This is a genomic window from Psychrobacter sp. 4Bb, assembly GCF_002836735.1.
Classification (GTDB): Bacteria; Pseudomonadota; Gammaproteobacteria; order Pseudomonadales; family Moraxellaceae; genus Psychrobacter.
On sequence record NZ_PJAS01000071.1, the window covers coordinates 57,672 to 173,014 of the forward strand.

General features: G+C 42.9%; 104 protein-coding genes and 1 tRNA gene (1 of these 105 only partly in view). 62 read left to right on the forward strand and 43 right to left on the reverse strand.

The annotated features are described in order from the left end of the window. Nucleotides 1-110: 110 nt before the first annotated feature. Nucleotides 111-638, forward strand: coding sequence for a cytochrome b (locus CXF60_RS10090; protein ID WP_102091834.1), 528 nt, complete (start codon nucleotides 111-113; stop codon nucleotides 636-638). Nucleotides 639-722: 84 nt separating this feature from the next. On the opposite strand, the gene minE is transcribed toward CXF60_RS10090, so the two are convergent. The 5 genes from minE to CXF60_RS10115 form a co-directional block, all read right to left on the reverse strand. Continuing rightward, nucleotides 723-1,013 carry a cell division topological specificity factor MinE gene (gene minE / locus CXF60_RS10095; RefSeq protein WP_057762631.1) on the reverse strand — a complete coding sequence of 97 codons (291 nt, stop codon included), beginning with the start codon at nucleotides 1,011-1,013 and terminating at the stop codon, nucleotides 723-725. A gap of 2 nt (nucleotides 1,014-1,015) precedes the next feature. Beyond that, nucleotides 1,016-1,828, reverse strand: a complete 813-nt coding sequence (gene minD / locus CXF60_RS10100; protein ID WP_057761560.1) for a septum site-determining protein MinD — start codon at nucleotides 1,826-1,828, stop codon at nucleotides 1,016-1,018. A gap of 289 nt (nucleotides 1,829-2,117) precedes the next feature. Then, the gene (minC, locus tag CXF60_RS10105; RefSeq protein WP_102091835.1) at nucleotides 2,118-2,942 is read right to left on the reverse strand and encodes a septum site-determining protein MinC; all 825 of its coding nucleotides are present in this window, start codon (nucleotides 2,940-2,942) and stop codon (nucleotides 2,118-2,120) included. A 71-nt stretch (nucleotides 2,943-3,013) separates the two neighbouring features. Then, a complete protein-coding gene (locus tag CXF60_RS10110) occupies nucleotides 3,014-4,111 on the reverse strand; it encodes a hypothetical protein (RefSeq protein WP_228707102.1) in 1,098 nt (365 codons plus the stop codon). Between the two features lie 381 nt (nucleotides 4,112-4,492). After that, nucleotides 4,493-5,455, reverse strand: a complete 963-nt coding sequence (locus CXF60_RS10115) for an acyltransferase (protein WP_102091837.1) — start codon at nucleotides 5,453-5,455, stop codon at nucleotides 4,493-4,495. 375 nt (nucleotides 5,456-5,830) lie between these two features. Between CXF60_RS10115 and CXF60_RS10120 the strand changes: the two genes are divergently transcribed. The 7 genes from CXF60_RS10120 to CXF60_RS10150 all read left to right on the forward strand — a co-directional run bounded on the left by CXF60_RS10120 (nucleotide 5,831) and on the right by CXF60_RS10150 (nucleotide 14,571). Beyond that, nucleotides 5,831-6,487 (forward strand): YiaD family glycine zipper/OmpA-like lipoprotein, encoded by a 657-nt coding sequence (locus tag CXF60_RS10120; RefSeq protein ID WP_057761553.1) that lies wholly within the window; start codon nucleotides 5,831-5,833, stop codon nucleotides 6,485-6,487. A 338-nt stretch (nucleotides 6,488-6,825) separates the two neighbouring features. Next, nucleotides 6,826-8,286, forward strand: a complete 1,461-nt coding sequence (locus CXF60_RS10125) for an imelysin family protein (protein WP_102091838.1) — start codon at nucleotides 6,826-6,828, stop codon at nucleotides 8,284-8,286. A 285-nt stretch (nucleotides 8,287-8,571) separates the two neighbouring features. Further along, a complete protein-coding gene (locus CXF60_RS10130; RefSeq protein WP_416376876.1) occupies nucleotides 8,572-10,224 on the forward strand; it encodes a di-heme oxidoreductase family protein in 1,653 nt (550 codons plus the stop codon). A gap of 69 nt (nucleotides 10,225-10,293) precedes the next feature. Next, on the forward strand, nucleotides 10,294-11,445 hold the full coding sequence (locus CXF60_RS10135) for an imelysin family protein (RefSeq protein ID WP_102091839.1): 1,152 nt from the start codon (nucleotides 10,294-10,296) through the stop codon (nucleotides 11,443-11,445). Between the two features lie 3 nt (nucleotides 11,446-11,448). Then, the gene (locus CXF60_RS10140) at nucleotides 11,449-13,005 is read left to right on the forward strand and encodes a DUF1513 domain-containing protein (protein WP_102091840.1); all 1,557 of its coding nucleotides are present in this window, start codon (nucleotides 11,449-11,451) and stop codon (nucleotides 13,003-13,005) included. Between the two features lie 216 nt (nucleotides 13,006-13,221). Further along, nucleotides 13,222-13,755 carry a M48 family metallopeptidase gene (locus CXF60_RS10145; protein WP_102091841.1) on the forward strand — a complete coding sequence of 178 codons (534 nt, stop codon included), beginning with the start codon at nucleotides 13,222-13,224 and terminating at the stop codon, nucleotides 13,753-13,755. A 213-nt stretch (nucleotides 13,756-13,968) separates the two neighbouring features. After that, on the forward strand, nucleotides 13,969-14,571 hold the full coding sequence (locus tag CXF60_RS10150; protein ID WP_102091842.1) for a methyltransferase domain-containing protein: 603 nt from the start codon (nucleotides 13,969-13,971) through the stop codon (nucleotides 14,569-14,571). On the opposite strand, the gene CXF60_RS10155 is transcribed toward CXF60_RS10150, so the two are convergent. Together CXF60_RS10155 and CXF60_RS10160 are read right to left on the reverse strand one after the other, a co-directional pair. Next, nucleotides 14,549-15,220, reverse strand: coding sequence for an HD domain-containing protein (locus CXF60_RS10155; RefSeq protein ID WP_102091843.1), 672 nt, complete (start codon nucleotides 15,218-15,220; stop codon nucleotides 14,549-14,551). The two genes, CXF60_RS10150 and CXF60_RS10155, sit on opposite strands and share 23 nt — an antisense overlap. 40 nt (nucleotides 15,221-15,260) lie before the next feature. Beyond that, entirely contained in the window at nucleotides 15,261-16,172 is a 912-nt protein-coding gene (locus CXF60_RS10160) for a hydrogen peroxide-inducible genes activator (RefSeq protein WP_102091844.1), read from the reverse strand. Between the two features lie 268 nt (nucleotides 16,173-16,440). Between CXF60_RS10160 and ahpC the strand changes: the two genes are divergently transcribed. After that, on the forward strand, nucleotides 16,441-17,007 hold the full coding sequence (gene ahpC, locus CXF60_RS10165) for an alkyl hydroperoxide reductase subunit C (RefSeq protein WP_057761534.1): 567 nt from the start codon (nucleotides 16,441-16,443) through the stop codon (nucleotides 17,005-17,007). Nucleotides 17,008-17,176: 169 nt separating this feature from the next. Here ahpC and CXF60_RS10170 read toward each other — a convergent pair whose 3' ends face one another. Next, nucleotides 17,177-17,425, reverse strand: a complete 249-nt coding sequence (locus CXF60_RS10170) for an HP1242/YdcH family protein (RefSeq protein ID WP_057761532.1) — start codon at nucleotides 17,423-17,425, stop codon at nucleotides 17,177-17,179. Nucleotides 17,426-17,864: 439 nt separating this feature from the next. On the opposite strand from CXF60_RS10170, the gene ahpF reads away from it, so the two are divergent. Both ahpF and CXF60_RS10180 read left to right on the forward strand, forming a co-directional pair. After that, complete coding sequence (gene ahpF, locus CXF60_RS10175; RefSeq protein ID WP_102091845.1) at nucleotides 17,865-19,442, forward strand: alkyl hydroperoxide reductase subunit F; 1,578 nt, start codon at nucleotides 17,865-17,867, stop codon at nucleotides 19,440-19,442. Nucleotides 19,443-19,700: 258 nt separating this feature from the next. Further along, nucleotides 19,701-21,149 carry an alanine/glycine:cation symporter family protein gene (locus CXF60_RS10180; protein WP_102091846.1) on the forward strand — a complete coding sequence of 483 codons (1,449 nt, stop codon included), beginning with the start codon at nucleotides 19,701-19,703 and terminating at the stop codon, nucleotides 21,147-21,149. Nucleotides 21,150-21,226: 77 nt separating this feature from the next. Here the strand turns inward: CXF60_RS10180 and CXF60_RS10185 are convergent, their stop codons facing one another. The 6 genes from CXF60_RS10185 to CXF60_RS10210 form a co-directional block, all read right to left on the reverse strand. Beyond that, nucleotides 21,227-21,967 (reverse strand): glutathione S-transferase family protein, encoded by a 741-nt coding sequence (locus CXF60_RS10185; RefSeq protein ID WP_228707103.1) that lies wholly within the window; start codon nucleotides 21,965-21,967, stop codon nucleotides 21,227-21,229. A gap of 178 nt (nucleotides 21,968-22,145) precedes the next feature. Beyond that, nucleotides 22,146-23,003 carry a bile acid:sodium symporter family protein gene (locus tag CXF60_RS10190; RefSeq protein ID WP_102091848.1) on the reverse strand — a complete coding sequence of 286 codons (858 nt, stop codon included), beginning with the start codon at nucleotides 23,001-23,003 and terminating at the stop codon, nucleotides 22,146-22,148. Nucleotides 23,004-23,378: 375 nt separating this feature from the next. Then, nucleotides 23,379-23,711 (reverse strand): protein tyrosine phosphatase family protein, encoded by a 333-nt coding sequence (locus CXF60_RS10195; protein WP_057761521.1) that lies wholly within the window; start codon nucleotides 23,709-23,711, stop codon nucleotides 23,379-23,381. A 67-nt stretch (nucleotides 23,712-23,778) separates the two neighbouring features. Next, on the reverse strand, nucleotides 23,779-24,105 hold the full coding sequence (locus CXF60_RS10200) for a protein tyrosine phosphatase family protein (RefSeq protein WP_057761519.1): 327 nt from the start codon (nucleotides 24,103-24,105) through the stop codon (nucleotides 23,779-23,781). Between the two features lie 246 nt (nucleotides 24,106-24,351). Then, entirely contained in the window at nucleotides 24,352-26,055 is a 1,704-nt protein-coding gene (locus CXF60_RS10205; protein WP_102091849.1) for a SulP family inorganic anion transporter, read from the reverse strand. A gap of 46 nt (nucleotides 26,056-26,101) precedes the next feature. Then, nucleotides 26,102-26,389, reverse strand: a complete 288-nt coding sequence (locus tag CXF60_RS10210) for an ArsR/SmtB family transcription factor (RefSeq protein ID WP_057761516.1) — start codon at nucleotides 26,387-26,389, stop codon at nucleotides 26,102-26,104. 363 nt (nucleotides 26,390-26,752) lie between these two features. Between CXF60_RS10210 and CXF60_RS10215 the strand changes: the two genes are divergently transcribed. The 3 genes from CXF60_RS10215 to trxC all read left to right on the forward strand — a co-directional run bounded on the left by CXF60_RS10215 (nucleotide 26,753) and on the right by trxC (nucleotide 29,002). After that, nucleotides 26,753-27,625: an MBL fold metallo-hydrolase gene (locus CXF60_RS10215; RefSeq protein ID WP_102091850.1), complete on the forward strand. Its 873-nt coding sequence runs from the start codon at nucleotides 26,753-26,755 to the stop codon at nucleotides 27,623-27,625. Between the two features lie 159 nt (nucleotides 27,626-27,784). Then, the gene (locus CXF60_RS10220; protein ID WP_102091851.1) at nucleotides 27,785-28,405 is read left to right on the forward strand and encodes a class I SAM-dependent methyltransferase; all 621 of its coding nucleotides are present in this window, start codon (nucleotides 27,785-27,787) and stop codon (nucleotides 28,403-28,405) included. 159 nt (nucleotides 28,406-28,564) lie between these two features. Then, on the forward strand, nucleotides 28,565-29,002 hold the full coding sequence (gene trxC, locus CXF60_RS10225) for a thioredoxin TrxC (protein ID WP_102091852.1): 438 nt from the start codon (nucleotides 28,565-28,567) through the stop codon (nucleotides 29,000-29,002). Nucleotides 29,003-29,205: 203 nt separating this feature from the next. Here trxC and CXF60_RS10230 read toward each other — a convergent pair whose 3' ends face one another. The 4 genes from CXF60_RS10230 to CXF60_RS10245 form a co-directional block, all read right to left on the reverse strand. Continuing rightward, the gene (locus CXF60_RS10230; RefSeq protein WP_102091853.1) at nucleotides 29,206-29,601 is read right to left on the reverse strand and encodes a hypothetical protein; all 396 of its coding nucleotides are present in this window, start codon (nucleotides 29,599-29,601) and stop codon (nucleotides 29,206-29,208) included. Nucleotides 29,602-29,766: 165 nt separating this feature from the next. Continuing rightward, nucleotides 29,767-30,126, reverse strand: a complete 360-nt coding sequence (locus tag CXF60_RS10235) for a SirB2 family protein (RefSeq protein WP_101205742.1) — start codon at nucleotides 30,124-30,126, stop codon at nucleotides 29,767-29,769. A gap of 74 nt (nucleotides 30,127-30,200) precedes the next feature. After that, nucleotides 30,201-30,530, reverse strand: a complete 330-nt coding sequence (locus CXF60_RS10240) for a BolA family protein (protein WP_102091854.1) — start codon at nucleotides 30,528-30,530, stop codon at nucleotides 30,201-30,203. A 301-nt stretch (nucleotides 30,531-30,831) separates the two neighbouring features. Then, nucleotides 30,832-31,644: a M48 family metallopeptidase gene (locus tag CXF60_RS10245; protein ID WP_102091855.1), complete on the reverse strand. Its 813-nt coding sequence runs from the start codon at nucleotides 31,642-31,644 to the stop codon at nucleotides 30,832-30,834. A 530-nt stretch (nucleotides 31,645-32,174) separates the two neighbouring features. Between CXF60_RS10245 and CXF60_RS10250 the strand changes: the two genes are divergently transcribed. Then, nucleotides 32,175-32,249, forward strand: a tRNA-Gly gene (locus CXF60_RS10250). A 209-nt stretch (nucleotides 32,250-32,458) separates the two neighbouring features. Next, nucleotides 32,459-33,865: a Na+/H+ antiporter NhaC family protein gene (locus CXF60_RS10255; protein ID WP_102091856.1), complete on the forward strand. Its 1,407-nt coding sequence runs from the start codon at nucleotides 32,459-32,461 to the stop codon at nucleotides 33,863-33,865. A 34-nt stretch (nucleotides 33,866-33,899) separates the two neighbouring features. Here CXF60_RS10255 and CXF60_RS10260 read toward each other — a convergent pair whose 3' ends face one another. Next, complete coding sequence (locus tag CXF60_RS10260; RefSeq protein WP_101205745.1) at nucleotides 33,900-34,805, reverse strand: LysR family transcriptional regulator; 906 nt, start codon at nucleotides 34,803-34,805, stop codon at nucleotides 33,900-33,902. A gap of 137 nt (nucleotides 34,806-34,942) precedes the next feature. On the opposite strand from CXF60_RS10260, the gene CXF60_RS10265 reads away from it, so the two are divergent. From CXF60_RS10265 to CXF60_RS10275, 3 genes are all read left to right on the forward strand, one after another. After that, entirely contained in the window at nucleotides 34,943-35,323 is a 381-nt protein-coding gene (locus tag CXF60_RS10265) for a DoxX family protein (protein ID WP_102091857.1), read from the forward strand. Nucleotides 35,324-35,669: 346 nt separating this feature from the next. Then, the gene (locus CXF60_RS10270) at nucleotides 35,670-36,383 is read left to right on the forward strand and encodes a pirin family protein (protein ID WP_102091858.1); all 714 of its coding nucleotides are present in this window, start codon (nucleotides 35,670-35,672) and stop codon (nucleotides 36,381-36,383) included. A gap of 105 nt (nucleotides 36,384-36,488) precedes the next feature. Further along, on the forward strand, nucleotides 36,489-37,100 hold the full coding sequence (locus CXF60_RS10275) for a nitroreductase family protein (protein ID WP_057761493.1): 612 nt from the start codon (nucleotides 36,489-36,491) through the stop codon (nucleotides 37,098-37,100). 213 nt (nucleotides 37,101-37,313) lie between these two features. Here the strand turns inward: CXF60_RS10275 and CXF60_RS10280 are convergent, their stop codons facing one another. The 3 genes from CXF60_RS10280 to nadR all read right to left on the reverse strand — a co-directional run bounded on the left by CXF60_RS10280 (nucleotide 37,314) and on the right by nadR (nucleotide 39,888). Continuing rightward, complete coding sequence (locus CXF60_RS10280; protein WP_102091859.1) at nucleotides 37,314-37,748, reverse strand: Mpo1 family 2-hydroxy fatty acid dioxygenase; 435 nt, start codon at nucleotides 37,746-37,748, stop codon at nucleotides 37,314-37,316. Nucleotides 37,749-37,970: 222 nt separating this feature from the next. Continuing rightward, nucleotides 37,971-38,702, reverse strand: a complete 732-nt coding sequence (pnuC, locus tag CXF60_RS10285; protein WP_102091860.1) for a nicotinamide riboside transporter PnuC — start codon at nucleotides 38,700-38,702, stop codon at nucleotides 37,971-37,973. A 127-nt stretch (nucleotides 38,703-38,829) separates the two neighbouring features. Continuing rightward, the gene (nadR, locus tag CXF60_RS10290; protein ID WP_102091861.1) at nucleotides 38,830-39,888 is read right to left on the reverse strand and encodes a multifunctional transcriptional regulator/nicotinamide-nucleotide adenylyltransferase/ribosylnicotinamide kinase NadR; all 1,059 of its coding nucleotides are present in this window, start codon (nucleotides 39,886-39,888) and stop codon (nucleotides 38,830-38,832) included. Between the two features lie 723 nt (nucleotides 39,889-40,611). On the opposite strand from nadR, the gene CXF60_RS10295 reads away from it, so the two are divergent. The 4 genes from CXF60_RS10295 (at nucleotide 40,612) to CXF60_RS10310 (ending at nucleotide 44,992) form a co-directional block, all read left to right on the forward strand. Beyond that, complete coding sequence (locus CXF60_RS10295; RefSeq protein WP_101205751.1) at nucleotides 40,612-40,824, forward strand: PspC domain-containing protein; 213 nt, start codon at nucleotides 40,612-40,614, stop codon at nucleotides 40,822-40,824. 475 nt (nucleotides 40,825-41,299) lie between these two features. After that, nucleotides 41,300-42,301, forward strand: a complete 1,002-nt coding sequence (gene glyQ, locus CXF60_RS10300) for a glycine--tRNA ligase subunit alpha (RefSeq protein ID WP_227679301.1) — start codon at nucleotides 41,300-41,302, stop codon at nucleotides 42,299-42,301. A gap of 9 nt (nucleotides 42,302-42,310) precedes the next feature. After that, the gene (gene glyS / locus CXF60_RS10305; protein WP_102091862.1) at nucleotides 42,311-44,404 is read left to right on the forward strand and encodes a glycine--tRNA ligase subunit beta; all 2,094 of its coding nucleotides are present in this window, start codon (nucleotides 42,311-42,313) and stop codon (nucleotides 44,402-44,404) included. A 297-nt stretch (nucleotides 44,405-44,701) separates the two neighbouring features. Further along, nucleotides 44,702-44,992 carry a hypothetical protein gene (locus CXF60_RS10310; RefSeq protein ID WP_227526580.1) on the forward strand — a complete coding sequence of 97 codons (291 nt, stop codon included), beginning with the start codon at nucleotides 44,702-44,704 and terminating at the stop codon, nucleotides 44,990-44,992. Between the two features lie 77 nt (nucleotides 44,993-45,069). Here CXF60_RS10310 and CXF60_RS10315 read toward each other — a convergent pair whose 3' ends face one another. After that, on the reverse strand, nucleotides 45,070-45,531 hold the full coding sequence (locus CXF60_RS10315) for a cell division protein ZapA (protein ID WP_102091863.1): 462 nt from the start codon (nucleotides 45,529-45,531) through the stop codon (nucleotides 45,070-45,072). Between the two features lie 107 nt (nucleotides 45,532-45,638). Beyond that, on the reverse strand, nucleotides 45,639-46,079 hold the full coding sequence (locus CXF60_RS10320; RefSeq protein ID WP_057761479.1) for a hypothetical protein: 441 nt from the start codon (nucleotides 46,077-46,079) through the stop codon (nucleotides 45,639-45,641). 212 nt (nucleotides 46,080-46,291) lie between these two features. On the opposite strand from CXF60_RS10320, the gene CXF60_RS10325 reads away from it, so the two are divergent. From CXF60_RS10325 to CXF60_RS10345, 5 genes are all read left to right on the forward strand, one after another. Further along, on the forward strand, nucleotides 46,292-46,945 hold the full coding sequence (locus CXF60_RS10325; protein WP_101205754.1) for a UPF0149 family protein: 654 nt from the start codon (nucleotides 46,292-46,294) through the stop codon (nucleotides 46,943-46,945). Nucleotides 46,946-47,002: 57 nt separating this feature from the next. Then, nucleotides 47,003-48,274, forward strand: coding sequence for an acetylornithine deacetylase (gene argE / locus CXF60_RS10330; protein WP_416376878.1), 1,272 nt, complete (start codon nucleotides 47,003-47,005; stop codon nucleotides 48,272-48,274). A gap of 176 nt (nucleotides 48,275-48,450) precedes the next feature. Then, complete coding sequence (locus CXF60_RS10335; protein WP_102091865.1) at nucleotides 48,451-49,176, forward strand: LysE family translocator; 726 nt, start codon at nucleotides 48,451-48,453, stop codon at nucleotides 49,174-49,176. Nucleotides 49,177-49,963: 787 nt separating this feature from the next. Then, the gene (locus CXF60_RS10340) at nucleotides 49,964-51,178 is read left to right on the forward strand and encodes an RtcB family protein (protein WP_102091866.1); all 1,215 of its coding nucleotides are present in this window, start codon (nucleotides 49,964-49,966) and stop codon (nucleotides 51,176-51,178) included. A 150-nt stretch (nucleotides 51,179-51,328) separates the two neighbouring features. After that, nucleotides 51,329-51,565 carry a hypothetical protein gene (locus tag CXF60_RS10345; RefSeq protein WP_102091867.1) on the forward strand — a complete coding sequence of 79 codons (237 nt, stop codon included), beginning with the start codon at nucleotides 51,329-51,331 and terminating at the stop codon, nucleotides 51,563-51,565. A gap of 100 nt (nucleotides 51,566-51,665) precedes the next feature. On the opposite strand, the gene miaB is transcribed toward CXF60_RS10345, so the two are convergent. Beyond that, a complete protein-coding gene (gene miaB / locus CXF60_RS10350; protein ID WP_102091868.1) occupies nucleotides 51,666-53,159 on the reverse strand; it encodes a tRNA (N6-isopentenyl adenosine(37)-C2)-methylthiotransferase MiaB in 1,494 nt (497 codons plus the stop codon). Nucleotides 53,160-53,506: 347 nt separating this feature from the next. Here miaB and CXF60_RS10355 point away from each other — a divergent pair, with 347 nt between their 5' ends. The 4 genes from CXF60_RS10355 to CXF60_RS10370 all read left to right on the forward strand — a co-directional run bounded on the left by CXF60_RS10355 (nucleotide 53,507) and on the right by CXF60_RS10370 (nucleotide 58,703). Then, nucleotides 53,507-55,639, forward strand: a complete 2,133-nt coding sequence (locus tag CXF60_RS10355; RefSeq protein ID WP_102091869.1) for a lytic transglycosylase domain-containing protein — start codon at nucleotides 53,507-53,509, stop codon at nucleotides 55,637-55,639. A 488-nt stretch (nucleotides 55,640-56,127) separates the two neighbouring features. Further along, the gene (locus tag CXF60_RS10360) at nucleotides 56,128-56,808 is read left to right on the forward strand and encodes a T2 family ribonuclease (protein WP_228707104.1); all 681 of its coding nucleotides are present in this window, start codon (nucleotides 56,128-56,130) and stop codon (nucleotides 56,806-56,808) included. A 376-nt stretch (nucleotides 56,809-57,184) separates the two neighbouring features. Further along, entirely contained in the window at nucleotides 57,185-58,168 is a 984-nt protein-coding gene (locus tag CXF60_RS10365; protein ID WP_102091929.1) for a malate dehydrogenase, read from the forward strand. A 295-nt stretch (nucleotides 58,169-58,463) separates the two neighbouring features. Then, complete coding sequence (locus CXF60_RS10370) at nucleotides 58,464-58,703, forward strand: DUF2789 domain-containing protein (RefSeq protein ID WP_102091870.1); 240 nt, start codon at nucleotides 58,464-58,466, stop codon at nucleotides 58,701-58,703. 80 nt (nucleotides 58,704-58,783) lie between these two features. Here the strand turns inward: CXF60_RS10370 and ribF are convergent, their stop codons facing one another. Next, entirely contained in the window at nucleotides 58,784-59,866 is a 1,083-nt protein-coding gene (ribF, locus tag CXF60_RS10375; RefSeq protein WP_102091871.1) for a riboflavin biosynthesis protein RibF, read from the reverse strand. Between the two features lie 216 nt (nucleotides 59,867-60,082). On the opposite strand from ribF, the gene CXF60_RS10380 reads away from it, so the two are divergent. Beyond that, entirely contained in the window at nucleotides 60,083-60,703 is a 621-nt protein-coding gene (locus CXF60_RS10380) for a GNAT family N-acetyltransferase (RefSeq protein WP_102091872.1), read from the forward strand. 11 nt (nucleotides 60,704-60,714) lie between these two features. Here CXF60_RS10380 and CXF60_RS10385 read toward each other — a convergent pair whose 3' ends face one another. The 3 genes from CXF60_RS10385 to ampD all read right to left on the reverse strand — a co-directional run bounded on the left by CXF60_RS10385 (nucleotide 60,715) and on the right by ampD (nucleotide 63,760). Then, a complete protein-coding gene (locus CXF60_RS10385) occupies nucleotides 60,715-61,338 on the reverse strand; it encodes a hypothetical protein (RefSeq protein ID WP_102091873.1) in 624 nt (207 codons plus the stop codon). 129 nt (nucleotides 61,339-61,467) lie between these two features. Next, the gene (gene murJ / locus CXF60_RS10390; RefSeq protein WP_102091874.1) at nucleotides 61,468-63,018 is read right to left on the reverse strand and encodes a murein biosynthesis integral membrane protein MurJ; all 1,551 of its coding nucleotides are present in this window, start codon (nucleotides 63,016-63,018) and stop codon (nucleotides 61,468-61,470) included. A gap of 112 nt (nucleotides 63,019-63,130) precedes the next feature. Beyond that, nucleotides 63,131-63,760 carry a 1,6-anhydro-N-acetylmuramyl-L-alanine amidase AmpD gene (gene ampD / locus CXF60_RS10395; protein WP_228707105.1) on the reverse strand — a complete coding sequence of 210 codons (630 nt, stop codon included), beginning with the start codon at nucleotides 63,758-63,760 and terminating at the stop codon, nucleotides 63,131-63,133. Between the two features lie 154 nt (nucleotides 63,761-63,914). Between ampD and CXF60_RS10400 the strand changes: the two genes are divergently transcribed. The 12 genes from CXF60_RS10400 (at nucleotide 63,915) to lpxC (ending at nucleotide 79,225) form a co-directional block, all read left to right on the forward strand. Next, nucleotides 63,915-66,077, forward strand: a complete 2,163-nt coding sequence (locus CXF60_RS10400; RefSeq protein WP_102091875.1) for an Lnb N-terminal periplasmic domain-containing protein — start codon at nucleotides 63,915-63,917, stop codon at nucleotides 66,075-66,077. 125 nt (nucleotides 66,078-66,202) lie between these two features. Continuing rightward, nucleotides 66,203-67,042 (forward strand): SDR family oxidoreductase, encoded by an 840-nt coding sequence (locus tag CXF60_RS10405; protein WP_102091876.1) that lies wholly within the window; start codon nucleotides 66,203-66,205, stop codon nucleotides 67,040-67,042. A gap of 87 nt (nucleotides 67,043-67,129) precedes the next feature. After that, nucleotides 67,130-68,164 carry a hypothetical protein gene (locus CXF60_RS10410; RefSeq protein WP_102091877.1) on the forward strand — a complete coding sequence of 345 codons (1,035 nt, stop codon included), beginning with the start codon at nucleotides 67,130-67,132 and terminating at the stop codon, nucleotides 68,162-68,164. A 62-nt stretch (nucleotides 68,165-68,226) separates the two neighbouring features. After that, complete coding sequence (gene pyrE / locus CXF60_RS10415) at nucleotides 68,227-68,940, forward strand: orotate phosphoribosyltransferase (RefSeq protein WP_102091878.1); 714 nt, start codon at nucleotides 68,227-68,229, stop codon at nucleotides 68,938-68,940. 65 nt (nucleotides 68,941-69,005) lie between these two features. Further along, nucleotides 69,006-69,977: a glutathione synthase gene (gene gshB / locus CXF60_RS10420; protein WP_102091879.1), complete on the forward strand. Its 972-nt coding sequence runs from the start codon at nucleotides 69,006-69,008 to the stop codon at nucleotides 69,975-69,977. Between the two features lie 296 nt (nucleotides 69,978-70,273). Continuing rightward, nucleotides 70,274-71,359 carry an undecaprenyldiphospho-muramoylpentapeptide beta-N-acetylglucosaminyltransferase gene (gene murG / locus CXF60_RS10425; RefSeq protein WP_102091880.1) on the forward strand — a complete coding sequence of 362 codons (1,086 nt, stop codon included), beginning with the start codon at nucleotides 70,274-70,276 and terminating at the stop codon, nucleotides 71,357-71,359. Between the two features lie 66 nt (nucleotides 71,360-71,425). Next, nucleotides 71,426-72,865: a UDP-N-acetylmuramate--L-alanine ligase gene (murC, locus tag CXF60_RS10430; RefSeq protein WP_101205772.1), complete on the forward strand. Its 1,440-nt coding sequence runs from the start codon at nucleotides 71,426-71,428 to the stop codon at nucleotides 72,863-72,865. 23 nt (nucleotides 72,866-72,888) lie between these two features. After that, the gene (locus tag CXF60_RS10435; RefSeq protein ID WP_228707106.1) at nucleotides 72,889-73,890 is read left to right on the forward strand and encodes a D-alanine--D-alanine ligase; all 1,002 of its coding nucleotides are present in this window, start codon (nucleotides 72,889-72,891) and stop codon (nucleotides 73,888-73,890) included. Between the two features lie 377 nt (nucleotides 73,891-74,267). Next, a complete protein-coding gene (locus CXF60_RS10440; protein WP_102091881.1) occupies nucleotides 74,268-75,056 on the forward strand; it encodes a cell division protein FtsQ/DivIB in 789 nt (262 codons plus the stop codon). A gap of 164 nt (nucleotides 75,057-75,220) precedes the next feature. Then, nucleotides 75,221-76,513 carry a cell division protein FtsA gene (gene ftsA, locus CXF60_RS10445; protein WP_102091882.1) on the forward strand — a complete coding sequence of 431 codons (1,293 nt, stop codon included), beginning with the start codon at nucleotides 75,221-75,223 and terminating at the stop codon, nucleotides 76,511-76,513. A 265-nt stretch (nucleotides 76,514-76,778) separates the two neighbouring features. Continuing rightward, nucleotides 76,779-77,984 (forward strand): cell division protein FtsZ, encoded by a 1,206-nt coding sequence (gene ftsZ, locus CXF60_RS10450; protein WP_057761433.1) that lies wholly within the window; start codon nucleotides 76,779-76,781, stop codon nucleotides 77,982-77,984. Nucleotides 77,985-78,307: 323 nt separating this feature from the next. Continuing rightward, entirely contained in the window at nucleotides 78,308-79,225 is a 918-nt protein-coding gene (gene lpxC / locus CXF60_RS10455) for a UDP-3-O-acyl-N-acetylglucosamine deacetylase (protein ID WP_180958134.1), read from the forward strand. 298 nt (nucleotides 79,226-79,523) lie between these two features. Here lpxC and CXF60_RS10460 read toward each other — a convergent pair whose 3' ends face one another. Beyond that, entirely contained in the window at nucleotides 79,524-80,039 is a 516-nt protein-coding gene (locus CXF60_RS10460; protein WP_102091884.1) for a hypothetical protein, read from the reverse strand. Between the two features lie 249 nt (nucleotides 80,040-80,288). On the opposite strand from CXF60_RS10460, the gene CXF60_RS10465 reads away from it, so the two are divergent. Continuing rightward, nucleotides 80,289-81,017, forward strand: a complete 729-nt coding sequence (locus tag CXF60_RS10465) for a CHAP domain-containing protein (protein ID WP_057761430.1) — start codon at nucleotides 80,289-80,291, stop codon at nucleotides 81,015-81,017. 138 nt (nucleotides 81,018-81,155) lie between these two features. On the opposite strand, the gene CXF60_RS10470 is transcribed toward CXF60_RS10465, so the two are convergent. Both CXF60_RS10470 and CXF60_RS10475 read right to left on the reverse strand, forming a co-directional pair. Beyond that, entirely contained in the window at nucleotides 81,156-81,929 is a 774-nt protein-coding gene (locus CXF60_RS10470) for a DOMON domain-containing protein (protein WP_102091885.1), read from the reverse strand. A gap of 219 nt (nucleotides 81,930-82,148) precedes the next feature. Further along, nucleotides 82,149-82,460, reverse strand: a complete 312-nt coding sequence (locus tag CXF60_RS10475; RefSeq protein WP_057761426.1) for a YhbY family RNA-binding protein — start codon at nucleotides 82,458-82,460, stop codon at nucleotides 82,149-82,151. Nucleotides 82,461-82,794: 334 nt separating this feature from the next. On the opposite strand from CXF60_RS10475, the gene CXF60_RS10480 reads away from it, so the two are divergent. The 7 genes from CXF60_RS10480 (at nucleotide 82,795) to CXF60_RS10510 (ending at nucleotide 90,421) form a co-directional block, all read left to right on the forward strand. After that, nucleotides 82,795-83,427, forward strand: a complete 633-nt coding sequence (locus CXF60_RS10480; protein ID WP_057761424.1) for an RlmE family RNA methyltransferase — start codon at nucleotides 82,795-82,797, stop codon at nucleotides 83,425-83,427. 401 nt (nucleotides 83,428-83,828) lie between these two features. After that, entirely contained in the window at nucleotides 83,829-85,724 is a 1,896-nt protein-coding gene (gene ftsH, locus CXF60_RS10485; RefSeq protein ID WP_057761422.1) for an ATP-dependent zinc metalloprotease FtsH, read from the forward strand. Between the two features lie 156 nt (nucleotides 85,725-85,880). Next, entirely contained in the window at nucleotides 85,881-86,774 is an 894-nt protein-coding gene (folP, locus tag CXF60_RS10490; protein WP_102091886.1) for a dihydropteroate synthase, read from the forward strand. Between the two features lie 126 nt (nucleotides 86,775-86,900). After that, nucleotides 86,901-87,182, forward strand: a complete 282-nt coding sequence (locus CXF60_RS10495; protein WP_057761419.1) for an FAD assembly factor SdhE — start codon at nucleotides 86,901-86,903, stop codon at nucleotides 87,180-87,182. A gap of 52 nt (nucleotides 87,183-87,234) precedes the next feature. Next, a complete protein-coding gene (locus tag CXF60_RS10500) occupies nucleotides 87,235-87,693 on the forward strand; it encodes a hypothetical protein (protein WP_102091887.1) in 459 nt (152 codons plus the stop codon). Nucleotides 87,694-87,934: 241 nt separating this feature from the next. Beyond that, nucleotides 87,935-88,648, forward strand: coding sequence for a YidB family protein (locus tag CXF60_RS10505; protein WP_102091888.1), 714 nt, complete (start codon nucleotides 87,935-87,937; stop codon nucleotides 88,646-88,648). 315 nt (nucleotides 88,649-88,963) lie between these two features. Next, entirely contained in the window at nucleotides 88,964-90,421 is a 1,458-nt protein-coding gene (locus CXF60_RS10510) for an anion permease (protein ID WP_102091889.1), read from the forward strand. Nucleotides 90,422-90,437: 16 nt separating this feature from the next. Here CXF60_RS10510 and CXF60_RS10515 read toward each other — a convergent pair whose 3' ends face one another. From CXF60_RS10515 to trmB, 3 genes are all read right to left on the reverse strand, one after another. Further along, on the reverse strand, nucleotides 90,438-91,529 hold the full coding sequence (locus CXF60_RS10515; RefSeq protein WP_102091890.1) for a regulatory protein RecX: 1,092 nt from the start codon (nucleotides 91,527-91,529) through the stop codon (nucleotides 90,438-90,440). A 40-nt stretch (nucleotides 91,530-91,569) separates the two neighbouring features. Further along, nucleotides 91,570-92,622 carry a recombinase RecA gene (gene recA / locus CXF60_RS10520; protein WP_101205782.1) on the reverse strand — a complete coding sequence of 351 codons (1,053 nt, stop codon included), beginning with the start codon at nucleotides 92,620-92,622 and terminating at the stop codon, nucleotides 91,570-91,572. A 1,057-nt stretch (nucleotides 92,623-93,679) separates the two neighbouring features. Beyond that, the gene (gene trmB, locus CXF60_RS10525) at nucleotides 93,680-94,519 is read right to left on the reverse strand and encodes a tRNA (guanosine(46)-N7)-methyltransferase TrmB (protein ID WP_102091891.1); all 840 of its coding nucleotides are present in this window, start codon (nucleotides 94,517-94,519) and stop codon (nucleotides 93,680-93,682) included. A 201-nt stretch (nucleotides 94,520-94,720) separates the two neighbouring features. Between trmB and CXF60_RS10530 the strand changes: the two genes are divergently transcribed. Continuing rightward, nucleotides 94,721-95,650 carry a DUF2628 domain-containing protein gene (locus CXF60_RS10530; protein WP_102091892.1) on the forward strand — a complete coding sequence of 310 codons (930 nt, stop codon included), beginning with the start codon at nucleotides 94,721-94,723 and terminating at the stop codon, nucleotides 95,648-95,650. A gap of 58 nt (nucleotides 95,651-95,708) precedes the next feature. Here the strand turns inward: CXF60_RS10530 and CXF60_RS10535 are convergent, their stop codons facing one another. From CXF60_RS10535 to gmk, 8 genes are all read right to left on the reverse strand, one after another. Continuing rightward, nucleotides 95,709-97,595 carry a monovalent cation:proton antiporter-2 (CPA2) family protein gene (locus tag CXF60_RS10535; RefSeq protein ID WP_102091893.1) on the reverse strand — a complete coding sequence of 629 codons (1,887 nt, stop codon included), beginning with the start codon at nucleotides 97,593-97,595 and terminating at the stop codon, nucleotides 95,709-95,711. 91 nt (nucleotides 97,596-97,686) lie between these two features. Next, complete coding sequence (locus CXF60_RS10540) at nucleotides 97,687-98,391, reverse strand: hypothetical protein (protein WP_102091894.1); 705 nt, start codon at nucleotides 98,389-98,391, stop codon at nucleotides 97,687-97,689. Between the two features lie 307 nt (nucleotides 98,392-98,698). Then, on the reverse strand, nucleotides 98,699-99,880 hold the full coding sequence (locus CXF60_RS10545; protein ID WP_102091895.1) for a cation diffusion facilitator family transporter: 1,182 nt from the start codon (nucleotides 99,878-99,880) through the stop codon (nucleotides 98,699-98,701). Between the two features lie 234 nt (nucleotides 99,881-100,114). Then, complete coding sequence (locus CXF60_RS10550) at nucleotides 100,115-102,403, reverse strand: primosomal protein N' (protein ID WP_102091896.1); 2,289 nt, start codon at nucleotides 102,401-102,403, stop codon at nucleotides 100,115-100,117. A 147-nt stretch (nucleotides 102,404-102,550) separates the two neighbouring features. Further along, nucleotides 102,551-102,931 (reverse strand): RidA family protein, encoded by a 381-nt coding sequence (locus CXF60_RS10555; protein ID WP_057761400.1) that lies wholly within the window; start codon nucleotides 102,929-102,931, stop codon nucleotides 102,551-102,553. Nucleotides 102,932-103,044: 113 nt separating this feature from the next. Then, nucleotides 103,045-105,243: a RelA/SpoT family protein gene (locus CXF60_RS10560; protein WP_057761397.1), complete on the reverse strand. Its 2,199-nt coding sequence runs from the start codon at nucleotides 105,241-105,243 to the stop codon at nucleotides 103,045-103,047. Between the two features lie 339 nt (nucleotides 105,244-105,582). Then, nucleotides 105,583-105,843 (reverse strand): DNA-directed RNA polymerase subunit omega, encoded by a 261-nt coding sequence (rpoZ, locus tag CXF60_RS10565; RefSeq protein ID WP_057761396.1) that lies wholly within the window; start codon nucleotides 105,841-105,843, stop codon nucleotides 105,583-105,585. Nucleotides 105,844-106,007: 164 nt separating this feature from the next. Continuing rightward, nucleotides 106,008-106,634 (reverse strand): guanylate kinase, encoded by a 627-nt coding sequence (gene gmk / locus CXF60_RS10570; protein WP_102091897.1) that lies wholly within the window; start codon nucleotides 106,632-106,634, stop codon nucleotides 106,008-106,010. A 373-nt stretch (nucleotides 106,635-107,007) separates the two neighbouring features. Here gmk and ispH point away from each other — a divergent pair, with 373 nt between their 5' ends. The 8 genes from ispH to rpe form a co-directional block, all read left to right on the forward strand. Continuing rightward, a complete protein-coding gene (gene ispH, locus CXF60_RS10575) occupies nucleotides 107,008-107,964 on the forward strand; it encodes a 4-hydroxy-3-methylbut-2-enyl diphosphate reductase (protein WP_102091898.1) in 957 nt (318 codons plus the stop codon). 59 nt (nucleotides 107,965-108,023) lie between these two features. Further along, the gene (locus CXF60_RS10580) at nucleotides 108,024-108,272 is read left to right on the forward strand and encodes a hypothetical protein (RefSeq protein ID WP_057761390.1); all 249 of its coding nucleotides are present in this window, start codon (nucleotides 108,024-108,026) and stop codon (nucleotides 108,270-108,272) included. Nucleotides 108,273-108,326: 54 nt separating this feature from the next. Beyond that, nucleotides 108,327-109,142, forward strand: a complete 816-nt coding sequence (locus CXF60_RS10585; protein WP_102091899.1) for a thioesterase family protein — start codon at nucleotides 108,327-108,329, stop codon at nucleotides 109,140-109,142. 459 nt (nucleotides 109,143-109,601) lie between these two features. After that, on the forward strand, nucleotides 109,602-111,563 hold the full coding sequence (gene htpG / locus CXF60_RS10590; RefSeq protein ID WP_102091900.1) for a molecular chaperone HtpG: 1,962 nt from the start codon (nucleotides 109,602-109,604) through the stop codon (nucleotides 111,561-111,563). 321 nt (nucleotides 111,564-111,884) lie between these two features. Then, nucleotides 111,885-113,366, forward strand: coding sequence for a C13 family peptidase (locus CXF60_RS10595; protein ID WP_102091901.1), 1,482 nt, complete (start codon nucleotides 111,885-111,887; stop codon nucleotides 113,364-113,366). A 172-nt stretch (nucleotides 113,367-113,538) separates the two neighbouring features. Beyond that, a complete protein-coding gene (gene fghA, locus CXF60_RS10600) occupies nucleotides 113,539-114,429 on the forward strand; it encodes an S-formylglutathione hydrolase (protein ID WP_102091902.1) in 891 nt (296 codons plus the stop codon). 229 nt (nucleotides 114,430-114,658) lie between these two features. After that, complete coding sequence (locus tag CXF60_RS14675) at nucleotides 114,659-114,940, forward strand: TIGR03643 family protein (protein WP_416376879.1); 282 nt, start codon at nucleotides 114,659-114,661, stop codon at nucleotides 114,938-114,940. Between the two features lie 114 nt (nucleotides 114,941-115,054). Beyond that, a protein-coding gene (gene rpe / locus CXF60_RS10610; protein WP_057761380.1) for a ribulose-phosphate 3-epimerase crosses the window boundary here: on the forward strand, nucleotides 115,055-115,343 show its start. Its footprint extends 401 nt past the window's final position; the window shows 289 of its 690 coding nt (coding positions 1-289); its start codon is at nucleotides 115,055-115,057; its stop codon lies beyond the right edge, outside the window.

Consider the following 115,343-nt stretch of genomic DNA (forward strand, 5'->3'; position numbering starts at 1 on the left):
TTCTATAAATAGTAATCCAGTAATGTTAATGACTTCATCTGTTGAAGACTTATTAACTGGCTTATAAAACTGATTAGAGATAATTCCTGATAAAGGTAGTAGAGTCACTCATGAATAATGCCAACTCGAATGTATCAAAGTGGTCGGTTAGTAGCCGTATTTTTCATTGGATTAGTGCAGCCTTACTGTTAACCACATGGATAATGATACTGCTATATGAGAATTTAGATAGCAATATGTTTATTGGATATCATAAAGCGTTCGGCGTGAGCTTGTTATTTTGGATGATTGCCCGAGTCATCAACCGCGTTTTTACTAAGGCACCACCACCGTTAGCCATGCCAAAATGGCAAATGCTCGTATCTCAGATGTCACATTTTGCTCTCTATGCCATACTGATTGCTATGCCAATGGTTGGCTTACTGATGGCAGTATATGGCGGTCGACCGGTTGATATTTTTGGTATTTTTCAAATCCCTGTATTTGTGACCCCAGATAGAAGCTTGGCTCGTTTTTACAATAACTTGCATACTGAGATTATCTGGCCACTGATTATTGGTTTTACGGTCTTGCATATAGCAGCCGCGTTATATCATCAGTTTGTCAAAAAAGACAATCTTATTGCCCGTATGAAGTAATCTATGGCCAATAAACATAAAAAAGCCCCAAGTATCAAACTTGGGGCTTTTTTATTCATTGTAGAAATACGTACTGTTAGAATGCTATTTCTTATGCTCAGGTAAATTGATATTCATTTCTAACACATCTAAGCTGTCTTCAGAACGATGGTTAATATTGACATCATCAATCTGCACACCGTTAACGTATTTGTTCACAACTTCTAAGATTTCACGTTTCATTTTTTCGATACGATCAACCGTTAAGCGATTGTTCAATCTGTTTTCGCTAGCAACGATAACTTTTAAACGCTCAGTTGCTAAATTTGCACTACCTGCGTTACTGTTGTCGTCAGTACCAAATAGGCTACTCCAAAATCCTTTTTTCTTAGTCATCATTATCCCCCAAACCAGCGCTGTAATAGACTCTTTTTCTTCACGTCAATATGACGTAGTGGACGCTCTTCACCCAAGAAACGGGCGACAATGTCTTCATAACATTGACCAGCAACAGAGTCAGTATAATGAATAACTGGTTCGCCATGGTTGGACGCTTCGAGCACTGAATGGCTCTCGGGAACAACCCCAAGTAGTGGAACTTTTAGGATATCATTTGAGATAGTATCAATATCCATCATCTCATTGGCAGCCGCACGTTCAGGATTATAACGAGTGATAATCAAATGCTCGCGAACAGTCCCTTGGTTCTCTTCTACTTTTTTCGTCTGACTTTGTAGAATACCGATGATTCTATCTGAGTCACGCACTGAAGAGATTTCAGGGTTGGTGACAATAATAGCTTCATCCGCATGATACATCGCTAGCTGTGCACCGCGCTCAATACCAGCAGGCGAGTCACAAATAATATAGTCAAACTGTTTAGAGAGCTCAGCCATTACCTCTGATACCCCTTCGTCGGTCAGTGCGTCTTTATCGCGTGTCTGACTGGCGGGCAGGATATATAAGTTTTCAAGCTGTTTGTCTTTGACAAGTGCTTGCGACAAACGCGCGTTTCCAGTGATGACATCAACGAAGTCATAAACAATTCTGTTTTCGCAACCCATGATTAAGTCTAGATTACGTAGACCTACATCAAAGTCGATAACAACCGTTTTATAGCCACGTAACGCCAAACCAGCGGCAAAAGAAGCACTTGTCGTGGTTTTACCCACACCGCCTTTACCTGAAGTGATTACAACTATCTTCGCCACAATGGCACACTCCTATGAATCAATGGGATATCTTTTGTATAAATAGCAAAACTACATGTTATTTACCTAACATATATACACTATCTTCGAAGCTAGCCTAGCATAAATAAACAAAAAATTATAGCAGCTCGATACTAAAGCAGAAAAACAACCTATGTATCGCTCAATTAGCCTCTCTGCGTGGTATCAGTAGGGTCATAGTCATGCTCTTTGGCTTGTCGAATAGAGCAGCTTAACTACCTTAGTTTTCTATAACGTCACTTCACCGTGTATTATTTTTAATGGCGTCTTAAGCTTCATCCATCACGGTAAATACTAAGCCTTCGCCTTCTACAAATTTTACTTGCACGGACTTGTCGATGACATGCTCAGGTAAGTTGTCTCGTAAGCAATAGGTTCCTGCTACTGACACCAATGACGGATTAAAGACTTGGCAGAATATACGGGCATCTTTATCACCTGTTGCGCCTGCCACCAAACGCCCTTGTGCACGGCCATATACATGCAAGCTATTGTCAGTAATCGCTTCAGCGCCGCTATTGATACTACTGGTCAAGATCAAGTCGCCACCAACGTGATTGAGACTTTGTCCTGAACGCAGCATTTGATCATAGATTAAGCTAGTAATATGCTGAGTACTTACCAATGTCTCGGTTGGCATATTAGATAGTGTCGTTTCAGTAGCAGGTTCGGTTGTGGAAGAAATATCATCGACGTTGTTAGCATTAACTACTTTGGCGTTGTTGTTCTCTGCCGATGGTTGGGTAGGGATGGACGCTTTTTTACTTGGCAATATACGCTCAATACGCTTACCATCTGCTGGGAATATCGCTAAGCGCTGCTCACGTGCTTGCGCATCAAGCATACCTGTCACCACGCCAATAGGCTGCAATCCCCATGCCCATAACAGCTCTACCAATGCTGACAAATCCTGCTCAACGTCACTATCAATAAGGATAGGGATATTGCTCGATTTATTACTGAGCGTTTCAGTTAGCTGAGCTTCTATAGCTGCTAGATCGCTTGTACTAAACTGTACGCGTGAAAACGTCAGCATTTTGCCATAGAAAGCTAGCGCTGGTGCAGTCTGGTTATCGTTAGCTGAAACTGTCATATACAAACCCTTAAAAATAATTCTGTCACGGTATTATGTCTCTTATTACGTCATGCTATTAGATAGCTAAACTATAGATTTAGCATATCTTGGTGCTTCCATTGCTGCACTTTTACTTGCGCTTCAAACGCAGTCAAACTGTCATCAATGATACTAGAAATTAAGGTATCTAGCGCTGTATTATTGGTATCTATTTGCGCAATACCGCTAGCAATTTCTATCATTAATATATCCAAGCGTTTAGGGTCTAAAAGTCGCTTGTTTAATGCATTGACGACGTTCTCACCGATATTGTGCCCGACGTGATGCAGCTGTGATTCAATCAGGCTGCCCGCGATAGGTATCATGCGTAGATAGCGGCGCAATTCAGGTGTGTTGGCCAATCCTTCCTCAATAGCATTACCCATTTCGCTCGCCAATATACTGCCCCCACCTGATGAGGCAGTCAGTTCCTGCAGCTTCGGTGCAAGCTCTGTACGCAGCATAGACAATACGGCCGCTTCAATCTCATTTCGATTTTTTGCAATCGTCGACTCGATGAATGATTTATGCGTGTCTGAACTGGTTAGTTCTTGTCGAAAGTTCTGTATCGCTGTCAAAATAACGCGATCAGAGAGCTCTTCTAACAGTAGGTCAATATAGAACTTGATTCGGTTGATCCACGTCTGCGGCAGTACTTGATAGCCAAGCTGATATAGACGTCGTCCAATAACGACCGCTCGCAGCAGTCGCAAAGCACGTAGCTGCGGAAAACAGCCTAATACTTCGTACCAATGAACGAATGGGAAAAAGAACCAGCGATAATAGACTTTTTGTTTAATAGCAATCGCCCAGCGCAACAGTAACTCAACGACCAAAAAGATAGTAAAAAAACCTCCAGCAGTGCGTAGAGGATCATGTAGAGTGCTCTGATACCAATTGAGCGCTTCACTGATGGTTAGCCATTCTGCAGCATTACTACTAAAATTGCTCATCAAAATAGCGTCGATACTGATCAATAGCAGATCAATACTGATTGCAATAATCATAACGATATCGTAAGTGAGCTTAAAGCGACTCGGCTTTGGATGGTTCGGTTTTGGCGGCTCATCACTTATTGGATAAGGAGGCTGACTCAAAACAGATTCGGTAGCTAACGGCGAGCTAGTAGTAGAGGTGGGCACAGTCATACCTTATAAGTAATAAATGGCACAAAGAATGGGTCAGAAATCGATATTTACTACCATTTACTATCAAAGTAGACATCGAAAATCTATGCGTTCATGATTAGTCACATTATCAATGAATAAGGTTAAAAAACAACCCATCTATGATTAAAATTTACTTATGATGCATGGCTGTTTTAACAGTAAACATCATAAGTAAGATATGACTATGGTGACACCTGTACCCGTAACTTTGTTCCTCAATAACTTTTTATCTCGTACTCGATACTTATTACATCAACGTTTGTTACATCGATATTTACTACTTAGTACGCTTGTATCGACTGTGCTTGGTATTTTATAAGATTTAACGGATAACTAGTTTAGTATTGCTGAGCATCTTTGTTAGGCATCTTGCGTTTTAGGATTGGTTTCAAAGTCTGCCAACATAGTGCTAATGCGTTCATCTTTTTGACGCCACACTTGTTCAACCCAGTCGAACATTTGAGCTTTTGTATCCTCGTCATTTTCGTAGCCACCTTGCTTGATACTTTTGAACAAAGCATCTGGTATATCAATGTAGCGCAAGTCAACGCCCAAGCGTTTGATATTGCCTTTCCAAAGATCCCCATAGCTTGGCACACCATCAGGGTATACGATGGTCATGTCTAGTATGCCATCGATATCTTCACCTAGTGCGCTGATAGCCAGTGATAATCCGCCTGCACGAGGTTTTAACAAGTGCGTATAAGGCGATTTTTGCTGAGCTTGTTTGGCTTTGGTAAAACGAGTACCTTCCAAATAATTTAATAAGGTAAACGGTTTGTCTTTTAGTAGGGCGCAGGCACGTTTGGCTTCTTCGATGTCTTTGCCTTTTAGCGCAGGGTTTTTGGCAATGGCTTCTTTTGAGTGTCGGCGCATCATTGGAAAATCTAAAAAGTAAAAAGCTTGGCCAACGATAGGGATGTAGATCAGCTCAAACTTGGTAAAAAATCGCGTAAGTGGCAAGCGCTTTTCGCCAATATACTGCACGATGCTGGTATCGACCCATGATTGGTGGTTGCTCACTAGCAGGTATTTACCATTGGTATGAATATCGTCGGGTAGACTGATACGCCAGTCTTTGCGAGGCAACATATTGTCGATCAAGGCACTGTTGCTACTGATCCAGTGAGTAGCAATTTTGATGACGGCTTTGTCTGCAATAGAGGCGCCAGTAATGACCTTACCGACGCCCATTAGCCATAAAGGAATACTACCACCGAAGCTATTGGCGGCGATGACACCAGTGGCTGTTGCAAGCGACACAGCTTTACCCAGTTTAGGTGAACGTTTATGCATTTTTCGAATGGTAGATGTCAATCGCATGCTCAATCCTTTTCAGTCTATCTGATTAATAATAAGCCGTATGTCGCTGAATCTGTCCTAGTCAAGTCAGGAATATTATGAACGTAAAGCTTTAAATCATGACTATTTAAAGCCGACAAATCTAGCGATATAATTTTAGCAGAAACATGTTGTAGTGTACGGTTGTAAACGTGACTAGTGGTAGCAAGGCGCGAAGATTTGACCTATAAAATCATTGAAATATAACCTGCACTTATCATACATAGGTATGACAAAATATTACACAGAGATAGGTTCTAGTTGCCATAATAATGGGGAATGTAGATAAGTACTTAAAAAAGATTAACGGACAATCTTTATAAAAAGCACGATTTTTTAAACTTAAGAGGAAATATTATGCGTAATACTTTAATGATTGCAGCAGTAGCATCAGGTCTAGCACTTAGTGGTTGTACAACAGATCCAAACACTGGACAACAGCGTCTAAATAAAGCTGCTCTAGGTGGTTTAGTTGGTGCAGCAGGTGGTGCAACTATTTCAAAAGCAACAGGCGGCGACAAGACTGGTCGTGATGCAGCTATCGGCGCAGCACTAGGTGCAGGTGTTGGTTACTACATGGAGCGTCAAGCTCGTCAGCTTGAGCAGCAAATGGCTGGCACAGGCGTAACTGTTGAGCAGAACCCAACCACTGGTAACATTGATTTGGTTATGCCAGGTAGCATCACGTTCTCATTTGATGATGCAACCCTTAGCTCATCATTCAAGCCAACGCTTGATAAGCTTGCTTCAACGATGAACCAGTACAACCAAAACACAATTACTATCGCTGGTCACACTGATAGCAAAGGTTCAGCATCTTATAACATGGGTCTGTCACGTGATCGTGCTTACTCAGTTGCTAACTACTTAACAGCTCGCGGTGTTGCTTCAAACCGTGTAAACGTTGTTGCTTACGGCGAGTCACGTCCGATCGCAGACAACAATACTGAATATGGCCGTGGTCAAAACCGCCGTGTTGAGCTGACAGTTAACGCACCACAGAGCGTAAACTAATCAATAGCTATATAGCTATTGAGTATGTGCTAGATATTTGAGCACATATATTTCAAAAAGAGTCAGCGATATGCTGGCTCTTTTTTTGTGTTTTCAGTTTGAATAAAATAGTGATGATTGATAGATATAGTTAATATTAAATTAAATATTGATAATGATTATCAATAACACTATAATTTGTCAGTGTTTGCTATTGATGCAATATTAAACGTCTTATCGTGCGCACTGAGAGTCAATGTGCATGGCTAAGATAGCCTGCTGTAACATGGCTTGATTATCAAAATAATTGAGGCTACTTAACCAAAACGAATTTTTTGCTATATTTCTTGAGGATATGTATGACGATTACCACAGTAACGAGCCGTAAGCTTTTACCAACTACTTTAGCTGTTGCACTTGCAGGATTGTTAATGGTGTCGGGCTGTACAAAGCAAGCCGATGAAGACACCAATGCTGCGACAGAAACGCAAACAGAAGTAGCAAACACAGAGACAGCTGATAATTCAGAGATGACTGCTGCCGAAAAAGCACATATTGATAGATTGATTATCAGTTATGCAAATATGGCACACGCCGCTTATAAAGATTCGTTGGACACGGCCAAAGCGCTACAAACTGCGGTAGAAACTTACGTGGCCACCCCAACACAAGAGAACCTTGATGCTGCAAAAGCTGCCTATAAAGCAGCGCGTCAACCATATTCACAAACTGAGATTTTCCGTTTTGATGAAGGCTTTGTGACTGCCAACGACAAACGTGCTATCAACAGTATCGATAGTTGGGAAGGGCAGATCAATGCTTGGCCACTTGATGAAGCATTGATTGATTATGTTGGTGACGACTACGAAGGCGAATATAATAGCCAAGAGAACATCGTCAATAGCGATAGCATTACTGTGGGTAGTATCAAGCAAGATACCAGTACGATTACACCTGAGCTACTCGCAGAAATGAATGAAATCGGTGGTAGTGAGGCCAATGTAACGACTGGTTATCATGCGATTGAATTTATGCTGTGGGGTCAAGACAACAACGGCGTAAAAGAAGGCGCAGGTAATCGCCCAGTCACTGACTATGCGACTGAAGCCGGACAGTGTACTAGTGGTGAGACCGTCAATGAAGATGCCAATATTTGTGAGCGCCGCGGGGAATTCTTAACTGCTGCAACTCAACTATTGGTTGATGATTTGACCGCGATGGAAGCTCAGTGGCAGCCCGACACTGAGAATACTTTGCGTAGTGATTTGATAGCGCGCAAATACGATAATGGTCTGCGCCAAATTATGTATCAAATGGGCAGCTTAGCATTAGGTGAGCTTGCGTCTGAGCGTATGCAGGTCGCTTTTGTTACGGGTTCTACCGAAGATGAGCACGAATGCTTTAGTGATTTGACTCATTTAAGCTATGCCAATAATGCGCGCGGTATCCAAAACGTCTTTAATGGTAGCTATACAACAGTCGCTGGCAAGACAGTGGGCGGCTACGGTATCAAAGACTATCTAACGGATAACGGCCACACAGAAGCTGCTGATAAATTGGCTGCTGAGTTCAACAAAGTAGAAGGCGCGTTCAACGTTATCGTTGAAAAAGGCGAAAAAGACGGCATCAAGATTGACCAGATGATTGCAACTGTCGGTCAAGCCAGCCAAGAAGGTATCTCTGCTGAAGAACAAAACGTCCGTCGTGGATGGGTTGAAGCGGGTATCACTAGTTTACAAGAGCTGACGGCCAGTATCGAAAACGCTGCAAAAGCAGTTGGTATCGATAATCTAGACGCAGATGCAGGGTCACAGTTTTAAGAAAAATTTAAGCTAGCGGCCCTTATTTAAAATCTTTTCATTGGCTTTGCGACGTTTTATTAGTCGTTATAGGTCAGTAACCGCTGTTTATTGGATACTTAGATTAGATATAATACGTGCGTTGTCAGCCACCGTTGGCAACGCATTTTTACGAGCATTAAATGAGCCAATTGGCTGGTGTATCATTTCATTATATGTCGATAAGCAATGATTGTGACGACATATAATGAGATGGTATGACAAAATTTTAATGGTTCTACTCTAGCGCTAAGGCAATTAATTTCTATGAACGCCAATTATGTTAACCTCTCTGATTCTCCTCTTGCTACTCAAATCCTACGACATATACCTTCTAAGCTTGCGCTAATTATCGCCAGTGCAATGGCTATCAGTGCGTGTCAACCATCTGATAGCGTTTCAGACGATACTTCAGAGCAGGCCTCAAGTAATGAAAGCGGCAGTGAAAACAGCCAATCGCTGTCGTCCGAACATGCCAAAAATATAGAAACCCTGGCAGGCATGCCGATGCAGCAACTGGTGAGCTTTGACCCTCAAGAGATTAAGCAGGGCGGTGACTCTGGTATTAGTATTAGCAGTGCTGAGAGCTACTCAAAGCCTTCATCGAATCTAGCAGCTTCTCGTAAAGGGTCGTTCTTTATTGGTAATGCGTTTTTCAAGCAGCCATGGGTCGTTGCACCTGCTAGTACTGATAGTCGTGATGGACTGGGCGCATTATTCAATGTGGCCGCTTGTCAGTCTTGTCATGTCAAAGACGGGCGAGGTCACGCGCCGATGACTGTCGATGACGATGCTGATAGTTTATTGATTCGTCTGTCTATGCCAGCGACGACCGATGAGCAACGTCAGCAGCTACAGGATTCGCTAATTGAAAAGGTGGTTCATCCTATGTATGGTGGCCAGCTACAAGATCGCGGTATTCAGGGCGTGCCTGCTGAAGCGAGAATTGCGGTGCAATGGACAGACAAACCAGTTACCTTTGCTGACGGATATGTCGAGACACTACGTGCGCCAACGTTTAATTTGACCAAACCTGGTTACGGTGCTTTTGACGATGACATGATGGTATCACCGCGTGTGGCGCTACCGATGATTGGGCTTGGGTTACTAGAGCAAATACCTGACGATGACATTAAAAAACAAGCCAACGACAGTAATGATAGCGATATCAGTGGTAAGTTTAACTGGGTCATGGATCCACAGACGGGCAAGCGTGCGCTTGGACGATTTGGGTGGAAAGCAGGTCAAACCAAACTTATCACCCAAAATCAAAGTGCCTTTAACGAAGATATGGGTTTGACATCAAACATCCGTCCTCACGAATCCTGTATGCCAACGCAGACCGCTTGCCTAAATGCAGCGACAGGTGCTGATGAGCAGGGCAATGGTAAATCACCCGTTGAAGTAAACGATGAGGTCGCGAAATTTGTAGAGTTTTATACTCGAAATCTAGCAGTGCCGCATCGCCGTAATGCAGATGATAAGCTTGTGCTAGCTGGCAAAAAGCGTTTTTATGACATGGGTTGTCAAAGCTGCCATACGCCAAGATATCAGTTGCCAAAAACCGACGATGATCATCTTGAGCAGCATGGACAAGTGATTTATCCTTACACAGATTTGCTATTGCATGATATGGGCAATGATCTCGCTGATCGTACGATTGCCGGTAAGCTACCACCAAAAGATGCCCAAGTTGAGTTTTTAGCCAACTCTTATGAATGGCGTACGCCAGCACTTTGGGGCGTAGGACTTGCGCAGACAGTTGATCCTCAAGCGACGTTTTTGCATGATGGCCGTGCACGTACGTTGATGGAAGCGGTTTTATGGCATGGCGGAGAAGCCGAAAAGCAAAAGCAACAAGTATTGAAGTTGGACAAACAAGGTCGCGCAGAGCTTAATGCGTTCCTAAAGTCGCTGTAATAAAGTCGCTATTATAAAATCAGTATAAAAACGCTATAAATTACTACCTATAACATTACCGAGAAACCTATGAAAATAAACCACGCTTTGGCAATGGCGCTATCTGCATTGAGTGCTGGACTGCTGATCAGTTGTGTCAAACCTGCCGATGACAACAAAGCTGCAGATGTAGACAGCCAAAAAGTTGTGCAAGACAGTGCAGCTACTGACAGCTCAATAGAAAACAGCAAAGAAAGTACTGAGCAAATCGTTGCAGTAGATATCAGCCCTGAGACTGCAAAAACGTATTTGACGCATGTGGCAGACGATATCGTGATTCCTGCGTATGCTGATGCAGCCAAGCAAAGCGATCTGTTGAACGAACTGGCGCAGAAGCACTGTACCCAAGCTCCAGTAAGTGGCGATGAGCTACAAGCATTACGTGCACAGTGGCTAGTATTGGCACAAGCTTGGTCAAGTGCTGAGATGGTCAACTTTGGTCCTGCGACTGCTAGTATGAGCAATCTATACATCAACTACTATCCTGACGAGCGCGGACTTGTACACAGTGGCGTGGCTGATTTGATTGCTGCCAATCCAAAACTAACGCCAGAACAACTTGCTGGCGAGAGCGCTATCGTACAAGGCGTACCAGGGTTGGAAGAGGCTTTGTTTGCCAATGACAGTTTAGACGCTGGTCAGTGTGCTTATGTGATTAGCGCTAGTAGTGCGTTGAGCACGCGTCTAAAAGACATCGAGAAAAACTGGCAGCAAAACGCGACTGATTTATTGGCGATAGACAAAACAGCAGAGAGCGATAGAGGCCTAAATCAGTGGATTAACTCTCTACTGTCATTGATTGAGACCATGAAATCTAATGCCATTGATCAGCCACTCGGTCTGACAGGTAAGGCAAAAGGGCATTTGCCTGCTGCTACTGCTGGTCAAAGCCGCGCTATCATCAATGCTAAGTTAGATACGATTAATAAAGCCATGACTGACCCAGTACTGACAGCTATTCTTGGTAGCAATGATGAAAACAAAGTTTCGGATAATCTATCAACTGCATTGGCTGATACAACCGCATTATTAGCACAAATGCCAGAAGATTTATCAGAGGCTAGTAAGGACGATCAACAAGCGTTATACGATCATCTGACTGATGTCACTCGTCTGATTAAACGCCAGTTAATCCCAGCACTTGGTATTCGCGTGGGCTTTAACAGCACTGATGGCGATTAGACAATGTCTACTATCGAAGCGAGTACAGCAATGTCAGCAGCCCAGACTCATGACCAGATGAATAGGTCTAATCGGTCTGGGAGAACTTCGTCAACTCATGAGCTTTTGACGACTTCAGTGCTGACAGCAGTTGGTACGGCGGCGCTGGTCGGTATTCACCATCGTTATCGTAAGCAGCAGCATCCAGATGCCAGTCTACAAGATTATGTAGATGGTATTCGTACGCAGTTGCAAGCATTAAGTGCGGCACCTGTTTCAACGCCGAAGCTTTCGCGCTTACGTTATGCTTGTGAGCAAGCAGCGGTAACCTGGAAGCAGGCTTATCATGCTGTAGGTGATGATAAAAGTAACACGCCTGACTTTGCTGTCATGCATACGACAACGATGCTAGCGCGCCCAGTCAGCTGGGTCAGTGGCGTTGCATCACTGCCAAAAGATCAGGCTACATCAGGCCAGAGTGAGCACGACTTTGGCGTGGTAGGTATTGATGCTGACAGACAAATCGTTTGGCAGACAACTATGCCTGAGCGTGTCCACGACATCGTTGTTCAGCCTGTATCTGTCAATGTATCTGAAGTTCAGTATAGCAATGTTGAAAAAAGACGTGATGTCGTCGTCATGGGTCGTCGTCCAAGCGAAAAATTCTGGGTACTTAATACGTCAAATGGGCAAGTACAGCATGCGATTACAGCTGATGTAAACCGTCACTTTTATGGTCATGCTTGCTATAGCTTAGATGGCAGCTTGCTCTACGTAACTGAGAACGACACAGTGAGTTTGGCAGGTAAAATTGGTATCTATGATGCCCATGATGCTTATCAAAAAGTAGCAGAGTTTGACTCATATGGTATCGGGCCGCATGAACTGATTATGCATCCTGATAGCGAAACGCTCGTCATTGCAAATGGGGGTATCAAAACCGAGCAGGCCTCACGCGAAGAGCTAAATCTAGATACCATGCGACCCTCACTGGTTTATCTGAATCGTCACGATGGCACATTGCTTGAGCAAGTGACTCCCAAACATAATCAGATGAGTGTGCGCCATTTAGCCATGCACGATGACGGCACAGTGATGATCGGTATTCAGTTCCAAGGTGAAAAACATATCAATGTACCGTTAGTGCTGACTCATAAACGTGGTGATGCTAGCTTTACCCCACTCACTATGCCAAATAATCAATGGCAACGTTTTCACCAATATATCGCTAGCGTGGCGGTGGATAGTGAGCGTAACTTACTGTGTGTGACCACGCCAATTGGCGGCTGTGCGGCAATTTATGATTTGCATACTCGCGAGCTGATTGATGATGTAAGTCTGCCAGATTGTGCAGGGGCTTCGGTGTTAGCTAATTCTGGTGCTTCCATGAGTAAAGTTGATAAACATGCCGAGCCGACAGGATTTATCGTTAGTGATGGTCAAGGGCAGTTAACAGCGCTAAAAGTAACTGTTTTACCAGAAGTAAAATCGAACGTAGACGATGTTGAACCTCATGAGCGGATTATCAAAGACAGTCAACTGCATATGATGTCGTTTGACAACCACTTACAAGCACTGTGATACGTGACATTCAACAAGAGCGACAGCTGAACAGGCATGGCTATTAATAATGACTATTACTAGAATGGCGGTAATAGTCAGCCAAGGAGATAGAGCATTAGCTTAGACACCAATTTAGATACTGTCAGACAGCAGCTTGGGCAAGCAGGCATCGAGCTACACATCAGTAAAAAGCGTGTTAAAAATATCAATTTTCGCTTAAAGCCCCATACGTTGATGGTCTCTGCACCGATGCATGTCAGCGCATCACAAATATTGCATGCTGTGGCTAAGCGGGTGCCTTGGGCGATTGCAAATCACCCGCAGGTATTAGAACAGTATAGACGTAGACAGAATACATCGTCTGACCCTTCAGCTGTGAATAACTCAGTTTTATTATGGGGTACGGAGCAATCATTTACGCTAAGCCCCGATAAAAAAATCGCCTATTATCGGCAACAACTCTCCGAAGTCGCACCTGCACTATTTGAAAAGTGGCAGTCAATCGTTGGCGCTTACGCCAATGAAATACGGTTAAAAAAAATGCACACACGTTGGGGCAGCTGCAACACGCGCGCAAAACGAATTTGGCTATCAGTCTATCTTCCTGCCTATCCTATTGAATGCACCGAATACGTAATCGTTCATGAGCTGTGCCACTTGCATCATGCCAACCATAGCCGAGCGTTTTGGCAAACGGTTGCAACAGCGATGCCAGATTATCAGCAATGGCATAATGTCCTAGCGGGTAAAACAGGACAGCTGGACTAAACGTATCATCTAACTATTTAACCATCTAATCAGCTAAATAGTTCTAGTAAGCACCTCAATATCATCTGCGTCACTTTCATTATGCTGAGCAACAAGTCCTATTTTTATCATCATTTTTTAAAATAGGGACACGCCTAAATAAGCCTGATATGATAAGGAATAACGGTACAAATCGTTTCGTTTAAACAATAGATTTATATACAGGGATGTCATATGGAACACGTTAACCAAGCGGAGTTTTGGCAGCAGCGTTATGAGAAGAACAGCATCGGTTGGGATATGGGGCAGGTATCACCACCGCTCAAAGCTTATATTGACCAGTTACCTGAGAGTGCAAAAAATCAGGCGATACTAGTGCCAGGTGCAGGTAATGCTTATGAAGTGGGCTACTTATATGAGCAAGGTTTTACCAATGTCACGCTGGTTGACTTTGCCCCTGCACCGATTGAGACGTTTGCAGAGCGCTATCCTGGTTTTCCTTCTGAACACCTGATCTGTGCGGATTTTTTTAGCTTGTCAGCTGAGCAACATCAATTTGATTGGATACTTGAGCAGACGTTTTTTTGCGCGATCAATCCATCGAGACGTGATGAATACGTGCAGCAGATGGCGAGGCTGTTAAAGCCACAAGGTAAGCTGGTTGGATTGTTATTTAACACGGATTTTGGACGAGAAGAACCACCATTCGGCGGCAGCAAGGAAGAGTATCAGCAGCGTTTCCAAAGCCATTTTGATATCGATATTATGGAGCCTAGCTATAATTCACATCCAGCACGGCAGGGCAGTGAGCTATTTATAAAGCTGCAAGGGAAGTAAGCTCATGCTTGATATTAGCTCGAGCTTGCGTTTCTAACTGATTATAGTAATGGTCAGTCAGATAGAGTTTGGGATGCGCTAGTAACCCTTGTAACACTGCAGTACGCCCATCACGGTAGCTGTCATCGGCGACATGCGTATATTCTTGGCGTATCGCCTTTGCATACTGTTCATATGCAGACCACGGCGCGCCCAAGATACTTAAATCCATATCTAAAAGATACGCAGCATCGTTATATTTGTCACTGTCTACCAACGTATCTATCTGATGATTAGCCGTCATCATAATGAGAGCGTAGATCTGCTGGCATTGCTTTGTGCTTAGATACGAGCTCAGGGTATCTGTTGCAAACTCTGCACTTTTTAGCTCATTGTCGGAGCATGTTGGGTCGTATATCACATCATGATAGTACAGTGCCAATGCAATGATATGCGGCTCAGACAGATGGTGCTTAATACTTTCAAACTGTACCAATAACTGCTCAATATGATCGAGCGTATGATAGGCACGTTGTGGTTCGCCATAGCGCGTCACGATATTTTGCCAAAGTCTATTTATTTGCTTTGGCGAGATATCGCTGGTCATAGCTGACAAATGCTGTGCAAAGCACTTGCCAAGCTCATCGTGCTTATTTGAGGCAGTTTTCATATGTCATTTTTTCACTATGACCGTGGCAAAGATGGTTTGATTATTCTTTGTTAGCTACCGCATCTTTAAATGCTTTATTAAATACATCTCCCAGCAGGCTGACATCGTCGACACGTGCATAATTTAAGCGGGTGACAAAGGCAATATGGCGATGCGGCCCTTCTTCAGCTAGTGGTATGGCGACGGCATTCTGGTTTTGCAGGTGTAGCTGATCGAGCGCCATTTCAGGCACTAGCGTTGTGCCCATATTGGCAAGTGCCATTTGAATCAAAGTGTTTAAACTGGCATCTGAGAAGCTTGATTTCATTTGTGCGCGTTCGAAATGACAAACAGACAGGGTCTGGTCAGTTAGGCAGTGTCCTTCACCAAGTAGCATGAGGTTGGCAGTTGCCAGTTCGTCAGCATTGATGGTCTCAAGCTTGGCATGTATGTCATCTTTTGGAAATACAGCAAAGAAGTCTTCACTCCAAAACTCAAAACTGTGTAGCCCATCTACCGCATAAGGTAGCGCAATAATAGCGGTGTCGATATGACCGTAGCGTACCTGTTCAAGCAAACGCTCTGTCTGTTGTTCGACGATGGTCATACGGAACTCTGGATATTGTGCACGCAGCGCAGGCAGTACTTTTGGCAGCAAATAAGGCGCAATCGTCGGAATGATACCGACAGTCATGGGATAGGCAAGCGGCGTCTGATGGCTATGAGCACGCGTGGTCAAATCGCTGACCTCAGAAAACACTCGCTGCGCCCGTGTGAGGATGTCTTGACCGATAGGGGTAATCAATACCTGTTTATTGTTGCGCTCAAAAATCTGAGTATCTAGCTGTTTTTCTAATTCTGCGATACCCAAACTTAGTGCAGATTGCGAGATATTGCAATCTTCAGCCGCACGTTTAAAATGACGATGTTTGGCGACGGCTAGGGCAAACTCAAGTTGTCGTAAAGTAATCATAAAACCTCTCTGTTAGTGGGTTTTTAATGCAATTTATTATGTTTGGTCAACCTTTATAAGGTAGCAAATTACCAATTAAGCACCAATGATAAAATGTAGAGATAATAGTTTAACAAGTTTAATAAAACAAAACATCACATTAAAAACTTTTAACTGGATTAACCGTAGAATTCGCGTATAGTTTGTCAGGTAGCCCAGAGAGCTAGAGGGCTAATTGAAAAAACCATATAAATAATTTCCAATTTACTTAACTATAGAGGAGCCAACCATGGCGTCTATCATCAATCAAGAAATCCCAGAATTTTCAGCAGATGCATACGTAAACGGTGAGTTCAAAACCATCACTTCAGAAGACGTAAAAGGCAACTGGGCGATTTTCCTATTTTACCCAGCTGATTTCACGTTTGTTTGCCCAACTGAGCTAGAAGACATGGCCGCTCATTATGACGAGCTAAAAGGCCTTGGTGTTGAAGTATACTCAGTATCTACTGACACGCATTTCACGCATAAAGCATGGCATGATTCTTCAGAAGCTATCGGTAAAGTACAATACCCAATGATCGGCGATCCTACTGGTAAAATCACTCGTGGCTTTAACGTCATGATTGAAGAAGCAGGTTTGGCTGAGCGCGGTACATTCTTAGTAGATCCTGATGGCTTGATCCAAGTCGCTGAAATCCATGCTGGCGGTATCGGCCGTAGTGCAAAAGACATGCTACGCAAAGTAAAAGCAGCACAGTATGTTCGTGAAAACGACGGCGAAGTTTGCCCAGCAGCTTGGGAACAAGGTGGCGACACATTAAAGCCAAGTCTTGACCTAGTTGGTAAAATCTAAGTAGATATTTCATACTTAGATAAAAGTAGCGCTGTATCTTAAACGTCTGATTTAAGTCAGTGCTACAAATAAAGACCCCATTAACATAAGTTGATGGGGTCTTTTTACGTCTTAAGCATAGATATTGTTAGTATTATTTTTCAGCATATCTCTAAGTATAGACGCAATATTAAGCGCGAGACTGTGCTTTATTTTTATCAATGGTTTTATAAATCTCGTCTTTAAGCTGTAGCTTTCGTCGTTTCATCTGTTCGATTTCTTCGTCGCGACTGGCATGCTTGACCACATCGTTTTCAAGCTTATTGATTTGCCTATCTAGAGTTGTATGCTCGTCAAAGATACTCGCAAAATGCGTGTCCTTTTGCTTGAGCTCATCGATAATATCACTGTGATCTTGCCATGTGTCTGTCATTGTCATGTTGTCATCCTTGTTATTTAGTGCAAGCTTAGGATAAGCGTAAGCACGTTATGGTTAAGACGCTTATGATGGTGAGATTTTTTTTGGAAGGGGTGAAAGTTTAATGGTAATAAAGATAGCTACTTCACGATATTGATAATGCATATTGCTATCAATACCATTCGATTGTAGCGAAAAAATAGACCATGTACCATCACTATCATTTGTTTGTGTATTTGTATTTAATTATTTAAGTTAATAAACGATTGGTTTTATAAAACATAAAGTTTGAGTTTCTCAGCTTGCCGAAACTCGCTAAACGCTTGATAATAGACACATCAAAGGGCAAGAGCCCATTATATATAACCTTTTATACAAAATTATTAACACCAATTATTCTATATTTAGACGTGTAGCATGATAGCTGCCGTTACATATTCAGTCATAATGAGGAACAAACATGATAGATCAGAATTTATTAGATGCCGTTAAGAGCTATAGCGAAAACATGACACGTCCAATTACCTTTGTATTGGGTAATGGTACACATGCAAAACGTGCAGAATTGGTAGATTTTTTGACCAAGATTGCTGGAACAACAGACAAAATCAACTTTGATGCAGAAGCAACTGACGATAGTTTGCCTAGTGCGATTAGTTTTAAAGTAGTCAGTCACATTGATGGCGCATCAAACGACACTGGTATCGTATTCAGCGGTATCCCAGGTGGTCATGAGTTTACGTCATTGATTTTGGCGATTCTGCAAGCGGGTGGTCATACGTTAAAGTTGGATGAAGGCATCCAAAAGTTAGTTAAGCGCTTTAATAAGCCATTACAGTTCCAGACCTACGTGTCATTGTCATGCCATAGCTGCCCAGAAGTTGTTCAAGCATTGAACCAGTTTGCGCTACTAAACGATGGTATCAGCAACGAGATGATCGATGGTGCATTGTTTCAAGAGCAAGTAGAAGCAAATAAAATCCAAGGCGTACCAGCTGTGTTTTTGAACGGTAAGCCATTTGCTAACGGCCTAATCGACACTGCTAAATTGATCGGAAAACTGCAAGAGCAGTTCCCTGACTTACTGTCAGAAGTAGAAGACGATGCTGAGCAATTAGAGCAGCAAGACGTTACTATCATCGGTGCTGGCCCTGCAGGTGTGGCTGCTGCTATTTATACAGCGCGTAAAGGCTTAAGAGTTACAATGGTTGCTGATCGTATCGGTGGACAAGTAAAAGACACGCAAGATATCGAAAACTTGATTTCAGTGCCGCTAACCAACGGTACAGATTTATCTACTAACTTTGTCAAGCACTTAGCCGAATATAACATCACGCTAAAAGAGCATGTGAGCGTTAAAGAAATCGGTGAGACTGAAGAAGAGAACTACAGTATTCACCTAAATACTGGTGAGACTTTTAATACTCGTAGTATTATCTTAGCAACAGGTGCTCAGTGGAGAAAGCTTGGTGTACCGGGTGAAGAAGAAAATATCGGTAAAGGCGTGGCTTTCTGTGCGCATTGTGATGGCCCATTCTTCAAGGGTAAAGACATCTCAGTGATCGGCGGTGGTAACTCAGGCGTTGAAGCAGCATTAGATTTGGCAGGTATCGTCAATCACGTTACTGTACTCGAGTTCGCTGATGAGCTAAAAGCTGACCAAGTATTGATTAATAAAGCCAAAGAAAAAACCAACATTGAGTTCATTACCAGTGCAGCGACGCAAGAGATCAAAGCGACTGATGGTAAAGTATCGTCTATCGTCTACCAAGATCGCAGCACAGGTGAGACTCATGAGCGTGATTTATCAGGGGTGTTTGTACAGATTGGTTTAGTACCAAACACTGGATTCATCAAAGGCTTCGTTGATCTAAACCGCTTTGGTGAGATCGAAATCGATGAGCGCTGCCGTACAGATCGTAAAGGTATCTTTGCTTGTGGTGACGTAACCACCGTACCATTTAAGCAGATTAACATTGCGATGGGTGAAGGTAGTAAAGCAGCATTGTCAGCCTTTGAATACCTAGTCATGCAGTAAGCTGTTCAGTTTAGTTTCAGTACAAAAGGCCACCTCGGTTGAGGTGGTTTTTTTGTGCTATCGCATAAATACGTCTATATAAAAAAATCCTGATAATTAGAAAATAGCCACTTGCGTGAGCCAATAACGTGATTTCATTCAGAAAATATCAGTATTTACGTTACAAATTCGACATTTGCATTACAAACTCGTGTTGTTGATGCAATAATGTATGCAATAAAACCTATCATAGCGTCATGAACTATAAGGAAAATAGGCATGGAATACATTGAAGCTTTTTTTGCCCTAGTCGGGGATCTAACGTGGGGCTGGGCGCTCGTGCCTATGCTAATTATCTTTGGTTTATTATTTACCATCGTAGGTAGGTTCGCTCAGTTTAAATATTTTAAACGTATGTTCCGTGTGTTCAAAACGGATGAAGTAGGAGACGACGGAATTTCTGCTCGTCAGGCGTTGCTCGTTTCTATCGGTGGACGTGTGGGCGGCGGTAACATTGCTGGCGTTGCGGTTGCCATCTCTTTAGGAGGACCGGGAGCGGTATTCTGGATGTGGGTTGTGGCCTTAATTGGCATGATGACCAGTATTGTCGAGTGTAGCTTAGCGCAGCTTTATAAGCGTAGAGACACTGATGGTAACTTTCGCGGTGGCCCTGCGACCTATATTTTACATGGGTTAGGTAAAGACTATCGCTGGCTTGCCGTCATTTATGCGATCTCGCTACTACTGTCTTTTTCTATCGGATTTGTGGCGTTCCAGGGCAACACGGTAGCAGGCTCAGCGCTTGAAAGCTTTGGGATTGACCGCTGGATAACGGGTGTAGTACTGGTGATTGCGGGCGGATTCATTGTCTTTGGCGGTATTCAGCGCATTGCAAAGGTCGCCGACGTTGTCATTCCTGTTATGGCATTAATCTATATTGGTATGGCACTTGTTGTTATATTGCTCAATGTCACAGAGCTGCCTACGTTGATGGTAATGATTGTTAAAAATGCATTTGGTATTGAGTCTGTCGTGGGCGGTGGTATTGGTGTGGCGATTGAGCAAGGTATGAAGCGTGGTTTATTCTCTAATGAAGCAGGTCTAGGTTCTGCGCCTAATATTGCTGCCACCGCTTATGCCACTCATCCTGTGAGTCAAGGTATCTCGCAGTCATTATCTGTATTTATTGATACGATAATCGTATGTAGTGCCACCGCATTTATGATTTTACTGAGCGGCGTATATCAACCAGGTGCTGAAGTCGATGGTATTGTACTGGCACAGCAAGCGTTAACGACTCAGCTTGGGAACTGGGCGCAGTATATTCTGACTATATCGCTATTGTTATTTACACTAAGTTCTATCATGTATAACTACTACATGGGTGAAAATGCCATTAATTTCTTGATCAAAAAGAACATTAAAAAAGCGACCTTGGTTTTACGAATTGTCGTGATGGCGATATTATTCTTGGGCGCAGTGGCTCCTGCCGCTACTACAGTATTCTTCTTCGCTGATCCATTGATGGGCGTGCTAGCGTTAGCAAACTTATTGGCCTTGATAATGTTATTTCCGCGAGCCAAGCGTTTACTTGACGACTTTGCAAGTCAGTTAAAATCAGGGGTTAAAGAGCCGTTATTCGATGCAAAAGAGTATGAAAAGTTAGATCTCGATCTGAGCGCATGGGGTAAAAAAGCGGTAAAAGAGGCATTAGAGCAAAAGCAGTAAAACGTTATGCTCGAAGTCTTATCAAACAAAAAACCACTTTAGCTAAGCTGAAGTGGTTTTTTTATGCAAGATACTATTTATTCGCCAACGACAGACAGTATCTCGCCTGCTTCATCTTCTTCAATAGTTCGAGTTTCTGTCAGTGCTGATTGTTGCCATGCCTGTATGTACGGATGATTTAGCATAGTTTGGCAATACTGCTTGGTCAGTGGCTGCAAAGTAATATTGGACGCATCAGCATAAGTCTGTAATCGTAGCACCACTGGAGCAAAAAACACATCAGCTGCTGTGAAATCTCCGAATAAGAAACTGTCTGCTGAGCGAGTTTTTAAACAATCGGCAAAAATGTCTTCGATACGAGCGATATCTGCTAAGCAAGCACTACTTGGTTGTATCTTAGCCGTTGCTCGTATATTCATCGGCATCTCGTTACGCATGCCTGTCAATCCCGAATGCATCTCAGCCACGATGCTTTGGCAATAGGCGCTATTTATCCTACTTTGATTACTATTACGTTTTTCAGCGTTAGATTTATCATTGCCTGTCCAAATATCAATATCCGTAAAGTACTCATTAACATGAATAGCAATAGCTAAGGTGTCCCAAACGGTTACTTTATTATCTTTTTCACCATAGACTAAAATAGGTACTTTACCTGTTGGTGAATGCGCTTCAAGCGTTGGACGTGCTGATGGATGAAACAACTCAATAAGCTGCTCATCAAAATCAACATTGAATGCTTTGAGCAATAGCCACGCTCGTAGCGACCAAGAGGAGTAGTTTTTATTACCAATAATTAATAGCGGTTTTTGCATCATAGAGTCCTATTAAGCGATAACAGTAGCATTTTATTATGTACTCAATATTGAGTATTGACCAGTCTATAACCCGAGCCATATTTCTATCATTTAAATCCTATTCCAAAAAAACGCCCATCCAATATTTAGACGGGCACTTATTTAGAAGGACGCTTTTTATTTATTACATTCGCTATCATCAGTTCTTGTTTTTAATTAGGAAAATAACAGGCAGCGCAACGACATACATCAGCACACCGTACAAAGCAGCAGGCAGCGCGATGACGGGTAGTGTGCTCACACCCATGATGATAGGGGCTAAGGTAATAGCCGTCGTGCTATTTTGGATACTGGTTTCTATCGAGATGGTTTTGGTATCAAACCAGCTGAGCTTTAGTACTCTAGAGATTAGGATGCTAATAGCAAATAAAATAGCAATGATAAAGACAAGCTCTAAACCAATTTGAGTGAACTGTGATTGTAGTAGTTGCCAGTTAGAGGCAATAGCAGCAAAGACAATTAGTACAAAAAACACGCTGGCCAAGCCGTTTAGAAGACTGCTACGACGTACCATAAAGTCAGTAAATTTGTGGCGAGCAAGCATACCAAGAGACACTGGCAATGTGGTTAATAAGAACATGACTAAGCCAATCTTTATCGCGCTAATAGAGTTCGCCTGATCTTTCATAAAGTGATCAAAAGCCAACGTAATTAAGATAGGCAATGTAATGACCGATAGTATGCTGACCACACCGGTCAACGCGATAGAGAGCGCGACATTTCCTTTGGCATAGTAGGTCAGCATGTTGCTAGTGACGCCGCCGGGGCAAAAGCTAATCAGCATAATCCCAAAAGCAATCGCTGGTGGCGGAGCCGTCACTAGCACGACTGCTAGCGCAACCAACGGTACCAATACAACTTGATTGATTAAGCCGACACAGAACGCTTTTGGATATTTGGCAATGACCTTAAAATCACTAAGTTTTAGCCCTGCTCCTAGAGTGAACATAATGTAGGCAAGGGCTAGTGGCAGTAATGCTAGCGCGGTATTATTCATCAAACATTCCTTGTAAAACTAAATGCCATATCAAGATGGCGTTTTGAAAGTAAATAGCAGCGGGGCAACCTTGGTCACTATACAGCTGCTCACATTCCATGTGTTTTGGTATTTAATCGTCTAGCTAATGAGGTGTCTTAACCACCAAGCTAGATCAAGCCTATCAAATGATAATAGCGGTATTACGCTCGTATAGTAACCCACTTGTCGTGACTATTGAGGTTGGTCGAGGTTGCTGTACAGCTATCGGGAGGTGATTAGGCTGTTTGTGATTAATGACACTTTGAGCGTATTGAGCATAATGATAAGCGCAATAAAAAGCCCACAAGATTCTGTGGGCTAAATACGCTAACTGTCTAGTCTGTTCATGCTGTACTAGTCGTCTAGTAAATCCATTTGCTTAGCTGCTTCATAGATACCGTTTGAGCGGTTACCTGTGCGGCAAAAAATCAGCATTGGCTGCTCAGCTTGATTAAAGAAATCTGCAAACGTTTCGACATGAGTTTGGTTCAGCTCATTACCTGCAAAAGAAATCTCTTTATAAGCAAGTCCAGCTTCTTTGGCTGCTGCTTCGATTTCGGCACTGGTTGGCTGATTTGGCTCTTCACCGTCAGGACGGTTATTGATAATGGTTTTGAAACCATTTTCGGCAATCATAGGCACTTGGTCAGGCGTGATTTGTCCGGTAAAGCTAACTTCATGGCTCATAAGAGCTCCTTGTTTTTATTGGTGTTGTTGGGTTTATAAAACGTGTTAGTTCGAGCGACGGTTATCGTTATAACAGACCTTGCATCAATGCACTTTGGTACAGTAGCTTGGCGCGTGCCCCAGTGCCACAAAACATCAATATAGGCTTGGGCATGGAGTGATAGAAATCGGCAAACTGCTCGACCGTTAGCATACTTAGGCGCTCATCATCAAACGGTAGATGCTGATACGCTAGGTTTGCCTGTTCGGTAGCCGTTGCTAAATCGCAGCTATTAGGCTGTGTCTCAATTTCGGCATCTGGGCGAATATTAAGCACTGAGCGATAACCAAGCTCAGCAATCTTAACGCATTGGCTTGGGTATATTTGCTTATAAATCGTTAAATCATCGGTCATAAAATAGGTTCAGTTATATTTGTTAAAGTATATTTATTATTGATGGTTGGGCTAAGAATATCAAAGGACTATAAATCAGCATTTTTTAGGCCGATTTCTAGGTTAATTGATTCCCTATTTAGTGCGTCTAGCATAACACAGGCGCTACCATAGCGATATTGTGTTGTAGGCGACAATAGTAGTTGAGGTTGAATGAAAACTAATGTTATGGCTGTCGCAGCAATTTTGTTGTGGTCAAAATATAGATTATTTTAATGCATCGACAGCATCTAAAGTACTCAGATAGACTTGCCCTGATAGCTCGCTAATCAGTGGGGTGTGACCGATGATGTCCATCACAGGACCTTTGATAAAGCTAAAGTGTAAGCGCTTGTTTTGTAACGCCAACTCGTGGTTTAAGGTACAAAGCATTTCTTGGGCGGTCAGATCTATATGGTTGACGGCAGCCATAATCAATATAATTTCATTGGCATCGGGATATTGCTGCATGGCATTGAGGATGCGTCGATGTACAGATTCACTATTACCAAAGAACAAACTCTCATCGATACGTAACATCAATAAATTGTTAAAAGTTACGACGTCATGGCGATTGATATTACGAAAATGTCCTGTACCGCCCAACTGTCCAACGACAGCCACGTGCGGCTTACTCGACTGCCAGATGAGACTGGCGAATGACACCATTAGACCAATGACCAGCCCCGTGTTTAGCCCAAATATCAGGACACTGACGAACGCTGCCAAAAAGCTAGCACCATCTAAGCGATCGCGCTGCCATGCAGATTTCAACGTCGCGATATCTATCAGGCCAATGATAGAGGCCATGATAGTTGCGCCCAGTAGTGCATAGGGTAGTGGAGCAAGCGCATTGCTGAAGGCTATGAGCGCGGCAATCATTACCAGTACGGTGACGAGACTGGCAAGTGGTGTCTTAGCACCTGAGTCGGCATTGATAGCCGTACGCGAAAAGCCACCCGCAACTGCAAAACTTTGGAACAGTCCACCAGACAGATTGGCCAGACCCAGTCCAGTCAGCTCGCGATTGGCATCAAAACTCTCACCACGCAAGCGAGCATAAGTACTGGCAACTGAACTGCTCGACACGAATACGATCAGTGCCATCAATCCTGCGGTCGGCAAGAGCTTCAGCGCCTCTTGTAGGTCTGAGATATGCGGTAACGTAAAGCTCGGCAGCCCTTGTGGAATACGACCGATGGTCGCCACACCATATGTGCTCCAATGCAGTGCCATACTGAGTACAATAGCGATACCGAGTAGTATAAGCGGGAATAAGCGCTCTGCCCATTTGGCATATGACGATGATAGCCACGTCTGCCATATCCATTCACTTGCATAGCGATTGGCAACCAATAGCGTAAATGCGGTCACACCAATCGCTAAGGTCAATGGATGCAGCTGGCTGGCATAGCGCTGCATAGTAGATAGATACCCAATCAAACTATTGCCAGTGACTGGAATGTCGGTCAGATATTTGAGCTGACTGACAAATATGAGGACCGCTGCACCGCTTACAAATCCTGCGGACACACCGCGACTGATAAACTGCATGATCCAGCCAAGTTTTAACCTGCCTGCTATCCATAGCAGTGCACCTACCATCAGTGCCAATAGGCTGGCCATCAGTGCGTACTGTTCAGTGCCTTGCTCAGCATAAGGCAGTAGACCACTGGCGGTCATGATGGCGGTGATGGCAACGGGACCTACGGCTTGTACGTTGCTAGAGCCGAGCCACGCATAAACGAGGACAGGTACGATCGCTGCATATAGGCCATAGACAGGCGGCAGTCCTGCAAGCACCGCATAACCTAGGCTCTGCGGTATGACCAACACGCCCACCACTATGCCTGCGACGAGATCAGTCGGTAACGCTGAGAGCTGGTATTGACGCAGCCAAGCTGGAATCAGACGAGCGACGATAGAGGACATATCAATCACCACAGTAGATAATACAAATAATTAGGCGAGGGCGGCGTTATTCTGCTTTGGCACAAAAACGTTGATACAGTAGATCGAGTACAGCTAGCGCATCCTCGCTTGCGATACTATAGTAAATTTGCTTACCTTCGCGGCGTGTGGCGACCAGCTCGTCTTTACGCAATATACCCAATTGCTGCGATAAGCTCGGCTGTCCAACCCCGACCAAATCCTCAAGCTCACCGACACAATATTCACCTTGGGTCAATTGACAGAGAAGAAGTAGGCGATCAGGATGCGATAGCGACTTTAGTAGTTGGCTGGCTTGTAGCGATGCTTGCTGCATTTGCTTGGCAAGATCGGCAGGTACTAAATCTGCAGTATCAGATGACCCATCGTCAGTGGTACTGCGAGTAGGTGTACCTTCGGCTGAAATAGAAGTAGTCAGAACAAATTCCTTACATTAGATGGTAACAAATGCCATGATGTTTTGAGCAATATATATTTGATTATCAATGATATCACGCCACATAGCAAGTTATCACTAATTACATTATATAAATTGATAAATTGTATAGCGGTTGTTATATTGGTGGCATTAGATAAGTCGTAGGAACGCATTATATACGACTGAATATCATACTTAAGGGTTAATTAAAGATAAAAATTCCTATAGCCAAAATATGTATAAATAATTGAAGAGGCCGCCATGCAAGTTCATTCTTTTTTAGATAGCGATACAGAAACCTATACCCACGTACTTGCTGATACTGAGCAAAAATTATGTGCTATTGTCGATCCTGTATTGAACTTCGATGCTAAGTCAGGCAGAACCAATACCAGCAGTGTCGATGAAGTGATTGAGTTTGTACGTGAGCAAGATTGGGCGCTCAAGTACATTATTGAAACCCATGCGCATGCAGATCATTTATCTGCCGCCATCCATGTAAAAGAAAGCCTTGGCGGACAGTTAGTCATCGGTCAGCATATCACCGAAGTCCAAAAAATCTTTAAGCAAATTTTTAATTTTGACACCAGTTTCCGCACTGATGCCAGCCAGTTTGATATTTTGACAGATGAAGGCGAGACCTTAGAGCTTGGCAACATTACTATCACTGCGATGTATGTACCCGGACATACGCGTGCCGATATGGCCTATCTAGCCGCTGATGATGAGAAAACAGTGGTATTCGTTGGGGATACGTTGTTTGCGCCTGATGTCGGTACAGCACGCTGTGATTTCCCGGGCGGTGATGCTAAAACACTCTATCAGTCTATTCAGAAGCTGCTAGCACTCCCTGAAGATACCGTCATGTATTTGTGTCATGATTATCCGAGCAAAGGTCGTCAGCATTGCCCAACGACGACAGTAGCCGCGCAAAAACTAGAAAATATTCATGTCAAAGACAGTATAAACGAAGCAGAGTTTGTGCAGATGCGTGAGCGCCGTGATGCGACTTTAGATATGCCCCGCCTTATCATCCCTGCTGTACAAATCAATATCGATGCCGGACATTTTCCCGAGCCAGAGGACAATGGTACGCGCTATCTAAAAGTACCGATCAATGTCCTTGGTGGATAAGTTAAACAGTGCAATAACTGAAAGTCATTACCTGATGCAGCTCTACGTAAGTATCGTATGATTGATATCTATAAGAATGCTAACCTGTAGACTGTCCGTTTTTAGATACTGTGTATGACCAACTGCAAGCGCTAAAGGCGGCAATAACTGGAGAGAACAATGAACCCTTACGAGCGCTATGTGTTGCCAAAGATGATAGATATTGCCTGTAGTACGGGCAATGTCATGAAAGCACGTTCCAAAATTGTTCCGCAAGCGCTCGGTAAGGTGTTGGAGATTGGCATTGGCAGCGGTTTGAATTTGCAGTTTTATGATGCTAATAAAGTCTCTTCTATTATCGGTGTGGATCCAGCAGCTCAGATGCAGTCGCTGGCTCGTGAGCGTGCAGCTGACATTGGCATTCCGGTTGAAGTGATAGCTGTCGATGTACAAGGTATTCATGCTGATACAGATCAATTTGATACGATTGTAATGACTTTTACCTTGTGCAGTATTGATGACCCAGTAGCCGCGCTCCGAGAAATGGCGCGCGTGCTAAGACCTAGCGGTCGCTTACTATTTTGTGAGCACGGACTGGCACCAGATTCTTCTGTTGAGCGTTGGCAGCATCGATTGACGCCTTTTTGGAAGCCTATAGCAGGTGGGTGTCATTTAAATCGCGATATTCCGGCGCTTATTAGAGAAGGTGGTTTTGCTATTGATGAGTTGAGCGAAGCGTATTTGCCCGGTCCACGGCCGATGAGCTATGTGTATAGCGGTGTGGCACAGAAACTCGCATAAAGGATAAGCCCAATTAACTATGCTAAAATTATTCATGTAATCAATCAACGCAACGACGACTACAGCTATAACTACAGCAAGCAACGTAAATAGCCTTTAGATAAGAGCGTTCATGAACAGTATTTGAAATAACAAAATAATTATAATAGGAATTAAATAATGAGTGAGCAAAGTTTTCATCTAGTATGCCCACATTGCCAAGCAACCAATCGTGTACCTGCTGCACGATTAAGCGCTGCGCCAAAATGCGGTAAATGTGGTCAGCCATTATTGACTGCCAGTCCACATGAGCTAAATGCGCAAACAGCTAATAAGGTTATCCAAAAGAACGATGTACTGACTATCGTGGATTTTTGGGCGAGCTGGTGTCAGCCTTGCATCATGATGGCGCCAGAGTTCAAGAGCGCTGCTAGCCAATTGCCACAGGTGGTCTTTGCCAAGGTACAAACGGATAAATACGAGCAGGCAGCCGCTCCTTACAATATTCGCAGCTTGCCAACGATGGTTGCTTTTAGAAACGGTAAAGAAGTGGCGCGACAATCAGGCGCGCTACCAAGTCATCAAATCATTCAGTGGGTACAAAGCTTACAGTCTTAGTATTAGTCAGGCTAGATTATTTTTTCTCCAAGCTATCTAAACGCTCATGTTTTCTTATAAAAAACCGTAGCAATAAAAAAGACAATATGCGATCTGCATATTGGCTTTTTTTCTATTTCATGTACTATTTTATGGTGTCATACACTATTTTACGGTATCAGGCACTATCTTAGTCGTGCAGATAGCATTGCAATTTCTTAAGCTTACTCACCATAAATCTTGATACCATTGGCAAAGCTACAACGCTGAATGCGGGCAGATTGGACAATTGCATCACGCTCACCGTAGAGACGCGATAATTTTGCATCACGTGCTTTGGTATTGTTACTTTTGCCTAGACCAAAGCTGATATTCGGCGAGATACCCCAGCGTCCTGCAGAGACACCAACACCGACGCCTGATGCCGATAGGGTAGACTGCTCATTGCGTGCCGCTTCGACATAGCGGTTGACACGAGTATACTCTTGGCCAAGTGCTTGGCAATTATAATTTTGATAAGTACTTGGCGGTACATATTGCGGGGTGATGTTACCAGTAGAGGCACAGCCTGAGAGCGCAAAAATGCCAGCTAGTAGTGTCGCTGTCGTAAACGTTTTCATAATGGCTCCAGTGGCTAAGTGATTGTATTTATATCTATTTAAGATAGCAAAAATAGCGCAATTAAGATATTGAAAATCCATCGATGATTAAAAATTTTCGCATCATATCATCAACACATCGACAGCTTTCTAAAACGGTTGCTTATTAAAATAGAAAATCGCCTATTAAAATAAGTTTGCTGGCTTGGCAAAGGCAAGTATCACGATACCAATATAGGCAACGGCAGCGATAAGAATGCCTGTTTTTCTTTGCACAGGTGTCGCATCAACCTTAAACGCTTTAATGCTTGAACTAATAGCAGCGATCAGTAAGATAATTTTGGCAAACACCCACTGTACAGGAGCGTTGGCACCCATCAATTGCATTAGCATCATTGCACCTGACAGGATAAGCAGGGCATAGATAATATGCGTGGCTATTTTGACCACACGTGGTGCGCGGCGGTCTGCGCTGAGTACTAAGTAACTTTGATATAAAAATAGCACAACAGTCAGCGCTGCCATCAGCATATGTAGATGTTTCATTGAATATTGCTCCCTCTAAAACTGCATTATATAGGCTAATTTAAAATATGTAGTTGCGATGCAAACATAATCGGCTATTTGTTTTGACCGGCACATAATGGACTCGCAGGGCTTTGACCTTGCCATTCTGTCGGAGTATAGGCATGGATAGCGAGGGCATGTACTTGGCCGCCTTGTGAAGTGAGTAAAGGCGTGACTAAGCCATATATCAGCTGATGACGCCCGACCAGTCGTTTGCCGTCAAATGCATCGCTAACGATAGTGAGCTTAAAGTGGCTTTCTTTACCTTCAAAGTAACCGGCATGAGACATTGACTCATTAATCAGTTCGATATGCTGCGGCGCAAGTGCCTGTAATTCGGCATGAAGTGCGTCGGCAGTAGGTGTAGTAGGTGTGATACTCATAACAATCCTTCAATGTATTTTGTGCAATTTGATTGGACAATCTTCAAATAATATTTATCGGCATTATAACAGACAAGGTAAGCGGGATAGCGTGCGATTGCCAAATCGAACAATTGCAAACCCTGCCGATTACAGTGCTTATCAACTACAGTGCTTATCAACTACAATGCTTGTCAATTATAAAACCTGCAGTGTCCTAGCTATAACTAAAAAAGCAAAGCACAACGCTTTGGCTGTACTTTGCTTCTATGATATTTGAACAGGCACTGCTAAAACCTAAAAGTCGCTAATTAGCTACTTATTAGCGACGCGACTGTTGATATAGAGGCGTAACTTTTGGCATCAATGACTGTAACTCTGCGATACGGCTACTGCTTGTTGGGTGAGTGCTGAGGAATTGTGGTGGCTCACCTTGGCTTGCTTTTTGCATTTTTTGCCACAGGGTAACAGCCGCCTGAGGGTTATAACCTGCACGTGCCATCAGCTCAAGACCGATCTGATCGGCTTCGCTTTCTTGAGTGCGACTGTGGGGTAGGCTCAAGCCTAAATTACCAGCAGTACCTGCTAGCTCAGCCTGTCCTTGTGATAGGCCGAATATACTGGCAGCCAGACCGATACCAGTTTGGGTTGCATACTCGCGTGATAGACGCTCGCGTGAATGCTCACGCAATGCATGAGAGATTTCATGACCCATAATGGCAGCAATCTCATCATCAGTAAGGTTCAAACGATCGATGATGCCTGAATAAAACATGATCTTACCACCCGGCACCACAAAGGCATTTAGATCGTTAGACTTAATGGTGTGTACTTCCCATTGCCACTTGGCTGCATCTGCGCGATAGACGCCAACTTGACCAACTAAGCGGTTCGCAATATTTTTTAAGCGGTTTAGCTGAGCGGTGTTGGTATCTAGCACACCTTTTGATTTTGCGTCTTGTATTGTTTTGGCATAGCTTTGGGCAGATAGTGCCAATACTTGCTCACTAGACACCAATAGCAACTGCTGACGATCAACACCAACCGCGCCAGTACTGGTCGTACTGGTACAGCCAGTCAAGGTCAGGGCTGACAACGAAGCGGCCATTACCGTCGTACTCAATAACTTCTTCATAAAAATATCCTCTCTATAAGATGGAAAAACATAAAGCCAAACAAGTTAAAAAACAGTGCAGCAGATGAGGGAGCCGTGTTTATTAATCTTTTAGTAGTGCTTATTCATCTGCTTAAACAGTAAAAGTCTACCTTAACTGCCATTGGACATAAGTATAATAATGTTAACCACCTAAAACCAAGATAGGAAAAGTAACAATAAAGCGTATGATTGTAAGTGCGATATCTTTTTATTAGAGTGAAAATAGTAAGTTTTTACTTTATCGATTGTCTTATGACCAATATAAAGCTGAAGGGAGTAGAGCCTAGGCTTAAAGTTCTATAATTAACGTGAAATATTTTTAATTCAATTAAAATTAATTCCTGTTTTTAAATCAATTGCTTATGTTTGTTTATCCGATAAAAAGGGCATTTAGCTAAAAATATTAGAAATAAATTCTAAAAAAGGTGTTGACACCCACAGAATATTTGCTAAAATAGCCAGCCTATCGAGACGGAGTAGTTGTTAACAACGCTACGGATTGATACTAAGCGGGAATAGCTCAGTGGTAGAGCATAACCTTGCCAAGGTTGGGGTCGAGAGTTCGAATCTCTTTTCCCGCTCCAAATATGGCTTGAAAAAGCGCAAAAAGCCTCACTTCACAGTGAGGCTTTTTTTTATGTGTAAAATCTGTCCTAAGTCAGCTAATAGCGAAAACATAGAAATCAAAAACTAAAGCTAACTATCAGCAAGACAGAGATTATCGATATTGAAGAATAGATGCGCACCCCGAATACCTGAGCAAACTAAACCTATAGCAACATAAGGGCATCCAATGCCACCAAAACCCCTCACATTAATCAGTGCCAAGCTCGCCTTTATCATATCCGCCATCGTCATCGGTATCATGGGTATCACCATGATCGGCTTTGGCTGGGTGCCGCACCTGTCTCTTATATTGGCTATCTGTGTGCTACTGGCTATCGGTATGTATAAAGGGCTCAGCTTTGATGACATGCAAGCGCAAATGGCCTCAGGCGTCATGCGCGGTATTGGTGCCATCTACCTGTTCTTCTTTATTGGACTGATGGTTGCGGCTTTGATGATGTCGGGTGCGATTCCTACACTCATGTATGTAGGTTTTCAGCTTATCTCACCTGAGTACTATTATATCTCTGCCTTTATCTTGACCTCTATTATCGGTATTGCCCTAGGTAGTAGTTTGACGACTGCAGCTACTTTGGGCGTGGCGTTTATTGGTATGAGTAATGCGTTTGATGCCAATGTGGCGATAGCAGCGGGGGCAGTGGTATCAGGTGCGTTCTTTGGCGATAAGATGTCGCCATTATCTGATACCTGTACTATTGCTTCCTCTGTCGTTGGTATCGATCTGTTTGAGCATATTCGCAATATGATGTATACGACAGTGCCTGCATGGATACTGACAGTCGTCTTATTTTGGATGTTCTCAGGACAGACGACCAGTGCTGATCTGAGTCAAGTAACCATATTGCAAGGTCAGCTGATAGACAGCGGTTTGGTACATGGATATTCGGTACTACCGTTTATGGTATTGGTTGGATTGGCATTGTTTCGGGTCAATGCGATTTATACGATTATCTGTACGATTGCCGCGGCATTGATCATTACTTATGTACACAGTTCACCAAGTTTTGGTCAATTGGGTGGTTACTTGTTTGCAGGCTATGCCCCTGCTGAGTCATTAGAGTTGGGTGAGGTAGGTGGTATGCTGTCACGCGGCGGTGTACAGAGTATGTTCTTTACTCAGGCGATTGTGATACTGGCATTAAGCTTAGGTGGTCTATTAACGGCACTGGGTATTCTGCCAGCACTGCTATCTGGTATTAAGGACACATTGACGACTTCAGGACGAGCGATATTTGCGGCAGCGATGTCGGCACTAAGCATTAACGTACTAATCGGTGAGCAGTATTTGAGTATTCTATTATCAGGTACGGCCTTTCGCTCGACGTTTGAGCGCTTACATTTACATCCTAAGAATCTGTCGCGGACGATTGAGGATGCAGGAACGGTGATTAATCCATTAGTGCCTTGGAGTGTGTGCGGGGTGTTTATCAGTCAGGCGTTAGGGGTGCCGGTATTAGACTACTTGCCTTATGCGTTCTTCTGTTATTTGTCACTGCTGCTGACGCTGCTATTCGGGTTTACGGGGCTGACGATTAGTCGGGTTAAAGAAGGGAAGGTGACTCAAAACCAGTAACAATTGATATCGTTAGAGATAATAAGAGTGTTGATTAATACTGATCCCAGTACGGATTGTCACCGAATTGCTCTGCAATAAAATCAATCAAGTAACGACAACGCTGCGACAAAAAACGATTCTTTGGATAAACAGCATAAGCGGTTAGGGTTGGCAGTTGATAGTGTTGGAATACAGGTACAAGCTCGCCCAGCGCCAGTTGTTTATAAGCAATAAAAGTCGGCACAAAGGTAATGCCATGTCCTTTGACTGCCAAATCTACTAAGAACTCACCATTGGTGGCTTTGATTTTGGCATCTATCGTACGATGATGACTTCTGCCTTCAGTATCCACCAAGTTTATACTATTGGTTTGACCGAGACTGTATTGCAAAAGCGCATGGTTGTCTAAATCGTCTAGCGTCTCAGGCATGCCCATTCTTGCCAAATAATCGGGACTGGCGCAAATCACACAACGAATCAATGCCAATTTTTTTGCTTGATAGCTAGAATCTTGTAGCTCGCCGATTCGAATAGCCAACTCATAGCCTTCTTCAATCAAATCGATACGTCGGTCAGAAAAATCCAGATCGAATCTCAGATTGGGATGTTTATTGGCGTATTTATCAATCACATCGTTCAGATGCATGAGTCCAAAGGACAACGGCGCTGTCATTTTTAGCGTACCTTCAATACGCATGGGAGCGTCAGTAGCATGCTCATTGACAGCGTCAACCGCACGCAAGATATTATTCACTTGCTGATAATATTGCTCACCAGCTTGCGTCAACTTAGATTGGCGGGTAGTACGGCTGATTAGTTGACTGCCTAAACGCTCTTCCAATTCTTTAAGTCGGCGGCTGACGGCTGATTTTGCAATATTTAACTGCTCAGCAGCTTTAGTAATACTACCTGCCTCAACAATGCGTACAAACATCGCCATGTCTTCTAATTGACCCATTATCGATGCCTCATGATTGTTCTTACACCAAGAACTTATATTTGTGATTATTGCTGTTTATCCCATGCTAGTCAACGCCTATAATCGCGCTATTCTCTACTTAGAGACATGATTAAACACACTTTTGGAGCATTATTATGGACAAGTTACAGCAATTTAGCGCACCGCTCGGTCGTCTATTATTATCAATCATTTTCATCTTTGCAGGCATTGGTAAAATCACAGATTATGCGACTACTCAAGGCTATATGGAGTCAGTAGGTGTGCCTGGTATGTTACTACCATTGGTAATCGCGTTTGAGGTACTAGGTGGTATCGCTGTCTTGCTAGGTTATAAAGCTCGCCCAATCGCTTTCTTGTTCGCCGGGTTTAGCATCGTGTCAGCTATTCTTTTTCATCAGTTCTGGGTTGATGAATCACAGATGATCTCATTTATGAAAAACATTTCGATCGCAGGTGGGTTTTTGATGATTTTTGCTCATGGTGCGGGTGCTTACTCAATAGACAATAAGCGATAAACAATCAGTAACTGATCTACCTCTTATACGCTTACGAAGAACAATCATGAATGGGTACTTTTAAATAAAAACAGTCATGAACATTTTCACAGAACATTTCAACAGCAGACAGTTTTTTATATAAACATAACTTAAAGTAATTTATATAAAGTTAGCTGTGCTAATATATGTAAAAAATCTATATTACGTTAAAACCGCTCTGATTGTTCTATAAAAAAGAATAGTTAATTGCATTTAGTGTTGTTTATCTATGTAGAATTAATAATTATAATAAGCCTATTGTTTAAATAGATTAATCGATAATAAGTATATAGAGGATTAATCTGTTGATAGCTAAGGATAAATAATGAAAACAATCTATCATGCAGCAGACTCACGTGGCGATGCCAATCATGGCTGGCTTAAAAGCAGGCATACCTTTAGCTTTGCCAATTATCATAATCCTGAGCGTGTGGGGTTTGGTGCCTTACGCGTTATTAATGATGATTTTGTCATTGGCGGTCAAGGGTTTGGCAAACACTCGCACCGTAACATGGAGATTATCAGTATTCCTCTATCCGGCAAGCTCGCTCATGGCGATAGTATCGGCAACGAGGGCGTCATAGAAACTGGTGAGATTCAAGTGATGTCAGCGGGTACAGGCATTACCCATAGTGAAATGAATGGTGACGATGCAGAGGCTGTGAGGTTTTTGCAGATTTGGGTGATACCAAACAAAATGGATGTCGCACCGCGTTATCAGCAGGTACATATGGGCGATATCATGCGACCTAACGAGCTTAGCCAAGTGCTGTCACCTAATGCCGATGATGCAGGTGTTTGGATTCATCAAGATGCTTGGTTTAGCATGGGTGGTTTTGACGAAGGTATATCGCAAACTTATCAGTTAAATGACTCTAACAACGGTGTCTACGTATTTGTCATCAGTGGTGAAGTCGTGATAGATGGCCAAGTCCTGTCTATTCGTGACGGCCTTTGCATTTGGGATATTCAGAGCTTTATGATGGACGCAACAGTAGCTAGCCGTGTGCTAGTGATGGAAGTACCGCTATTTATGTAGTCAAGAACAAAGCTCTTTATCAATTAAAGCATTTATATCAATAACCATTAACGCTAAAAATTATTTTTATTAATAACTATTTTACTAACAACATGGAGAAACACTATGTCAGATTTAACAACACTACAGCAGCTTGCAGAGAAACGTCGTTCTATCTATGCGCTAAGCAACCAACTGCCAGTAGCTAACGACGAAATCGTGAAAATAGTTGAGCATGCTATTTTGCACACGCCATCGTCGTTTAACTCGCAATCAACGCGTATCGTTGTATTGTTCGGCGATGACCATCGCAAGTTGTGGGATATGACCGAAGATACATTACGCGAAATCGTTGGTGACGAAGAGAAGTTCAAATCGACCAAAGAGCGTGTCAATGGTTTCCGTAACGGAGCTGGTACGGTGCTGTTTTTTGAAGATCAAGCAGTCGTTAGAGGCATGCAAGAAGCAGCGCCACTATATGCTGACAACTTCCCAATCTGGGCAAGTCAAACCAGCGCCATGCATCAGTATGTTATCTGGACGGCACTAGCCAGTATCGATGTTGGCGCAAACTTACAGCACTACAATCCAGTAATCGATCAAAAAGTAGCCAGCGCTTGGGATATCGACAAAGACTGGACGCTAAATGCACAATTGGTATTTGGAACGATTGAGCAGCCAGCGGGAGAAAAAGCATTTAAGCCAGTCGAAGAGCGTATGAAAGTGTTTGGTGCGTAAGATAGAGTAGTCTATTCTATATAACCCCAAAAGCTTAATAGTCCCAAAATATCAATATTCCTAAAAGCTTACGTAAAAAAAGCGCCACTCAGTAATATCTGGGTGGCGTTTTTTTATTGGCGACATTCTTTTGTTGAGGGTGAGAATTGTAGATTTTATCGAATAGCCTACAGCTAAGCTAAATTCCTGCAGAAATTACGCAGAGATTAACGACTATTTACGTTGCATCAAACTGTTAGCGACCCATGCTGGACCGATTAATAAAAACTGTAAATCTTTAAAGAAAGAAGGTTTTTTACCTTCGATTTTATGCCCAATGAACTGGCCAATCCATGCAACGACAAATACCGCTGCCCACGCTTTAAAGCCCCATGGCATCGCTGCCATCACTGATAGACAAATAAGAATAAACATTCCCATTGCTAAAAACAGTGGCGTAGATAAACGCATATAAAACAGTAATACCAGTGCGCTTAGTACTAAGGTAAACCATACGGATAGCGACATGCCCATGCCTAACAGGCTGACAAAAATGGTTGGCACACATAGCCAATGGATTTTTTTATTGACCAAGTTTTGGTGACTGACAGAGTACTCACTAAGCCACTGCTCTAGCGTACGTTTAGACATTTTGGGTTGACGAGACATACTAACCTCCCTGTTAGTAAATAAGATAAGTAACTGATACTAGCTAATGGACTCGCTACTGATCTCAGTATGAATATGATTGTTAATATCAGTTGTAGCACTAATTGCGCCTGTCTACCATGTTATCTGATAGACGGCACAGTCAAGTTCACTCGTACTATTGATACTATATCAGCAAGATTTTATTCAAACTCCCAAGGGTTCTTTTCTACAAGAAACACATTATCCTTGCTCGCTGCGATGCCATTCATAAAGGCCGATAAAGGCGTTTACTTGATACACCATAGTCTGAATAGCAAAGATATAGTTACCAGACATCAGATTCACAATGAGCCAGACGAAGTTGACGATGATCCATAACCACCAGTTAAACGAATAACGCAGAATCATCGCTGCCTGAGCGGTAATAGAAAGCACAAAGGCAATCACATTAATCCAAAAGAAAGAGATAAATCCCAAAAACAGACTACTATCATCTTCTACGACCGCATAGCCGTAGCTCGCTAATAAATCATTTATCGTAGGAAAAAGGGCAAGGCCAATGACGATAAATGCAGCGGTGATTAACCAAACAGCTTTACTCGCTGACTTGGGTATCATGTCGCCATCAGGGTCGGTGTGCTTTGACCAATAAAAAATACCGTAAACATGGGTAAAAAAGTTAAATAGTGGAGCAAGCATTAAGCCTACTGCGCCAGACGTTGTCTGTACGATGACTTCGCCTGCGGTTGCCCCCATACCAAAGCCATTGCCCATGACGTTTTTGCGGAATGATAACGAGACCACGCAAACCAAACCAATAAATGAGACTGCTAAGTAAAACCAATCAAGCGTGGTATGGTCTGTCGTGAGCCAAAAGCCTGCGGATAAGGCAATGACACCGCAAATAAACCAAATAATAATCCATTGCATCGCCCATTTTCCGGTGATGTTGTCCAATAGCTGAATACGCATCGCTTTTCCCCTAAAGTAAATACTGATGTCAATATAGTGCTAACTACCATGTGCTAGTTAAATAACGTGTGCTAGTTAGATAACATATGCTAATTGAATAAATTATTATAAATATGCTCAGTACAGTTTATGATTTATTGCCATAGATATATTGATCAATCAATAACAATGCTTGCTGATAGCGAGCATCATAGTCAGGCTGGTCAATCATATGCGGCGTAATATCGTGACGCGCAAAAATATCTATCAAACGCTGCTCAAAGCGTCCACGCGCTTCGGGTGTACCCAAAGATCGCATACCATCATCAACCCATGGCGTATTGTTATCTAACATAATGGTGTGGTCTAAACGAAACTCATCAATACAAGCAGCCACAAAGGGATGCGTGCGACCCTCATACTCTTCACAAAATGCTTGCGTAGTGACAAAGTCAGTATCAACGATGGTGATAGGGGCAGTTGCATTGGCTTTAGCTTCTCGGATTGCTTGAGCATGATCAAGACAAATCGGGCCATAATCACTGTACTGTAATCCAACCTCGCTACCACCCAAATCTGTACCGACATACAGACGCCCCATTTCTAAGGCAAAGCTAGCACCATAATAATTGGCCAGCTTATGGACTAGCGTTGTCTTACCTGAGCTTTCCCCGCCGACGATAGCAACAGTCTTAGTATAGTCGGCGCGTGCTTGTGGGTGAAGTGCTGACCAATGGGCAACTGGATCACGCGCAATTGCATAAGAGTCAAACTCAGACTGTAGCGGCGTAGTAACGACTGGCAAAAGCAGCTGCTCTTGTATGTCATTGTGAGTGAGCGGATGGTTGTCCGCCATAAACAATACAGTCTCTGCTGATAGTGATAAGGCGTCTATCAAACGTTGCAATTTGGCATTACTAGCAGCGACATCGATACTGACATCATCGCTAGTGTTATACAGATGTTCGTGCAGCGGTAGCTCGATCTCATGAGTAGTATGGATATGAATAAATGGCAAGTCGGCACAGGCCATCTGTAGCCAACGCGCTTTGTCTTGTAAGGTGATAGTAAAATCTGGATGAGGCGATGGATGCGCCATAATGACGATATGTAAGGTTTTGGCTTGTCCTGCTGCATCCAATATGCTGCGCATCTGCCCTAAGTGCAGGGGCTCGAAATGTCCAATCATCAATCCAGTGTCGTACATAGTTATCCTTATTATTTTTTATTTTAATCTCAGTGTTCCATGTCTATTCCAAAGAATACAGCTAATACTGTCTAAGTTAAATGATCCAAAGTAGACATTTATTAAGAACAGTAATACCAACCACGTTCTTTACTTCTACTATTCTTCGTAAAGGTATTTTTATCTAATAGTTGAGCAGTGTCCTAGTTTTCATCATAGAACATCTGAAAACATAAGTTGCTTATCAGCATGGTATAAAGGTTTTGGATGATTTGCAGGTGGGTTATTGTAAAAATGAGGTATATCTCACGTACACGGAATCGCAGGTTTTTTAATCGAGGGTTCTTTTAATCGAGTAAAATTGGTTAGCTAAAAGGTTATTCAGATTATCAAAAGTTTGACTCGATTTTAGCGTTATAAAGCAAGCTTATCTCTTTGATTAAATTAAAAATAACAAGATATGTAAAGCGAAATTGCAAGGTTATAGCAACAAAGATGATTTTGAAACATTTTGAAATAACTATTTAAAATCAGGGGCTTGCATGGTGCTATGACAGATTAGGGTAAGCTTGAGTAGCATAAACTCACAAAGTACTGCTATACCTTCAACAGATAAATCCTGAATTATTGATATACTGATCCGTAAGTTAGCAAAGCAAGATAATGTTTTAGCTAAACACTTAAGATAACTAGAAATATAGAATAAAAAAATAGACAAGAATAGAAAATAGAGAGGTATTTGATTTGACTAAGTTAGCAAAATTACATCGCTCACCAAACAATCGCATGATAGCAGGTGTGATGGGTGGCATTGCAGAATATGCTGGTTGGTCGCCAACATGGGTGAGAGTATTATTTGTCATTATCTCATCGTTAAGCGCAGCAGTACCAGGCATTTTGATTTATATCATCCTATGGATAATTATGCCAAAAGCCAACAATCAGTCTTATCAATAATAGAATTCTGATAATTATTTTTAAAATTAGCTTTTTTAAAATTAGGTTTTCTGAACCAGTTAAAGAGTCAAGTTTAAGTTAGACGTAATTGTTAAAAACAGTAGACCTCCGAAAAATAAAAAGCCTGATCAATCAGGATGCCCAAGATACAATTTTCCTCCTGCCCGAATGCTAGCGCATTTGGGTATTTTTTTATTTATTGTATTAGTACGACTTCTATGATGATTTGCCTGAAAATACGCTATATAACCGAGGTTTTGTGCCCACTATGCAAATTTAGTTGATGTAAATATGGATAAAATAGTCAATTTTTAGTAAGGTGAGCAGGCAGATAGAGTCGTTGCCGAATAGGTCGCGCGTGCGCTATCAGAGATTTATTTAATAATACTCATTTCACAGTGGCTTTACTATGAAAACCGAAACTATGACATCCCAAGCGATAACCCCGATGACACAAGATAAAGACTCTCAACCGATGACTTTTCAAGATTTAATCTTAACTTTGCAAAATTATTGGGCCGATAAAGGCTGCGTGGTATTGCAGCCTTACGACATGGAAGTCGGTGCAGGTACTTTTCATACCGCGACGTTTTTGCGCTCGTTAGGTCCTGAGCGCTGGAATGCGGCCTATGTACAGCCATCACGTCGTCCTACTGACGGGCGCTATGGTGATAACCCGAACCGCCTGCAGCATTATTATCAGTTCCAGGTTGTATTAAAACCAAATCCACCGAACATCCAAGAGCTGTATTTGGACTCACTACGAGCCATTGGTATTGATCCATTGGTGCATGATGTGCGCTTTGTAGAAGACAACTGGGAATCGCCAACGCTTGGTGCATGGGGACTTGGTTGGGAGATTTGGCTAAACGGTATGGAAGTCACGCAGTTCACATACTTCCAGCAAGTCGGCGGTATCGAGTGCTTCCCAGTCACTGGCGAAATCACTTACGGGCTTGAGCGTTTGGCCATGTATGTACAAGGCGTTGATAGCGTTTATGATTTGGTCTGGGCAGACGGTGAGTTTGGCCGTGTCACGTATGGCGATGTCTTTCATCAAAACGAAGTCGAGCAGTCTACCTACAACTTTGAGCACGCTGATGTGCCAATGATGGGCGAGATGTTTGATTTTTATGAGCAACAAGCCGACAAATTGGTCGATGCAGGATTGCCATTGCCAGCTTATGAGATGGTATTAAAAGCATCTCATGCGTTTAACTTGCTTGATGCACGTGGCGCTATTTCAGTGACTGAGCGTCAACGTTTTATCCTACGTGTGCGTACGCTTGCTCGTAAAGTTGCCTTTGGTTATGTTGAAGCTCGTGCCAAATTGGGCTTCCCGTTGGCTGATGAAGAACATCGCCAAGCCGCACTTGATAAGTATTTACCAAAAGAAGACGTGGCAGCAGACACCTTAGCAGCAGATGGCGTAGCAAAAGAAAATACTGACACTAACCAATCTACTAACGATAAATAGGAGCATCCCATGAGTACTATTCTATTTGAACTGGGGTGTGAAGAGCTACCTCCAAAGAGCCTAAAACCATTACGTGATGCGCTACAAGCCAGTGTTACTGAGCAATTAACTGCAGCAGATATTACCTTTGATAGTATCAAAGCCTTTGCTGCTCCGCGCCGTTTGGCCATTCAGATTCAAGGTATTAGCGATAAGCAGCCAGATCGTACTGAGCAAAAACGCGGACCAGCGATTAAAGCGGCATTTGACGCAGAGGGTAATCCAACACGTGCGGCCATGGGTTTTGCCAAAGGCTTAGGTATTGAAGCCAGCGAGCTTACGACGATCAAAACCGACAAAGGTGACTATGTTGGTTTTGAGCAGACTATCCGTGGTCAAGCGACCACTGAGCTACTGCCTGCAATTTTTCAAACTGCACTAGATAATCTGCCGATTGCTAAGCGTATGCGCTCAGGCGCTAGCCGTAACGAGTTCGTACGTCCAGTACAGTGGGCAGTATTGATGCAGGATGATACTGTCATCGATGCCACTATCCAAGGTCATCAGACTGGTACGCAAACGCGTGGTCATCGCTTCCATAGCCCTGATTATCACAGTATTGCTCATGCCAATGATTATGAAGAATTACTAAGTGGTCTAAAAGTAGTAGCAGATTTTGATAAGCGTCAAATGCTGATCAAAAACCAAGTCAAAGCATTGGCAGATGAAGTTAATTCTGATGCCATCGTACCGCAAGATTTGTTAGATGAAGTCACCGCATTGGTTGATTTCCCAATTGCGCTAAGAGCAAGCTTTGAAGCGCGCTTTTTACAAGTACCGCAAGAAGCGCTTATCTCGACCATGCAAGCGGATCAAAAATATTTCTGCTTAACCGATAAAACTGGCAAATTGCAGCCGTATTTCATTTTTATTACCAATATCGAGTCAAAAGATCCTAACCAGATTATTGAAGGTAATGAAAAAGTTGTACGTCCACGTTTGGCTGATGCAGAGTTTTTCTTCTTACAAGATCAAAAGCAGCCATTGTTTGCGCTCACAGAAAGCCTAAAAAATCGCGTATTCCAAGACAAACTGGGTACGATTTGGGAGAAGTCTGAGCGTATTGCCAAGCTAGCAGCATTCATCGCTACATTGATGCAGCAGCAAGGCCACGATATCAATGTTGATGAAACCGTACGTGCGGGCATTTTATCTAAAGCAGATTTGGCTAGCTCGCTTGTCAGTGAATATCCTGAATTACAAGGTATCGCAGGCACTTATTATGCGCGTCTAAACGATGAGCCTGAAGCGGTTGCAGCCAGTTTAGAAGAGCAGTATCTGCCGAAATTCAGTGGCGATGTATTACCACAGACACCGATTGGCATTTGCTTAGCCTTAGCGGATCGTTTGGATACATTGGTTGGTATTTTTGCGATTGATCAAGCACCGACGGGTTCAAAGGATCCGTTTAGCTTACGTCGTTCTGCTATTGGTATTCTACGTATTTTGATCGAAAAGCAGTTGCCGATTAACCTGGTAGCGCTCGTTGAGCAAGCGATTAAAGGCTATAGCGATGCTGAAGGTAGCAAGATCGCCAAAATGGGTGATACTTTTACCCAAGTCATGGCATTCTTAAACTCGCGCTACCGTGCGATGTATACGGAGCAGGGCGTTAGTGTCGATACGATTCAAGCAGTGCAAGCGATTAACCCGCATATGCCGCTTGATTTTGATCAGCGTATCCGTGCAGTGCAAGCATTTAGCGAGCTATCACAAGCGTCGATGTTGGCTGATTCAAACAAACGCGTTGCTAATATATTGGTCAAGTCAGAAGGTGATGTTGCTGATACGGTAGATGAGGCACTACTGTCTGAGTCTGCTGAGCAAAATTTATATGCAAATGTGAAGCAAGCACAGACAAGGGTACAACCATTGCTTGAGCAAGCGGACTATACACAAGTATTGCAAACGCTGGCTAGCTTAGATGAGCCGTTGACCCAGTTCTTTGATCAAGTAATGGTCAACAGTGAAGATGCTGCGCTTAAAAAAAATCGCTTGGCATTGCTAAAGCAGGTTCGTGCCTTGTTCTTGACGGTAGCTGATATCAGTGAGCTACAGCTGTAACTCTGCTAAAAGCTAATAGTTACTTTAACTTGATTGTTGTTTTAACTTGACGGTTACTTTTAATAAAAACCTGGCTTATCATGGCCAGGTCTTTTTGTTGTACAGTTGACTGATTTGTTAGTAGGTTTATCTAGTGGATATAACCAGTCAGTTAGCGCAATCAGCAATTAAACGGTAAAGGCATTGTATTATCGCTATTATTGACGGTAAAATTTATGCTATCAAAACGTCTTAAATAATCTTATTTAGTAGATTTTATTATTTCTCACGTTTACCTGTAATCGAAGGAGCACTACTGTGTTTGCTGTTATTATCGTCATCCTTATTATTTGGGCTTCAATGTGGGCTTTTTATAAGTTTATGTACCCACGTGCGCCTAAAAGCATGATGCCAAAAGAAGGGGATGTGACCACACCGCGTCAGTGTAATTTCTGTGGCAACAGCTTGGCTGAATATCGCGGTGTACTCGAAACCAAACCAAGTACAGCTACCGATGGCAATATTGAAGCGAACCAAGAGTTATTCTTTTGCAATTATGAGCATCAAGCAGACTTTCATGCAGGCAAGACCTACACGCCTTATACATAAATAGATAAATGATTGACCAAAAAAAGCGCCTAACTTTATTGGCTAGGCGCTTATATGTTTAATACAGTACGATGTATCTATAGAATAGAATGAGCATCTTTCATAATTTTATTGAGCAATGCCTCAGACTGTTTGTCTTTCTGCAAGCGATCTTCATCACTTCTTTGATTGGCATGGATTTTTTCATATAGGTTTAAGCAGCACAGTACCAGTATGCTTTCTTGACTTAGGCTTGGCGCATCTCTTTTTAGATCGAGCGCATAGTTGTTGATATATGAAACCGCTGACAGTAGCTCTTCTTGCTCATGTACTGGACAAAAGATTGGATAAGTAACCCCAGCAATCGCAATATCAACTTTTTTAATTTGTGGTTCTGGCGCTTTAGGTGTTTTGGTATTAGATTGTGCCATGGCGCTTGATATATTTGATGCTGCTGGTGTCGTTTTTTGCGCTGGTACTGGCGCGCTTGTTACTGGCACACTTGGCGCTTGAGTATTTTTTAGTTGTTTTTCTATCGATTTGCTTTGGTCATCGGTCATGATAAATCCTACAATGTCTGGTCAGTGAAATGAGTGATATCAGATTTTACAAATAGCATTGGTAGCTCAATAAGCAGTACGTCTTTGTTATCTGCTACAAGAATGCGTTAGCCTTCTGCTTGATCGATACGAGTTAGGCGCTGTAATACGACTTGCGTACGCTCGGCTGCCAATTGGTTCTTCTTTTGCAGCTCACTGTTTTGTTGTTTGATATCGCTATACTGCTGCTTTAGCTCATTATTATGTTGTTGCAGCTCGCTGTTTTGTTGTTGTAATTGGCTGATCTGTTTTTGCAGTTTGTCTTGTTCTTCACCGATCATATGGTGCGCTTCTGCAAGACTCTGATAGCGCTTATCGAGATCGTTCAGTTGTTTTTTGGCACCGTCACGTTCGTTATGACTGTTATCTAATTTGGTTTTTAGGGCGGCAAATTCTTTTGAATCAGTAACAGGGTGTTGTTTTAAGCTGCTAAGTTCAGCACTGACAAGCTGATACTGTTTTTTGATGTCGAGTACCATTTTTTCTAATATTCTAAGTTGATCATACATAGTCAGTTTTTATCCTTAACAAGTAAGCGTGAATGAATTTTGTTCGCTGTATTTAATAATGCCATAGGTGACCGCATAATATCTATATCAACAAAGTAATTACAAGCATCAGGCTTTGTCTTTTCACTTTTATTTATCGATGATTTGTCCATGACATTTTATCGCGACTATTTTTATTTTATGAGCAATAATCAATTACTAGGACATCTATTATGAATGACAATATCTCTGGCTGGAATACTTGGCTGACTGCGTTTGATGATTGGACTGACGTGTCTATCAGCGAAGTGCATGGCATGATGACAGGGCTTATGACGGCTTGTAATGCACCCGACGAAGCAACTTGGGCTAAGGTGTTTGAAGAGCTCAGCTTTGCTCCATTACCAGAGCTTGCATTGACCTTGCTGACAGAAGAAGCGGAAGACATCGTTTTTCAGCTAAAAGACAAAGATGATGCCTACGCGTACATGCCGCTCATCCCAGATGATGAACATGATTTATACGAGCGCGTGATGGCGTTGAAACAGTGGGCAAACGGTTTTATGACCGGTTTTGGTATTACCGATTGTGGTTTGACCAGTGAAGAAAACGAGATGCTATCTGATTTGGCTAAGATTGGCGCAATTCGTCTCGAAGATGATGAGGACTTTGAAGGTGGGGAAGAGTCTTATCTTTATATCTATGAATTTGCTCGTATGGTCCCCGTAAGCTTTGCCACACGTAAACGTAAGGCTGTCAAAGATATCGCGCTCATCGCGGGTTTGTCTATCGATGCTAAAACGACCAAAGAGCTACAGGCAGAAGGTAAGCTACCAAAACCAATGCCGCCAGTGGTGGATGTGATGAATCATAACAATCCATCGTAAGGCAGCTCTGACACATCATAGTTCTGAAAATTGTAGTAAGGATATTTTATGATCCAAATTAACAGTAGTAATAGCGACAATGTCAGTAATAGCGATAATGTTGATAGTAGCAGCGATGTCCAGCTGAAAAGTGCTGAGCATCCTACTCAAAGTCTCGATTGGCTAACACGTCTCATCGCCTTTGATACGGTCAGTCGCCATTCTAATTTGGCTTTGATTAACGATGTAAAGTCTTATTGTGAGCAGTTAGGTTTGACGGTAGATTTGACTTTTAACGAGGCTAAGACCAAAGCCAATTTGTTTGTGACCGTACCAGCTGGTGAAAATGCTGATATTATCAATAACGGTCTGGTCTTATCAGGTCATACCGACGTTGTGCCAGTTGATGGACAAGCGTGGTCTTCAGAGCCGTTTACCGCGACGATACGTGGTGATAAGCTATACGGACGCGGTGCATGTGATATGAAGGGCTTTATCGCTTGTGCACTAACGGTATTGCCACAAGCCGTGCAGTTATCGAATAGCGGTCAGCTACGTCGTCCGTTGCATTTGGCATTGTCGTTCGATGAAGAGGTTGGCTGCTTGGGTGCGCCATTGATTTTGGCAGACCTAAAAGCACGCGGCATCATGCCTGATTACTGTATTGTCGGTGAGCCAACTAACATGGCTATGGTAGTTGCACATAAAGGCATCGCGGTTTATCGTTGCCGTGTACATGGCAAGTCGGCGCATTCGTCACTGATTGCACAAGGTGTCAATGCTATTAGCTACGCTAGCAGATTGGTTGGCTATGTAGATACGCTTGCTGAAGAGCTGAGTACTCGTGATGATAACGATACGTTGTTTACAGTGCCATACTCGACATTGTCAGTAGGTACCATACATGGTGGTACAGCGACCAATATCGTGCCCAACCTATGCGAGTTTACTTTTGACTATCGCAACCTGCCGCACATGACGCAAGACGATATACTAGCGCCCATTCAAGCCAAAGTCGCTGAGCTAAACGCCCAAATGCAAGCGCGCGCGCCAGAGACTGGCATTGAGCTGATGCAAGAAGAAAGCGTCCCAGCAATGACAGATGACGATAGTGCTGAGTTGCAATTATTAATCGCTGCGTTGACAGGAGATGATGAGCGTCATAAGGTGGCTTATGCGACTGAAGGCGGTCAGTTTACCAATGCAGGTATCCCAACGATTATTTGTGGCCCTGGTAGTATTGAACAGGCGCATAAAGCGGATGAATATGTGGAGCTTAGCGAAATTGAACGCTGTGATGCGTTTTTAAAAAAATTGTTAGATAGCTGTACGACTCAGCCGTCTATGTAATCGTAATTATTAAGTAGAATGCGTGTCGTTCCTTTAGTAATTTCTGTGAGACTTTTTTGACATATAGGTATAAGTGACACCGTCTTAATGGCGGTGTTTATTTTTTAGTCGCATATTTAAGTCGTATAGCCTTTCGTATTAGAACCATTTACACATGACAAAGTAGGGGTGGGTTGATGTCTTGGCATCTGTTTGCAGTGTTTTTCGCAAGTACGTTTTTTATCTCAGCGACCCCTGGTCCTAATATGCTGCTGGCATTTCAGTACGGCATGAACTATGGCGTCAAACGAACCTTATGGACACTGGCAGGTCTGAGCCTTGGTTTGTTTGTATTACTGCTATCGACACTGCTTGGATTAGACGTAATCAGTCGCCAGTCACCGTGGCTACTGACAATCATTAAAGCCGTGGGTGCAGTATACTTAATCTATTTGGGTATCAGCTCATGGCGAGATGCTGGCGATGGTAGCTTGATGAGTGATGCTAAAGAGTTGAGTGCAGAGGTAGCAGCAGACTATGCTGCCACTGATGGATTGCCTACACCACAGCCGCGTTCGCTCTCTAGTGCTGCTACTAAAATTGCACCGAGCAATACGACCTTATTTCGTACCGGCGTTTGGGTGTCACTGTCTAACCCAAAAGCTATCTTGTTCTTTGCGGCATTTTTCCCTAAATTTATCAATTTCAGCGCGCCACTATGGCCACAATATGTTCTATTGACCATCGGCTTGTTTTTGAGTGAAACGATTTGGCAGATCGTATATACCTTGGGTGGCAAAAATCTAGCAAGTTGGCTCGATGTTGGTAATCGCTTAGCGTGGCTCAATCGTGGATGTGGGGTGATATTTATAATTATCGCTGCTGCTTTATTGGCTGAAGTGTTAAATAGTTTTATAGCTTAAAAACTACCGATACGATCTTAAATCAAAGTGATCAATTAAACACACGTTTATTAAATTATTTTCTATACAAGCCAAATTAATTATTGACTTTAATTTTTAAATCGTTATTATTGGCTCATTGATTTATATCGCTTATCTTTCATAAGCGATAAATCGTTTCAATTAATCTGCTATTGTCGCCCTGACATTGGCCACAACCTATGGAGGAATCATCGTGTCCTATATAACTACCAAGACGTTTTTAAAGATTAAATGTGTAAACCACATGACAGCAATGACACCTTCGAAAAGGTTTGGCTAAATTTTTATATAAGCTATTGAGTGATGTCCTATTTACTGATATCAACGAATAGCCTTCTGTATCTACTTGCGCTATCTCTTTTCTAAGTCTACTGTGTCAAATTTGCTCTGCGATCGTGCTAGGTTATATTGCGCTTGCTGTTATCTGTTTACCTAACATTTTTCTTTACCGTTGTTGCTAATAAAGCGACTCAGGCTATGATTTAGCTAAAGCTTTTCTATGCATATAATATTTACGCTGTGGCCGACGGTTCTGATCTATATTATCTTTCTTTAAAATGTCCATAATAAATAAACCATGAGTTTTTATTAATTTTTTAATTAATAAGAATACGGTTTTTTATTACCTAAATTTTATAATTTATTAATTTCATTTCTTGTTAAACGTTTCGTTTAATTGAGATACATAAGTAATGTCTAAAAATTATAAAATTGGTAATGATAAAAAATGCATAGTTATAAAATAATAAAATGGAAATAATAAATTATGAGCATTCAATTAGTATTAAACAAAAATCCCAAACACGGCGTGCCAGTCAAAATTTATACCTCGGATGTTGAGCAAGGTGCGATGCAGCAGTTACGCAATTTAGCCCAGCTAGAGTTTGTGCATTCCCACATTGCAGTGATGCCCGATGTGCACGTTGGCAAAGGCGCAACAGTCGGTAGCGTGATTCCGACCAAGTCAGCCATTATTCCTGCGGCGCTCGGTGTGGATATCGGCTGCGGTATGAACGCAGTACGTTTGTCCCTGACGGCGAGCGATCTACCTGATAGCTTAAGGTCACTGCGGTTGATCGTTGAGCAACAAGTGCCAGTCGGCTTCAACATGCACAAGCAAATCCAAGCCAAAAATTCAACGCTTGATCCGTTAGGTAAACGCCTAAAACTGATTACTGATAAACACCCGGGTTTGCTTAAAATGCTCAAAGGTTTTGAGCGTACTTGGGCGAAGCAGTTGGGAACACTCGGCGGTGGCAATCACTTTATTGAGCTGTGCTTGGATGAGAACAATGATGTCTGGGTCATGCTGCATTCTGGCAGTCGCGGCATTGGTAATTGTATCGGTCGCTATTTCATCAACCTTGCCAAAAAAGAGCGTCAATCACGCTTTGGTCATGTGCCTGATCGTGATTTGTCTTATTTTGCCCAAGGCTCTGACAGCTTTGCTGATTATGTTGAGGCAGTTGGTTGGGCGCAGGATTACGCGTTAGAGAATCGCCGCGAGATGATGCGTTTGGTGATTAAAGCGCTGCAATCGCCGCAAGCAGGATTGCCACGATTTCAACTGACCAAAGAAGCCATCAATTGCCATCATAACTATGTCAATGAAGAGGTGCATTTTGGCGAGCAGGTTTACGTGACGCGTAAAGGTGCAATCAGTGCTTATGCCGGTGAGCTTGGGATTATCCCAGGATCTATGGGCGCAAAGTCCTTTATCGTACGTGGTCTGGGCGAAGCTGAATCGTTTTGCTCGTGTTCGCATGGGGCAGGACGACAGATGAGCCGTGGTAAAGCCATGCGAGCATTTACCATCGACGAGCTAAAAGCGCAGACGGATGGCGTCGAGTGTCGCAAAGACAAAGGTGTCATAGATGAAATACCCGGAGCGTATAAAGACATCGATGAAGTGATGGCCAATCAAACGGATTTGGTTGAGGTGGTGCATACGCTTAAGCAGGTCATGTGTATTAAAGGCTAATGAGTAAAACCATAGGGAGTCACGACGGTGTCAATCGAGCTAAATGTACGAAGTGTACTATTTGCGCTCGATTTCCTAGTCGTGATCCCACTATGCTGTCACTCGAACATATAAAACAGATTTAGAGTTGTTAAAAATATAGGTAACAATATGAGCTTAAAACAAACCTTAAAAAAGGCCAAACAGATTGAACGACAGTTAGAGCAGCAAGCTGAGACAGGTGTGCAACACTCGCTAGGCACAGTCAAGCCGCGCAACTACTTGGCACTGGATCCACTATTAAGAAAAGGTGGTATTCATGAAAAAGAAGATATCGATATCGTCCGAAAAAAACGTCGCCGTGAGACCAAGCAGCAGTTACGGAAGACAGATTGGCTATCAGAGTAGCAATCATTCATCTTAATCTTAAATTTAAACAACAAAAAAGCCGTTAGCTATACTAGCAAATGGCTTTTTCTTATTCTTACTCAAACTTATAACTTAACCACTATGCCAATACTTCGATTAGCTCGCCTTTTACCATGTGCGGGCTGACGAAATCAGTAATACGTACGCTCACGAGTTTACCCAACATCTCATCCATTTTCTCAACATCATGGGGGAACATAACGGTACGAGTGTTATCCGCCGTGCCGATTAAGCAATCAGGATGACGGTTGGCAACTTGTTCAACCAAGACGCGAGTCGTGGTACCGACCATCTCATGCGTTTTGGCAAGTGTCGAGTCAATGATGACTTTCTGAAATTCAGCCAAGCGAGCTTTCTTGGTGGTGAAGCTCACATCATCTGGCAACTCAGCGGCTGGCGTGCCTGGACGCTTAGAATAGATAAAGCTGTAAGAGTGATCGAAGTTCAACTCTTTTGCCAAGTTTAAGGTATCTTGGAAGTCTTGATCAGTTTCACCAGGGAAGCCAATGATAAAGTCGCTCGATAAGTGAATGTCTGGACGAATGGCTTTTAGCTTATTAATCTGATTAATATAAACGTCGATTGTATGGTTACGCTTCATCGCTGCCAAGATAGCATTTGAGCCACTCTGAACCGGTAGATGTAAGTGTGATACTAGCTCCGGCAATTGTGCATAGGCATCAATGATATCATCAGTGAACTCTAGCGGATGGCTGGTCGTATAGCGAATACGCTCGACACCATCGACATGCGAGACATAATGCAATAGCTCAGCGAAACGGCAAATACTGCCATCGTCTTTTTCGCCACGATAGCCGTTGACGTTTTGACCCAATAAGTTGATTTCACGGATACCTTGAGCGGCAAGGCTGTCAATCTCAGCCAATACGTCATCAAGTGGACGCGACAATTCTTCACCACGCGTATAAGGCACCACACAGAATGAGCAATATTTTGAACAGCCTTCCATAATAGAGACAAATGCTTTGTAGCCTTCTACTCTTGGCTCTGGCAAAAAGTCAAACTTTTCGATGCTAGGGAATGACACATCAATCGTACCAATACGATTTTTAGGTGCGATTTCACGTTGCTCATTTGATTGATCATATAATTCTGGCAGGCGATGCAAGGTTTGCGGGCCAAATACCATGTCGACGTAAGGCGCACGCTTCTGAATGTTATCGCCTTCTTGTGAGGCCACGCAGCCGCCAACCCCGATCACGAGGTCAGGACGTTTTTCTTTGAGCTTGCGCCAGCGGCCTAATTCTGAAAATACTTTTTCTTGGGCTTTTTCACGGATGGAGCAGGTGTTCATCAGCAGTACGTCGGCTTCATCGATATCATGAGTCACTTCCATACCGTGTGAATCGCCAAGCACATCGAGCATTTTGTCAGAATCATAGACATTCATCTGACAGCCTTGGGTGGTGATGAATACCTTCTTGGTTGCGGCTTTTTCGACGGGCGCTTGGGCTGAACTTGCTTCTTTGAGTGCAGTGACAGCACGTGCGGTGACAGTCGTCTCAGCAGCAGCATCGTCATCGATGCGGGGATTGAATACAGTAACACTCATAAGGATAAGTCCATGATTGACCAAAAATATAGCGGAGTAGCCGATTAACAGGTGGCGTATTTTATCACAACCCTGTGCCAATGTGAAAAATTAGCACGAGCGATGGGGTATCAATATGATAAATAATTCATAGCAGTATCAATTATTTACTGTCGTTCATATTACTATTCATAAAAACTGCGGCTCACTATCACTTCTATGTTACACCGTGCTGTCCTATTTATTAACAAAAGGTAAAGGAGATAGTTGAAAGCACAATGAGTATAGTATGATGATTGCTATACCCTTGGCGGTACTTAGCGAACCGTTATTCACATATTTATAGAGATATCATAAAGAGAGTCAGTATGACAAAATTGCGTGTTGCGCATAGCATCAAGGATGAAGAGTCTATCAGTCAAAAACACGCGTCAAAGCGAATCACAGTAGGTACGCTACGGTTGAGCGCGTTGAGCGTGGCAACAGCGGTAAGTGCACTTGGTGTGTCACAGGTCGCTTGTGCCGAGTTGACGTGGGGCGATGAGGAAAGCTACCAACAAGAAAGTAACTATCAACAAGATTATCAGCAAGACAGCAGTATTGACTCATTTATGGCAGCTGCCATCGCCGCAGATCGCGGTGATATAAGTGCGCTCTATAACTATGAGCAAGTCATGAGTGGCGGCTTGTTTGCGATGTATCCGACTTATTGGCGCATGAATCTAGATCTCAATTCACAGAGTTCAGCGGCGGTCTCGCAGTTTGTGCGTCAGTATCCAGATACAGTTATGGCTGAGAAATTGGTTGCGGATTTTGCGGAGACCAAAGCAGGATCGAACGATTATGCCTCGGTTAGACAGGTAGCCAATTTGATTACCAATGCCGATGCCAGTGAGCGTTGTGCGGTTGCGCTTGGGTTTAATAATGGTGGCGACACCATGCGTGCTATGGCAGCCAAATCTGATGTTTGGCTAACCACCCAAAAGCAACCAGCATTGTGCGATCAGCTAGCGATGGAGATGAACAACAATGCGCTGATTAGTAATCAAGATCGTGCGGCTCGGCTCAAGCGTATGCTACGTAAAGGCAAGACAGGCGATATTATGGCATTGTCCTCACGCCTTGGTACGCCAATTGCTTATTCGGCGCTGAGTGAAATTCAGCTAAACCCATCTTCTTTCTTTAGCCGTTTTGGTCGTGAGCCTGCAAGCCAAACCAACCAATACCTATATATGTACGCAATCGGCCGTATGGCTGACAAGTCTTATCGCGAGGCGGCGCTACAGTTAGACTTTGATATCAAACAAGACAATCAGCGCGCGGTCAAATTGTTGAATGACGAAACCCGACGCTATGCTTATCGTACGCTTGGCGTGCAGCGTATGAATCACAACACTGATGACGGCTTTAACGCTGAAGCAGTGGATTGGTTCCGTAACAGTTTAGACAATGATTTTAATTTTGAAGAAGCTGAAGATTACGCTATGGCAGCGATTCGCTTCGGTCGTTGGGATGATGTGGTAGAAGCTATCTCAAAAATGGACGGCGAAACGCAAAAAGAAGCCCAGTGGCAGTATTGGCTGGCTCGTGCGTATGAGCAGTCAAGCGATAGTAGCAAGCGTAATACGTCCAAAAAAATGTATCAGAACCTAGCAAAAAGTAATGACTACTATGGCCTGATGGCAAAAGATAAAATAGGGCAGCGTTTTGATGCTAGCCGTTTAGGTGGTAGTAATTTGCCTAACGTCAGTACCGCTGATCGTGCGCGCGTCATGCAAGATGCCAACTTTGCCCGTGCGTTTGCGCTGTACAACTCTGAGGCTAGTCGTACTTATGCCAACCGCGAGTGGAACTGGGCTGTAAAGCAAGCTCGTGATAATCGTGATGACAATTTGATTATTGCCGCTGCTCGTCAAGCCTATGATATGGGCTGGCTCGATCGAGCGATTTATGCAGTTGATAATACTGATAGGGTGGATAGCTTAGCACTCTCGCATCCAATGCCGCATCAAAGCGCAGTCGTACGTTATAGTGAGGCAGCAGGTATTGATCCAGCATGGGCGTACGGTATTATGCGTCAAGAAAGCCGTTTCGTATCTTCTGCGCGCTCAAACGTAGGCGCGAGTGGACTGATGCAAGTCATGCCTGATACCGCAAAATATATCGCTCGTAACCTAGGCGAGACGTATAGTGCGAGCCGTGCCAATAGCGGTGATACCAATATCCGTTATGGTACGTGGTATATGGGTGATATTTTGGGCAAACTCAATTATCAACCAGTATTGGCAACCGCAGGCTATAATGCTGGACCTAATAATGCCAAACGCTGGCAGCCAGTTTATGGCTCACTTGCCGCAGATCAATATGTAGAGTCGATTGCATTCCCTGAGACACGTAACTATGTCAAACACGTGATGGAAAACGCCACTATTTATAGCAGTCTGTTGGGTCGTGGTCAGCCGATTACTCAGCGTATGGGTACGGTGCCAGCTGGATTTTAATCACTGAACTTGCATTTGATAAACCACTAATGATTTATTGTTAGTGGTTTATTTTTATCTGCTAATTTGCTTTGTCAATTGATCAACTCTGATTTGCTCAGGCAGCACTCATCTAGCTAAGGTAAATTTCACGGCCGTTATCCTTCAGTGCTTTATCAACATTTATCGAGATTCCTGACGATGTCGTCAACGTTTACGTTTTTGCTATAGATTAAAAAAAACGTTTTGTTACCATTGCCTTAATGGGAAACCCTATTTTTCAGTCTTGTTCTTAGGTCAATGCGTGTTTTATGTATCGCGTCTAATGATTTAAGTTATAGCCTATGTCTTATCATTGCTAACTAACTGCCTTCAGTCCTATGATCAAAAAATATTTTAGTCTGTCTACGTCGCCAAAAACCAAATATTCGTTATCTAATCGGATATGCTTTTTATCGAAGGCAAATACAAAGACAGATACAAACCTGAGCAACAAGGCTGCTAACTCTATGATGCGATTGCGTGCAGGTTTGGCTAGCAAACACAGTGTAGGTAGTATTAAAGCGAAGATGAGCTTCGGCGCTTTACTGCTTATACAAGGTGTTGTATTGCTACCAGCACAGGCGGCTAGCACGGTTAAGACTGGTCAGCGCGTATTGATGATTGAGATGACCCCAGCATTATGTAATATGCAGCCAACGCGGGCACGTATGCGTCAGTGTTTAGAAGGGTATTCATTGACCGTATCTGGTCTAGATATGGGATATGGTGAGCGCTGCGGTCGCGGTAGTGAGCCACGCCTTACCCCGCTACAACTAAAAGTCGTCAACCGAATCATGCCTGACACAACGGTACGTAGCCAAACGTGGCAACGTTATGGAGCTTGTAGTCCGCTTAGCGCCAGCAGTTACTTCCGCCAGATTACCAATTATGCAGGTGGATTGAAATTACCGAACGAATTAAATACGGGTAATAGTTATACCGTTTCCAAATCACGGTTTGTCAGTCAAATGACCCGTCTCAATAGTGGTATGTCATCAAACAGTGTGGATCTCATCTGTCAAGAAGGCAGCCGTCGCCAATCGATACTCACTGATATACACGTGTGTTATGAAGGTAGTGATTTTGGTACTTGTCATGACGTTGTAGACAGCTGTGGCAGTAAATTTATCATTTCAGGTGGACGATAGCCTTTACTTAGTTATCTGCTCAAACTTCTTTTTTGATACCGTTTTTCATTTCACTTAGCCCAACTTAATAGTGCAAATTGCCTATTTTGACCATTATATCTACGTATAATACAGTGAAAATATGCTTTAGTTATCATGTGCTAAAACCCTCTAGCGCTTTATCTGTAAGCGTTTAGCCTCTAAAAAAACCCTCTCGTATAAAATGTAACAATATAATCCCTGACGGGTCTATGACTGTATCTAGACGGTCACTGCGATGAAGTGCTACACTAGCTCTCGGTTTATACATGCTGCTATGCGGCAAACAAGTCGATATCTAAAATGATAATCGTTCATTAGAATTATCTAATAATTAATTAGGGAGTATTCAATGTCAATGAAACAGCCTTTACGTGTTGCCGTCACTGGTGCCGCTGGTAATATCAGCTACGCGATGCTATTTCGTATTGCATCTGGCGAGATGCTAGGTAAAGATCAGCCAGTTATTTTGCAATTACTTGAAATTACGCCAGCTCTTGACGCCCTAAAGGGTGTGGTCATGGAACTAGAAGACTGTGCATTCCCATTGTTGGCTGGTATCGTCCAAACTGACGATGCTAATGTCGCATTCAAAGATATCGATTATGCTTTACTGGTTGGTGCACGTCCTCGTGGCCCAGGTATGGAGCGTAAAGATTTGCTAGAAGCCAACGCTGCGATTTTCTCAGCACAAGGTAAAGCATTGAACGAAGTCGCTAGCCGTGATGTAAAAGTATTGGTAGTCGGTAACCCTGCCAACACGAACGCACTTATCGCTCAGCGTAATGCACCAGATCTTGATCCACGCAACTTCACTGCAATGACGCGTCTAGACCACAACCGTGCTATGGCGCAGTTGGCTGGTAAGACTGACAGCACTGTAAATGACGTGAAAAAAATGATCATCTGGGGCAACCATTCGTCAACTCAGTATCCAGATCTAACCGCTTGTACAGTAAACGGTAAGCCTGCGCTAGATTTAGTTGATCGCGAATGGTACGAAGCAAATTATATCCCAGAAGTACAACAGCGCGGTGCTGCAATCATTAAAGCTCGTGGTGCATCATCTGCGGCTTCTGCTGCCAACGCTGCTATCGCACACATGCGTACGTGGGCATTAGGTACTGATGAGAACGATTGGGTATCTATGGGCGTTTACTCAAACGGCGAATACGGTATTGCTGAAGGTTTGATCTACTCATTCCCATGCACATGCACTAACGGCGACTGGTCTATCGTAGACGGCGTTGATGTATCATCAGATTTTTCGAAAGAGAAAATGGCTGCCACTGAGCAAGAGCTTAGTGAAGAGCGTGATGCAGTAGCACATTTATTACCGTAAATCTAAGCTGCTATACGATAAGCTATGATGTAAGTAGCAAAGATAGGTAGTATAAAAAAGCCCTCTGAAATATGAGGGCTTTTTTTATGTCTATAAGAAATAGGCAAATGAGAGCAAATTAGCTTACTGTTTTAAATTGATAAAAGCTGTTTACCGTTAATACAATTGATAACGTTAGATAAACGTTGATTAACAGCTATTAAAATAAAGCTTGCTACAATGAATGTGTCAATTTGAATAATAAGCACACTAAACAATAAGTACGAGCCTATTCGTACTATTTAAGGAGAAAGTTATGTTGGGTGAACCAGAATATAGTATGAATGAGTTATTTGCTCAGTTAGGTCTAGATAGCTCTGATGAAGCAATTGATGATTTTATTACAGAAAACCAACTAGCTAGCGAAGAAAAACTAACAGAGGCTAGTATTTGGACGGATAATCAGCGTATGTTCCTGCAGGAAGAATGGCAAAAAGATGCAGCATGGGTAGAAACCATTGATGAGCTAAATGTCCGTTTACATCCTGATGCATAAAGACTCATAAGCATATTTGAGAAACCCCGCAATAGTCTTAATATCGCGGGGTTTTTTTATGTCTGGAGTAACACTAAACTTTAAATTTTCTTGTCGCGCCATTCGAGTAAGTCAGCAACGTCTCGATAAATACCCGCTTTTAATGCTTCTAATCCATCATAACGACGCTCACCATGCAAAAAGTGCAGGAAACGTACGTGTAAGTTCAATCCGTACAAATCAGCTTGCAACTGCGGAAAGTGGACTTCTAGTCGCCAGTCATCACCTTTATCAACAGAAGGTCTTTTGCCAATATTAGCCGTGCCAAACAAACTATGCGGACGCAATCCGGCAACACCTGTATGACCATCGGAGGCAAGCGTAGTCAAGCCATTAGCGATCACATTACCATTATCATCTAAGCTCACCACGTCAACTGCAAAAATACCATGCAGGGCAGGCTTTATACGCTGTAAATCGATATTTGCGGTAGGGAAGTCTATCGTACGACCTATCTGATCGCCGCGCACAACCCCTCCCGTGATTGCATAGTCACGACCAAGCAACCTGTTGGCTGCTTGAAGATCACCTGCCAATAGTAAATCACGAACACGAGTAGAGCTGATACGGGCAGCGTCGTTATCGATCGTATCAACACTGTCGCTATCAGTATTATCGTTATTAGTATTGCTATCAGTGACCGTATGCAGGTTGGTCACATCCAAACCATAACCACGCAAGAACTGACTGTCGCCAGTACGGTCATGGCCGAAGCGAAAGTCATCACCCAGTACCAACGCTTTGACGTTCAAACGCTTGGCTAATATATCGGCAAACGCTTGTGCTGATAGCGAGCGAAATTCTGTATCAAAACCTGCTACGATCAATGTTTCAACACCATATTCTGCCAGCAGTGCTTGCTTCTCTGCCAGATTGGTCAGGCGCGCAGGCGCTTTAGCAGGTGCAAAAAACTCGCGTGGCTGCGGCTCAAATATCATGACCGCTGCACCCAAATCTTGGGTATGCGCAATCTCACGAACTTGGGCTAGCATGGCTTGGTGACCAAGGTGCACACCGTCGAAATTGCCGATAGTGAGCACGCAAGATGCCAAATCTACTGGGACAGTGTCCGTAGATGAAGCGTGTGGCGACGAAATCAGTTGCTCAAGAAAATAGGTTTTCATAAGTTTTCAGCTATGATGAGACCAAATAAAAAACGAAAAAACACATCTATGTTTAAAATTGATGTGTCTAAAATCAGCCATTATAAAGTAAAATAGCCACACTAACATCCTATAGTCTACGTGTAATGCAACTATGGCGCATAGGGTGGCTATTCTTTATTGCCAATGATGCTAAATACCAATCCTAACAACAATCTCGACAACGATGGAGATCTTATGTCTGCTGCTGCCTTGAATACTGTACCAACCGAATTATCGACATATCAGCTCACCGATCAGTTCGTTGTGCAGCGTGCAAGTAAAGAAGATTTAGCAGAAGTTTTAGCCATTTATAATCAAAGCATACCGGGCAAACAAGCAACAGCCAATCTCGCATTGGTTACGGTAGAGGAGCGTGCTGCTTGGTTTGAGGAGCATTTGGATAGTGCAACCAGACCAATATATGTGGTTAAAGCACTATCATCAGATGATGGAGCTCAGACAAAGGCGCCAATAGTCGCATGGGGCAGCTTCAGCGATTTGTACGCGCGTACGGCCTATCACATCAGTACCGAGATTAGCATCTATCTAAATCAAGATTATCAGGGCAAAGGGTTAGGCAGTTTGCTGACCCGTTGGATGTTGACGCAAGCACCAAGTCTAGGTATTCGAAATATTATCGCCCTTGTCTTTGCTCATAACCATCCAAGCTTAGGATTGTTCCGTAAGCTTGGCTTTGAGCAATGGGGTTATATGCCTGAAGTTTGCGATATGGAAGGGTTTATCGCTGATGTTGTGATGCTTGGTAAAGCAGTCACATCAGACGATATTTTAGATAAAGCACCTGAAACAATTTAACTTAAAACGCTCTAACCTAAAATCTTCCATTGACCTTCTATCTTCTGTAGCTGGTAGGTCAGTGGTGCAGGTTCGCTCTGTCCTTTTAACATCAGCTCGCCAGTGATGGTGGCACGAGTTTTATCATCATTATATTTGGTATCAGTAATCGTAACGCCATCCACTGTTTGCTGAAACGCAGACTGAGTATTAGCAAGCTCTTCTTCAAAGTTTGCCATATCGACTTGGTAATATGACACCGCATCCTTCACATCACCATAATACAAGCTGTTTAGGGCTTGCTTGACGGTATTTTCTGGCGTACCGGTTTGGGTTGGATTGGTCACTAGGCTTTTTTGTTCGGCCGCTTCAGTGACTGGATTAATATTATCACTATCAATCGCTGTCTTGTCTTCAGCGCTATCTGTAATTTCGCCTGTTTCGCTAGCACTGTCATCGGTCATTACTTGGTCAGTCGTATCATTGTCTAATGTGACGTCTTCTGAGGTATCAACGGTCGCTGCCACATCTTCATTATCAGTAGCATTTTCAGCCGACTCATTGTTACTACAACCGCTAATAAGGAGTCCAGTGCTTAGTACACCAGTTGCTAGCAAAATTGGTAAGCGCTGGAAGATTGGCTGTTTCGTTGTCATATCAAACCTCAAATGTCATTTATTCATTAATGATCTATTATGACAATTATCAGCAGCGAGCATTGTCATTTCTCATAACAGGCTTGTTTTGGTTTCGTAAGCCCGTCATAAATTTACTTATACTTTATCCTAACCGTGCTTTAGCTGACGCGGACGGAACCCAGTCGCTAGCAATACCACACCGTAAACCAGCGCTCCGACGGCACACATAATAATCAGCGCGACGATACGTTGCCACTGAGCCTCATCGGTAGGAAAGTAAGGTAGCATAAAATACAGCACGCCAATCATAGAGCCAGTCGAGATAGCAAACTGCGTAAATAGCTTTTTCCAATGCGGACCGAAACGGAAAATATCACGCTTATGTAAGAAGTAATATAGCAAGCCTGCGTTTACAAAAGCAGCACCAGTCGTAGCCAATGCCAGACCACCATGTAGCGGTATCTCTAAGAAGTAAAATATCCCGATAAAAATAACACTAAAGATCATATTGGCGATGACAGAGATGATGCCGATTTTAACAGGGGTTCTGGTATCTTGACGCGCAAAAAACGCAGGGGCAAAAATCTTAATAAGCATAAATCCTAAGATACCACCTGCCATACTACGTAGGGCTAGTGAGCTCATCTGGGCATCACGTAAGGTAAACTCACCGCGTAAAAATAGTGCTTGCATCAATACATCTGCCAGTACAAATAGGGCAGCCGAGGCAGGCACGCCGACCAAGATAATAAGACGTGCTGCCCAGTCGATGGTTTTTTTGAAACTGACGTCGTCTTTTTGAGCTTCGCTTTTCGACAGACTTGGCAATATGACGGTACCAATCGCCACGCCAATCAGACCCAATGGAAGCTCGCTCATACGTTCAGCTGCATAGAGCCAAGAGACTGAACCGCCAATCATTAATGAGGCAAAAATGGTGTTCAACAGTAAATTAATCTGAGTAACAGAAACACCAAAGATAGCAGGTAACATCAGTTTCAAAATTCGACGAACGCCTTCGTGCTGGAAGTCAATCTTTGGTGCGACAAGCAGCTTTTGTTGCCAGAGCTGCGGCAGTTGAATCAAAAACTGTAGCAAACCTGCGATAGCGACTGCATAGCCGAGTGCCATAATAGGCGTATCAAACATTGGCGCAAAAATCAGTGCGCCACCAATCATACACAGGTTCAATAACACGGGCGCAAACGCCGGTGCAGCAAACCGACCGTAGCTTTGCAAAATGCCACTCGCAAAAGCTGTCATAGAGATGAATAGCAAATACGGAAAGGTAAGACGCAATAACTCAGCAGTAATGGCAAACTTATCAGGCTGATCGGCAAATCCAGGGGCAAACAACGTCACCACCCAAGGTGCGATTAAGATGACCACCACCGTAAGCATCGATAACACTAGCAATAATGCACCCGAGGTTCGACTGACCAAAATCTGCACTTGTTGCAAGCTGTACTTTTCTTTGTATTCGGACAGTACTGGCACGAAAGCTTGGCTAAACGCGCCTTCTGCAAACAGTCGTCGTAAGAAGTTTGGGATTTTGAAGGCGACTAAAAAGGCATCCATCAAACCACCTGCACCAAAAACCCCTAGCAATACAACATCACGTACCAAACCTAAAATACGCGATAACATGGTCATACTGCTGACCACCATGGTTGAACGAAATAACCGACTTTTTGCCATGAGAACCTATCTTGCTAAGTTGTATATTGAGTTATGTGCCGATGTGATATGGATGAAAAACTGACGAATTATATCACTTTCACCATTGAGATAAATGGATTGAGTGTGGAAATCACTTATGTGACGGTGCATCGTTTTTCATTGCATCAGTAACTAACTGGCGCAACCTTGCCCATTCAAAATAATCACCAGGGTCAGTCTTACGCCCAGGCGCGATATCGCTATGGCCTGTCAAGTGGCGGCGTGTTTTGGGGTAGGCCTTATAAATGGCGGCAATTACTTTGGCTAGCTGCTCATATTGAGCAGAGGTGAAGGACACAAAATCCGACCCTTCAAGCTCGATGCCAATGCTATAATCATTACATTCAGGTCGACCCAAGTAGCTAGACCGCCCAGCATGCCACGCCCGTTCGTTGAAATTGACGAACTGAGTGATAGCGCCATCACGCTCGATAAATAAATGCGCTGATACTTCTGCGCCTTTAATTGTTTGAAAATAAGGGTGAGCATCCCAGTCTAATTGATTGGTAAATAATGCTTTCACGTAATGCGTACCATTAGTGTCGCAGGCACCAAATTCATTCGGTGGTAGGCTGATATTGTGTACGACGACGGCGTCAATACTTAAATCTTTTGGCCTTACATTGTAATTGGGTGAGGCTAGCCAAGTGGCTGCTGATAGTAGACCATCTTTGATGAACATTGACGACATAGATGATGAGTTTGGTGATAATACGGGCATAATGTTCTCTTTTTATACTAGTATTGGTAATGGTGTGATAGACAATCTTCTATCTAAGTAGCTAAACGATAGTGGGCGATATGTTTAATTTTTTGACCTAGAAACTTTAATAACGCTGATAGCGTATGAATAATAACGTGCGAGATTCTACCTCATGTCTATAAAACTGACGTCCATACCTATCGATTGTACGCTAATGACCATTGGCCTGCGAGCACGTCTACCATTAGCTATAGCAGGGCTGCTACTCTCAGCTCAAACACAGGCATTTCTACCAACGCCCCTGTCCGTCCTTGAATCAGATGCATTGTCACCTGACGCATCTAGCATAGCACCTACTAGCACAGCACCTACTTATTCTAATTCAGATGCATTATCCGAGCCGGATAATATTAATAGTGCTGAACCTAATATTAAAAATAGTACTTTATCTGAATCAAGCTTAGAGACAGAGCAGCTACTATCGACATGGCGTCAACAAGTAAAAGCAGACAAGTTGGCACAGCATACAACATGGCGACGCTTGTTGTATTTTTACGATGATAAAAACAGTGTATTGGGTAAAAAGAAAACAGAGAGTTTGGTTGATGATCCGAGCTTTTTTTTAAGTAAAAATGGTCAACGAGATTCAGGTGCACAATTGGATGCGATGCTTGTAGCACTTGCACAAGAGTTGGTGTCATCATCAGCGACTGATAACGACCAAGCCAAAACTGATGCCAATAATAATTCTGTCTTGTGCCGTTTCCCAGCACGAGTGGCATGGTTGACAGAGGTGCTAGCGATCGATGCTGCAAGTCTATCTGTTAAATGTCCAGAATTAGATGAGTGGATGTCGACATTGGCGCCTGAGCAGCTATCTATCATGTTTGCGCAGGAGTACTTGGACAATCCGCTCTCTGCATTTGCTCATACGTTGCTACGCATTGACTCAAAAGCGAGCATCGCCGATCCAAATCAAATTGATAAGGCTTATGCGCTGAACTATACGGTAGACGGTGATCCAAACGACAGTTTTCCAGTCTATGCTACCAAGTCAATGATTGGTAGTTACAACAGCGCTATCGAAATTGACCCATATCCAGAGATGCTAGCGAAATACCTGCAAGATGATGAACGTGATACGTGGACATATCAGTTGAGTCTGACGCCGGAGGAAGTTCAGCAGATTATGCGCCACGTTTGGGAAACCAAAGCGTTAAAGATGCCGTATTACTTTACCAAGGACAACTGTGCTTCTGAGATTTTGCGTCTTATTGATGTGGTTCGTCCGCAGCAAAACTTACTGAGCCAATTGTCTTATGCCGTCGTGCCTTCTGATGTGATTCAGCTATTAAATGATGAGCAGTTGCTGGCAAGTACCACTTATACGCCTGCTGATAATACCATACGTCAAGCACAGCTCAATGAGGAAAAACAACAGCGCGCTCAGTTGGGCTATCACAATAGTGCCAAACAAACCGTGAATGAGATCAAGTCTGCGCAGCTCAACCCTGTATCGAGCATGTCAGATGATGGGCAAACACTACTCAAGCGTCAAATCGACGTATCGGATAATAATCCGATAGACAGGCATCCGCTACAGTTGGGCACGATAGGTATAGGGCAGCGTGGTGACGATGACTATATGGATATTGGGTTTCGAGCGGGGTTTCATGATACGCTTGACCACGCCTCAGGGTATCCACAGTTTTTTAACTTAGAAGGGCTAGCTGCGACATTGCGACTGTATGACACAGATGATAATAAGTCCAATCAGCTAGACAGTGTGGTCTTGCAAAACGTCACTTTGATTCGTGGTCGCTCTTTTAATCCAGTCAATGCAGCCCAAAAAGGCAATACTTGGGGCGCTAGTATCGAGGCGACGCGAGTAAACGATGGATCGCAAGAGGCAGGTACGGATCATCTGGTCGGTAGCGTGGGTTACGAGAAAGGCTGGTCATGGGCATTTGGTACACCAGCCGCAGGTACTGGTGAGATGCCGCCGCAACTGTGCTATACATTTTTGGCAGGTACGGCGCAAGCGGGGCGAGGTATCAATAAAGGCTTTCGTCTAGGCGCAGGTATCAATGCAGGCTGCCGTTATCAGATTAACAATCAGTTACGCGCGCAAGCTGAATTGCAATTGCCATATTGGTATCATGGCAGCAGCGATGAATCCAACGTCCGTGGCCATTATTGGCAACCAGTCTCAAGCTTAGGACTGCAATATGACATTGATAAAAAACAAGCACTACGTATTAATGCTAATTACGAATGGCAAGAACGTATCGATGCCAATGATGATATACAGCTATCGTACAGACGATACTTTTAGTCACTGATTTAGATATTGGTTTAGACACTGATTTAGCCGTTGATTTAGGCATTAATTTAAACAAAATGGCTTCTAAGTGCTGTAATCGTTGCATAAAGGAAGTTGTATAAAGGGAAACATGCTTTATGAGTACGCAAAATTTACTAATTATCGGGCAAGGTGATATTGGCCTACCAGTGACCAATAAACTCGCCCAAGATGGCTATTGTGTGACTGGGCTGGCTCGTAGTGAGCGCGAATACTATGATTTGGTAGATAGTGCAGATTTTTTGCAGGCTAATGCGTTGACTTTGACTGCTGAGCAGCTACAAGCATTTACTCATATTGCGATTATCGTCACCCCTGACGAGTATTCAACCAGCGGTTATCACGACAGTTATCTAGCGATTAGTCAGCATTTGGCAACGCTTGCTCCACAGCTTATTAAACTTGAACGTGTAGTATTCATTTCTTCTACTGGTGTCTACGGTCAGGACAATGGCGAATGGATTGATGAGCATACTGCACCTGTTACGCCTGCGCGTGAAGCCTCAAAAGTTATATTGCAAGCAGAGCAAGCGCTGCAACAAGGCTTCGGTGATAAAGCCATTATTATTCGCCCCAGTGGTATCTACGGTCGCGAGCGCTTAATGCGACTACGTAAGGCTCGTGAGTCAGATAAAGATCCAGTGCCAGCTGAGCATTGGAGCAACCGTATTATGGATCGCGACTTGGTCAATATCATCGCCAAAGTGTTGACGATAGAGACACCAAAACCTGTCTATCTAGCGACGGACTATAGACCTGTTACTACGTTTGAACTAGGTGTTTGGCTTAGTGAGCAGGTTGGCGAGACACCTCCTACTATTGATAATACAAAAACCTCAGTGACAGGAAAACGCTTGCACAGCAACATTCCGTTAGCTTGGCTTGATTATGCTGATTGGCAGACAGGCTACCGAGATATTTTAAATCATCAAAAGTAAGCCTTTAGAGTTAAGCCCTAAAGAGTAAAATAGCCCTTGGTATAATCGTTCTTATTTGTTTCATACTTTACAGTCTATGGAGATTTCATGTCCCAGCCTTCTACTTCTGATGACCGTTTGTCTCATGCTAATCTGGCAACAGAAGGCGGGCAGCTGGCAGAAGGTCACGTCCGAAAAAAGGCTGAGCAATCGTCTATATTAGCTGATTCACAGCAACCTGCGATCGTACATCCTAACTTTGATCCCAAACAATCTCCTCTTGATCCTGCCAGACCATTAAGTGATATACCTGAGCCTGCTCGTCGCCTAAATGGTCAACTGCGCAGGCTTTATGGTAACTCTACGCGGTTCTATCAGCCCAATGCAGACAGCTTATCGAAGTGGTCGCTGATTGCTTCAGAAGCACTGGCTGAGCATTTATCATTGCTGAATGCGGCCCAGCTTATCGAATTGCCGGATAGCTTTTATCAGAATCATAGTGAGCAGCCACTAATATCGACATTATCGGATATGACGTTGTTAGATATGTCAGATATTCAACAGGCGATTCGCGCTTATCCAAAACTGAACCGTTACGGGTTTTTGCCTATTGATAGCGCTACAGGAGTTGAGTCAAACAACGATTCAGATGATGACTCAAATAATTACAGAAAGGCTGAGAAGCTTGTATTATCTATGCGCGCATTGACCAAACGTTATAATCCGGATGAGCTACTCAACAGTCTGTATGCCGACGATTGGCAAGTGATACTACAACCGCAGCAGTTTGAAACAGGCCAGGGCAGTTTGGCCACGGATATCATGGCATGTAGCGTGGCTGTCCATGCGCTAAAGCAGTGTAGTACCCGTAAGAGTATCAATCATAGTTATAGCGCCGCAGAAATTTGTCAGTATGTGCGTAGCTATTTGCTCAGTCAAATCGTTTGTGAGCCATCGCAGCGCCACGCATATCGTCAGATTCGACTATTTGCTGGTCATATTATTGTTGCCGCTTATCATTTGGGCTGGGAGATACAAGTCCGAGCAGATGGACAAAGCTATTTTAATATCTCGTCGCGTAGTGGTTTGCTGACTCGCTATGCCAATATGCAGGATTATGCGATCAATGGTTGGTCAAGCTGATCAATAATGCGTACAATAATGCAAATTTTTTGCCCCCTCTTTTTGCTGATAGGAATGTCATAATGTCTCATGTAACACGCCCTCAAGACCCTACATTTTCATCTCATCAATTTATTCAACTGGCTCTAGACAACCAAGTGCTCAAGTTCGGTGAGTTTGTCCTAAAGTCTGGTCGTATCAGTCCGTACTTTTTTAATGCAGGCTTGCTTGCGACTGGTGAGATGTTGTCGTTACTAGCACGTGGTTATGCAGATGCCTTAGCTGAACAAATAAGTGCAAATAATGGCGATAATGAGCAAGAGCTGGTCATCTTTGGTGCGGCTTATAAAGGCATTCCTTTTGTCGCAGCGACGGCGCAAGCGTTATGGCTACATCATGGCATTAATGCCAAATGGGGCTATAACCGTAAAGAAGCCAAAACTCACGGCGAAGGCGGAAATTTGGTAGGTGCTGACGTAACCGGCAAGGCCGTTTGGGTGCTTGACGATGTCATCACAGCGGGTACAGCCATGCGCGAAGTGGTCGAGATTTTAGAGCAAGCAGGCGCAAGCGTTGCTGGTATTATCGTTGCACTCGATCGTAAAGAAAAAGGTCAAGCCGAGCACTCTGCTATCCAAGAGCTTGCCGCGACACTAAAAGTGCCTGTACGTGCATTGGTCGATATCGATGATTTGATCAGTTATTTAGCTGATGACCATGGTGCACAAAACGGCCAGCATAAAGACGCGACCCAGTTAGCCAAAATGCAACACTACCGTGAGCAGTACGGCGTATAGTTGGGCACTGATGTTGTTTAATCAGTTTGTTTCATATTAATAATATAACGTAAGTGAGTCTTATCATGAGCCAACAAAAACAAGAAAAGTCGCTAAAAATACTCGTTATTATGGATCCGATCGAGCGGGTTAATTATAAAAAAGACACCAGTCTCGCTATGATGTGGGCCGCTCAAGACCGTGGCCATCAGCTCGGTTATTGTCAGATTCATGACCTGTGGTTGGACCGTGGTCAGTTGATGGTTGATACGCAGCCACTGACAGTAAAGCGTGATCCTGCAGATTTCTATACATTGGGTGATAAAAGCACAGGGCCAGTCGCCGACTATGACGTGATTTTGATGCGCAAAGATCCACCGTTTGATATGCGCTTTATTTATGCCACTTATATGCTTGACCATGCCAAATCAGCAGGCGTACTCGTGGTCAATGACCCACAGGCGATTCGCGACTGCAATGAAAAGTTATTTGCGACGTGGTTTAGCGATTATATGAGCCCAACGATTGTGACTAGCAAACAAGCACACATTCGTAAGTTTATCGCTGAACAGCAGGACGTCATCGTCAAGCCACTAGATGGTATGGGCGGCACTGGTATCTTTCGTTTAACCGCTGATAGCCCAAACATCGGAGTGACGTTAGAGATACTGACTGAGCTTGAGACTTTGCCCATTATGGCGCAGCGTTATTTACCAGAAATCAAAGAGGGTGATAAGCGCGTATTGATCGTCGATGGAGTCGTGGTAGATTATAGTTTGGCTCGTATTCCAACCAAAGGCGAGACCCGTGGTAATCTAGCAGCTGGTGGTAGCGGCGTTGCTATGCCATTGACTGATATCGAACGCCAAGTAGCAGAAGTTGTGGCACCAATCGTCAAAGAAAAAGGCCTAATGTTCGTTGGTCTAGACCTGATTGGTGGACGTATCACTGAGATTAACGTGACTAGCCCAACATGCGTACGTGAGATTGATGACCAATGCGGTACAGATATCGCGACTGATTTTATTATTGCTATTGAGAATAAATTTACGGCGTAGCTTTCGCTATGTTCAGGAACGTTTTGAGTTCAGGAATAATTTGACTACGTAAAACCCATATTTTAAGGGTTTGTTAGTCATTGGATTTTCTTACCGTTTATTAGTATCACACGACGCCAAGCTGTGACCGATCATGGCTTGGATTTTTGTTATTTTTGCTGCATAAAGTACTGTATATAACACAATGATTTCCTCTATACTATGCGGGCTTTGGCTAGGTCATTATTTTTTATAATTGCCACTGCAGCAGTGAGATAAACCCTTCATATAAATAAAGTAAAGATAGGCAGGCGTTCATGAAAACACCGCATATATTGATGATGGCAGCTGGTACGGGCGGGCATGTTTTTCCAGCGCTTGCAGTGAGCGACGAGCTGACCCAGCGCGGTGCAGTGATTCATTGGTTAGGAACGCCAAACGGTATGGAAAATGGGTTGGTTGAGCCGACAGGTTATCCTTTTCATGCTATTAATATGCAAGGACTTCGTGGCAAAGGCGTTGGTCGATTATTGAAGCTACCAATGACTCTGCTATCAGCGACGATGGCAGCAGTAAAAGTGATTCGTAGTAATCAGATTGACGTGGTCGTTGGGTTCGGTGGTTATGTCACTGCACCTGGCGGTATCGCTGCGCGTATGACTAATACGCCTTTGATTATCCATGAGCAAAATGCCATCGCTGGCATGAGCAACCGCTACTTATCTAAGCTGTCGACTAAGACATTACAAGCGTTCGAGAATACCTTTGCTAATAGTCAGCAAGATGCCAAGCTTGAGACAGTGGGCAATCCTGTGCGTAACGCCATTACTGGTGTCGCAGAGCCAACCATACGCTACGATGTAAATGACAGTTCACCGCTTAAACTGTTGGTAGTGGGCGGTTCACTTGGTGCTCAGGTATTAAATGATACAGTACCAAAAGCATTAGCATTACTAGATCAGCCACTTGAAGTCCTACACCAGTGCGGACGCAACAATGAAGCAGCCACGCAAGCAGCTTATAGCGCACAAGACCTAAACAACCATCAGTTTACTGTACAGCCTTTTATTGATGATATGGCTGCAGCTTATAACTGGGCAGACATCATCGTTTGCCGCGCAGGTGCGTTGACCGTGACCGAGATTCAAAACGTCGGCATCGCCGCTATTTTTGTACCGTTACCGCATGCAGTGGATGACCATCAGACGGCCAATGCACGCACGCTGACCTCGCATGATGCGGCAATTCTATTGCCGCAGTCAGAGCTAACTGCCAAGAGTCTAAGTGACGAGCTTGGCGTACTCAATCGAGAGAAGTGCTTAGCGATGGCAAAAAAAGGCCACGCATTGGCCAACCGTAGTGCGAGCAAGCAAGTTGCTGACATCATTTGGCAAGCACTATAGTCTGTCATCTATCCCCCTTATTTGAATTTACTAAGTTTTATTGACCTTTAATAAAGAGAGATCCTTATGCCTACCTCTGCGAAAGCTCTACCTAAGCGTTTGATTGAAATACCAGAAATGCGCCGCATTCAGCATTTGCATTTTATCGGTATTGGTGGCTCAGGCATGTGCGGTATCGCTGAGGTGATGAACAATCAAGGCTATCAGGTCAGTGGTTCCGACATCGCAGAAAGCTTGGTAACTAAGCGTTTACAGCAGATTGGCATTGAAATATCTATCGGCCATGACTCCAAAAACATTGCCAATGCTGATGTTATCGTTGTCTCATCAGCGATTGATCGTAGCAACCCTGAGGTAAAAGCAGCGCTTGAAGCTCGCCTGCCAGTAGTACGCCGCGCTGACATGCTTGGTGAGCTAATGCGCTATCGTCATGGTATCGCAGTTGCTGGCGCGCATGGTAAAACGACAACGACGAGTTTGCTAACCACAATGATGGCAGAAGGACAGCTAGATCCTACCTATGTCATCGGCGGTAAGTTAAATGCGTCAGGCAAAAATGCGGCATTGGGTAGCAGCCGTTTCTTGGTAGCAGAGGCTGATGAGTCTGATGCATCGTTCTTGTCATTGCATCCGATGGCCGCGATTGTGACCAACATCGACCAAGACCATATGGAAACCTACGAAAACAGCTTTGATAAATTAAAAGCCGCTTATATCCAGTTTCTACAAAACATGCCGTTTTACGGTTTGGCAGTGGTCTGCGGTGATGACCCTGAACTATATGCAATGATCGATGATATCGGTCGTCCAGTATTGACCTTTGGTCTTGAGCCGTTCAATGATGTACAGGCTGTAGACTTGGTGACAGAAGGAACCAAAACTCACTTTACCGTACTGCGCCGTGACCGTGAGCCATTACGCCTGACGTTAAACATTCCTGGTACACATAACGTTTATAACGCGCTTGCTGCCATCACGATGGCGACCGACGAAGGCGTTGATGATGCAGCGATTGAGCGTGCTCTGCAGAAATTTGAAGGCGTGGGCCGTCGTTTTGAGCAGCATGCCTCTGTCGATATCGATGATGGCAATGTCTTATTGATTGATGATTATGGTCATCATCCAAAAGAAGTTGATGCGACCATCAAAGCTGCTCGCCAAAGCTTCCCTGATCGTCGTTTAGTGATGCTATTTCAGCCGCATCGTTATAGCCGTACCCGTGATTGCTATGACGATTTTGTAGAAGTGCTATCGAGTGTTGATGAGCTATTATTATTAGATGTTTATTCAGCAGGTGAGAGTCCGATTACGGGCGCTGATACCAAGTCACTAGCGCGCAGTATCCGTTTGCGCGGTGAAGTTGAACCGACTATTATTGATAAAGACAATTTAGCTCCTGTTATGCAGCGTTTATTAAAAGCTAACGATATGCTGATTACCCAAGGCGCTGGTAATGTTGGGCAAATTGCTATCGATTTGGCTGCCAATAACCTTTATATTAAGTAAGCTAAAATTTAGGGACGATCCTCATGACAACTGACAATAAAGACAATAAAGACAATAATAGCACTCAAAATGCAGCTATCAACGATACATCTGTAGACACGACGACTCATGCAAAAGATGCCAGTCAATTTGGCAAAGTAGCCGTTATTTATGGTGGCAGTAGCAATGAGCGCAGCGTATCTTTGGACAGTGGTGCGGCAGTATTACAAGCGCTCCAAAACCAAGGCGTTGATGCCACTCACTTTGATCCAAAGCATCAAGACATTACTGAGCTACGCAAATATGACCGCGTGTTTAATGTGTTGCATGGTCGTGGCGGCGAAGATGGTTTGCTGCAAGGCGTATTACAGTGGTTTGATATACCGCAAACTGGTTCAGGGATTCTAGCTTCTGCACTAGGTATGGACAAAGTACGTACCAAGCAATTGTGGCAAGGCTGCGGCTTATCAACTGCACCATTTTCATTATTGACGGCTGATACTGACTGGCAGCAAGTGGTTAACATGCTAGGTTTGCCACTTATTATTAAACCAGTTCATGAAGGTTCAAGTATTGGCATGACCAAGGTCAACCACCTTGACGAACTGCCTGCTGCTTATGCAACTGCAGTGGAATGTGGTGATGCGGTGATGGCTGAGCGCTGGATTACAGGTCGCGAATTTACGATTGTGATTATCGATGACGAAGCCTATCCAGTTATTCGCCTTGAGCCTGCTGACATTACTAACTTCTATGATTTTGAAGCTAAGTATAATCGTAACGATACCAGTTATTACATCCCCTGTGGATTGAGCGCTGCTGACGAAAAGCACTTGCAAGATTTAAGCCTTGCGGCATTTCGTGCAGTAGATGCAAAAGGCTGGGGACGTATCGATGCCATGCAAGACGAAGCAGGCAATTTTTGGTTGCTTGAAATCAATACCGTACCAGGTATGACCAGTCACAGTTTGGTTCCGATGGCAGCTAAAGCGTGCGGATTAGATTTTGATGCACTATGCTGGCATATTTTGGCACAAACGCTATAACTGTCAAATCAATTAAATTGAGCAGATCGTGATGACTCTTTGTGTCACTAGAGCTGCTATACCACAGCTTCGTGTAAACTTGTGTAAATTCGCTGCTACTAGTTGGTGTTTGGCTATTGTTTAACCATAAAATACGTTAATATTGTAAGAATAGGTCTATTTTGGTGATATTTATGTTGTTTTGTGAATACAACTGATAACTTATTCATAATTTAAGAAAAATGTTACGTTTAAATCAACGTAATCGCTGTATATAAGCTATATTTTTAATAAAATTTGATAACATATCGACTTAATAAGCTTCTGCCAAAAATACGCAGATTTATATCAATAAATAGCATGATCAGTTTTATGCAAATATAGGGACAAAGGTCGTTATGGCTCAAACTGTCAACGAGGTAACTGACTTGATGAGTGATAAAGCCGGTCGCCCAAAATCTAAGATCCAAATACCGGCAACGGTAAAGTATCTATTTATGGTACTGGTCTTAGGTTTGCTAGTGCTAATATTAATGATGGGCGGAAAAGCGCTGCGTGATGCGCCGCCAGCAAATATTTATGTCAGTAATCAAGGTTTGTCTGTTGCTCAGTATCGCTCATTACAAGATGTGATGGAACAACAGCAAGTAAGTAGCTTCTTTACTTCTGATTTGCAAGCATTGCGAGACATCACGATGGGTTTAGCTTGGGTAGACCAAGTGAGTATCTCTCGTGATTGGCAACGTGGCATCGTCGTCAACGCATTACCCAAGCAAGCAGTTGCTAATTTTGGTACAGAACGTTTGGTCGATGCAAAAGGGGCTGTATTTGTTCCTGCTGATAGTAGGGATTTAACACAAGAGCGTTTTGCGACCTTACAGGGTGAGATGTCTCAAGCACCAGTTATTATGCAACAAATGCAACAAGTTAATGATTGGTATGCACCGCTTGGTATGCAGGTCGAAGATATCATTCTATCACCGAGAATGACCTGGCTGATCCGCTTTGACAATGGGCTACGTGTGATTGTCGACAATGAGAATACGGCGCAAAAACTACTGAATTTAAGCCAACTGCTTGGCAATCAGTTACGTACGCGTCGAGATGAAATACAGTCTGTAGATTTACGATATAAAAATGGCTTTACCATTGCTTGGAACGTGACACAGAGTGCTGAAGCAGAATAGCCTAAGTAAGTACTACATCTATAGATAACCGATGTGGTCTAATACGGTTTATTTAGTTTGAAGAAAATATATACAACATCATAGCGTATTAGTAACGCTTTTTTTAATGATTTAATAGAAGAGCATCACTTGCTCTTCTATTTAGCGATAATTTGTCTGGTACCATGAAAAATAATGAAAATCTGGTTGTTGTCCATCTAAGTGCCACGGCAGTATATGTCGTCATAGGCAATGTTGTCTCTGCAAAAGACATTCGTATTTTGGGCGTAGGACAAGTTAAAAACAGCGATTTTTATCAAGGTCAAATAAAGCATCGTGAACGTCTGCAAGGTGCTATCAAACAAGCTATCCAAGAAGCAGAAGACACCGCTAACTGCCGTGTACATAGTGTTTGGTTAACGCTTGCGACCCCTGAGCTATCTAGCAAAAACAGTGCTGGAGAGGTCAAAGTAGAAGATGAAGTTGTACGTGCCCAAGATATGGTACAAGCATTGGCCAATGCAAAATCGCGTGATTTATCATCTAACTATTATTTGATGCATTGCTGTCAGCAAGGTATCTATGTCGATGAGCAAGATTTTATGGTGGATGATGTCATCGAGATGATGGCACACAATATCACCGTGATGTACCACATGATGATGATGCCTGTTGCCAGCCGTCAGAATATCCAAAAGCTATTGCAAAGTTGTGACGTTGGCATTGATCATATTGTTTTCGATGCAGTGACCAGTGCTGAGTATAGTTTGATGACTGAGGAACGCCAGCAAGGCGTTTGCTTAGTAGATATCGGTGCTAGTACGACCAGCATTTGTGTGTATAAAGAGAATAAGTTGATTTTTACACATTGTATAGCAACAGGCAGTCATGAAGTGACAATGGATATTTCAGCTGATTTTGGTATTTCTATGATTGAAGCTGAAAAGCTGAAAAAGTCTCATGGTACAGCAGATGTTAATAGTGTCGATCCAAGCGCATTCTTTTTATTCAAGCCTCAAGGATCGGGCGACGAAATCAATATTGGCATCTATAACCTAGCACGCATCATTGAGGCTCGTTACGTTCAGATATTCACTGAAGTAGCGCGTCAATTACACGAAGCAGGTTTGATAGGCTATATCGATAAAGGGATTGTGTTGACTGGCGGCGGTAGTACGATTAAAGGTATGATACCCTTTGCCAAAAAGCTACTAAAAATGCCTGTTGTACTGACCAATACTCATCCTGCTATCAGTGCTTATAATCATTTTGATAATGATGAATCATTTAAGCTATTAAATAGTCAAGTAAATGATCGTGCTTATCAGACCGCTTTTGGCACATTGCTATATAGTCAGAGTGAGCAATTCCGCCGTAGCGAAAAAAGCGAACCTGAAGCGATTCAAAACAATCGAGTATCAGGCGTGTTTCGGAGTGCGGGTCAACGGTTTGCAAATGTTTTGAAGAAAATATTATAGACTTGTTTAACCTCATATCTAAAGCATCCATACGTTATGGAATGTCTCTAAGTTGGTTAAGCAAAAAATAAAGTAACATTGCGAATAAATTCGTTTTAAAAATAAAGTATTAAGTGATAATGACATATTATTGTCTATACTGATCGATTTTAGTCATACCCTGTTTTATTTAAATACATTTATATATAGTATGTCGATAGCGCGCCACATGAGTGCGTTACTATGTATCGACTTACACGCTATCTGCAACTGGAGAATCTTTTTTATGTCAAAATACACCATGCCAGATGATAATCAGCTTCAAAACAATGGCCAAGCAAGCTTCACTGTATTCGGTGTTGGTGGCGGCGGCGGTAATGCAGTTGAACATATGGTACAGCAAGGCATCAGAGGTGTAACGTTCGTTTGTGCCAATACAGATAAACAAGCGCTAGATCGTCTTACTGCACCGCACAAACTGCAATTAGGTGCAAAAACGAACCGTGGTCTAGGGGCAGGCGCAAATCCAGAAGTCGGTCGTGAAGCAGCAGAGAGCGAAGAAGAAGCGATTCGCGCATTGCTTGAGCACTCAGATATGGTATTTATCACTGCTGGTATGGGCGGCGGTACTGGTACAGGCGCAGCGCCAGTTGTTGCTCGTATTGCGAAAGAAATGGAAGTATTAACAGTTGCTGTTGTGACTACGCCATTCAAATTCGAAGGTGGTAAGCGTATCAAAGCTGCTAAAGCAGGTATTGAGCAGCTGACTAACTTTGTCGACTCAATTATCACGATTCCGAATGATAAGTTGATGAGTGTATACGGCAACATCTCTATGCAAGATGCTTTCAAAAAAGCGGATGATGTATTGCTGCATGCCGTTCAAGGTATTGCCGAGACCATCGCTAGCGAAGGTATGATAAACATTGACTTTAACGATATCCGTACGGCGATGACTGCGAAAGGTCATGCGATGATGGGTATTGGTCGTGCCAGCGGTGATGATCGTGCGCGTCAAGCGACTGAAAAAGCCATCAGATCACCACTACTTGATGATTTGCGTTTAGAAAATGCAAAAGGTCTACTGGTTAACGTTATTTCTTCAGAGTCATTGTCACTAGATGAAATGAGCAAAATCAGTGCAATAGTCGAAGAAATTACTGATATTGATGACGCTCATATTTTCTACGGTTCTGTGATTGATGAAAAAATGGGTGACGACTTACATGTAACCGTCATCGCAACTGGCTTAACGTTAGATGAAAACGCAGGTCAAGAGCCAGAAGTAGTAGAGCAGCCAGTACCTTCTGTTAATAGCACGCAACCTGTTGATCCTAACGTGCATACTAGTGCTTTAAACAGTCAGAAGCAGTCACAAGCTCAGCAGTATCAAGATAGCGTTGCACGTCCTAGCGCAAGTGCACCTCAAGAGCAGCCTAAGACTAAAACAAACAGTATCCAAGACTATTTAAAGCGTCAACAGAATAAATAGTCCTTCTAATTTACTGTGAGTAAGAAAAAGCCGGCGTTTTAACGCTGGCTTTTTTGTGTTTAAAGAAAGTGAATTGTTTTCTATAAGAAAAGTTATGAGAGTTTTCTATGTAATCTATATGTATATGACTGTCGAAACGTATATGAGCCTCGTTGTTTTGTAGCATTAGATGGGCTATATAAAGTAAAAATAAGCAATATGATATTGACGATAAGTGTTATCAATCAAGGAGATAAGAAAATTAGCACTTTTTATATATAGCGAATAAGGGGTCGGTAATGGTACACTATGTCAATTGTAACAAAATATGTGAGAAGACAACCATGAACCAAAGAACCATAAAAACAGCAATAGCCGTTACGGGTACTGGTCTACATAGTGGTCAGCCTGTTGACTTGGAGTTTCATCCGCAGCCGATTGACACTGGTATTGTTTTCGAGCGCTCTGACATAGAAGGTAGTCAACCAATCCCAGCGAGTGCGTTTTTAGTACAAGACACGATGATGTCATCGAACTTAGTATTTGGTGGTACGCGCGTGGGCACGGTTGAGCATCTGCTTAGTGCCATCGCTGGTCTAGGCGTGGATAACCTATTGATTCGTGTCTCTGCTTCAGAGATACCAATTATGGATGGTAGCGCTGCGCCTTTTGTTGCGCTCTTACTAGATGCAGGATTTTGTGAACAAGAAGCGGCCAAAAAGTTTATTAAAATTATACGTCCTGTACGAGTGAAGCTAGAAGATAAATGGGCAGAGCTACGTCCTTATGAAGGGTATGAATTAAACTTTGAGATTGATTTTGATCATCCTGCGTTTGATAAGAACTTTCAGCATGCACAGTTGCAGTTCTCTACACAGAATTTCATCGAACAATTAAGCACTGCGCGTACTTTTGGATTTTTACGTGATATAGAAGCGCTACGTCAAAATAACCTAGCATTAGGTGGCAGTATGGAAAACGCCATCGTTATTGATGATGCCAACATACTTAATGCAGAAGGCTTACGTTTTAACGATGAGTTTGTCCGTCATAAAATTTTAGATGCTTTGGGAGATTTGCATCTGATTGGCTACCCAATTTTAGGTCGTTTTAACGCCTATAAGTCTGGTCATGCTCTAAATAATTTATTGGTACGTGAAATACTGTCTGATGAAGATAACTTTGAAATTGTAACTTTTAATGACAATGTAACCTGTCCTATCGAGTATTTACCACTCAATGATTTGGTTATTGAAGGATAAATACAGGAATATACAGGAAGTATCGAAACATTTACGCAATATTACATAGACGGCTCATAATTACATTTATATAATATTCTATATTTTGAATATATCGTCTATATGAATATACGAATTTTCCGTTAAGGCACATAATACAAAAGCTGTAGATGATTTTTAAGTCCTTCGTTAGCTATATCCATAATCTGGATGTAACTAACGAAGGATTTTTTTTATCTAATACATTACAAAAATCCATCTTTATCAATGCCATCACCTGCTCTTATTTACATAACTTTACATTTAACGGTCGGTATTTTTAATGATTAATCAAACGCAAAAGAGCTTTTTTGAGATTCTCATCAGTGGTGACATGCTCTGCGGCCTGTGATATAGTCCGTTTTGTGTTCTGGCTAAGCGCCTGATTTTCATTGGCTTTACGAGAATTTGGCAAGTGTAGTGATGATGTTGATGATTGTTTAGATGAATAATTATCGGCAGAGCTTTTAGCCACAACGACGCGAATTTGCTTGAGTTGTTTAAATGTAATTGACTGCTCTGTTAGTATTTGCAAATACGAGCTATGTAAATAGCGAATATGATTTGCTGCTGTCATCGAGCTAACACTTAATATCAACTGCTCAGGTGTTAAGCCTACAACCCAACAGGTATTGAGTATTTCTTCAGGTAGACAGTCTACCAATAGCTCTTTTATCTCGTTGGTTGCTTCTATATATAGTCGCATGTTGTTAGCAAGGGTTTGAGGTAGCGCGCTACCAGCAAATGCTTGATGATCTATAAGCTGGGCAAGCCGATTAGGCTGTTTTTTTGACATCGTAAGTACTCATCTAATAGGTGACAAACTCGATACTCATAACAGACATGCTAAAAGCAATATATAGCAGATGGCTTATAAGATAGTTGACTAGGTGGGAGGTACTACTGGCACTAGTCACTATTTGAAAAGAATGAACCGTTGTAATAGGGATTTTATCACGTCTATTTGATGATTATATCCTCTAAATTAATTGATGCTTCGTTACGGATGACGAGCAGACTTGTATTAACAATAGGTAGTAAATTTATGAAACAAGCTTTATTAATTTTGTCAGTATTGGGAATGGGTATCGCACAGACGAGTGGTGCTGCCGAAACAACCTTTCAACCAAATAATACCTTGAGTCATACCATCACAAATATTTCTACTTCTGCGAACTATGGTTCTAGTCGCAACATCTATAGCACTAATAGTGGTGCCCATGTATATAGCAATGATGAGATCAGTCAAGCAATTGACAACCTAAGCGCTCATGCTAAGCAAAAAGAATATCAACTAGCTTCACTGACCAGTCGTTTGTCTTACGAACAGCGTCAGCAGCAAGCAAGCCGTGTACCTGACCGCAACTCTGCTCCTGCTATTGCAGCAGCAAATGCCTCTCGCGTCGCTCTATCTAGAAGCTCTGGTTACTGTGCTCGCTATGTACGTAAAGCATTACAATCAGCAGGTTATGAATTTACGCCTAACCCTTCAGCCTATCAGTACGCCTCTCGTGGCACACTAGCCCAAGCTGGCTTTACCAAGATCAGTAACGACATGGCACCACAAGTTGGTGATGTCGTTGTCTATAACCGCACGTCAAGCCGTCCACATGGTCATATCCAGATTTTTGATGGCAATGATTGGGTATCTGATTTCCGTCAAAACAGCATCAGCCCATATAGCGGTAACTACAGCTATACGACATGGCGTGATTCGCAGTATGTTGACGATGCATCAGATCGTGGTATCTACCTTGCGATGGCTGACAAATAATCATCGGTTAAATGAAGTAAGCATCAGTTAAATAAGACTAAAGTTTTCTCCAAACTCAGTAATGCTCTTTATGACATTACTGGGTTTTTTTTTGCTTTAAACTGGGATGCCTAAGTGAGTACAGCTCATATAACCAAATCAAAGCTCAAATTTTGGCCAATAGTCACGATTGTGAAAATCAGGCGGGGAGGCATGGCCTGAGGCGAAGTATAAATCAGTTTCGCCAAACCATAAGATGACACAAGGATGTATTTGTTCAACCTTCATGTTTGCAATAGCATATTGTTGATTCGGTAGTTGAGCTATAGGCAGGCTAAAGCTGCGCTCATAACAAAAGGCTGACTGCACTACCGTTGGAGTGCTAGATAAATGACTTGCTACTGATAAGGCTGTCAAATCCTTAAGGTTATTCCAACCAATAGATGCGCGTGTGGTTCCATCGGTCTCATACAATGCTACTGGCGGTAGTGCTGCAGGGTTACGATAGCTCTTAAATTGATAAACAGCGTAACGACCATCAGGGTTAGCATTAATCTCTATATAAGCGGTTGCTTGCTGAAATGATATCTTGTGCGGTTCTGTCTGGTGAGGTGCCACGATATCTTCAGCATCAGTCTTACAGCCCGCAATCTTGCTGCCAGCAATAAAGCATTCAAGGCACGTTTCTTCCCATAGATAATCAGTGAAATTTACTTGAGTTTGTTGCCATGTTGACCAATTGAATTGATTGGCTAGAATTTGGCTAGGCAGAGTCACTTGATAGGTCAGCACCAGTTGCAAAGCTGGTTGCTGGATGATTTCTGCACTTACTCCGATAGAGATATTCTCAAGATCTTCTATAGACACGCCTAACTGCTGAGCGTCTTTCGCTATCGTCTCTGTGGCTATACAGAGGTTAAAAGATTGGTTCATTATGGGTACATCTCGACGGTAATAGTAAAGAGGTGATAGTGACAAGAGAAAGTATGCTGATTAAGGGCGCTAATACTATATGGTAAATATAACCGAGACTATCGGAAAACATAAAAGCCGCGAGCAAGGTGCGTCGCGGCCTTTGTATTTCATTATCGTTTGGCTATGATATAAGTGAACATAAAACCCAGTCACTTAAGTCTAGTCGGGTATGACATATTACTGTGCGTGACGTGCTAAGTTAGACAGTTTTGGGTTGGCATTTGGGTTTTTACGTAGTAATAATGCCATACGACCAATAGAATGAACCAAAGACGCATTAGCCGCTTTAGCAAGTTCAGCGCCAACGATGTCACGCTCTTCTTTCGTGCCAGCAGGCAATTTCACTTTGATAAGTTCATGATCTGTTAGCGCGCGATCGATTTCTTCAGTGATGGTTGGGGTAATACCCTTGTTGCCGATCATAACGATAGGCTTTAGCTCGTGACCGATGCCTTTTAGACGTTTGATGGTAGCGTTATCGAGTTGCATAGAATTCCTAGGTGTTGGTAAAAATAAAAATGGTACTGTCAAAAACAGTTATTGATCATTATAGATAATCTGTGACCATCTTGCATGAGATCAGCAGGATTTTGCACGATTTTACGTGACGAAAATGTTAAACTGAATGTTTGGTACATTATAAACGCTACTGCCTTATAAAACAGTTATTTAACCAATAGAATTTGGTCAGTTTGCAACCAACCATGAATAAAAAATCTGATTAACATCGTATTTAGAACAATCCGCAACGGATTAATATCAGTTTGTAAGTGATAGAGCAATTAAAGCAGCTAGATTTGGTAAAGCAATAGGAGCAGGTATTTTGGCCACGCGTATCGAAAACAAAAAACTATCAAAGAGCAGCAGTGCTTGGATGAAAGAGCATATTGACGATCATTATGTACAGAAAGCTCAAAAAGATGGCTACCGTGCCCGTGCCGCTTATAAATTATTAGAGATTAATGAAAAAACCAACCTGATCAAAAAAGGCATGACGGTCGTGGATTTGGGCAGTGCGCCTGGTAGCTGGTCACAAGTCGCTGGTCGATTGGTAGGTGACGATGGTATCTTGATTGCCTCTGATATTTTGGCCATGGATACCTTGCCTGATGTGACCTTTATTCAGGGCGATTTTCGTGAAGCTGAAGTGTTTGACGCTATTATGGCAGAAGTGGGTGATAGACAAGTCGACGTGGTATTGTCTGACATGGCACCCAATACTGCGGGAAATAGCGCTATCGATCAGCCACGTATGATGTACTTATGTGAGCTAGCAGTAGACTTCGCGCTTGCAACCTTACCAGAAGGTGGCGCACTTATTATGAAAGTGTTTCAAGGTGAGGGTACACAAGAATTACGCAAGCAGATGCAGCAGGATTTTAGTAAGATTCGTAGTATAAAGCCAGGTGCGTCACGACCACGCTCAAAAGAGATGTTTTGGATAGCGATTAAATAGTTTTAACATCAATAGGTTGCTGCTCTTGTAAGCGTGAGGGTAAACCACCATAAAGTGTTATTATCGCGATATAAAAGCTGCGTCAATTGTTAAATGAATAATCGTGAAACCTGCTTGAATTATGCGGGTTAGCACCACATATCATGGTATATTACCTTTGTTTTTAGCATACGTTTTAGGCAAAGTCGTCTGATAATAAGCGTTTTACAAGCTCAGTGATCGTATATCTATGTTTATCTCATAATGATTATTTATAAAAACAATTTTTAGGCTACCTATAAATCATATAAGTTTAATTTAGCAGTTTTTTATTATCAGGATATTCGTTAAAAATGAGCAATACGTTTATAGACGTCACGTGTTTAATAAACACACCAATAAGTAAGGGATGGGAATAACTAGTGAGCGACATGGTAAAAAATACCTTATTGTGGCTGGTGGTAATCGGCGTTTTGGTGCTGGTGTTTAGCGGCTTTGATCAATCTTCTGAGCCGGATAACCTTAACTACTCTGAGTTTGTGACCGCAGTGTCAGAAAACCAAGTAGCCAGTGTCGAGATCGACGGCGAACAGATCACCGGCGAAAAGAAAAATGGCTCATCTTTTGAGACCATTAGACCAGCTGTGTCAGATGACCAGCTGATGCCAATGCTACGTGAGAACCAAGTCGAAGTTCAAGGAACTGCACCAAAGCGCCAAAGCGTATTAATGCAACTACTGATAGCCAGCTTCCCAATTCTATTGATTATTGGTCTGTTCTTATTCTTTATGCGTAACATGCAGGGCGGGGCTGGCGGTAAAGGCGGCGGTCCAATGAGCTTTGGTAAATCAAAAGCGAAAATGCTGACCGAAGATCAAATCAACGTTAACTTCGAAGATGTGGCTGGTTGTGAAGAAGCTAAAGAAGAAGTCGTTGAAGTGGTTGAGTTCTTACGTGATCCAGATAAATTTACCAAACTGGGTGCAACGATTCCTCGTGGTATCTTGATGGTAGGTCCTCCAGGTACGGGTAAAACCTTGCTAGCGAGAGCTATTGCTGGTGAAGCTAAAGTGCCGTTTTTCTCAATCTCAGGTTCTGATTTTGTTGAAATGTTCGTCGGTGTTGGTGCATCACGTGTCCGTGATATGTTCGAACAGGCGAAGAAAAGCGCCCCTTGTATCATCTTTATTGATGAGATTGATGCAGTCGGTCGTCATCGTGGTTCTGGTATGGGCGGCGGTAATGATGAGCGCGAACAGACATTGAACCAATTATTGGTTGAGATGGATGGTTTTGAAGGCAATGAAGGCGTTATTGTTATTGCTGCAACCAACCGTGCTGATGTGCTTGATAAAGCATTACTGCGTCCAGGTCGTTTTGACCGTCAGGTGCAAGTAGGCTTACCGGATATCAAAGGCCGTGAACAAATCCTAAAAGTCCATTTGAAAAAGCTGCCAAACACAATCAGTGTAGATGCCAGTTCTCTTGCTCGTGGTACTCCTGGGTTCAGTGGTGCACAGCTTGCCAACCTTGTAAACGAAGCTGCATTGTTTGCCGCGCGTCGTAACAAGACCAGCGTCGATATGAATGACTTTGAAGATGCGAAGGACAAGCTGTATATGGGTCCTGAACGCAAATCAATGGTAATCCGCGAAGAAGAGCGCCGTGCGACTGCATATCATGAAGCAGGTCATGCGCTAGTAGCTGAGCTATTGCCAGGTACAGATCCAGTGCATAAGGTTACTATTATGCCGCGTGGCTTTGCCCTTGGTGTCACTTGGCAGTTGCCTGAGCATGATCAGACCAGTATGTATAAGTCGAAAATGTTGAGCGACATTGCTATTTTGTTCGGTGGTCGTATTGCTGAAGAAGTGTTTATCAATCAAATGTCGACGGGTGCTTCGAACGATTTTGAACGTGCTACCAAAATGGCACGTGCAATGGTCACGAAGTACGGTATGTCTGATGCACTTGGTATCATGGTGTACGAAGATGACGACAACTCGCAAGGATATTTCGGCGGTGGTGGTCGTACTATCTCTGAAGCCACGCAGCAGAAGGTCGATGAAGAAGTGCGTCGTATGCTAGAAGAGCAGTATGATATCGCTCGTGAATTGATTGAAGCCAACCAAGACAAAATGCATGCGATGGTTGATGCACTTATGAACTGGGAAACCATTGATCGTGACCAGCTGCAAGATATCCTAGCAGGTGAAGAACCGCGTCCACCAAGAGTTTACCAGCATAACGAAGTAAACTTGTCGAAAAACGATGTTAAAACAACGGGTGCTACACCGCCACCATTACCAGCGATGTAAATGCTAGCGTACTCATGTTTTACAAAAAGCTCTTTATGATAAAGGGCTTTTTTATTGTCATCATTTTATGAAGGGTTTAGAACCCCATAAGATTTACTGGTATTATAAGCATAGACAGTAATAATTAAAATTGTTCTTATGAGAGATAAGTTGGTTATGTCATTATTCCAAGCCTTACCTGACTACAAGATATCTAGTCGTGATAAAACCTTAGATTTGTCGCAGCCCCATATCATGGGCATCTTGAACGTAACGCCAGATTCATTTTCAGATGGTGGGCAGTTTAACGCAGTAGATAAAGCCGTCGCTCATTGTCAGCAGATGATAAATGAAGGCGCTACTATTATCGATATCGGTGGTGAGTCTACTCGTCCAAATGCGCAAACTGTGGCGACTGATGATGAGATACAACGAGTTGTACCAGTGGTCCGAGCCATTCGTCAGCACTGTGGTGATGCCATTTGGTTATCGATTGATACTAGCAGTCCTGAAGTCATGCAGGCAGCTTTTGATGAAGGTGCTGACATTTGGAACGATGTACGAGCACTGAAACGTACTGGTGCGCCAGAGCTAGCGGCTAAGCTTGATATACCTGTTATGCTAATGCATATGCGCGGTGAGCCAACGACAATGAATAATCTGGCACAGTATGACAATGTGATCGATGAAGTGCGTACAGAGCTGCTCGACCGTATTAACGAAGTAGTCAGCATCGGCGTCAAACAAAGCAATATCATTATCGACCCAGGTTTTGGTTTTGCTAAGAACTATGAGCATCACTGCGCATTATTAAGTCAGCTGAGTAGCTTGCAAGCATTAGGGCTGCCGATGATGTTTGGCATTTCTCGCAAGCGTTTCTTGGCAGAAGTATTGACCAAAAGTGGGGTGCAATCCGTAAGTATGACGCAAGCGGTAGAGCGTGATTCGGCAGGAACCGCTGCTGGACTGTTAGCCGTGCAACAAGGAGCAAGTATCATTCGTACGCATAATGTGGCGATGATGCAGCAAGCAGTGGCCTTATGGAGTCAACTGTCTGCATATCGTTATTAATTTCATTCTACATGTCCGAATGCATAGTGAGGTTTCAAGACTATAAATATTCTATACGCTATGCTTAACATCTATTTCTAAACTATCTAAACCCACAAGACTATCCAATTTAATAAGAGTAAATTTATGACTAGTACCACTCAGCCAGAACCAACCAATGAACAGCGCCGTATCATTTATCAAGCTCGCCGCGGATTAAAAGAATTGGATTTTTATATTGATCCTTATGTCAAAGAGCTGTATCTGACAGCAGATGCTACTGAGCAAGCAACATTTGCAGAAATGCTCACTCATGAAGACCCAGACTTGCTAGACTATTTTACCAATCAAAATCGTCCAGAAGAGGACGACATCTGGGCGTTGGTCAATAAGATAAAAACATGGCGCCATACCAAAGACTTGGTTTAGGTCTTAAGGAACGGGTCAGTACAATATCTAACGTTTCCCATGGTACGCTTATATGACGCCAGTAACCTCGCTACGTATTGATACAGCTATCACGCCTGCCAGTTATTTACGCGCACTGCTATATGTAGGCTTGACTGGCGTTATGATGATATTAGCATGGTTTGCATCTTTGACTTTGTGGCAGTATTTACTAATCTTAATAGTCTCGGCAGCAGTTGCAAGCTATCTGATTATATCGAGACCGATACTATTACATATTAGTCAGCCATCGCTCAGTCAGCGTGTTGATAAAGAATGGCAGTTACTGATACGAACGGGTCGCGGCGATGAGTTATGGCAAGCAGAGTTAGTCGATATAAATTGTTATAAGTGGGCAATGAGTATCGAGTTCGATATCGTTGAACCTTATCAAAGATCGTTTTCGACGACTATATTCCGCGACCAAGTAAATTCTGAGCAATGGCGACAATTAAATATTTTAGCGAATACCAGTAAGGGTAATATTAGATAGCTGAGTATTTATGGAGCTTAGGTTTTTCCTTTTACGATGAGAAATCCCTACACGTCATAACAAAATAGCTAACTCCAAGGGCAAAGAGATTTGTTATATTAAAATCTGTTATATTAAAAATAGAAAATAAAACTCGTAATTCTGCTGTCCTGTTATTAAAGAACATGTAGACAGATATGAGGTTTCACAATTTTTAGCAGTATTTTTGTATTAAACAATACGATAAAAAGAGGAATAGATAATGAGCTTATTAGGGAATTTAGTGAGCCAAGTGGCACGTAGTGCAATGAATCCAGACGATGCTCAGCGCAATCCAGTTAATCAACGTACTGAAACACGTCAGACTGGAGGTCTTGGTGATATTTTAGGTAGCGTATTAGGCGGTGGCAGTCAGGCAGGTGGTTATAGCCCTCAAAAAAATAGCCGTCAAGCAGATAATGGTTTTGGCTTAGATGACATCATTGGTGGTCTCACGGGCGGTAGTCAGCGCGGCGGTATGAGTTCAGGTGCTGGTGGACTCGGTGATATTTTAGGTAGTGTATTAGGTGGTCAGCGTACTAATAGTGGGTTCGGTGGTAAAGGTATGCTCGTTGCAGCATTGATGCCCATGGTTCTTAGCTGGATCAAACGTAACGGTGGTTTGAGCGGTGCATTGTCGAAAATTACTGGTATGGGCTATGAAGGTCAAGCACGCTCTTGGATGAGTAATAACGTAGCAAACGATAATTTAAATCCAGACGAAATTAACCGTTTATTTGACGAAAACGAAATTCAGCAAGTAGCCGCTCATACTGGTGCTAATGAAACTGAGGTAAGACAGGGACTCGCTGAGTTATTGCCTGAGGTCATGAATCAGCTAACGCCTAATGGTAATCTGGATAATGAGTCTGAGGCCAATGAAGAGATAGATCAAATCATTAGCCAGCTATCTAGCCGTCTTGGTAATTTTAAGTAGTTTCTTATAAAAATCACTATTTACAGAATTAGTCATATCAATGAAAACACAATAGAAAATGGTCCATCAATAGATGGACTATTTTTTTTATTAATTAAAAGTAAATATCGTATCTAACAAATTTTTATTATTTATTAAACTTATAATCTAAATGTATATGTTAAAAATAGTAAACAATAACGTAAGGATTCTATAAGTCCTATAAAATAGCTAAGACAAGCACTCAGGTTGTAGCTATAGCTTTATCGTCTTAAAAGCATTGAATTAAAGGTACCATCTTTTAATCGCCTAATGATTTCATAAGGATTATTACTTATGCCATTCAAGCCCGTTCAAGCAGCTGTTGCTATTTTAGTCGGTTTGTTAATTTGGTTTGTTATCCCAGTACCGACGGGTGTCACACCAGAAGCGTGGCATATGTTGGCACTATTCATCGCGACTATTGTTGCTATCATAGGTAAGGTACTGCCCATTGGTGCCATTGCTATTATTGCTGTGACTCTAGTGGCACTGACCGGTGTCACAAATGATAATCCGAAGCAAGCCATTAGCGATGCATTATCAAGCTATTCAAGCCCTCTGATTTGGCTCATTGGTATTGCAGTTATGATATCGCGTGGATTGATAAAGACAGGTTTAGGTCGACGTATTGCTTATTATTTCATTTCTATCTTTGGTAAAAAAACCATTGGCGTGGCTTATTCCTTGGCCGCTGCTGAGCTAATGGTCGCACCTATTACCCCTTCTAATACGGCACGTGGTGGCGGTATTATTCATCCTATTATGAAATCCATTGCGCAGAGTTTTCATTCGACACCAGAAGAGGGTACTCAAAACAAAATTGGGCGTTACTTAGCGATGGTGAATTACCACGCTAATCCTATTACTTCTGGTATGTTTATCACTGCTACGGCTCCTAACCCTTTAGTTGTCGAGCTGGTGAATAAAGCCACAGGTGGTGATATTCAGTTATCATGGACAACGTGGGCAGTAGCCATGTTTATACCCGGGATGCTTTGTTTAATCGTCATGCCATTGATCATTTATATGATTTATCCTCCTGATGTTAAAGCAACGCCTGATGCCAAAAACTTTGCAAAAGATAATTTGACAGAGATGGGTCAAATCAGTATTCACGAAAAAATAATGTTCGGTGTATTTGCTCTTATGTTAGTACTGTGGGCGAATATTCCTGCGTTGATTTTGGGTGAACAATATAGTGTTGATGCTACTACCACGGCCTTTGTTGGCTTGACGACACTGATATTGACTGGTGTGCTGACTTGGGATGATATTCTCAAAGAGAAGTCTGCATGGGATACTATCGTTTGGTTTGGTGCCCTGATTATGATGGCAGCTTATCTAAACAAACTTGGTCTAATTAGCTGGTTCGCAGGCAATATTGAGTCTCTCATTGGAACAACTGGGGTAGGTTGGGTAGGTGCAGCAACTATTTTGACCTTAGTTTATTTATACATACATTATTTCTTTGCTAGTACCACCGCTCATATTACCGCACTATTTGCAGCATTCTATGCAGTTGGCCTGACGTTAGGGGCACCGCCGATGTTATATGCGCTAATCTTGGCCGCAGCGGGTAATATCATGATGACGCTTACGCATTATGCGACTGGTACTGCGCCTGTAATTTTTAACTCTGGTTATGTGACGTTAAAAGAGTGGTGGGCCATTGGGGCGATTATGAGCGTGGTTAATTTAGTCATTTGGATAGGTGCTGGCCTCATTTGGTGGAAAGTACTCGGTTATTACTAAATTTAAAAAGCATTTGCTAAAAGCGTGCATCTAATGTTTCTAATGTATAGTTGAGCGCAGCAAAGCAGATATCGGTGTTAAACCCTCTATATTGCAAAAATCGTAACTGCTTAGCTTTTTCTTTTTGCTCAACTGGTATGTCATTACCATACTTTTTGGTACGTGCTGTCACCGCCAGTTTCAGCCAATCTACACCATCAACTAGGTTGTCTGCATCATCATCTACAAACTCACTAAATTCATCAGACTCAGTATTTGCCATATCGATTAGCTCATCGATGTTACCTGGTATAGCAATTTTCTTACGATAGAATTCTTGTTTAATCCGACCACGTCCGCGGCCTTTGCGGATGTTCTCACGTATCAGCATTAGGGTAGTGCGGTAATCACTTTGATACCCTTTTTCTTCAAACTCATCGAGCAGTGCATCAATTTTCTCTGGGTCTTGTTCTTTGTCGATCAGCTTTTGCTTTAGCTCAGCTTTACCGTATTCGCGGCGTGATAAATAATAAAATGCGAGCCAACGCAATCGACTTTCTGCTTTAATCGCATCGATTTCTGCTTGTTTTTGTTCAGGGGTTCGTAAGTAAGCTTTGAGCGCGGCTGGTATGTTATCGTTTTGGCTGTCTGTTTCACTACCATTGATAGCAAAAAGCTCAGCTTCATGTTCTGAGCTTTTGGATAGTAACTCAGTGCTATCACTAGAACCAGTTGTCAAACCATCACTAATTTCGTCATTATGAATGTCGAGTTTGACTTCTGCCAGCATCTCTTTAATGGTTTGCGCTTCAGGTGGTTGATATGTAGGGGCGTCACTAGGCTCAGCGGTAAAATTGGCCGCTGGATGAAAACGCTTTTTACGTTTTTTAGATTTAGAAGTTTTCTTTGACTTAAGAGAGGAGTCTTCAAAAAACGCTGTATCAATAGTAGCGTCATTCGTGACTGAATCATCTTTACTTGAACGGATAGTCCGTTTACTGTATTTCTCTGGTTTTTTAGACTCTTTCGTATGAGAATTCTTGGACGGTTTTTTTAATTTGCTATCAACAGAACTAGCTGAGTCGGCACCCGACTCAGCTAGAATTTCAGCTAAGGTTTTAATTTTCATAATGAATCATAGTGACTGACAACGGTTAATCGTTAAACCATTATTGTACAGGTTCAGAAGCCTGTTCTGCTTCTTCAGTTTCGTCGGCTTTGCTATTTTTCTTTGTACCAAGCTTTTCGTCACGAATCTTGTCTTCGATTTCTTGAGCAATGGCAGGGTTCTCTTTTAAGAAAAGCACAGAGTTGGCTTTACCTTGACCGATTTTTTCGTCGCCATAGCTGTACCAAGATCCTGCTTTGCCAACCGCTCCAATCTCTACACCTAAGTCAATGACTTCGGCTAAGTGGTTCGTACCTTCACCGTAAGTAATTTCAAACTCAGCTTGGCGGAAAGGTGGTGCCATTTTATTTTTAATGACTTTGACACGGGTCTGGTTACCGATGATTTCATCACCGTTTTTGACCGCACCAATACGGCGGATATCCATACGTACAGAGGCGTAGAATTTCAGCGCGTTACCACCAGTCGTAGTCTCAGGGCTACCGAACATAACACCGATTTTCATACGGATTTGGTTAATAAACACCACCATACAGTTAGAGCGTTTGGCGTTACCAGTGATTTTACGTAGGGCTTGGCTCATCAGACGCGCTTGCAGACCCATGTGTGAGTCGCCCATTTCGCCTTCAATCTCGGCACGTGGTGTCAACGCAGCTACTGAGTCAATCACGATCATGTCGATCGCGCCTGAGCGTACCAACATATCGGTGATTTCAAGTGCTTGCTCGCCATTGTCAGGCTGCGAGAGCAATAAGTCATCAGTATTTACCCCAAGCTTGCGTGCATAGACAGGGTCAAGCGCATGCTCAGCATCGATAAAGGCACAGGTACCGCCTTGCTTTTGACATTCTGCAATAGCTTGCAGGGTCATCGTCGTTTTACCTGAGCTTTCTGGGCCGTAAATTTCAACAATACGACCTTTTGGTAGACCACCAATACCAAGCGCAATGTCTAATCCTAGAGAGCCTGTAGAGACCACATCGACATCCATAATGGCCGAGTCATCGCCTAGATGCATGATGGTGTTTTTACCAAATTGCTTTTCGATTTGACCTAATGCCGCTTTAAGGGCTTTGGCTTTATTGTCGTCCATATTGGATTCCTTGTTTTCGGTAGTTAAGTTGATGCTATAAATAAAATATTGGTACTGTTAAAACCTTTGGCCAACGCATACTGACTGTTATGAAGTCGGCAATTATTGTTTGGCTGTTTTATCGAAAAATAGGTTGTCACGTGACTGGTATAGATAGTAGTATCGAAGGTATCGTTCTACTATACAGTAAAATTAAATAGTGAGAGAAGTAAAAATAAGTCCGTACTATACTGTCGTTATCGTTGTTTTTAAGTCAGACTTGGCGTGCTAATTACTCGACTCAACTTCTTAACGCTGTTGATTTGATAAGGTAATTATAACAAAAGCAAGGCACTATAATGAGCGTTGAGGGATGCTAGACGACACTATCTGTCGTATGGTATGCGGCTAAAAATCTATAGAAATGATGCGATAGGCCGTTGTTGTTTTGAACCTTATAATGACTATGCTTGTCAATAGATTTAGGAGTTGTCCACAACAAATAAAAGGACTATTTTCGCTAATTGTGAAACATTATGAATAATTAAATTATTTTAGAAATTATTTAAAATAATTTTTTATGTGTACGAATTTAATATAAGTTATTGATTTTAAATGTTTTATAAATTGTACAAAAAATGAACGATTTTACCTTATCCTTTAAGTTGCTTAGCTATAAAGTTGTCAAGTGGCGACTTATGCACAGGGTTATCCACAGCTTATGGGGAGAACTCTGTAAAGCCTTATAATACATAAGTTTACGTAGATTATTAGTATTAGTAACGGATTCAATATTTCGTTTTTTATCATTTTACAGGTGCTATTTTATCTATAAACAGCGCTATGAGTGCTATGTTTCACAAATTATAAATTTATCTTTTTTTATGCATAATCATACTATAGGCATTAAAAGTCAGGAGTATGACTCAGGATATACATCTAAGATGTCAGTAGACATAGTTATGCGTAGGATGTCTAGTATTTTTAGAGATATTTTCTACAGCCTATAGAAGGCCAAAAAAAGCGGCTACATCAGATAGCCGCTTTGTCAAAACACTTAAAAGTAGAGCTGTATTAATCAGTCTTTGATATAGATCAAATCCCAGACGCCATGCCCACGGTCGAGGCCACGACGCTCAAACTTGGTCATTGGACGGAAGTCAGGACGCTCAGTGAAGTTACCTGTACCTGCTTTGTTAGTCAGTCCAGCGAAACCATCCAATACTTCAACCATCCAAAATGCATAATGCTCCCAGTCAGTTGCTGTATGGAACCAGCCGCCTTGTTTTAAGCTGCGCGTAACGATAGTCATACGTTCAGGACTGACAAAACGACGCTTATAGTGGCGCTTCTTTTGCCATGGGTCAGGGAAGTATAGCTGAATACGGTCGATATGGTTTTCTGGTAGCTGCTTGAGCAATTGAATGGCATCACCGTTTATGATTTTTACGTTGCTCAAATCTTGGGTGCCAGCCATATACGCACATTTACCAATACCAGGCTCATGCACTTCTACACCGACAAAATTACGAGTAGGGTCAGCGGCCGCCATTTCAATAAACGAATCGCCCAAGCCAAAACCAATCTCTACCGTAAGCGGCGCATCTGGGCCGTTAGGGCTATCGGCGAATAACGTACGTAGGTTGTCAATACCGGTAAGATCGCCATCACCAAAACTGTTATTGACCAAATACTCAGAAAATTCTGGAGCAGTTAGTGCAAGCTCAGCGTTTTTGTTCATGTGCGTACGGCGCTTCATAAACGTATTGACGATGCGGATATGCTTGTCAGAGGTCGGTTCTATCTCTTGGCTAGTGCTGTTATCGATATCGATAGGCTCGCTTGTGCTATTAAGGGTTTGCTCATCAATAGTATCGGTACTATTGACGTTGTCATTGATATCAGAATGTTGACTCATAGGATTTGTAAGGCTTAATTAGGTGGGTGATGTTTGCTTATTATAAGTTAAATCCATACAACTGTGAACGGACAATCCTATTTTCGCGTATTTGCTGGTCGGTGCTGTGGTTTCTCTATGTTACACATGGGTTTTAGCGTTATCATATAATGGTATCTTTCAAGTGCTTTTCCTAAGAGTCAGTAAGTAGAGCGTGTTGCCATGTTATTTATTGAGACAGATTCACCGCCACCGTTTTATCAAGAGTCGTTAACACCTACTAAACGTAAGCAGTTAGACAAGTGGTTCATCGGTAATCGTACCCAGCGTTATTACCTCAAACGTTTTGAGCAGTTTGATCAGCAAGGTTATCTGTCACCAAAATGGCATTGGGCTGCGTTTTTTATCACCTTTCCTTGGCTGCTATATCGCAAGCGCTATATGGATGCGATTGTCTATAGTGTTGCAGGGTGGTCTTTTATCCAGCTTAATGTGGCATTAGTGCTAGTCGCCTTTGAATTTATAGCGATGTCCTATGTGCCAGATGCTTATCAGATGGCAACACGTATCAGTATTGCCGCTGTTATTTGGCTATTTTGGTCGTTTATGGTGGCACGCTGGACAGATGCGTATTACTACCGAATGGCAAGGCGTGAGATCGCTGATGCGATAAATGACCATCCGCGAGATGAGGCAGCACAGAAGGCACATCTGCAAAGAGAAGGCGGTGTTAGCTTGTTCGGACTGGCATTAGGGTTTGGTTTTTTTGCATTTTCGCTATTGGTGATTAAGGTGCAGTTCTTACCGATTATTGCCAAGCCAAAAGCAAACGAAGTGTTGTTTGACGCTTATGATATTGCAAAGAATGCCCAAAATCGAGTGGCGTTGATTTATCAACAGACAGGGCAGTGCCCAGTAAATTTGCCCCTGAGTACCGAGCAGCAGCAAATACGCATGCATGTCGATACTCAGGCTGCTGGCGTGACAGAAACTGACTGTGCGGTAGTGGCAACGATTCAGAACGTGACGTTTCCGATACGCTATTTAAACGAGCAGACGCTGGTCTTTTATCATATACCAGACAGTGATAATTGGGATTGCACCAGCTCACTGAATAAAAAACAAGCTCCTAAAAACTGCATAGCTGATTAGGGGCTGTGCTTTACGAGTGTTTATAGATGTTGCTAGTACTGAGAGCTACTGTTTAGGGTTAATGCTTAGGGTCCGTTGCAGTATCATTCTTTTCCTCAACTGGTGTTGCTTGGCTCTTTAACGCCTCATAAAAATCGGTCAAATCCATTTTACGTGCTTTACCAATGTCTTCGTCAAACAAGCTTTCAAGCTCAGCCATTGCTGATTGTGCGGATTCAATCATGCTGGCTTCATCATCATAGATAGCTTGTTGGCGTTCGATCAAGTCATCATCATAGTCACGGAATGTTTTTACTGTTTCTCGCGCTTTTTCTGGTGAGATACCTAATAACTGTAGCGATTCGCGTGACATGTCCAAAGACGACAAATAAGTCTCACGCCAGATGTGCCGCACCCCAACCTCACGCAAGCGATAATAGTGCTGACGGTCGCGTGCTCTCGCCAATACAATCAGTTCAGGATAGTTTTTACGTAAATACTGAGCGGTGGTGATAGAACGCTCTAAGTCATCGATAGCGAGAATAAACACTCGCGCTTTTTGAATACCTGCCGCTCTTAAAATCTCAGGGTTCTTTGGGTCGCCATAATAGACTTGGTTACCGAATTTTCTTACAAAATCTACTCGGTTTGCAGAGCGTTCGATGGCGGTAAATTCGATATTATGCATGCGCAGTACACGGCCAATAATCTGACCGACGCGGCCAAAGCCCGCAATGATGACCTGATGCTCATGATCGGGAATGGTATCGTATTCGCGGCTCGGCTTGCTCTTGGCAAATAACGGCTCACCTACCTTTTCTAACAACAAGAATGCCAGAGGTGTCAGCGCCATCGAGATGGTAACGATAAGATTAAGGGTGTTAGCAAGCTCGGGTCGTAAGACATTTTGAGCGGTGGCGACACTGAATAAGACAAAGGCAAACTCACCACCTTGAGCTAGAGTTACGCCCAATCTGATACTCGTCGGCCAGCGATTGCCCGATACTTTTGCAATCCCTGCAATCACTGCAAACTTGATAAACATCAAGGCGAGCGCGCAGCCAATGATAAAGATGGGCTCTGCCAGAATGAGTTTGACATCGGTAAGCATACCGACCGACATAAAGAAGAGACCTAATAACAATCCTTTAAAAGGTTCGATACTGGCCTCTAACTCATGGCGATACTCGGAATCTGCTAACAACACACCTGTCAAAAATGCACCTAATGCCATTGATAGGCCAATTTGGCCCATTAAGATAGACACGCCCATCACAATAAATAGCGCGACCGCTGTCAGTAGTTCTGAGGCACCACTAGAAGCCACAAATTTAAAGAAGGGTCGAACCACATATCGGCTGGCGAAAATCAGTCCGGCAAAGACAGCAAAAACCTTACCAAAATAAATCAAATCGTAGCTTTGCTCACGCACCCCTGATAAAAAGGGAATGACTGCTAACAATGGAATGACCGCAATATCTTGGAATAATAAGATAGTGAAGGCTTCTCGACCATGCGTGCTTGAAAGCTGCTGTTTTTCAGTCAGTATCTGTAGTACAAATGCGGTAGAAGACAGCGCTAAACCAAAACCAACAATAAAGGCAGTATCTAGTTGTAAGGAGAAAAACTGGTGTAATAGCCACATTAGTAGCGTACCAGTCAAACCGACCTGCAAACCGCCCAATACAAATATAGAGCGGCGCAATGCCCAGAGCCGCGAAGGCTGGAGCTCAAGCCCGATAATAAACAGCAGCATGACCACACCAAACTCTGAAAAGTGCAATAGACTTTCAGCGTCGCCTGCCACATCCAAGCCACTTGGGCCCAATATGAGTCCAGTGATGAGGTAGCCTAAAACCGTTGCAATGCCGAAGCGTTTACCGAGAGGGACAAAGAGCAATGCTGCTCCCAAAAAGATAGTGGCTTGCAACATGAGATTTGGTGAGCCGGCGGCAGCAGCAAACATCTGGGCTCCTTAAAAATTTAAATAAAATACACAATATAAAATGGACGTGACTAAAATCAGTATGACTAAAACGATATCGCGCTAGTATCGATTATTTTTTGCGATAAATTTTCCACACACCATTGTCTGCAAGCGGATTATTATAAGCATCGTTGCGGCGTTTACGCGGTGTCTGGCGACTATCTACAATCTTAAAGTCAGGCAGGGCATGTACAATCAGACCAGTACGATAAAAGCGTACCCGCTCAGGCTCTAGCATCTCGCCCTTACTATCACGACAAAAAACATAAGCACGCAGATCGATAAATTCACGATGCGCTACCAGTCGCGCTTCCTCGTCATTCTCTAGCACTGCTGTCATGCGCTCGATTTCATCATCCGTATATTGACCACACTTATCCGTCAGAGCACCTACTGATCCAAAGCTTTTGGATTCTTTAGCGCGTGTCTTAGTTAAATGTAAACGCTGAACATGATAGATAAATTGCGGTATCTCAAGGCTGGCTGGGAGCGGTAGATAGTCAGGTGGCATGTTGGCCGCTGGATAAAAATCCTTTGCACGCTCAAGCAGATTTTGCCAACGTTGTTGATAGGTTTGGACTTCGGCTAAGTTGCCTTCATAAATAGGCATATCACGGATTTGTCGCAAAATATCAGGTGGAAACTGTTCATTACGAAAGTTTGCAATGTCTTCTTGCAGCGTTGATAACAAAACTTTAGCGTGTTTTTTGCCATCTTTTGATGCAGGATCATCGATATAGTCTGGGGCGACAAAGGGTGCTGAGCGTCTAGACATAGTGTTATATCATCAATAGATAGAGTGAAAATACCAAAAAGTATGATTATAAAAATTAACTGGGGTGCTAAACAAAACTTTATAATAGTTATTATAACCACATAAGCCGATTTGGACTTAATTTTTTTAAGTTGAATAAAACAAAAGATTGTCGTAAATCAAGACTGCTTTAATGTGATCTAGATTCTAGTTCTAATTCTACGTAACTTTTATTATGAGCCAGTATCAGATGCCTATACTTGTATTTTCTAGGTCGTGTTTCAAGTTACTGACTTCTTTATTCAGTCACTTAGCTGAAAATATATCGTTAATGGTTATGACCAATATGACTATTACCATCAGGTAGCTGTCCCGAAATATCACAGACCAAGGCATCGCTATGTGAGATATTCTGAGGATGAGACGAGCTTTCGACCTGAATAGTAGCATGGTGAATACCAAGCTCTAGCAGTCTTTGTTCGAGACTGGTAATTAGAATATTTGATTCATGGATACTCATTTCACCATCGACCACCACGTGACAAGATAGTGCATTAAGACCGCTAGTAATACTCCAAACATGTAAGTCATGTACTTTTTGTACTTGAGAGTCTTCGAGTAATTTTTGCTCTACATCGACTAGCGATATATTGGCAGGCGTTCCTTCCATCAATATATGTACAGAATCACGTACGACGCGGTAGCCACTGATTAAAATAAGTACGGCAACGATTACTGATGCCACCGCGTCTGCCCATACCCAACCAAAACCCATCATAAGTAGCGCAGCGATAATCGCAGCCACTGACCCTAATAAATCGCTCAATACGTGCAAATAGGCGCTTTGCATATTGAGGTTAACGGGTTCTGCATTATTCGGTTTCTGCTCTGTGATTTGGGCATCATCCGTACCATGATTATGGCTGTGTGGCTCGCCACCTTGACTACCTCGATGCATTAGCCAAGCGACCAAAATATTGATCAGCATACCGATAGTCGCCACGATAAGCATGCCTTGGGTCGCAATTTCTGGCGGTGAGTTAAAGCGTTTAATCGCTTCATAAAAAATCATCAAAGCAATTATGACAAGTGTCGCGCCATTTACCGTAGCAACTAATATCTCAAAGCGCTTGTAGCCGAAGGTTTTCTGGTGAGTGGCCGCTTTTTCGCCGATTTTAAATGCGACCAAAGTGGCGCCAAGCGCTATCGCATCGCTTAACATATGCCCTGCATCGGACAGCAAGGCCAAACTACCGGTAAGCCAGCCACCAATGGCTTCGATAAACATATAACCGGTAATGATAATAAAGCTGAACAGCAACGTACGCTGATAGCCCTTGGTATCTCGTGCTGTAGTTGTCTGCTCTAGATGCTCATCATGATCGTGATGGCCTTGGTTTTCTTGAGTGTAGTTATTTTCTTCATCTTCGCGAACGTACTTAGGCACATTCGTATTATCATGCTGTTGGCTATGATTGTGCTCGTCAGAGTTTGGATTATTTGAATTCATAATAATACTCAAATTCGCTGATAGTTGCGTTCGATAGATGATGTTTACTGATAAGTGACGTTTACTGATAAGTGATGCTTGCTATGGGTAGAGTAGGCATAGAGCCTTGATCGCATATCATTTGATAGTTATAAATTTAACATAGCCAAGCATGAGAAGCTGTAACGACGAAGTAAACATGATGAGGAGATGAGTAGAAAGATATGCACCCATTTGTTGAGAGCTGCGTGAGAACTACCAACCGACAGGATCAATGTCCAAAGTAAGCTTAAGGTATTTAGCGCTTGGTAGGGCAAGCACTGGCTGCCACCACTGTCCTAACACATGGTGCAATTGACGACGGTCTTTAGCCAATAGCAAAAGCTGTGCATGATAGCGGCTGTTCTTTTTACTCATGGGCGCATCAATAGGACCGAGAACAGCGAGGTTATGAGCATTCGGCAAATGCGCAATAGCATCCTTGAGTGCTTGAGTAGTAGCTGCTAATGTTTTACCTTCGCAGCGTATCAATGCAGCATGTCGATGAGGAGGTAAGCCCATCATTTGACGTTCTTGCAGTAGCTCGCGCGCGAATGACAAGTAGCCGTCTTTGACCAGTTTTAATAGTAACTCGTTATCAGGCTGCAACGTTTGAATCAATACGCGGCCAGCTTTGTCACCTCGACCAGCACGGCCAGCTACCTGAATCATGAGCTGTGCGGTATGCTCTGGTGAGCGGAAGTCTGCTGATAAAAATCCGCGATCAGCATTGGGTAAGCAAACCAACGTAACGTTGGGGAAGTGATGACCTTTGGCAACCATCTGTGTACCGACTAATATGGCAGGGTTGCCTTTATTGATTTGCTCGTAAATATTTTCCCAACTGTCTTTGCGTCTTGTGGTATCACGGTCTATTTGAATAATCGGATAGAGCTCTTTGCTGGTTTGGGGGTTGGCAAAGATTGCGTGTAGATTTTCGCTAAGCCTTGTCGTTCCCATACCTTTGGCATCTAGGTTTTGACTGCCACAATCAGGGCATACGGTAGGGATATAGGCTTGCCAATCGCAATGATGGCATTTCAAATAAGAGTTGCTTGAATAACTGTTTCGCTGGGATTGGCTATTATAGTGAACGGTCAGGTGCGCGTCACAGCGCGGACAATCTGCTTGCCAGCCACAAGCCTCGCACAATAGAACAGGTGCATAGCCACGACGATTCAAAAATATCAATACCTGATCACCAGCCTCTAGCGTTTGCCGTATCGCCCCGATCATGGCATCTGTCAGCCCTGTATCATAGCGCGCACCGTCATCTTGTGCTTGTTGATGGGTACTTTGCAAGCGAGCATCGATCAGTTGCATGGTTGCAGGTTTGGCATTGCCCGGACGAGTAAGCAGTTGGTATTCTGCTAGTTTGCCATCATCGACCAGTTTTAAATGCTCAAGAGAAGGTGTGGCAGTACCAAGTATCACTGGGATTTTGTATTGCAAACCTCGATAGAGAGCGACATCAGCGGCATGATAACGTAACGTGTCTTGTTGCTTATACGAGCCATCATGTGCCTCATCAACGACAATCAGGCCTAAGTCTGCGAAAGGATATAGCACAGCTGAACGTGTGCCGATAACGATTTGTGCATGCCCCGTGCGGCAGTCTTGCCAACCTTGTAAGCGATGAGTGTTAGTCATGCCAGAGTGTAATAGCACAATATGGGCGGCAAACCGACTGGCAAATCTTGCCCGCGTTTGCGGTGTGAGGCCAATCTCTGGTACCAAAATAAGGACTTGTTTACCAGCCTTTAGTACGGCTTGCATCGCTTGCAGATAGACTTCGGTTTTACCACTACCAGTAATACCGTTGAGCAAAAAACCAGTATAAGTATCGGATTCGTGTGCAGCAATAATAGCGTCGACAGCAAGTTTCTGCTCATCATTGAGATCAAGTGGCATTTTTGCCAGTTTAACTGGAACAGGTACTTGTTTTGGCTGAATATAGCGCTCGACTAACCCTTTATCTTCTAGCGTCTTTAAAAATGCTCGTTGCACACCTTCTAGTAGCAATACATCTTCGCTTGCGCCATGCTGACCATGTAGCTTTAGCATGTCGAACTGCTGCTTTTGTTTTTTAGCATTGGCTCGAAAATCATCATCAGTGATATGAGGCAAAATGCGCCAATGGGTAATCAGCAAGTCTAATGGTTTGCCTTGACGGACAAGACTTGGCAGGATAACTGCTAACACATCGCCAAGCGGATAGTGGTAATAGCGGGCTAACCAATAGGCAAGCTTGAGCATGTCCAAGTCCAAAATAGGCTCAGCATCTAGACATTTATTGATGGGTTTGATTTTATTGACAGGTACGCTGCTATCGTCTTGTGAAATATGAGCAATTACAATACCAATCAGAGTCTGACGACCAAACGAAACCTCAACGCGGCTGCCGATTTGCGGTATCGCACTGTCTGGCAAAGCAAGCATATCAGCTGGTAGGCTATAGTCAAACACCCGATAAAGGGGAACGGGTAGAGCAACTTGTACCAACATAAACGGCTTCGCAGTCTTATTAGGTGAATATGAGATCAGAATAATAGAACGGAGACCAATAAGCTTAGCATGATGCTAAGCTTATGGTGATATGACTTATAGGCTGTTGTTAAAATTAGCACCTAATATTAAGCATTAAATATCATCTTATTCGATATAAAGAATAGACTCAATTTCTACCACACCACCTTTAGGTAGAGCAGCTACTTGGACGGCAGCGCGGGCAGGATATGGCTCGCTTAGATTGGCGACAAACACTTCGTTCAAGACAGCAAAATCACTCAAGTCAGTCAAAGATACATTGAATTTGACCACGTCATTTAGACTGCCACCAGCTGCTTCACAGATAGCTTTGATGTTTTCAAATACTTGCTCAGCCTGTGCTTTAAAACCTTCTCTTAGTTCCATCGTGTCAGGATCAAAACCAAGCTGACCTGAGATATAAACAGTATTACCGACTTTTACAGCTTGAGAATAGGTGCCGACTGCTGCAGGTGCTTTATCAGTTTGGATAGTTTGACGAGTCATGGGGTGTCCCTTTTATATTTTATGTGAGTGATTCATTTCTACTAGAATAGCAGTTCTATTTTAGCTATTTGCATCACGACTATATCAGTGATGCAAATCAGCAAATGCGCTTATTATAATTGATATAACCGTATAATGTTAGGGAAACCTAGCAGGGAGCGCAGTTCACGAATACCCTGTGCTAAGTGGTTGCGACTACGTACTACAATATGAATGATGGTATCAGTATTGCGAACATCAACGGTTTCAACACCCATATTGAGCTGGCGTAAGTGATAGATAACTTCACTGATTTGCTCGTCACTAAGCGCAATAGAAAGCTTTAAGTAAGCAGGAAAACGAATCTTGCCGCTATTTTTTAGATCGTGCTCACCGATGTCGCCTTGTTTGACTGCATTGTCATTGCGCCAACGTAACTGGATCACCTGATAAGGATTGTCCTTACGGATATCATCCAGTGAAAAACATTTATGACGATGAACGACCAAACCATGACGTGATAAATGGCCTACGATAGGGTCGCCATATATTGGATGACAGCAATTAGCAAAATCAAGCTCGACGCCAGCAGCATTTGCAATCAGCTGTTGCGGTTGAGTCATATCATCGCTATGTACTTTTGCCTGTAGATCGCTCAGCTCATCGCTAAATAAACGTGTCACGACTAGCTGAGGAAGCAGCGTACCTGAGCTTATTTGTTCAAATAATGCATCTTTTTCAGTTAGGCCACGCCATTCAGTCAGGTCTTTCCAGTCTGCGTCTGTTAAGTCATCAAAGCTTTTCTGATGCGTTCTGAGCGCACGATCCAATGCCTGTCTACCATGGTGTTGTTTGTCAGCGACAGACAGATCTTTGAACCAACGTAAAATCTCTTCACGGGCTTTGTTAGTCACTACAAATCCCAACCACTCAGCTTTTGGTTCTGAGTGGCTGTTCACTTCTATCTCAACGGACTGTCCATTTTTTACCACGGTACCGAGCTTTGCAGCTTTACCATCGATATTTGCACCAACGGCAACGTTACCAATCATAGGTCCGACCGCGTAGGCAAAATCTAGCGCGGTTGCACCCTGTGGAAGCTCGTAAGCACGCCCTTGAGGGCTATAACAAATGATTTTACTAGAGTGTAGATAATCCATCAGCTCATTAATAGTAGAGACTGCTGCTGAGAAATCAGGACTGTTTTCATTCAGATTATCTTCATCGACCAAATCTTTCATGTTGCGCAATGATGCTTGGATAACCGACTGACTCACATCAGATGCGTGCTCTGCCCCGATGACCCCAAGTCTTGCAGCGCTCTGCATTTGCTTGGTCAATATAGTGACTTTTACCACATCATTGTCACGCTCATAGATGAGGGTAAGGGACTGGTTACCGCCTGGTAGCGGACGACGAATATTATCCGCAATATGGGTATCATCAATCTGATATTTTTTGATCAAATAATAGGCCAGCTTGTCACAGGCTTCGATATTGTCGAGGACGATTTCAAACGCGTAGTGACGCAGTAGCGCATTAATCTCACCGCGATTGCGGAAAAACTGACGATATATCACCACGCGATTGTCTAACACTTTGACCAGACCATTGAGATCCAAGTTATTTAGCACGATACTCAAATAACGATGAATGGACTCTCTTTGAAAGTTACGTCCAAGCCCATGCTGTAGCAGTTTATCGGACAGCTTGTTGTACATATCAGAGTCTAAATTGCGATAACACAATACTTCGATATAGTCAGCAATATCATTCAGACCCATTAATCGGGCAAATGGCACATAAAAATCCAAGGTTTCTTGAGCTGTGGTGCGTTGCTTCTCAGGACGTACTGCGTCAAGCGTAGACATATTATGTAGACGGTCAGCAAGCTTGATAATGAGTACACGCGGGTCAGCGAGAGTGGCGGTTAAAATTTTATGAAAGGTGGCCGCTTTATTCTGCTGCTTGTTATGCGAAGATGACTTTAGCTTGGTCACACCATCGACCAATCTTGATACAATTTCACCATAACGCTGCTTGATTTGCTCATCGCTGACTTCAGTGTCTTCGACCGTATCATGCAAAATTGCTGCAATAATAGTATCTCGATCTAAGCGAAAGCCCGCTAGTATCTCAGCGACAGCGATTGGATGCGTGATATAAGGTTCCCCTGATTTGCGCTTGTCTTTAATGTGCGCAATATCTCCGAACTCACAAGCATCAACAATATCACGGCGCTCAGCAGCAGTGAGATAACCTACCGAACGTAGTAAATTATATTGAGCATCATCGACGAGGTGATGACTGAGTTTGGGTAGGGTTTGACTCATAAAATGATGATCCTATTTTCCATGACCTACTTGTTGGGCCACTTACCGAAGCAAATGGAGGCTAAATAATGACCTACCATACAAAACTTAAGGATGAGTACGCCATTCTCTAATTAATCGCAAATCGCTTTCAATGTCAACTGATAAGCGTGTGGGCGATGAAAAAACTTCACTAAGTGGTCTATTTTGGGGATAAATGGTGACCAAAATAGCCAATACATTATTATTACAACCAAAAAACCACAGCCTATGCTGTGGTCTCTATAGTTGATCAAGATATGTATTTATTTTATAAAAACACGATTGGCTTTATAAAATACATCTTATCAAAACAGCTTATTAGAAGCTGTGGTCGCCTGACAGTGCTAAATCTAATGAGCTAGTAGCAAAATTATGCTCTGGCTGATTTAGGATGTCGCGTGTGATTTTGCCAGCGGCAATTTCACGTAGTGCCAATACTGTAGGCTTGTCGTTATCAACGTCAACCAACGGCTCGGCAATACCTTTGGCCAATTGACGGGCGCGTTTGCTTGCGACCAAAATTAGCTCAAAGCGATTATCAACATTATCCAAACAATCTTCAATCGTCACTCGTGCCATAAATAGCTACCTCGGTTGTTTCTATTAGTAACGGACCTTGCCCGCCACTCAATAAAAATAATATCAAAAATACAAAGGGGGATAGCTAAATATTATAGCATTTTTTGCCAAGTCGCGTAGTTGCTTTTTATATCTACTTACGAGATTAGCTGCTTGTGCGTAGTTTACTCTTCTACTTGAGTGTTTAGCAAGTTGCTAATCGTGCGATGATAGCGTTGCTGCTGACGACCAAGCGTCTGCCTGTCGGCCACGATAATAGCTTTTAGCTCAGCTAAGGCTACATCAAAATTATCATTGATCACTACATAGTCGGCATTCACATATTGTGCCATTTCGGTGACCGCGCCAGCTAGACGGCGCTCTATAACTTCTACAGAATCCTGCGCGCGGGTTGAGAGACGTTGACGTAATGTCGCAATGCTGGGTGGTAGAATAAAAACCATAATGGCATCGGGAAAGATATTTCTGATTTGCGTCGCGCCTTGCCAGTCAATCTCTAAAATAACGTCAATACCCGCCGCTAGCTGGGTACGAACACTTTCCTCTGACGTGCCATAATAGTTACCAAATACTTCAGCATGCTCTAGAAATAGACCTGCATTGATACCATTGGTAAAACTATCGGTATCTGTGAAATGATAGTGCTGACCATCAATCTCGCCCGGGCGTGGTGCGCGAGTCGTATGTGAGACACTGACAGTCAAGTCATTGGTGGTCGCAAGCAATTGCTTAACCAGTGAGGTCTTGCCAGTACCTGAAGCGGCAGTAACGATGAATAATGAACCTGTCATACAATTTATCCTAATAGAAGGTGTCTTAGTAACTTGTAAAATGTATCGTAATAAATGCGTGTTGATAAAAAGTTAAGCAGTGCCTCAGTCAAAAACAAAGACTGGAAAAAATAAAAAACGCCATCATGTATGGCGATAGAAATTATAATAAATGCATTATTATAAACTGCTTTTATACAAGTTAAAGCTGGTTTTGCAATATGTCGTAAGTATGCTGAGGTTTGCCCACAAAATATTGCTATGAGCAGACAGCTATTTTAGAGAGCGACAAAAGCAAATTATGCTAAAGTAGAGCATTGATTTCGCCCTAACTTTTGAATAAAAAATTCAAAAATACGTTTTAACTATAAATTATCCAATGATAGGCCTTTTTATGCAAATTTATCTTGCCAATCCCCGTGGGTTTTGTGCTGGTGTGGACCGTGCAATTGCGATTGTTAATGAAGCATTGACACGTTTCGAGCCGCCTATTTATGTCCGTCATGAAGTTGTGCATAATAAGTTTGTGGTATCAGACTTGGCCAATCGTGGTGCGGTGTTCGTTGAAGAGCTTCACGAAGTGCCAGATGGATCTGTTGTTATCTTTTCTGCTCACGGCGTGTCTAAAGCAGTTGAAGATGAGGCTGGTCGCCGTGATATTACTGTGTTTGATGCAACATGCCCGTTAGTGACTAAAGTACATATCGAAGTGGCAAAGTTTGCGCAAGATGGGATGGATGCCGTGTTGATAGGACATGCAGGACATCCGGAAGTCGAAGGCACTATGGGGCGCTTTAATCGTCGCCATGGTGGGCAGATTCATCTGGTCGAAGATGAAGGTGATGTGGCCGCATTGACTGTACAAGATGCTGAACGCTTGGCATTTGTGACTCAGACAACTTTGTCGATGGATGATACTGCGCGAGTCATCGATGCGCTGCGTGAAAAATTTCCTAGTATCCAAGGCCCTCGCAAAGACGACATTTGCTACGCCACTCAAAACCGCCAAGATGCGGTAAAAGATTTGGCCAGTCGCTGTGAAGTAGTCTTGGTAGTTGGTTCACCAAACTCATCAAACTCCAATCGCTTGCGAGAGCTGGCTGAGCGTATGAATTGCCGAGCGTATTTAATCGATAATGCCAGTGAGATGGACAAGCGTTGGTTAGATGGCGTGCAGAGTATAGGCGTGACCGCTGGTGCATCTGCGCCCGAAGTATTAATCCAAGAAGTATTGCAACAGTTGCAAGACTGGGGTGGCGATCTACCTAGTGAGCTATCTGGTATTGAAGAAAATGTGACGTTTAGTCTGCCGAAAGCATTGCGGATTCCTGTCACTCAGGTTGGTAAGTAACTAATATTCGTGTTTGTATTTATATTTGTATGAACTATTATTTATATGGATAAGGTCGCATGAAAGAACCAAAAGCCAGATTTGTATTGGCAGAGGCCACGCTCGCTGAAGTCAACAAGCAACTAAAACTCAATATGCTAGTGATGGCAGCAGTGGTTTTCGTATTGTTTATGAATATCATGAAGTTTATGGCAGAAAAAAGCTTTTTCTACGCGATGCTCGCAGTAGTTATGATCTGTTTATTATTTTTCATACAAAAAGCTCGCCGTATTCTCACGCTTAGAAAACAAGAGCTTATCCATAAGTAGAAAGTACAAGCATAAATAAAAAATACAGATGAAAGTGCCAAATATAGGATAGCTATGACTGCTTATTACAAATTTATCAAACGAGAGTTACAAGAAGACGGTGTTAGTGTGGCGCATTATCAGCCAACCAAGCATGCACAAGGTGCTTGGAATGAGCATGAGCAGCACATGGCGCCAGCAACAGGCCTATTAACAGCTGAGATCAACAGCTTTGCGCCACAACCCAATACTCGTATTGCACGTGTGAGCCTCGATATCTTGGGGCTAATACCGCTTGACGATTTTACTATCACTACTCGCTGTATCCGACCTGGCAGGACTATTGAGCTGGTCGAAGCGGTCATGAGTAGCCGCGGCCGCGATGCTATCATTGCAAGAGCGTGGCGACTAATTACTCAAGATACCAGCGAGATTGCCGGACTTGAAGATCAACTAGCAGAATACAAACCTGAAGAACTACCAGTTTGGGAAGGTATGAAAGGCTGGCCGGGCGGTTTTATTGAAAGCGTACGTCTAGTAGCGACAGAAGACCGCCGTTCTGGTCGCGGTATGGTATGGATTACCAATGATCTCGACATGATAGAAGGCGAGCCGACTGATGATTTGGTGCATCTGTTAGGTATGGTCGATACTGCCAATGGTGTTGTACCAAGATTGGGTCTTGGTTTGTCTAAGTTAGAATGGATGTTTCCCAATACTGATTTGCAAATCCATATGCATCGCTCGCCAAAAGGTCGCTGGCTGGGTATCGAGGCTGTACAACAATATGGCGACGACGGTATCGGATTGACCAGTGCGGTATTGCACGATGTATACGGCCCTTTTGGTCGTAGTGAGCAAATCCTTACTATTCGTCCGATGCCACGTTAAAAGAGAAAGAATCAACTATCTAGTGATTTTGGAAAACGAAACGATATATTGTAATCAATTAATTATACAAATATTAGAGAAATGGTTTTAATAGTAACTAAGAAGATATTACCAACCAAACGATATCAATTGACATAGAGGTTACTATGAAAGCACATACTCAATTTTCAAAAAAATTGACGACTATTTGGGAGTTATTGATAGAGGTTTATTCAGAATAGTGGTCAGCTTTTGTTCTTACGCTAAAAAATGACTGATACCAGAACACCGCCTTGGTAAACAAGCGCGGTGTTTTTTATTGAATAGGGCTTTTGAGCTTGAATTTTTTCTCAATGCCCCTATTAGTATAGACAGTTTAACGGTATCACATACGGCAGATTCTCTAACATTATGAGAGCGGCCTTAGTGAGTATATCGTTATCTGATAATAGGTCTTTCATAGAATTTAAAGGAGTTTTTATGAGTGAAGCAACTCAAGCTGAAGGTCTGAATCCAGAATTAAAAAAACATACGTTTGAAGCGGAAGTGGCGCAGTTACTGCATTTAGTAACGCATTCACTATATTCTAACGCTGATATTTTTGTCCGCGAATTGGTATCTAATGCGTCGGATGCTTGTGATAAGTTGCGCTTTGAAGGCACAAATGATGATAGCCTTTATGAAGATGATGGCGAATTAAAAATCCGCATCGCTGTTGACGAAGCCGCCAAAACCATTACCTTTACCGACAATGGTATTGGTATGAACGAAGCCGATGCAATCGAAAACTTAGGTACGATTGCTAAATCAGGTACCAAGGCGTTTTTAGACAAATTGTCTGAATCACAGAAACAAGACGGACAATTGATTGGTCAGTTCGGTGTTGGTTTTTACTCAGGTTTTATCGTGGCTGATACCATCAGTGTTGAGTCACGTAAAGCGGGTGAGCCTGCGGATAAAGGCGTGCGCTGGGTATCAGATGGTACTGGTAGTTTTACTGTTGAACCTATTACCAAAGACATGCGCGGTACGGCGATTACTTTGCATCTAAAAGAAGAATATAGCGAGGGCGAAGATAACTACTTAGATCGCAGCAAAATCAAGCGCTTGGTTAATAAATACTCTGACCATATCAGTTTGCCGATTCAAATGCGTAAAGAGATCTTGCAAGAAGACGTAAAAGAAAACGAAAACGACGACACACCTGCTGGTGGCCAGATGGTACTCACTGATGAGTGGGAAACAATCAACAAAGCCAGTGCACTATGGACTCGCTCTAGCTCTGAAATTGAAGATGATGAGTATGTCGATTTCTATAAGAATATCTCTTATGACATGGATGCGCCGCTTACTTGGACGCATAACCGTGTAGAGGGTCGCGTACAGTATACGCAGCTATTATATATCCCTAAAAAAGCGCCAGTCGATCTATATACTCGTGAGCAGCAGCACGGTCTAAAGCTATATGTGAAGCGCGTCTTTATTATGGATGAAGCTGAGCAATTGCTACCGATGTATTTGCGTTTTGTGAAAGGTGTGATTGATTCAGCAGACTTGCCATTGAACGTGAGCCGTGAGCTTCTACAAGAGTCACGTGATGTAAAATCTATTCGTGATGGTAACGCTCGCCGTATTTTGACCTTACTCGCAAGTCTTGCTAATAGCGAAGACAGTGACAAGCAAGAGAAATTTGCACAGTTCTATGCAGAGTTCGGTGATGTTATCAAAGAAGGTTTAGGCGAAGACGTAGGCAATCAAGAACGTATTGCTAAGCTATTGCGTTATACAACTAGCACCCAAGATGGTTTGGTAACAAGCTTTGAAGATTATAAAGGTCGTATGAAAGATGGCCAAAAAGCCATCTATTACCTCACCGCTGATAACCTAGCCGCTGCGAAAAACAGCCCGCAACTTGAGTTATTCAAGAAAAAAGGCATCGAAGTTATCTTGATGACTAGCCGTGTTGATGAATGGGCAATGAACTTCTTGACCTCATTCGATGAGACACCGCTGCAAAACATCGCGAAAGGCGCAGTAGACCTAGGCGACTTGCAAGATGAAGCAGAAAAAGCGGAAGCAGAGAAAGCACAAGAAACGCTAAAGCCAGTAGTTGATAAACTAAAGGCTGCATTGGGCGAGCGTGCTAAAGACGTCAAAGTGTCTACTCGTTTAGTCGATAGTCCAGCTTGCTTGGTTGTTGGTGAAGGTGAGCTATCACCGCAAATGATTCAGATGCTACAGCAAATGGGTCAGGACGTACCAGCAAGTAAGCCAACGCTAGAAGTAAACCCTGACCATCCACTCATCAAGAAGCTTGAGAGCAGTGAGCAATTCGATGATTTAGCGCAAGTCATTTTTGATCAGGCATTATTGGCAGATGGCGGTCAGCTAGACGATCCAGCCGCTTACCTAAAACGCGTCAATGAGCTATTGATGAGATAATGTTTAGTAATGAGTAAAAAAAGGGAGGCTTTATATAAGAGGCCTCCTTTTTTATTTGAATTTTTAGTCAAATTTAAGTGAATTTTACAAATCAGCCTTATCCTCTTAACCGACAATCCGTTACAATCGCGATAGATTAGCGAGCTAAAATAGTAGGCAGTGCTAGTCATCTTCTATAATCACTCCATCGTGAATTCAATATAAATCGATGTCTGCATGCTGTACAAAAAATCGTCAATTGATTGCACCGCGCGGCTGTTACATTAAGATAATTATCATTGAGTCATTTTATTTTTCTCGACTGGCTAGAGGTCTAAGTCTTTGTCACTTACGTCGTTAAAAACCGTCTCGCTTCAGCGTTTTTCGCTCAATTTCGCTGCCAATATTATTGCAACCTTGTGGATGCTGGTAGGCTCAACACGGGCTTTTTCTTGGGTTAAACCCACTTTTGTACAGTTTGCTGTATTTGCGCTATTGGCGCTTGGTAGTAATGTCTTATTTTCATGGTTAGCCGCTGAAAGTGGCAGCATATTTAATGAGCAAGGATTGGTCAGTTATTTGATCTGGCCGATGATTATTTTGCTTGGTGGTATCATTTTGGCTCGGCGAGCGAGCAACCAAGCATTGGTATTTGTACCAGTAGTATTGTGGTTGGTCGCTGATACATTGTCAGCCCTATTACAGAGCTTGGTGCAGTTTTTTGGTAGCTATGGTTGGTTGCCAAATTGGAGTTATTCGTTCTTACCAGTACTGTTTTTAGTATTGTTCTTATGGCAAACGCTAGCGTTGCTTTGGATTTTTTCCCGACGTCTGCGCATACCATGGTGGGAGCGAATCATTGTATTGGTTGGCGCGGTAGCGTTGCTGACTATCTGGCAGCGTAATGTCGCAGACCAGCCAATCTTTAAGCAAATACCTGTAGAGCCTGTACTAGAAGAGGCGGCACTATATCAGCAGCCGCGCCTATTACAGCAAGCATTGGATAGTATAGACCCGAGTATCGATGGCAAAACCGACTGGTACTTTATGGGAGTTGCAGGATTCTCAGATCAAAACGTCTTTCGTTCCGAGATTAATAAGGTACGCGAGTTGTTTGATGTACGTTTTGGTACCAGCGGGCATTCACTATCGCTGATCAATAATACTTATAGCTGGCTCGATGAACCAATTGCTACTAAGACCAGCATTTTGCGCGGCCTAAAGAAAATCGGTCAGCAGATGAACGCTGATGAAGATGTATTGTTTCTAACGTTGTCTTCACATGGTAATCAGGATATCGTCCAGTTGGCAAATCCGCCGCTTGCGATGGATAATTTAGATGCTACATGGTTGCGTGACGCGCTAGACGCATCTGGTATCCGCTGGCGTGTGATCGTGGTGTCTGCCTGCTACTCAGGTTCGTTTATTGACGAATTGGCATCGCCAACCACGGTAGTGATTACTGCGTCAGCCGCTGACAAAGCATCGTTTGGTTGCACCAACACAGCTGAGATGACCTATTTTGGTCAAGCGTTTTTTGCTGAAAGTCTACGAGGGAATACCAGTTTTGAGTCGGCTTTTAAGGATGCCAGTATACGGGTCAATGAGCGTGAGAGCGCCATGGGCTTTGAGCCATCAGAGCCGCAAATGGTCATTGGTAGTTTAATGGAGATAGCATTGCCTGCGTTTGAGCAAGTATTGTTTGATAAGGCGCGGCCATCCGTTGCTAGTATTACAAATAATGCTACTTCTATAACGGTTAATACTCTACCTGACAGTGCTACTAGTATATCGGTAGACGAAGTAGAGATAGCTGCTGAATAGCTAAATAAATACAAAGTATGATTTGGCATTTAATAAATGCCAATTGAATAGCTAAATAAATACAAAGTATGATTTGGCATTTAATAAATGCCAATATCAGATTTACTATTAGATGTTGAGCATTTATTAAACATCGTCATTGGTTCTATTTTGAATAAAAGGGATATCACTCATGCAGAATTCTTATAGTCATAGTTTATCTACCAATAAACAGCTTACCCAAAAAAGCGTGAATCGTTGTTTTAATGGTGAGCAGCATTATTATAGCCACGAGTCGACGTCTACCAAAACATCTATGACGTTTAGTATTTATCTACCTGATGAAGCCTTGGCTGGACGACGTTGTCCTGCGATATTGTACCTATCAGGTTTGACATGTAATGCGGATAACGTCACTCATAAAGCGCATTTTCAGCAAAAATGTAGCGAGCTTGGTATGATACTTATCGCACCTGATACTTCACCCAGAAGTAGTGAAGACAGTGATGTACCAAACGACGATCGCTATTTTGTCGGGCAAGGCGCTAGCTATTATGTTGACGCGACCCAAGCCCCATGGTCAGACAATTTTAATATGCAAAGCTACATCGTTGATGAGCTATATGACCTATTGCGTTCAGAGTTCCCTATCCACAGTATCGGTGTCACAGGACACTCAATGGGTGGTCATGGTGCGTTATTGCTAGGGTTTAAGTTCCCAAGTAAGTTTGTCAGCGTATCGGCTTTATCGCCAGTATGCGCAGCCAGTGAGTCTGCATGGGGGCAAGCTGCCTACACAGAGTATTTCGGTGATGATAAGTCTCTATGGGCACAAGCGGACGCCTCACAAATGATTGAAAAGGTCGGTCAGCAGTATTCGAGCATTTTGGTTGATCAAGGCGCGGCTGATAACTTCTTAGCAGAAGGTCAGCTACAGACCTCTAAACTACAAGACGCTTGTGCAAAAGCCAAACAGCCCTTAACATTATGCTATCAAGCGGGGCATGACCACAGCTATTATTTTATCCAGACAGTGATTAATGATCATATCGAACATCATTGGCATATGGCTCAAATGAGCTAAAATGTCGTTCAGATGGCCGTGATACATTTTTCGCTATTCCATTCATGCTCAACAGGTGATTTTTATGGCAAGTTATCAAGATTTGACAGCTTCTAATTCAAAGAATAAGTCAGCAGATACGAGCTCTACAAAAGCGACTATGCAAGCTGATATGGATGCTGCTCTACAAAACAAACAACGTAACATTGATTGTAGTGATGAAGTGTCTCAAGTTAAGTCAGACGAGCTGATTGCAAAAACCGTCAACGACGCTGGCGATAGAGTACTTGATGATGTGCAAATATCTCGCGTGATAGAGATGGCATGGGAAGATAGAACGCCATTTGGGGCTATAGAACATAGCTATGGTCTCGATGAGACTGGGGTTACCAAACTCATGCGCCAAGAGCTAAAGCCGTCATCTTTTCGCTTATGGCGTCAAAGAGTGAGCAATCGCGCCACCAAACATGAGGCAAAGCGCTCTTTCGAAGTTGGCCGTGCTTATTGCAAAACTCAATATAAGCAGCGCTAAACCATTAAGTATTTAACATCATTATATAAAAGGCTCTCAGCATATGTGAGCCGCTTGAAATTTTCTTTTTAATCTATCCATATCTTATATAAACATGAATTAGGTAGCTCAATTATGAACAGTCCTGCTAAACCTTATCTTATTGCACCGTCGATACTCTCAGCTGATTTCGCGCGGTTGGGCGAAGAAGTAGAGAAGGTACTAGAGTCGGGTGCCGATGTGATTCATTTTGATGTAATGGACAATCATTACGTACCCAATTTGACGTTTGGTAGCATGATTTGTAAGGCGTTGCGTGACTATGGTGTTGAAGCGCCAATTGATGTACATCTGATGGTTTCACCTGTCGATAGTATGATTGAGCAGTTTTTGGAAGCGGGTGCTAGTATCATTACCTTCCATC

Coding starts and splice junctions, on each gene's coding strand:
- CXF60_RS10335 (WP_102091865.1), top strand. CDS start 48,451: ATGTCTTGGCATCTGTTTGCAGTGTTTTTCGCAAGTACGTTTTTTATC.
- CXF60_RS10090 (WP_102091834.1), top strand. CDS start 111: ATGAATAATGCCAACTCGAATGTATCAAAGTGGTCGGTTAGTAGCCGT.
- miaB (WP_102091868.1), bottom strand. CDS start 53,159: ATGAGTGTTACTGTATTCAATCCCCGCATCGATGACGATGCTGCTGCT.
- CXF60_RS10240 (WP_102091854.1), bottom strand. CDS start 30,530: ATGAGTATCACACCTACTACACCTACTGCCGACGCACTTCATGCCGAA.
- murC (WP_101205772.1), top strand. CDS start 71,426: ATGCCTACCTCTGCGAAAGCTCTACCTAAGCGTTTGATTGAAATACCA.
- nadR (WP_102091861.1), bottom strand. CDS start 39,888: ATGTACGACACTGGATTGATGATTGGACATTTCGAGCCCCTGCACTTA.
- CXF60_RS10385 (WP_102091873.1), bottom strand. CDS start 61,338: ATGACAACGAAACAGCCAATCTTCCAGCGCTTACCAATTTTGCTAGCA.
- CXF60_RS10215 (WP_102091850.1), top strand. CDS start 26,753: ATGCAAGTTCATTCTTTTTTAGATAGCGATACAGAAACCTATACCCAC.
- CXF60_RS10210 (WP_057761516.1), bottom strand. CDS start 26,389: ATGCAGCAAGCATCGCTACAAGCCAGCCAACTACTAAAGTCGCTATCG.
- glyS (WP_102091862.1), top strand. CDS start 42,311: ATGAGTACTATTCTATTTGAACTGGGGTGTGAAGAGCTACCTCCAAAG.
- CXF60_RS10380 (WP_102091872.1), top strand. CDS start 60,083: ATGTCTGCTGCTGCCTTGAATACTGTACCAACCGAATTATCGACATAT.
- recA (WP_101205782.1), bottom strand. CDS start 92,622: ATGGACGACAATAAAGCCAAAGCCCTTAAAGCGGCATTAGGTCAAATC.
- CXF60_RS10540 (WP_102091894.1), bottom strand. CDS start 98,391: ATGTCTAGACGCTCAGCACCCTTTGTCGCCCCAGACTATATCGATGAT.
- glyQ (WP_227679301.1), top strand. CDS start 41,300: ATGACTTTTCAAGATTTAATCTTAACTTTGCAAAATTATTGGGCCGAT.
- gmk (WP_102091897.1), bottom strand. CDS start 106,634: ATGACAGGTTCATTATTCATCGTTACTGCCGCTTCAGGTACTGGCAAG.
- CXF60_RS10110 (WP_228707102.1), bottom strand. CDS start 4,111: ATGACTGTGCCCACCTCTACTACTAGCTCGCCGTTAGCTACCGAATCT.
- CXF60_RS10195 (WP_057761521.1), bottom strand. CDS start 23,711: ATGAGCCATGAAGTTAGCTTTACCGGACAAATCACGCCTGACCAAGTG.
- CXF60_RS10345 (WP_102091867.1), top strand. CDS start 51,329: ATGAGCTTAAAACAAACCTTAAAAAAGGCCAAACAGATTGAACGACAG.
- CXF60_RS10405 (WP_102091876.1), top strand. CDS start 66,203: ATGAGTACGCAAAATTTACTAATTATCGGGCAAGGTGATATTGGCCTA.
- minE (WP_057762631.1), bottom strand. CDS start 1,013: ATGACTAAGAAAAAAGGATTTTGGAGTAGCCTATTTGGTACTGACGAC.
- CXF60_RS10365 (WP_102091929.1), top strand. CDS start 57,185: ATGAAACAGCCTTTACGTGTTGCCGTCACTGGTGCCGCTGGTAATATC.
- CXF60_RS10270 (WP_102091858.1), top strand. CDS start 35,670: ATGAAAACAATCTATCATGCAGCAGACTCACGTGGCGATGCCAATCAT.
- CXF60_RS10120 (WP_057761553.1), top strand. CDS start 5,831: ATGCGTAATACTTTAATGATTGCAGCAGTAGCATCAGGTCTAGCACTT.
- CXF60_RS10435 (WP_228707106.1), top strand. CDS start 72,889: ATGACAACTGACAATAAAGACAATAAAGACAATAATAGCACTCAAAAT.
- rpoZ (WP_057761396.1), bottom strand. CDS start 105,843: ATGGCACGAGTGACGATTGAAGATTGTTTGGATAATGTTGATAATCGC.
- CXF60_RS10355 (WP_102091869.1), top strand. CDS start 53,507: ATGACAAAATTGCGTGTTGCGCATAGCATCAAGGATGAAGAGTCTATC.
- murJ (WP_102091874.1), bottom strand. CDS start 63,018: ATGGCAAAAAGTCGGTTATTTCGTTCAACCATGGTGGTCAGCAGTATG.
- pnuC (WP_102091860.1), bottom strand. CDS start 38,702: ATGCGTATTCAGCTATTGGACAACATCACCGGAAAATGGGCGATGCAA.
- ribF (WP_102091871.1), bottom strand. CDS start 59,866: ATGAAAACCTATTTTCTTGAGCAACTGATTTCGTCGCCACACGCTTCA.
- CXF60_RS10325 (WP_101205754.1), top strand. CDS start 46,292: ATGAATGACAATATCTCTGGCTGGAATACTTGGCTGACTGCGTTTGAT.
- CXF60_RS10235 (WP_101205742.1), bottom strand. CDS start 30,126: ATGAAACATCTACATATGCTGATGGCAGCGCTGACTGTTGTGCTATTT.
- CXF60_RS10505 (WP_102091888.1), top strand. CDS start 87,935: ATGAGCTTATTAGGGAATTTAGTGAGCCAAGTGGCACGTAGTGCAATG.
- CXF60_RS10245 (WP_102091855.1), bottom strand. CDS start 31,644: ATGAAGAAGTTATTGAGTACGACGGTAATGGCCGCTTCGTTGTCAGCC.
- CXF60_RS10275 (WP_057761493.1), top strand. CDS start 36,489: ATGTCAGATTTAACAACACTACAGCAGCTTGCAGAGAAACGTCGTTCT.
- CXF60_RS10180 (WP_102091846.1), top strand. CDS start 19,701: ATGGAATACATTGAAGCTTTTTTTGCCCTAGTCGGGGATCTAACGTGG.
- CXF60_RS10185 (WP_228707103.1), bottom strand. CDS start 21,967: ATGATGCAAAAACCGCTATTAATTATTGGTAATAAAAACTACTCCTCT.
- CXF60_RS10205 (WP_102091849.1), bottom strand. CDS start 26,055: ATGTCCTCTATCGTCGCTCGTCTGATTCCAGCTTGGCTGCGTCAATAC.
- CXF60_RS10440 (WP_102091881.1), top strand. CDS start 74,268: ATGGCTCAAACTGTCAACGAGGTAACTGACTTGATGAGTGATAAAGCC.
- CXF60_RS10170 (WP_057761532.1), bottom strand. CDS start 17,425: ATGACAATGACAGACACATGGCAAGATCACAGTGATATTATCGATGAG.
- CXF60_RS10545 (WP_102091895.1), bottom strand. CDS start 99,880: ATGAATTCAAATAATCCAAACTCTGACGAGCACAATCATAGCCAACAG.
- CXF60_RS10135 (WP_102091839.1), top strand. CDS start 10,294: ATGAAAATAAACCACGCTTTGGCAATGGCGCTATCTGCATTGAGTGCT.
- CXF60_RS10155 (WP_102091843.1), bottom strand. CDS start 15,220: ATGAAAACTGCCTCAAATAAGCACGATGAGCTTGGCAAGTGCTTTGCA.
- CXF60_RS10530 (WP_102091892.1), top strand. CDS start 94,721: ATGTTATTTATTGAGACAGATTCACCGCCACCGTTTTATCAAGAGTCG.
- CXF60_RS10200 (WP_057761519.1), bottom strand. CDS start 24,105: ATGACCGATGATTTAACGATTTATAAGCAAATATACCCAAGCCAATGC.
- ahpF (WP_102091845.1), top strand. CDS start 17,865: ATGATAGATCAGAATTTATTAGATGCCGTTAAGAGCTATAGCGAAAAC.
- CXF60_RS10585 (WP_102091899.1), top strand. CDS start 108,327: ATGACTGCTTATTACAAATTTATCAAACGAGAGTTACAAGAAGACGGT.
- CXF60_RS10495 (WP_057761419.1), top strand. CDS start 86,901: ATGACTAGTACCACTCAGCCAGAACCAACCAATGAACAGCGCCGTATC.
- CXF60_RS10400 (WP_102091875.1), top strand. CDS start 63,915: ATGTCTATAAAACTGACGTCCATACCTATCGATTGTACGCTAATGACC.
- CXF60_RS10360 (WP_228707104.1), top strand. CDS start 56,128: ATGATGCGATTGCGTGCAGGTTTGGCTAGCAAACACAGTGTAGGTAGT.
- CXF60_RS10340 (WP_102091866.1), top strand. CDS start 49,964: ATGAGCATTCAATTAGTATTAAACAAAAATCCCAAACACGGCGTGCCA.
- ftsZ (WP_057761433.1), top strand. CDS start 76,779: ATGTCAAAATACACCATGCCAGATGATAATCAGCTTCAAAACAATGGC.
- murG (WP_102091880.1), top strand. CDS start 70,274: ATGAAAACACCGCATATATTGATGATGGCAGCTGGTACGGGCGGGCAT.
- CXF60_RS10370 (WP_102091870.1), top strand. CDS start 58,464: ATGTTGGGTGAACCAGAATATAGTATGAATGAGTTATTTGCTCAGTTA.
- CXF60_RS10220 (WP_102091851.1), top strand. CDS start 27,785: ATGAACCCTTACGAGCGCTATGTGTTGCCAAAGATGATAGATATTGCC.
- CXF60_RS10475 (WP_057761426.1), bottom strand. CDS start 82,460: ATGCAACTCGATAACGCTACCATCAAACGTCTAAAAGGCATCGGTCAC.
- CXF60_RS10560 (WP_057761397.1), bottom strand. CDS start 105,243: ATGAGTCAAACCCTACCCAAACTCAGTCATCACCTCGTCGATGATGCT.
- CXF60_RS10320 (WP_057761479.1), bottom strand. CDS start 46,079: ATGTATGATCAACTTAGAATATTAGAAAAAATGGTACTCGACATCAAA.
- CXF60_RS10150 (WP_102091842.1), top strand. CDS start 13,969: ATGGAACACGTTAACCAAGCGGAGTTTTGGCAGCAGCGTTATGAGAAG.
- folP (WP_102091886.1), top strand. CDS start 85,881: ATGTCATTATTCCAAGCCTTACCTGACTACAAGATATCTAGTCGTGAT.
- CXF60_RS10465 (WP_057761430.1), top strand. CDS start 80,289: ATGAAACAAGCTTTATTAATTTTGTCAGTATTGGGAATGGGTATCGCA.
- lpxC (WP_180958134.1), top strand. CDS start 78,308: ATGAACCAAAGAACCATAAAAACAGCAATAGCCGTTACGGGTACTGGT.
- CXF60_RS10280 (WP_102091859.1), bottom strand. CDS start 37,748: ATGTCTCGTCAACCCAAAATGTCTAAACGTACGCTAGAGCAGTGGCTT.
- CXF60_RS10130 (WP_416376876.1), top strand. CDS start 8,572: ATGAACGCCAATTATGTTAACCTCTCTGATTCTCCTCTTGCTACTCAA.
- ftsA (WP_102091882.1), top strand. CDS start 75,221: ATGAAAAATAATGAAAATCTGGTTGTTGTCCATCTAAGTGCCACGGCA.
- CXF60_RS10555 (WP_057761400.1), bottom strand. CDS start 102,931: ATGACTCGTCAAACTATCCAAACTGATAAAGCACCTGCAGCAGTCGGC.
- CXF60_RS10470 (WP_102091885.1), bottom strand. CDS start 81,929: ATGAACCAATCTTTTAACCTCTGTATAGCCACAGAGACGATAGCGAAA.
- fghA (WP_102091902.1), top strand. CDS start 113,539: ATGCAGAATTCTTATAGTCATAGTTTATCTACCAATAAACAGCTTACC.
- trxC (WP_102091852.1), top strand. CDS start 28,565: ATGAGTGAGCAAAGTTTTCATCTAGTATGCCCACATTGCCAAGCAACC.
- CXF60_RS10500 (WP_102091887.1), top strand. CDS start 87,235: ATGACGCCAGTAACCTCGCTACGTATTGATACAGCTATCACGCCTGCC.
- CXF60_RS10230 (WP_102091853.1), bottom strand. CDS start 29,601: ATGAAAACGTTTACGACAGCGACACTACTAGCTGGCATTTTTGCGCTC.
- CXF60_RS10145 (WP_102091841.1), top strand. CDS start 13,222: ATGGTCTCTGCACCGATGCATGTCAGCGCATCACAAATATTGCATGCT.
- ampD (WP_228707105.1), bottom strand. CDS start 63,760: ATGCCCGTATTATCACCAAACTCATCATCTATGTCGTCAATGTTCATC.
- ahpC (WP_057761534.1), top strand. CDS start 16,441: ATGGCGTCTATCATCAATCAAGAAATCCCAGAATTTTCAGCAGATGCA.
- CXF60_RS10265 (WP_102091857.1), top strand. CDS start 34,943: ATGGACAAGTTACAGCAATTTAGCGCACCGCTCGGTCGTCTATTATTA.
- gshB (WP_102091879.1), top strand. CDS start 69,006: ATGAGCCAACAAAAACAAGAAAAGTCGCTAAAAATACTCGTTATTATG.
- htpG (WP_102091900.1), top strand. CDS start 109,602: ATGAGTGAAGCAACTCAAGCTGAAGGTCTGAATCCAGAATTAAAAAAA.
- CXF60_RS10260 (WP_101205745.1), bottom strand. CDS start 34,805: ATGGGTCAATTAGAAGACATGGCGATGTTTGTACGCATTGTTGAGGCA.
- CXF60_RS10510 (WP_102091889.1), top strand. CDS start 88,964: ATGCCATTCAAGCCCGTTCAAGCAGCTGTTGCTATTTTAGTCGGTTTG.
- pyrE (WP_102091878.1), top strand. CDS start 68,227: ATGTCTCATGTAACACGCCCTCAAGACCCTACATTTTCATCTCATCAA.
- trmB (WP_102091891.1), bottom strand. CDS start 94,519: ATGAGTCAACATTCTGATATCAATGACAACGTCAATAGTACCGATACT.
- CXF60_RS10255 (WP_102091856.1), top strand. CDS start 32,459: ATGCCACCAAAACCCCTCACATTAATCAGTGCCAAGCTCGCCTTTATC.
- CXF60_RS10160 (WP_102091844.1), bottom strand. CDS start 16,172: ATGATTACTTTACGACAACTTGAGTTTGCCCTAGCCGTCGCCAAACAT.
- CXF60_RS10115 (WP_102091837.1), bottom strand. CDS start 5,455: ATGCGATTGACATCTACCATTCGAAAAATGCATAAACGTTCACCTAAA.
- ispH (WP_102091898.1), top strand. CDS start 107,008: ATGCAAATTTATCTTGCCAATCCCCGTGGGTTTTGTGCTGGTGTGGAC.
- CXF60_RS10515 (WP_102091890.1), bottom strand. CDS start 91,529: ATGAAAATTAAAACCTTAGCTGAAATTCTAGCTGAGTCGGGTGCCGAC.
- CXF60_RS10125 (WP_102091838.1), top strand. CDS start 6,826: ATGACGATTACCACAGTAACGAGCCGTAAGCTTTTACCAACTACTTTA.
- CXF60_RS10460 (WP_102091884.1), bottom strand. CDS start 80,039: ATGTCAAAAAAACAGCCTAATCGGCTTGCCCAGCTTATAGATCATCAA.
- CXF60_RS10315 (WP_102091863.1), bottom strand. CDS start 45,531: ATGACCGATGACCAAAGCAAATCGATAGAAAAACAACTAAAAAATACT.
- CXF60_RS10410 (WP_102091877.1), top strand. CDS start 67,130: ATGTCCCAGCCTTCTACTTCTGATGACCGTTTGTCTCATGCTAATCTG.
- CXF60_RS10140 (WP_102091840.1), top strand. CDS start 11,449: ATGTCTACTATCGAAGCGAGTACAGCAATGTCAGCAGCCCAGACTCAT.
- minC (WP_102091835.1), bottom strand. CDS start 2,942: ATGACAGTTTCAGCTAACGATAACCAGACTGCACCAGCGCTAGCTTTC.
- CXF60_RS10550 (WP_102091896.1), bottom strand. CDS start 102,403: ATGTTGGTACAAGTTGCTCTACCCGTTCCCCTTTATCGGGTGTTTGAC.
- CXF60_RS10535 (WP_102091893.1), bottom strand. CDS start 97,595: ATGTTTGCTGCTGCCGCCGGCTCACCAAATCTCATGTTGCAAGCCACT.
- CXF60_RS10190 (WP_102091848.1), bottom strand. CDS start 23,003: ATGAATAATACCGCGCTAGCATTACTGCCACTAGCCCTTGCCTACATT.
- CXF60_RS10580 (WP_057761390.1), top strand. CDS start 108,024: ATGAAAGAACCAAAAGCCAGATTTGTATTGGCAGAGGCCACGCTCGCT.